The sequence below is a fragment of the Pseudomonas fluorescens genome, assembly GCF_040448305.1.
In the GTDB taxonomy this organism is placed as follows: domain Bacteria; phylum Pseudomonadota; class Gammaproteobacteria; order Pseudomonadales; family Pseudomonadaceae; genus Aquipseudomonas; species Aquipseudomonas fluorescens_BH.
This window is the reverse complement of the sequence record NZ_CP148752.1, coordinates 1,496,993-1,612,335: the sequence shown is the minus strand read 5'-3', so window position 1 is coordinate 1,612,335 and position 115,343 is coordinate 1,496,993. Positions and strand designations below refer to the sequence as shown.

Annotated in this window: 101 protein-coding genes and 1 pseudogene (1 of these 102 cut by a window edge); 55 read left to right on the top strand and 47 right to left on the bottom strand. The window is 59.7% G+C overall.

The features are described 5' to 3' along the window. The 3 genes in view from WHX55_RS07285 to WHX55_RS07275 are tightly spaced (at most 60 nt apart) and all read right to left on the bottom strand, a layout consistent with a single transcriptional unit that may run on beyond the window. A protein-coding gene (locus WHX55_RS07285; RefSeq protein WP_172435389.1) for a ScpA family protein crosses the window boundary here: on the bottom strand, positions 1 to 360 show its start. It extends 399 nt beyond the left edge of the window; 360 of the gene's 759 nt are visible here — the first part of the coding sequence; its start codon is at positions 358 to 360; its stop codon lies beyond the left edge, outside the window. A gap of 60 nt (positions 361 to 420) precedes the next feature. Next, the gene (locus WHX55_RS07280; RefSeq protein WP_032829738.1) at positions 421 to 1,050 is read right to left on the bottom strand and encodes an L-threonylcarbamoyladenylate synthase; all 630 of its coding nucleotides are present in this window, start codon (positions 1,048 to 1,050) and stop codon (positions 421 to 423) included. 13 nt (positions 1,051 to 1,063) lie between these two features. Next, on the bottom strand, positions 1,064 to 1,927 hold the full coding sequence (locus tag WHX55_RS07275) for a PHP domain-containing protein (RefSeq protein ID WP_353742313.1): 864 nt from the start codon (positions 1,925 to 1,927) through the stop codon (positions 1,064 to 1,066). An 87-nt stretch (positions 1,928 to 2,014) separates the two neighbouring features. Here WHX55_RS07275 and WHX55_RS07270 point away from each other — a divergent pair, with 87 nt between their 5' ends. The 6 genes from WHX55_RS07270 (at position 2,015) to WHX55_RS07245 (ending at position 6,244) form a co-directional block, all read left to right on the top strand. Continuing rightward, positions 2,015 to 2,611 carry a septation protein A gene (locus WHX55_RS07270; RefSeq protein WP_150724421.1) on the top strand — a complete coding sequence of 199 codons (597 nt, stop codon included), beginning with the start codon at positions 2,015 to 2,017 and terminating at the stop codon, positions 2,609 to 2,611. Between the two features lies 1 nt (position 2,612). Continuing rightward, positions 2,613 to 2,912: a YciI family protein gene (locus tag WHX55_RS07265; protein WP_057715934.1), complete on the top strand. Its 300-nt coding sequence runs from the start codon at positions 2,613 to 2,615 to the stop codon at positions 2,910 to 2,912. Between the two features lie 123 nt (positions 2,913 to 3,035). Further along, positions 3,036 to 3,449 (top strand): translation initiation factor 2, encoded by a 414-nt coding sequence (locus WHX55_RS07260; RefSeq protein ID WP_150724420.1) that lies wholly within the window; start codon positions 3,036 to 3,038, stop codon positions 3,447 to 3,449. 7 nt (positions 3,450 to 3,456) lie between these two features. Further along, on the top strand, positions 3,457 to 4,134 hold the full coding sequence (locus tag WHX55_RS07255) for a response regulator transcription factor (protein ID WP_150724419.1): 678 nt from the start codon (positions 3,457 to 3,459) through the stop codon (positions 4,132 to 4,134). A 142-nt stretch (positions 4,135 to 4,276) separates the two neighbouring features. Then, complete coding sequence (locus WHX55_RS07250; protein WP_353742312.1) at positions 4,277 to 4,726, top strand: LTXXQ domain protein; 450 nt, start codon at positions 4,277 to 4,279, stop codon at positions 4,724 to 4,726. Between the two features lie 174 nt (positions 4,727 to 4,900). Next, on the top strand, positions 4,901 to 6,244 hold the full coding sequence (locus WHX55_RS07245; protein WP_150756679.1) for a HAMP domain-containing sensor histidine kinase: 1,344 nt from the start codon (positions 4,901 to 4,903) through the stop codon (positions 6,242 to 6,244). 123 nt (positions 6,245 to 6,367) lie between these two features. Here WHX55_RS07245 and WHX55_RS07240 read toward each other — a convergent pair whose 3' ends face one another. Then, on the bottom strand, positions 6,368 to 6,934 hold the full coding sequence (locus WHX55_RS07240) for an NAD(P)H nitroreductase (protein ID WP_150757647.1): 567 nt from the start codon (positions 6,932 to 6,934) through the stop codon (positions 6,368 to 6,370). A gap of 121 nt (positions 6,935 to 7,055) precedes the next feature. On the opposite strand from WHX55_RS07240, the gene WHX55_RS07235 reads away from it, so the two are divergent. Then, positions 7,056 to 8,510, top strand: coding sequence for a TrkH family potassium uptake protein (locus WHX55_RS07235; RefSeq protein WP_150724415.1), 1,455 nt, complete (start codon positions 7,056 to 7,058; stop codon positions 8,508 to 8,510). Here WHX55_RS07235 and WHX55_RS07230 read toward each other — a convergent pair. After that, the gene (locus WHX55_RS07230) at positions 8,467 to 9,528 is read right to left on the bottom strand and encodes an AraC family transcriptional regulator (protein ID WP_353742311.1); all 1,062 of its coding nucleotides are present in this window, start codon (positions 9,526 to 9,528) and stop codon (positions 8,467 to 8,469) included. The two genes, WHX55_RS07235 and WHX55_RS07230, sit on opposite strands and share 44 nt — an antisense overlap. Positions 9,529 to 9,687: 159 nt before the next feature. Between WHX55_RS07230 and WHX55_RS07225 the strand changes: the two genes are divergently transcribed. Both WHX55_RS07225 and WHX55_RS07220 read left to right on the top strand, forming a co-directional pair. Beyond that, entirely contained in the window at positions 9,688 to 9,999 is a 312-nt protein-coding gene (locus WHX55_RS07225) for a DUF962 domain-containing protein (RefSeq protein WP_150724413.1), read from the top strand. Positions 10,000 to 10,026: 27 nt separating this feature from the next. Next, positions 10,027 to 10,617: an HD domain-containing protein gene (locus WHX55_RS07220; RefSeq protein WP_353742310.1), complete on the top strand. Its 591-nt coding sequence runs from the start codon at positions 10,027 to 10,029 to the stop codon at positions 10,615 to 10,617. 142 nt (positions 10,618 to 10,759) lie between these two features. Here the strand turns inward: WHX55_RS07220 and WHX55_RS07215 are convergent, their stop codons facing one another. Next, the gene (locus tag WHX55_RS07215) at positions 10,760 to 11,575 is read right to left on the bottom strand and encodes a UDP-2,3-diacylglucosamine diphosphatase (RefSeq protein WP_223441250.1); all 816 of its coding nucleotides are present in this window, start codon (positions 11,573 to 11,575) and stop codon (positions 10,760 to 10,762) included. Positions 11,576 to 11,709: 134 nt separating this feature from the next. Here WHX55_RS07215 and WHX55_RS07210 point away from each other — a divergent pair, with 134 nt between their 5' ends. Together WHX55_RS07210 and WHX55_RS07205 are read left to right on the top strand one after the other, a co-directional pair. Further along, positions 11,710 to 12,468 carry a helix-turn-helix domain-containing protein gene (locus WHX55_RS07210; RefSeq protein WP_150724410.1) on the top strand — a complete coding sequence of 253 codons (759 nt, stop codon included), beginning with the start codon at positions 11,710 to 11,712 and terminating at the stop codon, positions 12,466 to 12,468. Between the two features lie 77 nt (positions 12,469 to 12,545). Then, positions 12,546 to 13,439 carry a DMT family transporter gene (locus WHX55_RS07205; protein ID WP_353742309.1) on the top strand — a complete coding sequence of 298 codons (894 nt, stop codon included), beginning with the start codon at positions 12,546 to 12,548 and terminating at the stop codon, positions 13,437 to 13,439. Here the strand turns inward: WHX55_RS07205 and WHX55_RS07200 are convergent. The 4 genes from WHX55_RS07200 to recQ all read right to left on the bottom strand — a co-directional run bounded on the left by WHX55_RS07200 (position 13,433) and on the right by recQ (position 17,815). Beyond that, positions 13,433 to 13,720 (bottom strand): SelT/SelW/SelH family protein, encoded by a 288-nt coding sequence (locus WHX55_RS07200; RefSeq protein ID WP_056721456.1) that lies wholly within the window; start codon positions 13,718 to 13,720, stop codon positions 13,433 to 13,435. The two genes, WHX55_RS07205 and WHX55_RS07200, sit on opposite strands and share 7 nt — an antisense overlap. Before the next feature lie 33 nt (positions 13,721 to 13,753). Continuing rightward, positions 13,754 to 15,007 (bottom strand): hypothetical protein, encoded by a 1,254-nt coding sequence (locus WHX55_RS07195; RefSeq protein WP_353742308.1) that lies wholly within the window; start codon positions 15,005 to 15,007, stop codon positions 13,754 to 13,756. A 127-nt stretch (positions 15,008 to 15,134) separates the two neighbouring features. Continuing rightward, positions 15,135 to 15,569, bottom strand: a complete 435-nt coding sequence (locus WHX55_RS07190; protein ID WP_150724407.1) for a MarR family transcriptional regulator — start codon at positions 15,567 to 15,569, stop codon at positions 15,135 to 15,137. Positions 15,570 to 15,688: 119 nt separating this feature from the next. Then, a complete protein-coding gene (recQ, locus tag WHX55_RS07185) occupies positions 15,689 to 17,815 on the bottom strand; it encodes a DNA helicase RecQ (RefSeq protein ID WP_150757641.1) in 2,127 nt (708 codons plus the stop codon). A 427-nt stretch (positions 17,816 to 18,242) separates the two neighbouring features. Between recQ and WHX55_RS07180 the strand changes: the two genes are divergently transcribed. From WHX55_RS07180 to WHX55_RS07160, 5 genes are all read left to right on the top strand, one after another. After that, positions 18,243 to 18,830, top strand: a complete 588-nt coding sequence (locus WHX55_RS07180; protein WP_007975277.1) for a YecA family protein — start codon at positions 18,243 to 18,245, stop codon at positions 18,828 to 18,830. A gap of 10 nt (positions 18,831 to 18,840) precedes the next feature. Next, positions 18,841 to 19,236, top strand: coding sequence for a YbaN family protein (locus WHX55_RS07175; protein WP_353742307.1), 396 nt, complete (start codon positions 18,841 to 18,843; stop codon positions 19,234 to 19,236). Positions 19,237 to 19,337: 101 nt separating this feature from the next. Then, the gene (gene lapG / locus WHX55_RS07170; RefSeq protein WP_353742306.1) at positions 19,338 to 20,045 is read left to right on the top strand and encodes a cysteine protease LapG; all 708 of its coding nucleotides are present in this window, start codon (positions 19,338 to 19,340) and stop codon (positions 20,043 to 20,045) included. 22 nt (positions 20,046 to 20,067) lie between these two features. After that, the gene (gene lapD, locus WHX55_RS07165) at positions 20,068 to 22,008 is read left to right on the top strand and encodes a cyclic di-GMP receptor LapD (protein WP_353742305.1); all 1,941 of its coding nucleotides are present in this window, start codon (positions 20,068 to 20,070) and stop codon (positions 22,006 to 22,008) included. A gap of 129 nt (positions 22,009 to 22,137) precedes the next feature. Beyond that, the gene (locus WHX55_RS07160) at positions 22,138 to 24,768 is read left to right on the top strand and encodes a hypothetical protein (RefSeq protein WP_353742304.1); all 2,631 of its coding nucleotides are present in this window, start codon (positions 22,138 to 22,140) and stop codon (positions 24,766 to 24,768) included. A gap of 114 nt (positions 24,769 to 24,882) precedes the next feature. Here WHX55_RS07160 and WHX55_RS07155 read toward each other — a convergent pair whose 3' ends face one another. From WHX55_RS07155 to WHX55_RS07145, 3 genes are all read right to left on the bottom strand, one after another. Further along, positions 24,883 to 26,985 (bottom strand): autotransporter outer membrane beta-barrel domain-containing protein, encoded by a 2,103-nt coding sequence (locus WHX55_RS07155; RefSeq protein WP_353742303.1) that lies wholly within the window; start codon positions 26,983 to 26,985, stop codon positions 24,883 to 24,885. A gap of 372 nt (positions 26,986 to 27,357) precedes the next feature. Continuing rightward, a complete protein-coding gene (locus tag WHX55_RS07150) occupies positions 27,358 to 29,370 on the bottom strand; it encodes a hypothetical protein (protein ID WP_353742302.1) in 2,013 nt (670 codons plus the stop codon). Between the two features lie 320 nt (positions 29,371 to 29,690). After that, positions 29,691 to 39,125, bottom strand: coding sequence for a retention module-containing protein (locus WHX55_RS07145; RefSeq protein WP_353742301.1), 9,435 nt, complete (start codon positions 39,123 to 39,125; stop codon positions 29,691 to 29,693). 588 nt (positions 39,126 to 39,713) lie between these two features. Between WHX55_RS07145 and WHX55_RS07140 the strand changes: the two genes are divergently transcribed. Genes WHX55_RS07140 through WHX55_RS07130 form a run of 3 tightly spaced genes read left to right on the top strand, consistent with a single transcriptional unit; the run spans position 39,714 to position 44,613 of the window. Next, positions 39,714 to 41,072: a TolC family outer membrane protein gene (locus WHX55_RS07140; protein ID WP_353742300.1), complete on the top strand. Its 1,359-nt coding sequence runs from the start codon at positions 39,714 to 39,716 to the stop codon at positions 41,070 to 41,072. Between the two features lie 16 nt (positions 41,073 to 41,088). Next, on the top strand, positions 41,089 to 43,248 hold the full coding sequence (locus tag WHX55_RS07135; protein WP_353742299.1) for a type I secretion system permease/ATPase: 2,160 nt from the start codon (positions 41,089 to 41,091) through the stop codon (positions 43,246 to 43,248). A 9-nt stretch (positions 43,249 to 43,257) separates the two neighbouring features. Then, positions 43,258 to 44,613, top strand: a complete 1,356-nt coding sequence (locus WHX55_RS07130; RefSeq protein ID WP_150755716.1) for an HlyD family type I secretion periplasmic adaptor subunit — start codon at positions 43,258 to 43,260, stop codon at positions 44,611 to 44,613. A 145-nt stretch (positions 44,614 to 44,758) separates the two neighbouring features. On the opposite strand, the gene WHX55_RS07125 is transcribed toward WHX55_RS07130, so the two are convergent. Then, positions 44,759 to 45,355, bottom strand: coding sequence for a DTW domain-containing protein (locus WHX55_RS07125; protein WP_353742298.1), 597 nt, complete (start codon positions 45,353 to 45,355; stop codon positions 44,759 to 44,761). Between the two features lie 5 nt (positions 45,356 to 45,360). Continuing rightward, positions 45,361 to 46,254, bottom strand: a complete 894-nt coding sequence (locus tag WHX55_RS07120) for a LysR family transcriptional regulator (RefSeq protein ID WP_007972518.1) — start codon at positions 46,252 to 46,254, stop codon at positions 45,361 to 45,363. Between the two features lie 368 nt (positions 46,255 to 46,622). On the opposite strand from WHX55_RS07120, the gene speB reads away from it, so the two are divergent. The 6 genes from speB to WHX55_RS07090 all read left to right on the top strand — a co-directional run bounded on the left by speB (position 46,623) and on the right by WHX55_RS07090 (position 52,242). Then, positions 46,623 to 47,573 (top strand): agmatinase, encoded by a 951-nt coding sequence (gene speB / locus WHX55_RS07115; RefSeq protein WP_007984912.1) that lies wholly within the window; start codon positions 46,623 to 46,625, stop codon positions 47,571 to 47,573. Between the two features lie 9 nt (positions 47,574 to 47,582). Next, the gene (locus tag WHX55_RS07110; protein WP_353742297.1) at positions 47,583 to 48,005 is read left to right on the top strand and encodes a nuclear transport factor 2 family protein; all 423 of its coding nucleotides are present in this window, start codon (positions 47,583 to 47,585) and stop codon (positions 48,003 to 48,005) included. A 55-nt stretch (positions 48,006 to 48,060) separates the two neighbouring features. Further along, positions 48,061 to 49,572 (top strand): cytosine permease, encoded by a 1,512-nt coding sequence (locus WHX55_RS07105; protein WP_353742296.1) that lies wholly within the window; start codon positions 48,061 to 48,063, stop codon positions 49,570 to 49,572. Positions 49,573 to 49,728: 156 nt separating this feature from the next. Next, positions 49,729 to 51,108 (top strand): sodium:solute symporter, encoded by a 1,380-nt coding sequence (locus WHX55_RS07100; protein ID WP_353742295.1) that lies wholly within the window; start codon positions 49,729 to 49,731, stop codon positions 51,106 to 51,108. An 85-nt stretch (positions 51,109 to 51,193) separates the two neighbouring features. Beyond that, positions 51,194 to 51,919, top strand: a complete 726-nt coding sequence (locus tag WHX55_RS07095) for an MBL fold metallo-hydrolase (RefSeq protein ID WP_353742294.1) — start codon at positions 51,194 to 51,196, stop codon at positions 51,917 to 51,919. Between the two features lie 71 nt (positions 51,920 to 51,990). Continuing rightward, entirely contained in the window at positions 51,991 to 52,242 is a 252-nt protein-coding gene (locus tag WHX55_RS07090) for an acyl carrier protein (protein WP_150724391.1), read from the top strand. Positions 52,243 to 52,328: 86 nt separating this feature from the next. Here the strand turns inward: WHX55_RS07090 and WHX55_RS07085 are convergent, their stop codons facing one another. Next, on the bottom strand, positions 52,329 to 52,457 hold the full coding sequence (locus WHX55_RS07085; RefSeq protein ID WP_007972508.1) for a PA1414 family protein: 129 nt from the start codon (positions 52,455 to 52,457) through the stop codon (positions 52,329 to 52,331). A 135-nt stretch (positions 52,458 to 52,592) separates the two neighbouring features. Further along, positions 52,593 to 53,486 carry a LysR substrate-binding domain-containing protein gene (locus tag WHX55_RS07080; protein WP_353742293.1) on the bottom strand — a complete coding sequence of 298 codons (894 nt, stop codon included), beginning with the start codon at positions 53,484 to 53,486 and terminating at the stop codon, positions 52,593 to 52,595. Positions 53,487 to 53,590: 104 nt separating this feature from the next. On the opposite strand from WHX55_RS07080, the gene WHX55_RS07075 reads away from it, so the two are divergent. Further along, positions 53,591 to 54,772 carry an MFS transporter gene (locus WHX55_RS07075; protein ID WP_353742292.1) on the top strand — a complete coding sequence of 394 codons (1,182 nt, stop codon included), beginning with the start codon at positions 53,591 to 53,593 and terminating at the stop codon, positions 54,770 to 54,772. On the opposite strand, the gene WHX55_RS07070 is transcribed toward WHX55_RS07075, so the two are convergent. Together WHX55_RS07070 and WHX55_RS07065 are read right to left on the bottom strand one after the other, a co-directional pair. Next, positions 54,717 to 55,649: a DMT family transporter gene (locus WHX55_RS07070; RefSeq protein WP_150724388.1), complete on the bottom strand. Its 933-nt coding sequence runs from the start codon at positions 55,647 to 55,649 to the stop codon at positions 54,717 to 54,719. The genes WHX55_RS07075 and WHX55_RS07070 overlap by 56 nt on opposite strands. A 196-nt stretch (positions 55,650 to 55,845) precedes the next feature. Next, positions 55,846 to 56,682 (bottom strand): S1-like domain-containing RNA-binding protein, encoded by an 837-nt coding sequence (locus WHX55_RS07065; RefSeq protein WP_056721413.1) that lies wholly within the window; start codon positions 56,680 to 56,682, stop codon positions 55,846 to 55,848. Between the two features lie 351 nt (positions 56,683 to 57,033). Here WHX55_RS07065 and WHX55_RS07060 point away from each other — a divergent pair, with 351 nt between their 5' ends. The 3 genes from WHX55_RS07060 (at position 57,034) to WHX55_RS07050 (ending at position 59,101) form a co-directional block, all read left to right on the top strand. Continuing rightward, positions 57,034 to 57,222 (top strand): hypothetical protein, encoded by a 189-nt coding sequence (locus tag WHX55_RS07060; RefSeq protein ID WP_015096330.1) that lies wholly within the window; start codon positions 57,034 to 57,036, stop codon positions 57,220 to 57,222. A 208-nt stretch (positions 57,223 to 57,430) separates the two neighbouring features. Beyond that, complete coding sequence (locus WHX55_RS07055) at positions 57,431 to 58,153, top strand: TorF family putative porin (protein ID WP_150724387.1); 723 nt, start codon at positions 57,431 to 57,433, stop codon at positions 58,151 to 58,153. A gap of 78 nt (positions 58,154 to 58,231) precedes the next feature. After that, a complete protein-coding gene (locus WHX55_RS07050; protein WP_353742291.1) occupies positions 58,232 to 59,101 on the top strand; it encodes a DUF6279 family lipoprotein in 870 nt (289 codons plus the stop codon). A 136-nt stretch (positions 59,102 to 59,237) separates the two neighbouring features. On the opposite strand, the gene WHX55_RS07045 is transcribed toward WHX55_RS07050, so the two are convergent. After that, positions 59,238 to 59,630 (bottom strand): transcriptional regulator, encoded by a 393-nt coding sequence (locus WHX55_RS07045; RefSeq protein ID WP_353742290.1) that lies wholly within the window; start codon positions 59,628 to 59,630, stop codon positions 59,238 to 59,240. Between the two features lie 194 nt (positions 59,631 to 59,824). Here WHX55_RS07045 and WHX55_RS07040 point away from each other — a divergent pair, with 194 nt between their 5' ends. After that, positions 59,825 to 60,559, top strand: a complete 735-nt coding sequence (locus tag WHX55_RS07040; protein WP_353742289.1) for a thioredoxin family protein — start codon at positions 59,825 to 59,827, stop codon at positions 60,557 to 60,559. 176 nt (positions 60,560 to 60,735) lie between these two features. Further along, a complete protein-coding gene (locus tag WHX55_RS07035; RefSeq protein WP_353742288.1) occupies positions 60,736 to 61,014 on the top strand; it encodes a hypothetical protein in 279 nt (92 codons plus the stop codon). A 62-nt stretch (positions 61,015 to 61,076) separates the two neighbouring features. Here WHX55_RS07035 and WHX55_RS07030 read toward each other — a convergent pair whose 3' ends face one another. Then, entirely contained in the window at positions 61,077 to 62,417 is a 1,341-nt protein-coding gene (locus WHX55_RS07030) for a DEAD/DEAH box helicase (protein ID WP_046043701.1), read from the bottom strand. Between the two features lie 192 nt (positions 62,418 to 62,609). Here WHX55_RS07030 and WHX55_RS07025 point away from each other — a divergent pair, with 192 nt between their 5' ends. Next, positions 62,610 to 63,908: a mechanosensitive ion channel family protein gene (locus tag WHX55_RS07025; protein ID WP_353742287.1), complete on the top strand. Its 1,299-nt coding sequence runs from the start codon at positions 62,610 to 62,612 to the stop codon at positions 63,906 to 63,908. Between the two features lie 16 nt (positions 63,909 to 63,924). Here WHX55_RS07025 and WHX55_RS07020 read toward each other — a convergent pair. Together WHX55_RS07020 and WHX55_RS07015 are read right to left on the bottom strand one after the other, a co-directional pair. Continuing rightward, positions 63,925 to 64,044: pseudogene (locus WHX55_RS07020) on the bottom strand (metal ABC transporter ATP-binding protein); the annotation flags it as partial. Next, entirely contained in the window at positions 64,044 to 64,688 is a 645-nt protein-coding gene (locus WHX55_RS07015) for a hydrolase (protein WP_353742286.1), read from the bottom strand. The gene WHX55_RS07015 and the pseudogene WHX55_RS07020, both read right to left, overlap by 1 nt. A gap of 158 nt (positions 64,689 to 64,846) precedes the next feature. Here WHX55_RS07015 and WHX55_RS07010 point away from each other — a divergent pair, with 158 nt between their 5' ends. Next, the gene (locus tag WHX55_RS07010) at positions 64,847 to 65,734 is read left to right on the top strand and encodes a LysR substrate-binding domain-containing protein (RefSeq protein WP_353742285.1); all 888 of its coding nucleotides are present in this window, start codon (positions 64,847 to 64,849) and stop codon (positions 65,732 to 65,734) included. A 193-nt stretch (positions 65,735 to 65,927) separates the two neighbouring features. On the opposite strand, the gene WHX55_RS07005 is transcribed toward WHX55_RS07010, so the two are convergent. The 4 genes from WHX55_RS07005 to WHX55_RS06990 all read right to left on the bottom strand — a co-directional run bounded on the left by WHX55_RS07005 (position 65,928) and on the right by WHX55_RS06990 (position 69,937). Next, a complete protein-coding gene (locus WHX55_RS07005) occupies positions 65,928 to 67,406 on the bottom strand; it encodes a S41 family peptidase (RefSeq protein WP_353742284.1) in 1,479 nt (492 codons plus the stop codon). 196 nt (positions 67,407 to 67,602) lie between these two features. Beyond that, the gene (locus WHX55_RS07000) at positions 67,603 to 68,469 is read right to left on the bottom strand and encodes a carboxylate/amino acid/amine transporter (RefSeq protein WP_353742283.1); all 867 of its coding nucleotides are present in this window, start codon (positions 68,467 to 68,469) and stop codon (positions 67,603 to 67,605) included. 385 nt (positions 68,470 to 68,854) lie between these two features. Next, on the bottom strand, positions 68,855 to 69,454 hold the full coding sequence (locus tag WHX55_RS06995) for an FMN-dependent NADH-azoreductase (RefSeq protein ID WP_353742282.1): 600 nt from the start codon (positions 69,452 to 69,454) through the stop codon (positions 68,855 to 68,857). A gap of 168 nt (positions 69,455 to 69,622) precedes the next feature. Beyond that, complete coding sequence (locus tag WHX55_RS06990) at positions 69,623 to 69,937, bottom strand: 3-phosphoglycerate kinase (RefSeq protein ID WP_150724377.1); 315 nt, start codon at positions 69,935 to 69,937, stop codon at positions 69,623 to 69,625. A gap of 49 nt (positions 69,938 to 69,986) precedes the next feature. On the opposite strand from WHX55_RS06990, the gene WHX55_RS06985 reads away from it, so the two are divergent. The 5 genes from WHX55_RS06985 (at position 69,987) to aqpZ (ending at position 75,222) form a co-directional block, all read left to right on the top strand. Further along, positions 69,987 to 70,910, top strand: a complete 924-nt coding sequence (locus tag WHX55_RS06985) for a LysR family transcriptional regulator (protein ID WP_007972479.1) — start codon at positions 69,987 to 69,989, stop codon at positions 70,908 to 70,910. A gap of 14 nt (positions 70,911 to 70,924) precedes the next feature. Next, positions 70,925 to 71,728 (top strand): alpha/beta hydrolase, encoded by an 804-nt coding sequence (locus tag WHX55_RS06980; RefSeq protein ID WP_353742281.1) that lies wholly within the window; start codon positions 70,925 to 70,927, stop codon positions 71,726 to 71,728. Positions 71,729 to 71,731: 3 nt separating this feature from the next. Continuing rightward, entirely contained in the window at positions 71,732 to 72,295 is a 564-nt protein-coding gene (locus tag WHX55_RS06975; RefSeq protein ID WP_150724374.1) for a peptidylprolyl isomerase, read from the top strand. Between the two features lie 94 nt (positions 72,296 to 72,389). Beyond that, the gene (locus WHX55_RS06970; protein WP_150755703.1) at positions 72,390 to 74,222 is read left to right on the top strand and encodes an ABC transporter ATP-binding protein; all 1,833 of its coding nucleotides are present in this window, start codon (positions 72,390 to 72,392) and stop codon (positions 74,220 to 74,222) included. A gap of 301 nt (positions 74,223 to 74,523) precedes the next feature. Continuing rightward, positions 74,524 to 75,222 (top strand): aquaporin Z, encoded by a 699-nt coding sequence (gene aqpZ, locus WHX55_RS06965; protein ID WP_353742280.1) that lies wholly within the window; start codon positions 74,524 to 74,526, stop codon positions 75,220 to 75,222. Positions 75,223 to 75,233: 11 nt separating this feature from the next. Here aqpZ and WHX55_RS06960 read toward each other — a convergent pair whose 3' ends face one another. Further along, a complete protein-coding gene (locus WHX55_RS06960) occupies positions 75,234 to 76,358 on the bottom strand; it encodes a GNAT family N-acetyltransferase (RefSeq protein ID WP_150757553.1) in 1,125 nt (374 codons plus the stop codon). Positions 76,359 to 76,638: 280 nt separating this feature from the next. Between WHX55_RS06960 and WHX55_RS06955 the strand changes: the two genes are divergently transcribed. Then, the gene (locus tag WHX55_RS06955; protein ID WP_150724370.1) at positions 76,639 to 77,970 is read left to right on the top strand and encodes a putative porin; all 1,332 of its coding nucleotides are present in this window, start codon (positions 76,639 to 76,641) and stop codon (positions 77,968 to 77,970) included. 234 nt (positions 77,971 to 78,204) lie between these two features. On the opposite strand, the gene WHX55_RS06950 is transcribed toward WHX55_RS06955, so the two are convergent. The 3 genes from WHX55_RS06950 to aceK form a co-directional block, all read right to left on the bottom strand. Next, on the bottom strand, positions 78,205 to 79,326 hold the full coding sequence (locus WHX55_RS06950; protein ID WP_150724369.1) for a beta-ketoacyl-ACP synthase III: 1,122 nt from the start codon (positions 79,324 to 79,326) through the stop codon (positions 78,205 to 78,207). 344 nt (positions 79,327 to 79,670) lie between these two features. Continuing rightward, positions 79,671 to 83,582, bottom strand: a complete 3,912-nt coding sequence (gene hrpA / locus WHX55_RS06945; RefSeq protein ID WP_151213411.1) for an ATP-dependent RNA helicase HrpA — start codon at positions 83,580 to 83,582, stop codon at positions 79,671 to 79,673. Between the two features lie 188 nt (positions 83,583 to 83,770). Beyond that, positions 83,771 to 85,489, bottom strand: a complete 1,719-nt coding sequence (aceK, locus tag WHX55_RS06940; RefSeq protein ID WP_151213412.1) for a bifunctional isocitrate dehydrogenase kinase/phosphatase — start codon at positions 85,487 to 85,489, stop codon at positions 83,771 to 83,773. Between the two features lie 159 nt (positions 85,490 to 85,648). Here aceK and WHX55_RS06935 point away from each other — a divergent pair, with 159 nt between their 5' ends. After that, positions 85,649 to 86,557: a DMT family transporter gene (locus WHX55_RS06935; RefSeq protein ID WP_150724365.1), complete on the top strand. Its 909-nt coding sequence runs from the start codon at positions 85,649 to 85,651 to the stop codon at positions 86,555 to 86,557. Between the two features lie 78 nt (positions 86,558 to 86,635). Here WHX55_RS06935 and WHX55_RS06930 read toward each other — a convergent pair whose 3' ends face one another. Continuing rightward, a complete protein-coding gene (locus tag WHX55_RS06930; RefSeq protein ID WP_151213414.1) occupies positions 86,636 to 87,499 on the bottom strand; it encodes a DMT family transporter in 864 nt (287 codons plus the stop codon). On the opposite strand from WHX55_RS06930, the gene WHX55_RS06925 reads away from it, so the two are divergent. From WHX55_RS06925 to WHX55_RS06915, 3 genes are all read left to right on the top strand, one after another. Continuing rightward, positions 87,498 to 87,668, top strand: coding sequence for a hypothetical protein (locus WHX55_RS06925; protein WP_191629389.1), 171 nt, complete (start codon positions 87,498 to 87,500; stop codon positions 87,666 to 87,668). The two genes, WHX55_RS06930 and WHX55_RS06925, sit on opposite strands and share 2 nt — an antisense overlap. A 280-nt stretch (positions 87,669 to 87,948) precedes the next feature. Next, the gene (locus WHX55_RS06920) at positions 87,949 to 88,494 is read left to right on the top strand and encodes a GNAT family N-acetyltransferase (protein WP_353742279.1); all 546 of its coding nucleotides are present in this window, start codon (positions 87,949 to 87,951) and stop codon (positions 88,492 to 88,494) included. After that, positions 88,491 to 88,691: a hypothetical protein gene (locus WHX55_RS06915; RefSeq protein ID WP_150755694.1), complete on the top strand. Its 201-nt coding sequence runs from the start codon at positions 88,491 to 88,493 to the stop codon at positions 88,689 to 88,691. The genes WHX55_RS06920 and WHX55_RS06915 overlap by 4 nt, the downstream gene beginning before the upstream one ends. A gap of 59 nt (positions 88,692 to 88,750) precedes the next feature. Here WHX55_RS06915 and WHX55_RS06910 read toward each other — a convergent pair whose 3' ends face one another. Then, positions 88,751 to 89,689 (bottom strand): aspartyl/asparaginyl beta-hydroxylase domain-containing protein, encoded by a 939-nt coding sequence (locus WHX55_RS06910; RefSeq protein WP_150755693.1) that lies wholly within the window; start codon positions 89,687 to 89,689, stop codon positions 88,751 to 88,753. A 264-nt stretch (positions 89,690 to 89,953) separates the two neighbouring features. Further along, positions 89,954 to 90,928: a cysteine synthase A gene (cysK, locus tag WHX55_RS06905; protein WP_150724362.1), complete on the bottom strand. Its 975-nt coding sequence runs from the start codon at positions 90,926 to 90,928 to the stop codon at positions 89,954 to 89,956. Between the two features lie 130 nt (positions 90,929 to 91,058). Here cysK and WHX55_RS06900 point away from each other — a divergent pair, with 130 nt between their 5' ends. Continuing rightward, positions 91,059 to 92,135 carry a DUF748 domain-containing protein gene (locus WHX55_RS06900; protein ID WP_150755692.1) on the top strand — a complete coding sequence of 359 codons (1,077 nt, stop codon included), beginning with the start codon at positions 91,059 to 91,061 and terminating at the stop codon, positions 92,133 to 92,135. Here WHX55_RS06900 and WHX55_RS06895 read toward each other — a convergent pair. Beyond that, positions 92,132 to 92,632 (bottom strand): DUF2442 domain-containing protein, encoded by a 501-nt coding sequence (locus WHX55_RS06895; protein ID WP_150757545.1) that lies wholly within the window; start codon positions 92,630 to 92,632, stop codon positions 92,132 to 92,134. The genes WHX55_RS06900 and WHX55_RS06895 overlap by 4 nt on opposite strands. Continuing rightward, on the bottom strand, positions 92,620 to 92,850 hold the full coding sequence (locus WHX55_RS06890) for a DUF4160 domain-containing protein (protein ID WP_191624905.1): 231 nt from the start codon (positions 92,848 to 92,850) through the stop codon (positions 92,620 to 92,622). Before WHX55_RS06890 ends, WHX55_RS06895 begins: the two co-directional genes overlap by 13 nt. A gap of 207 nt (positions 92,851 to 93,057) precedes the next feature. Here WHX55_RS06890 and WHX55_RS06885 point away from each other — a divergent pair, with 207 nt between their 5' ends. After that, positions 93,058 to 93,903 carry a MoxR family ATPase gene (locus tag WHX55_RS06885; protein ID WP_057715989.1) on the top strand — a complete coding sequence of 282 codons (846 nt, stop codon included), beginning with the start codon at positions 93,058 to 93,060 and terminating at the stop codon, positions 93,901 to 93,903. A gap of 11 nt (positions 93,904 to 93,914) precedes the next feature. Beyond that, positions 93,915 to 95,093, top strand: a complete 1,179-nt coding sequence (locus tag WHX55_RS06880) for a VWA domain-containing protein (RefSeq protein ID WP_008049176.1) — start codon at positions 93,915 to 93,917, stop codon at positions 95,091 to 95,093. 102 nt (positions 95,094 to 95,195) lie between these two features. Here WHX55_RS06880 and WHX55_RS06875 read toward each other — a convergent pair whose 3' ends face one another. The 4 genes from WHX55_RS06875 to WHX55_RS06860 all read right to left on the bottom strand — a co-directional run bounded on the left by WHX55_RS06875 (position 95,196) and on the right by WHX55_RS06860 (position 98,932). Beyond that, positions 95,196 to 96,122 carry a biotin-dependent carboxyltransferase family protein gene (locus WHX55_RS06875; RefSeq protein WP_353742278.1) on the bottom strand — a complete coding sequence of 309 codons (927 nt, stop codon included), beginning with the start codon at positions 96,120 to 96,122 and terminating at the stop codon, positions 95,196 to 95,198. Then, entirely contained in the window at positions 96,119 to 96,823 is a 705-nt protein-coding gene (locus WHX55_RS06870) for an allophanate hydrolase subunit 1 (RefSeq protein WP_353742277.1), read from the bottom strand. The genes WHX55_RS06875 and WHX55_RS06870 overlap by 4 nt, the downstream gene beginning before the upstream one ends. Continuing rightward, positions 96,820 to 97,572 carry a 5-oxoprolinase subunit PxpA gene (locus WHX55_RS06865; protein ID WP_353742276.1) on the bottom strand — a complete coding sequence of 251 codons (753 nt, stop codon included), beginning with the start codon at positions 97,570 to 97,572 and terminating at the stop codon, positions 96,820 to 96,822. Before WHX55_RS06865 ends, WHX55_RS06870 begins: the two co-directional genes overlap by 4 nt. 73 nt (positions 97,573 to 97,645) lie before the next feature. Next, positions 97,646 to 98,932 (bottom strand): MFS transporter, encoded by a 1,287-nt coding sequence (locus tag WHX55_RS06860; RefSeq protein WP_150755687.1) that lies wholly within the window; start codon positions 98,930 to 98,932, stop codon positions 97,646 to 97,648. A 146-nt stretch (positions 98,933 to 99,078) separates the two neighbouring features. Between WHX55_RS06860 and WHX55_RS06855 the strand changes: the two genes are divergently transcribed. Continuing rightward, on the top strand, positions 99,079 to 100,008 hold the full coding sequence (locus WHX55_RS06855; RefSeq protein ID WP_150724354.1) for a LysR family transcriptional regulator: 930 nt from the start codon (positions 99,079 to 99,081) through the stop codon (positions 100,006 to 100,008). A 355-nt stretch (positions 100,009 to 100,363) separates the two neighbouring features. Then, a complete protein-coding gene (locus WHX55_RS06850; protein ID WP_150755686.1) occupies positions 100,364 to 102,475 on the top strand; it encodes a TonB-dependent receptor in 2,112 nt (703 codons plus the stop codon). Positions 102,476 to 102,519: 44 nt separating this feature from the next. Here WHX55_RS06850 and WHX55_RS06845 read toward each other — a convergent pair whose 3' ends face one another. From WHX55_RS06845 to ltrA, 4 genes are all read right to left on the bottom strand, one after another. Next, a complete protein-coding gene (locus WHX55_RS06845; protein WP_150755685.1) occupies positions 102,520 to 103,062 on the bottom strand; it encodes a DUF2937 family protein in 543 nt (180 codons plus the stop codon). Positions 103,063 to 103,075: 13 nt separating this feature from the next. Beyond that, the gene (locus tag WHX55_RS06840; RefSeq protein ID WP_150724351.1) at positions 103,076 to 103,852 is read right to left on the bottom strand and encodes a class II glutamine amidotransferase; all 777 of its coding nucleotides are present in this window, start codon (positions 103,850 to 103,852) and stop codon (positions 103,076 to 103,078) included. Positions 103,853 to 103,884: 32 nt separating this feature from the next. Further along, on the bottom strand, positions 103,885 to 104,382 hold the full coding sequence (locus tag WHX55_RS06835) for an MFS transporter (RefSeq protein ID WP_150724350.1): 498 nt from the start codon (positions 104,380 to 104,382) through the stop codon (positions 103,885 to 103,887). Positions 104,383 to 104,477: 95 nt separating this feature from the next. Further along, positions 104,478 to 106,175 carry a group II intron reverse transcriptase/maturase gene (gene ltrA / locus WHX55_RS06830; RefSeq protein ID WP_353742275.1) on the bottom strand — a complete coding sequence of 566 codons (1,698 nt, stop codon included), beginning with the start codon at positions 106,173 to 106,175 and terminating at the stop codon, positions 104,478 to 104,480. Positions 106,176 to 107,354: 1,179 nt separating this feature from the next. Here ltrA and WHX55_RS06825 point away from each other — a divergent pair. Both WHX55_RS06825 and WHX55_RS06820 read left to right on the top strand, forming a co-directional pair. Beyond that, positions 107,355 to 109,409, top strand: coding sequence for a S9 family peptidase (locus WHX55_RS06825; RefSeq protein WP_353742274.1), 2,055 nt, complete (start codon positions 107,355 to 107,357; stop codon positions 109,407 to 109,409). A 206-nt stretch (positions 109,410 to 109,615) separates the two neighbouring features. Then, the gene (locus WHX55_RS06820; protein WP_150724348.1) at positions 109,616 to 110,089 is read left to right on the top strand and encodes a cyclic nucleotide-binding domain-containing protein; all 474 of its coding nucleotides are present in this window, start codon (positions 109,616 to 109,618) and stop codon (positions 110,087 to 110,089) included. Here the strand turns inward: WHX55_RS06820 and WHX55_RS06815 are convergent. Further along, the gene (locus tag WHX55_RS06815) at positions 110,086 to 110,376 is read right to left on the bottom strand and encodes a hypothetical protein (RefSeq protein WP_353742273.1); all 291 of its coding nucleotides are present in this window, start codon (positions 110,374 to 110,376) and stop codon (positions 110,086 to 110,088) included. The two genes, WHX55_RS06820 and WHX55_RS06815, sit on opposite strands and share 4 nt — an antisense overlap. A gap of 95 nt (positions 110,377 to 110,471) precedes the next feature. Here WHX55_RS06815 and WHX55_RS06810 point away from each other — a divergent pair, with 95 nt between their 5' ends. The 4 genes from WHX55_RS06810 (at position 110,472) to WHX55_RS06795 (ending at position 112,705) form a co-directional block, all read left to right on the top strand. After that, positions 110,472 to 111,158, top strand: coding sequence for a hypothetical protein (locus tag WHX55_RS06810; protein WP_046043858.1), 687 nt, complete (start codon positions 110,472 to 110,474; stop codon positions 111,156 to 111,158). Between the two features lie 50 nt (positions 111,159 to 111,208). Beyond that, positions 111,209 to 111,580, top strand: a complete 372-nt coding sequence (locus tag WHX55_RS06805) for a YajD family HNH nuclease (protein ID WP_007898702.1) — start codon at positions 111,209 to 111,211, stop codon at positions 111,578 to 111,580. Between the two features lie 197 nt (positions 111,581 to 111,777). Then, positions 111,778 to 112,248 (top strand): RNA methyltransferase, encoded by a 471-nt coding sequence (locus WHX55_RS06800; RefSeq protein ID WP_150724345.1) that lies wholly within the window; start codon positions 111,778 to 111,780, stop codon positions 112,246 to 112,248. 79 nt (positions 112,249 to 112,327) lie between these two features. Continuing rightward, positions 112,328 to 112,705, top strand: a complete 378-nt coding sequence (locus WHX55_RS06795; RefSeq protein ID WP_056721330.1) for a DUF2892 domain-containing protein — start codon at positions 112,328 to 112,330, stop codon at positions 112,703 to 112,705. 71 nt (positions 112,706 to 112,776) lie between these two features. Here the strand turns inward: WHX55_RS06795 and WHX55_RS06790 are convergent, their stop codons facing one another. Beyond that, a complete protein-coding gene (locus WHX55_RS06790; protein ID WP_353742272.1) occupies positions 112,777 to 114,006 on the bottom strand; it encodes a hypothetical protein in 1,230 nt (409 codons plus the stop codon). Positions 114,007 to 114,041: 35 nt separating this feature from the next. Next, positions 114,042 to 114,491, bottom strand: a complete 450-nt coding sequence (locus tag WHX55_RS06785) for a YcgN family cysteine cluster protein (protein ID WP_095945369.1) — start codon at positions 114,489 to 114,491, stop codon at positions 114,042 to 114,044. A gap of 164 nt (positions 114,492 to 114,655) precedes the next feature. On the opposite strand from WHX55_RS06785, the gene WHX55_RS06780 reads away from it, so the two are divergent. Then, complete coding sequence (locus WHX55_RS06780) at positions 114,656 to 115,249, top strand: nitroreductase family protein (RefSeq protein WP_353742271.1); 594 nt, start codon at positions 114,656 to 114,658, stop codon at positions 115,247 to 115,249. Positions 115,250 to 115,343: the final 94 nt, after the last annotated feature.

The following is a 115,343-nucleotide window of genomic DNA, read 5'->3' as shown; positions in this document are numbered from 1 at the left end:
CTTGAAACGCTCGTACTCCTGCAAGCGGCGGATCAGTTCGGCGCGCGGGTCTTCCTCTTCGTCTTCGACGGTTTCGGCCCGTGGCAGCAGCATCCGCGACTTGATCTCGGCCAGCATCGCGGCCATCACCAGGTACTCGGCGGCCAGTTCCAGGCGCACCGACTGCATCAACTCGACGTAGCCCATGTACTGGCGAGTGATTTCCGCCACCGGGATGTCGAGGATGTTGATGTTCTGTTTGCGGATCAGGTACAGCAGCAGGTCGAGCGGGCCTTCGAACGCCTCGAGAAAGACCTCGAGGGCATCCGGCGGGATGTAAAGGTCCAGCGGCATTTCCATGACCGCCTGGCCATAGACCATGGCGAAGGGCAGCTCCTGCTGGGCTCCGGCCTGACTGTCGACGGGCTCTACTGCGGACATCTAGGCCTCGACCATGAACGGCGCAGGGTCGCCGCAACCAACGCGAATGACTTCCGGCTCGCCGTCGGCGAGGCTGATCACGGTGGACGCCTTGATCCCGCCGAAACCGCCGTCGATGATCAGATCGACCTGGTGTTCGAGCAACTGGCGCATTTCGTGCGGGTCGCTCAACGGATCTTCATCGCCTGGCATGATCAGGGTCACGCTCATCAAGGGTTCACCCAGTTCAGCCAGTAGCGCCAGGGCAATCGGGTGGCTCGGCACACGCAGGCCGATGGTGCGTTTCTTCGGGTGCAACAACAGCCGCGGTACTTCGCGGGTGGCGTTGAGAATGAAGGTATACGGTCCCGGCAGATGGGCCTTGAGGATACGGAACGTGCCGGTGTCGATCTTGGCGAACAGGCCCAGTTGTGACAGGTCGCTGCAGATCAGCGCGAAGTTGTGCTTCTCATCCAGTTGCCGCAGGCGCCGAACGCGCTCCACGGCCACCTTGTCGCCGATCTGGCAACCTATGGCGTAGGAAGAGTCCGTGGGATAAATCACCACCCCGCCCTTGCGGATGATTTCGACTGCCTGTTTGATCAGGCGCGCTTGCGGGTTTTCCGGATGAATCTGGAAAAATTGACTCACATTCTCTACCTGTTCAGACGGCGGCAATAACTGGGTCATGTTTGAATCGACACCATAGCGGCGGCAGATCCTCCGGGAGTGACCGGTATTCACCGATCTCCGACCAGCCTCCAGGGCCATGAAAATCACTGCCGGCGCTGACCAGCAGACCGAACTCGCGGGCCAGAATGGCCAGGCTGCCCACTTGCTCGGCAGGCTGGTAACCATTGACCACTTCGATGGCGTGGCCCCCTGCTTGAATATAGTCGGCAATCAGACGACGTCGCTTGCTGCGCGTGAATTCATAGTGCCATGGGTGTGCCAGGCTGACCCAGGCCTTGGCTGCGCGCAGGGTTTCGACGGTTTCTTCCAGGGTCGGCCAGTGTTGCTTGACGTCGCCCAGCTTGCCGGCGCCCAGCCATTTGCGGAACGCCTCCGCGCGGTCCTTGACGAAACCTTCACGCACCATCCAGTCGGCGAAATGCGGGCGGGCCGGCGCGTTACCGCTGTCGCCCAACTCCTGCTGGATCTGCCGGGCACCCTCCAGCGCCCCCGGCATGCCTTTGAGCGCCAGTTTGCGGCTGATTTCCTCGGAGCGTAGCCAGCGGCCATCATGCAATCTGGCGATGGCCTCGACCAACGGCGCGGCGTTCACGTCAAAACCGTAGCCCAGGACATGAATGGTCGCGCCGCCCCAGGTGCAGGACAATTCGACGCCGTTGACCAGTTGCATCCCCAGCGCGGTAGCCGCGTGCCGGGCCTCGTCGAGGCCCTCGAGGGTGTCGTGATCGGTCAAGGCCAGGACTCGCACGCCTTTCTCGAACGCCCGCGCCACCAGAACCGCAGGCGCCAGGGCGCCATCGGAGGCCGTGCTATGGCAGTGCAAATCAACATTCACAGGGCTTTGTAACCTCAAATCAGCTGGCGCTATCGCGCGCCCATATGTTTGTTATTATGCCGCCACATCCTGCTTCTGGCTGCCACTGTGAAACAATTCATCGATTTCATCCCGCTCCTGCTGTTTTTCATCGTCTTCAAAATCGATCCACGGGTCGTCGACATCGCCGGTCATGAGGTCACTGTAGGCGGTATCTACAGCGCCACCGCGATGCTGATCGTCAGTTCCCTGGCGGTCTACGGCACACTGTTCATCAAGCAGCGCAAGCTGGAGAAGAGCCAGTGGCTGACCCTGATCGCCTGCCTGGTCTTCGGCAGCCTGACCCTGGCGTTCCACAGCGAGACGTTCCTGAAGTGGAAAGCCCCGGTGGTCAACTGGCTGTTCGCCCTGGCGTTCATCGGTAGCCACTTCGTCGGTGACAGCCTGCTGATCAAGCGCATCATGGGCCACGCGCTGACCCTGCCGGAGCCGGTCTGGACGCGCCTGAACATCGCCTGGATCGCCTTCTTCCTGTTTTGCGGTGCCGCCAACCTGTTTGTTGCGTTCACCTTCCAGAGCTACTGGGTCGACTTCAAGGTCTTCGGCAGCCTGGGCATGACTTTGCTGTTCCTGGTCGGCCAGGGCATCTACCTGTCCCGCCATCTGCACGACGCCGATACCACATCGCCTAAAACCGAGGACTGACATGCTTTACGCAATCATTGCCACAGACGTCGCCAACTCCCTGGAAGCCCGCCTGGCCGCACGGCCTGCACACCTCGAGCGCCTGCAAGTGCTCAAGGGCGAAGGTCGCATCGTATTGGCCGGCCCACACCCGGCGATCGACAGCAATGATCCGGGCGCTGCGGGTTTCACCGGCAGCCTGATCGTCGCCGAATTCGACTCCCTGAGCGCTGCCCAGGCCTGGGCCGACGCCGATCCGTACATCGCCGCAGGCGTCTACGCCAACGTGCTGGTCAAGCCGTTCAAGCAAGTCCTTCCGTAACTTTCTTCTTTCAACTGCCCCCACGCGGTGAACCATATCGGTTCATCGCGTTCTCAATCGCTCATTATTCTCGTTTGCCGGCCGACAACTTCCCCAATACTCGTATTGGAACCAGGAGTCGCCATGCGCAAGGGTCCGTTGTGTCTGATGTTGGTCACGTTGTCGATCGGGGCGCCCGCCCACGGTGAAGAATACGCCGAGGGTGGCAATTCGACGCCTCTGTCCTTGAGCGCCGGCAGCCAGATCACCGAGCTGCAGCAACGCTTGAAAGAAAGCGAACGGCAACGGGAAGATCTGAACAAGCAATTGCAAACTGCCGAGAGCGAACGCGAAAGCCCGCTGCTGGCCCGGTTGCGCCAGGAGAACCAGCGGTTGAAGCTGCAACTCAAGGAAGCCCAGGCCAGCAGTCCGCTGCCGCGCCTGCTGACCGACCAGCAACAATGGTTCGTCATTGGCGCCGGGGTAGCGCTATTGGCTCTGCTCTGCGGTATCTTCGCCAGTGGAGCAAGTCGAAAACGTCGACAATGGCTAAATTGAGTGAGTCATGAGCGAGCTGTTACTTATTGATGATGACCAGGAACTGTGTGAGCTCCTGAGCAGTTGGCTGAGCCAGGAAGGGTTTCAGGTACGTGCCTGTCACGACGGCCAGAGCGCACGCCGCGCGCTGGCCGAAACCGCCCCGGCGGCCGTAGTGCTGGATGTGATGTTGCCCGATGGCAGCGGCCTGGAACTGCTCAAGCAGTTGCGCAGCGACCACCCGGATTTGCCGGTGCTGATGCTCTCGGCCCGGGGCGAGCCCCTGGACCGTATCCTCGGCCTGGAGCTCGGCGCCGACGATTACCTGGCCAAACCCTGCGATCCACGGGAACTGACCGCCCGCCTGCGCGCAGTCCTGCGCCGTAGCCACCCGGCAGCGGTGTCCAGCCAGATGCAACTGGGCGACCTGTGTTTCAGCCCGGTGCGCGGTGTGGTCAGCATCGACGAACAGGAATTCACCCTCACCGTCTCCGAAAGCCGCCTGCTGGAAGCCTTGCTCAAGCAACCCGGCGAACCCCTGGACAAACAGGAACTGGCGCAGATCGCCCTCGGCCGCAAGCTGACCCTGTACGACCGCAGCCTGGACATGCACGTCAGCAACCTGCGCAAGAAGATCGGCCCACACCCCGATGGCCGACCGCGCATCGTTGCCCTGCGCAGCCGCGGCTATTACTACAGCCTCTGAACCCCGTAGGAGCTGCCGCTTTGTCAGGTCAGCCGAAAATCATGTTTACCAAAGCTTTACCCTCCGCTGACCGCCGCTGACCTTGATCTGCGTAATCTGTACTCATCCGGAACGTACCGGGAACGAGACAAGGAGATACACCATGCGCAAGACTCTTATCGCTCTGATGTTCGCTGCTGCCCTGCCGACCGTTGCCATGGCCATGCCTGAAGGCGCTGGCCCCATGGATGGGTCGATGGACGGTTCGCGCCACGGCGGTCAGATGCACGGCATGCACGGCAAAGGCCCGTACAGTGAACTGGACCTGAGCCGCGAACAGCGCGAGCAGATCCGCAAGATCATGGGCGAGCAGATGCACGAGCGTAAGCAACTGGTCGATAAGTACCTGGAGAAACTCCCGCCAGCCGACCAGAAAGCCATGAAGGACGAGATGGCCGCCAACCACAAGAAGGCTGAAGCGGACGTGCGCGCCTTGCTGAAACCGGATCAACAAAAGAAATTCGACGAGATCCAGAAAAAACAGGCTGAACGCCGCGCCGAGTGGACCGAGTTCAAGGCCTGGAAAGCGCAACAACCGCAAAAGGCGCAATAATGCGCTAACCCCGGGCCCAACGGTTTTCACCGCTGGGCCTGACACCACACAACTCACTGTGGGAGCGAGCCTGCTCGCGATAGCGTCAGCACGTTCAACATCAACGTGACTGAAAGACCGCCATCGCGAGCAGGCTCGCTCCCACATGGATTTGTGATCGTTCGAGGATTTTCCGTGCGTTCATTGTTCTGGCGTATCCTGGCCAGCTTCTGGCTGGCCATCGCTCTGGTTGCAGGGCTTTCCATCCTGCTCGGGCACATGCTCAACCAGGACGCCTGGATTCTCAGCCGCCACCCGGGCCTCAACACGCTGGCCGAAGAGTGGACGCAAACCTACGAAAGCCAGGGTGAAGACGCCGCCCAGGACATTCTCCAGCAACGCAAACGCCAGTATCACATCGACGTTCAGGTGCTTAACGAAAGCGGCGATCCGGTGGTGCGCGGCACCTTTCCCAAACGTGCGGCGGCCTTTGAAGCGCGCCAGAACAACGATGACCGGCGCCTACCATGGCGGCGTCTGACCGATGAGTTCACCAGCGAAAAAACCGGTGACACCTACCTGTTCATCTACCGCATCCCGCATCCGGAACTGAACGCCTGGCACCGCGAGAGCCTGCTCTGGCCGCTGAGTGCCCTGGGAATCGCCCTGGTGGTGCTGACCCTGTTCAGCCTGCTGGTGACCTTTTCCATCACTCGCCCGCTCAGCCGTCTGCGTGGCGCGGTGCATGACCTTGGCCAAACCACCTATCAACAGAACAGCCTGGTCAAACTGGCCAACCGTCGCGATGAGTTCGGCGTCCTGGCCAACGACTTCAACCGCATGGGCGCGCGCCTGCAAAGCCTGATTGGCAGTCAGCGGCAACTGCTGCGGGATGTGTCCCACGAATTGCGTTCGCCCCTCGCCCGTCTGCGTATCGCGCTGGCGCTGGCCGAACGGGCCACTCCGCAAGAACGGGAACAACTGTGGCCGCGCCTGACCCGCGAGTGCGACCGACTGGAAGCGCTGATCAGCGAAATCCTGGTATTGGCGCGGGTCGACTCCGATAACGCCAGTGCCGAAGAGGTGGACCTGAACGCCTTGCTCAATAGCTTGCAAAAGGATGCGCAACTCGGTTCACCCGAGCAACTGGTCCACCTCGAAGCCGAATCGCAACTGAATCTGAAGGGCTGGCCGACCATGATCGAACGGGCCGTCGACAATCTGCTGCGCAACGCCCAGCGTTTCAATCCGGTGGGTGGCCTACCGATCGAAATGCAGGCGTTGCGCCAGGGTGAGCGGATCGTCGTGACCGTGCGCGATCACGGGCCGGGGGTCAGTGCCGAATATTTGAACCAGCTCGGTGAGCCGTTCTATCGGGCGCCGGGGCAGACCGCGGCCGGACACGGCCTGGGCTTGGCCATCGCCCGGCGCGCGGCGGAGCGACATGGCGGCAGCCTGGTGCTGGCCAATCACCCGGAAGGCGGGTTTATTGCCAGCCTGGAATTGCCGTTGGTACCGGGGGCTGTGGTTCAGCCCTGATCCAATGTGGGAGCGGGCTTGCTCCCGGCGGCGTTCCGACGAAAGCGGTCTGTCAGCCAACATGGATGTTGAATAGTTAGCCGCTTTCGCGAGCAAGCCCGCTCCCACACTGGATGGGGGGTGTCAGGCTTTACCGGGCCAGGTGCTGACGAATTCGGCCAGGTCGACTTTCTCGGCCACACGCGGTTCTTTCTGCGGCGTACCCAGATACAGGAAAGCAATCACCTCTTCTCCCTCCGCCAGGCCCAAGCCCCTGGCCACATGCGGCGAGTAAGCCAGGTCACCGGTACGCCACACCGCGCCAATGCCCTGCGCATAGGCCGCGAGCAAAATCCCGTGGGCCGCGCAGCCTGCCGCCAGCAACTGCTCGGACTTCGGATATTTGACGTGATCCTGCACGCGAGCGATCACCACTACCACCAACGGTGCCCGCAGCGGACCATTGCGCGCCTTGTCGATGGCCGCTTCGCCGACTTCGCTGTCTTGCAATTTCGCCGCTTCGGCCAGCAACTCGCCCATTTGCTCACGCGCCGCGCCTTCCACTGTCAGGAAACGCCAAGGCTGCAAGTGACCGTGATCCGGGGCGCGCATGGCGGCGCCAAACAGCACCTCGCGCTGCTCGGCAGTGGGTGCAGGGTCAATCAGTCGTGGAACGGAAACACGGTTGAGCAAAGCGTCGAGAGCCTGCATCGGCCACCTCCTGAAAAATTTGTGCGGCTATTCTAGCTGTAACTGTCGCAGCAGTGCCGGTTTACATGCCCTGCCCCGCAGGTAGAATGGCGCCCTTTCCACTATCAGCCGAGCGGACCTCATGGCGTTGCCGACCTTACGGATCATTGGTTTCATCATCGGCATCTTCCTGATCACGCTGGCGATCTCCATGGTCGTGCCCATGGCCACGCTGGTCATTTTCGAGCGCACCAGCGATCTGCCATCGTTCCTCTGGGCCAGCATGATCACCTTTGTCGCCGGTTTGGCGCTGGTGATTCCGGGGCGCCCCGAACACATTCACCTGCGCCCCCGGGACATGTACCTGCTGACCGTCAGCAGTTGGCTGGTGGTGTGCATCTTCGCCGCGCTGCCGTTCCTGCTGACCCAGCACATCAGCTACACCGATTCATTCTTCGAAAGCATGTCCGGCATCACCGCCACTGGCGCGACCGTGCTCACCGGCCTGGACTCCATGTCCCCCGGCATCCTGATGTGGCGCTCGTTGCTGCACTGGATCGGCGGCATCGGCTTTATCGGCATGGCGGTGGCGATCCTGCCGCTGTTGCGCATCGGTGGCATGCGGCTGTTCCAGACCGAATCGTCGGACCGCTCGGAAAAAGTCATGCCCCGCTCACACATGGTGGCGCGGCTGATCGTGGCGGCCTACGTCGGCATTACCATTGTCGGCAGCCTGGCGTTCTGGTGGGCCGGAATGAGCCCGTTCGATGCAGTCAACCACGCGATGTCGGCGATTTCCACCGGCGGTTTCTCCACCTCCGACCAGTCTTTGGCCAAGTGGCCGGAGCCTGCGGTGCATTGGGTCGCGATCGTCATCATGATTCTCGGTGCCCTGCCGTTCACCCTGTATGTCGCCACGTTGCGTGGTAACCGTCGGGCGCTGATCAAGGATGAACAGGTTCAAGGCCTGCTGGGCATGCTGCTGGTGACCTGGCTGGTGCTCGGCACCTGGTATTGGTGGACTACCCAGCTGCATTGGCTGGAGGCGTTGCGGCATGTGGCGCTGAACGTGACGTCGGTAGTGACCACCACCGGTTTTGCACTGGGGGACTACAGCCTCTGGGGCAATTTCTCGCTGATGCTGTTCTTCTACCTGGGGTTTATCGGCGGTTGCTCCGGCTCGACCGCGGGCGGTATCAAGATTTTCCGCTTCCAGGTGGCCTATATCCTGCTCAAGGCCAACCTTAACCAGCTGATTCACCCGCGCGCGGTGATCAAGCAGAAGTACAACGGTCACCGCCTCGACGAAGAAATCGTGCGGTCGATCCTGACCTTTTCGTTCTTCTTTGCAATCACCATCTGTGTCATCGCACTGCTGCTGTCGCTGCTCGGCGTGGACTGGATGACCGCCCTCACTGGCGCAGCCAGTACCGTGTCCGGTGTCGGCCCGGGGCTCGGCGAAACCATCGGCCCGGCGGGCAACTTCGCCACCCTGCCGGATGCCGCCAAGTGGATTCTCTCGTTCGGCATGTTGCTGGGCCGGCTGGAGATCATTACGGTGTTTGTGCTTTGTATTCCGGCATTTTGGCGTCATTGACCGCTTCAGCTGATTGCATCAGCCGCATCCGGTACTCGCCGGGTGTGGCATCGAACCAGCGGCGGAAAGCACGGAAAAAGTTGCTCGGATCGGCAAACCCCAGCAAGTAGGCAATTTCCAGCAAGGTCATGCTCGGTTGCGCCAGATACTGCTCGGCCAGCTCACGCCGGGTATCGTCCAGCAGCGCCTGAAAACTCGTGCCCTCTTCCTGCAAGCGCCGCTGCAAGGTGCGCTGGGACAGATGCAGCGTCTGCGCCACGGTGTCGCGCTTGGGCTCGCCTTGGGGCAGCAGACGGCACAACACCTGCCGCGCCTTGTGGGTCACGCGGCTTTCGGAAAAGCGCGCCAGGTATTCACCGGCAAAGCGGTCATGCAGCAACGCCATTGCCTCGTTGGCCGTCGGCAGCGGCGCTTCCATATCGGCGCGTTCGAAAATCAGTGCATCGTAAGGCGCGTTGAACACCAGCGGAGCATGGAAGGCTTGTCTATAGGGTTCCAGGTTGGCCGGCTCGGCACCTTGCAACAACACTTGGCGTGGTTGCAACGTACGCCCGGTCAACCAGCCGCACAGCGCCAAGGCACAGGCCATTGAAGCTTCGGCGCTTTGTCGGGTCGGCGGCAGATGGTCGCCATGCACCATCAGAATCAACGCGTAGCCTTCCTCCAGCAGCTGGAAACTCAGGTCGGCACTTTCGGCGATGATCCGCTGATAGCGCACCAGTCGCTGAAAGCCTTCGGCCAGGGTCTGGCTGGACATCAAGGCGTAACCGGTCACATGAAACTGCGCCGGTCGCACCACCTTGCCCATGTTCAGGCCGATGGCCGGGTTGCCGGACAGATCGACCGCGCGCTGCCACAGCCGTGTCATGGAATCTTGCGGGAAGCGTGCATCCGGATCATCCAGTGCCGCGTAGTCGAGCCCCAGCTGTTTGAACAGAGCCCGGCAATCCAGGCCGTCCATCTCCAACGCTTTGACAATCCCCATCGCCCAGCTTGCAGAAGTCGTTCGTTCGCTCATGGCGTTTTCTTACTTGGTGGCCGCATGCTACGGCTATTGACCGAAGGATACTAAAGTGGCGCCTATTGTCAGTGGCTGATGCCATTGATCACTCTAGACTCAATTAAGCTACCCGCAGAACAACTTGCAGCAAGAACAATAACCACAGAGATCGCTGTCGTGGAAAACGTCAAACGCTTCAACAGCTTCGCTGAGTTCTATCCTTACTACCTCAGTGAGCACAGCAACAGCACCTGTCGCCGTTTACACTTTATCGGCACGACCCTGGTTATCTTGATTCTGTCGCTGACCATTGGTCGCGGAGCATGGATGCTGTTGTGGACCCTGCCACTGGCAGGTTACAGCTTTGCCTGGGTCGGGCATTTCTTCTTCGAGAAGAACCGCCCGGCAACCTTCCAACACCCCTTCTATAGCCTGCTCGGCGATTTTGTCATGTACCGGGACATGGTCATGGGGCGCGTTCCGTTCTAGCTGACATCCGTCACAAGAGAGTTGCCTATGAATGCCAATGCCCGCTTCACCCACATGAAGGACGGAACGCAGGAAGACTGGGCGATCATCGCCGCGGACTTCAGTGCCTATGCAAGACAATTGCCTGCACGGATTGTGGCGCACCTGAAGTTGCTGGAGGGGGATTTTGGCGGCTTCCCGGTGGATCGCCTGACCCACTCCCTGCAAACCGCCACCCGCGCCTGGCGCGATGGCCGCGACGAAGAGTACGTGGTCTGCGCCCTGCTCCACGATATCGGCGACACCCTGGGTTCCTACAACCACCCGGACATCGCGGCGGCGATCCTCAAGCCGTTCGTCAGCGCCGATAACTTGTGGATGGTGGAAAAGCACGGGATTTTCCAGGGCTACTACTTCTTCCATCACCTGGGCATGGACCGGCATCTGCGTGAGCAATTCCAGGACCATCCGCAGTACCAGGCGACCGTCGAATTCTGCGCCAAATACGATGCGGCGGCGTTTGATCCGGCGTACGACACGCTGCCATTGAGCTTTTTCGAGCCGATGATGGAGCGCTTGTTTGCGCACCCCAGGAACTCGATCTACAAGACGGCGATGGAAGAACAGGCTCCGGCGTGAGTCATTTCGGGACCGCTGCGCGGTCCATCGCGAGCAGGCTCGCTCCCACAGGTTTTGCGGCGTCCACAGATTCTGTGTTCACTACAAATTTACTGTGGGAGCGAGCCTGCTCGCGATGAGGCCCGCACGGGCACAGTGATTTTCACGCCAGCTCTGCCACCCTGGCCGCCTTCAACTGCGCCTCACGCGCCTGGGCATCCGCCAGGCGATACAACTCGATCGAGCCATCCCAGTGCTCGATCAGCGCGGTGCACGATTCCACCCAGTCGCCGCAATTGAGGTAGTCCACCTCGCCGACCTTGCGAATCTCGGCATGGTGAATGTGCCCGCACACCACACCGTGCAGCTCGCGCTTGACACATTCATGGGCGATGGCTTCTTCGAAGTCGCTGATGAAGCTGACCGCGCTTTTCACCTTGTGCTTGAGGTAGGCCGACAGCGACCAGTAGCCGTAGCCATATCGCGCGCGCCAATGATTGAGCCAGCGGTTGAGGGTCAGGGTGAATTCGTAGGCCGAGTCACCGAGAAACGCCAGCCAGCGATGGTAACGGGTGATCACATCGAACTGGTCGCCATGGATCACCAGCAGGTGCCGGCCGTCGGCGGTGACGTGCACGGCTTCGTCGACCAACTGGATGTTGCCCAGGATCAGCTTGGAATAGCGGCGCAGGAATTCATCGTGGTTGCCGGTGACGTAGATCACCTCGGTGCCACGCTTGCTCATGGTCAGCAGGCGACGGATGACGTTGGTGTGCGCTTGTGGCCAGTACATGCCGCCGCGCAGTTTCCAACCGTCGATGATGTCGCCGACCAGGTAGATCTTGTCTGCGTGGTAGCTCTTGAGAAACTGCGACAGGTGTTCAGCCTGGCAATCCCGGGTGCCCAAATGCACGTCGGAAATCCATAAAGTCCGTACGCGTTGTTTACGGGTGGGTTTGGCGAGCTCGGCGCTGGTCATGGGCAACCCTCTGGCAAGTTTTGCCAAGTCTGCCCCGGCCCGGTTAATGGTCCATGACAGCGTCAAGTCAGTCCTGTGACAGCGCTTGTTGGCCCGCTCGGTGTAGACTGACGCCCTGAACCGGGAGACCTGCGATGAGACCGATCCTCACGCTTCGCCAATACAGCCACGACCTGATCGTCCACAGCCACGAACACGCGCAACTGGTGTTCGGGCTTTCGGGCGCGCTGGATTTCGAGGTCGACGGCCGTGGCAGCCAGGTGGTTCAGCAGAGTTTCGTGGTGGTGCCCTCCGGGGCGCATCACGCGTGTGGCAGCGCCAATGGCAGCCGCTGCCTGGTGCTGGATGTACCCGGCGAACAATGGGTTGCCCAGTCGTTGGGCGATCACGCCGAGTCCAGCCGACGCTTGCTCGACAACGCCGGGCGTCGGCCCCTGGACGCCGGGCAAAGCCAATTGGTCAGTTGGCTGGCGAACAGTCCGGTCGATGATCCGCTGATCGCTCAACAAGGCGCGGTGCTGTTACTGGCCAGTCTCAACAACGCCAGGCCCGACGCGGTCGGCGGTCGGCGCCTGCCCTATGCCGCGCTGAACGCGCACATCGATCAGTACGCGGCGTACCCGCTGCAGGTGGCTGACCTGGCCCGGGTGGTCGGCCTTTCCAGTGCCCGATTGCATGCGCGGTTCGTGTCCGAATGCGGGCAGACGCCGATGGACTATATCCGCAGCCGACGTCTGCACATCGCTGTGGGCTTGCTGCGCAACTCGGCGCTGCCCATCGGCGAGATTGCCAGCCGCGTCGGCTACAGCTCCCAGAGTGCCTTTGCGGCGGCGGTGCTGCGCGAGTTCGGGGCATCGCCCGGGAAACTGCGGCGCGAGGCTGGCGACAAATAACGCGAGTTTGCCGACAGACTTGATGGGCGATTACGCGCTTCAATGAGGCCTCTGTTCGTTTGTCGTTAAGGATTGCAATGACTCCCCGTACCGCCCTTGGCGCCTTGCATATCGGCGCATTGATGTTCGGCCTGACCGGTGTGTTCGGCAAACTGGCTGCCGCTTCACCGGCGATCATCGTTTTCGGCCGTGCCGCTTTCGCTGTGCTCGCGCTGGCGTTTTTTGCACGGTTCGCCAGCCAGACGCGCTGGCAGAAACTCGAGGCGGTGGACTGGCGCCGGCTGCTGCTCAGCGGCTTGTTGCTGGCCGGGCACTGGGTGAGCTTCTTCATTGCGGTGAAAGTCGCAGGCGTAGCAATTGCGACGCTCGGTTTCGCCAGTTTCCCGGCCTTTACCGTAATCCTCGAAGGGCTGATTTTCCGCGAGCGCATTCGCGCCAATGAAATCGTGCTGGTGCTGCTGGTGAGTGTCGGCCTGGTGCTGGTCACGCCTGATTTCGACCTGGCCAGCGGCGCCACCACCGGCCTGCTGTGGGCCGTGGGTTCCGGGTTGTTGTTCGCCCTGCTGTCACTGACCAACCGTGCCAGCTCCGGGCGAGTCCCGCCGGTACAGGCTGCGCTGTGCCAGAACGTGGTGGTTGCCCTGTGCCTGCTGCCGGTGGCGGCGCCTCAGTTGAGCGAAGTGCGCGCCATCGACTGGCTGTGGATCGGCCTGCTTGGAGTGTTCTGTACCGGTGTCGCCCACAGCCTGTTCGTCGCCAGCCTCGCGGTGATCAAGGCACGCACCGCCGCCGTGGTGTTCGCCCTGGAGCCGGTCTACGGCATCACCGTCGCCTGGCTGCTGTTCAACGAAAATCCGACCCTGCGTATGTTGCTGGGGGGCGCGCTGATCATTGTGGCGATTGTGGTGTCCAGCCGGTTCTCAAGTGGCACAAGCAAAAAGACTGTTGCAGCCGAGGCCGCGTCTCACTGAGTGCGGTCGTTGTGCCCCAGGTCGCGGTCCGGGTCAATCTGGTCGCGAACTCGCTGCTTGAGCACTTTGGCCTCGGGGAAACCACCGTCGGCCTTGCGCTCCCAGATCTGCACGGCGTCACAGTAGATATGAAAGACCCCGCCGGTGCCCGGCACCAGGGAGACTTTGCCCAGGTCATCACCAAAGGTGCTGAGCAGTTCCTGGGCCAGCCAGGCCGCACGCAACAGCCATTGGCATTGCGTGCAATAGGTGATGATGATTTCCGGTTTGCTGACGGTCATGATGGGGCGTGACTCCAGAGTTTGACGACGTCGCTATGATAGCCCGACCGGAGGCTGTCGAGACGGCGGAGCGAATTGCGCCTCCAACTCGAACCCAGGCTCGATCATGGCCAAAGCAGCCGGCTGTGGGTTCTCGATTGGCCTGATCACGTCCCAACTCGACGCCATGGACAGCTCCTCCAAGTTGAGCCGGTACTCATCGTCAGTGGCGGATTCGCCAGATATCGCCAGACCCGGAACTACCGCCACGGCAGCCGCGACCGGAATGGAATGGCGGCTATCGACCCGCTCAAGCTCATCGTTGGCCGGCACCCCGTCGCGATGCACAGTGGATGGTTGCATGACGGGGGGCCACATCACAGGCTCGGTAAAGAGCTCAGCCAGCGGTTCATGCTGCGACGGCAGCGCCTCTGACGCTGTGGCCTGGTGCTGCTGTCGCTGGCGGCGAACAAACCAGCCCAGCGCCAGCAATGCTATCAGCGCCGACACACTGGCAATCGGCAGCCAGCCAATCCCGGGGTTTTCAGCAATGGCGGGGGTTGGCGCCACGGCGTCGGATGCAATGGGTTGCGCCTTTACCTTCTTGAGCTCCGCCAGTTGGGTTTGCAATTCGGCCAACTGTTTTTTCTGGTCGGTGATCAGCTCATCCTGGCCTTGAAGCTTCTCGTTGAGCTCATCGACAGTGGTTTGCAACTGGTGGTTTTGCAGGGTACTGGCGGCCAGTTGTTCGACAGCGGGATCAACCACGGCGACGTCCGGTTCTGGCATCGTCTTTGTCACAGGTGATGGCGCCACGACCGGTTGAACACGGGGGAATGCGGACGCCGGGGAACGGGAAAACGCTTCATCGGCGGCGGGAACAACCCCCGACGAACCCGGCGGATCGATCAGTACCGTGTACTCACGCAGCAATCGCCCATTAGGCTGATTGAGCTGCACGAGGAAATTCAGGAAGGGTTCACTGACCGGTTTGCCGGAGGTCACCTGGATCACATTGCGATTACCGCGCAGCACCGGGGTGAACTTCAGGTCGCTGAGGAAAAATGCCCGGTCGACCCCGGCACGACTGAACTCGTCCGCCGTTGCCAGGCTCACCGACAGCTGGTTTTCCTCGAGGCCGGCGGCATCCACCAGTGCGATATCGGCACGCAGCGGTTGATTCAGCGCCGAATGCAGGGTGATTTCACCCAGGCCCAGCGCCGGCGCCCATGCCGAGTAAGTGACTGCGACCCCGGCCAGCAACCACTGAGAACCACCGCGTAAAACCAATCGCCAACACTTGAGCATGAGCATCCTTGAGATCTACAGAAACCATCCGCACGGGTTCGTACATCCGTTACGAACACGATATTGCCGAGTAGTTCTTATAGTCTGCCCAATGCGGTCTCTCAAAAGCCTGGCGTTCGGTTATGCCTCAAGACTTTTCAAGGTTGCCCAGGATGTGCCCGTGAACCCGCATGCACACCTTCAAATCCGCCTCATCGACGCCTTCGAACAGTTCGTGACGCAGTTGCGTGGCAATGGTTTCAATTTGTTCGATCAGGGGACGCGCCGGGGCGCAGAGCACGATTTTCTTCGCCCGACGGTCTTCCAGCACTGCCTGGCGTTGCACCAGGCCCTGGCTTTCCAGGCTGTCGAGCAAACGGGCCAGGGTCGGGCCTTCGACGCCGACGCTTTGTGCCAGCTCACGCTGGGTCGGTGCTTCATCGAAACGCGCCAGGTGCAGCAGCACCAGCCAGCGCGCCTGGGACAAGCCCATGCCCGCCAGTCGGCGGTCCAGTTCGGCACGCCAGCCACGGGACATCTGGGCCAATTGCATGCCAAAGCGGTGTTGATCGGTTAACGGCATAAAACACTCATGATCAGACTGAAATAAATAAAAACTAATTATTAGTCAGCTAAGCATGAGCCTCGACTTGAGGCAAGGCTTGATCTGTACTGAATCGTTACATCAGCACTACAGATGTCTCAAATCTCGAACTCCGACTGCAACGCCGCCCGAACGCAGTACAGCACCCCTTCCGGAACCCTGCCTGCAAACAGCGCGGCGATCTCGGAAACCGGAGGCAACTCACCTTCGCCGTCGAGGAAGGCGTCCTGGATTTCACCCATCAGGTCTTCAGGCAGATCCAGCGCCTGTTCCAACGACAACTGCTGCTTGCCGATCGCTTCGGCCAGCATGGTGTAGACGTTCTTTTCCGAGCACTGCAATTGACCGGCGATCTGTACCGGCGTCATCCCGGCCCGCGCCAGCGTGATCAGTTCGTGACGCACGTCGGCCACCGGTTTCGGCGCCTCGACCTGACCGCCGAGCACTTCGAGGAAGGCCTCGCCGTAACGTTCCAGCTTGCGCGCGCCGACACCGCTGACCGTGGCCATTTCCGCCAGCGAGGTCGGCTGACTGCGCAGCATTTCCAGCAAGGTCGAGTCAGGGAAGATGACGTACGGCGGCACGCCATGTTCTTCGGCGAGCTTGCGACGCAGGGCGCGCAAGGCTTCCCACTGTTCGCGCTCCTCGCCACGGACCAGTTGGCTCGCCTGGCTCTTGCTGCTTTTCGCCACGGTTTGCGCCTTGAGATCGCGGCGCAGCTCCAGGGTCACTTCGCCCTTGAGCAACGGCCGGCAACTGTCGCTCAGGCGCAGACCGCCATAGCCCTCATGGTCAACATCGGCCAAACCGCGAGCCACCAATTGGCGGAACAGGGAGCGCCACTCACCTTCGGCCCTCGCCTTGCCGACACCAAACACCGACAGATGCTGATGGCCGAAGTTGCGGACCTTTTCGTTGTCCTTGCCCAGCAACACATCCACCAGGTGCCCGACGCCGTAGCGCTGACCGGTGCGGTAGATCGCCGACAGCGCCTGACGCGCAGGCTCGGTGGCATCCCAGGTCTGCACGCCGTCGACGCAGTTGTCGCAATGACCGCAGGGTTCGGGCATGTCTTCGTCGAAGTAGGCCAGCAGCGTTTGCCGACGGCAGCGGGTTTCTTCACAGAGCGAGAGCATGGCGTCGAGCTTGTGCTGCTCCAGGCGCTTGTGGCGCTCGTCGCCTTCGGAGTTCTGCAGCATCTGCTTGAGCATCACCACGTCTTGCAGGCCGTAGGCCATCCAGGCATCCGCCGGCAGGCCGTCACGGCCGCCACGACCGGTTTCCTGGTAATAGGCCTCAAGAGATTTCGGCAAATCGAGGTGCGCGACAAAACGCACGTTGGGCTTGTCGATGCCCATGCCGAACGCCACCGTCGCAACCATGATCAGGCCTTCCTCATTGAGGAAGCGTTTCTGATGGTAGGCCCGCAGATCGTTGGGCAGACCAGCGTGGTACGGCAGCGCCGGGAAGCCTTGTTCGCTGAGGAACGCAGCGACTTCCTCGACTTTCTTGCGCGACAGGCAATACACGATGCCCGCATCGCTACGGCGCTCGGCGAGGAACGCCAGCAACTGCTTGCGCGGCTGCTCCTTGGGCACGATGCGATAAAAGATGTTCGGCCGGTCGAAGCTCGACAGGAAGCGCTCGGCGTCTTGCAGGTGCAGACGGGTGACGATTTCTTCCCGGGTGCGCTTGTCGGCCGTGGCGGTCAGGGCGATGCGCGGCACGTCGGGGAACATTTCCGCCAATTGGCCCAGTTGCAGGTATTCCGGGCGGAAATCGTGGCCCCATTGCGACACGCAGTGTGCTTCGTCGATGGCGAACAGGGCGATGTCCAGCCCCTGCAGGAAGGACAACATGCGCGGCTGGACCAGACGTTCCGGCGCCAGATAGAGCATTTTCACCTCGCCGCGGCGGATACGGGCGGCGAGGTCGCGCTGCTGCTCGGCGCTGAGGGTGGAGTTCAATGCGGCGGCGGCCACGCCCAGCTCTTCGAGGGTGGCGACCTGATCGTCCATCAGTGCGATCAGCGGCGAGACCACCACGGCCAGGCCTTCGCGCAACAGCGCCGGGACCTGGAAGCACAGGGACTTGCCGCCACCGGTAGGCATCAGGACCAGGGCATCGCCGCCACTGGCCACGCGCTCAATGATTGCACCCTGGCGGCCACGGAAACTGTCGTAGCCGAAGATGTCCTTGAGGACGCGTTGAGCCTGTTCGAGCATAGAAACTCCAAAAATCACCGAAACATCCCTGCAATGCTGGTTCAGAACCCGCGATGCTGCACCGACAAATCGTAAGCGCGCATTGCATGACGCTCCACATTTCAGCCGTAACGCCAGCAGGGCATTACAAAACGCGCGAGTATACCCGAGCGCTGTCCGGCAAAGGGCACCGCTGATAAGACACCGGCAAACCTGATGTGCAAAAAAACTGTGGGAGCGAGCTTGCTCGCGATGAGGCCATCACAGTCAACATTGATTTCGCCTGAACCACCGCCATCGCGAGCAAGCTCGCTCCCACAGGGATACCGCTTGACCGAACTGTTTGGTGTGCAACTGCCACAAACGGGCAAATATGCCGTGCGGCTGGCCCAAGTGCTCAAGAAGGCCTAGAATTCCCGCATCGAACATTCCCCAAGGTAGTCCTTTAATGTCCTTCGCTGAGCAACTAACCCGCCTGCAAGTCTTCCTCGACGCCGATGAACTGCATGACGAGGCGCTGGACTACGTGGCCGCCCACGGCTACCTCACCGCGCTGTCGATCTGTTCCGAAGTCGTTCCTGATCGTGAGTGGATCGATGCACTGTTCGCCGAAGAGCCGCACTACAGCGGCGAAGCCCAGCGCGAAGAGATCGAAGCCACGCTGATCGGCCTCAAGGCCCACATCGCCCGCCAACTGGCCTCCGACGAAGAATTCGAGCTGCCGTGCGACCTCGACCTGGGCGACGACCCGGATGATTCCGAACTGCGCGGCTGGTGCATCGGTTTCATGGAAGGCGTGTTCCTGCGCGAAGAAGCCTGGTTCGAAACCGCCGAAGACGAAGTCAGCGAAATGCTGCTGCCGATCATGGTCGGTTCGGGCCTGTTCGACGAGCAACCGGAGTTCTCCGACATTGCCGCCGACGCCAACCTGATGGACGACATGATCGTGCAGATCCCGGAAGCCCTGACCGCGCTGTACCTGCTGTGCAACGCACCAGACGAAAAACCGGCGATTCTCAAGCCTCGCCACCACTAAGGTTCTGCCTATGGACAACCCCATAGGCAACCGCCCCCTGATGTTGCGCTACGTGCTGCTGGCCATCGGCTGGCTGAGTGTGGCGCTGGGGGTGATCGGGATTTTCCTGCCGGTATTGCCCACCACCCCTTTCCTGTTACTGGCGGCAGCCTGCTTCGCCCGTAGTTCCCCGCGCTTTTATCAATGGCTGGTTGAGCATCCACGGCTTGGCCCCTGGATCCGCGACTACCTCGACGGCAACGGCATCCCGCTCAAGAGCAAGGTCTACGCCATCAGCCTGATGTGGGCGAGCATCCTGCTCTCCTGCTACCTGGTGCCGCTGCCCTGGGCACGGGGGTTCATGCTGACCAGTGCGGTGCTGGTGACGATCTACATCCTTAAGCAGAAAACCCTGCGCAAATCCTGAAGTCTCCCTTGGCCATTTGTGGCTAACCCCGTCCGACGACCTGCCCTGCCGCGCCCAAAACACCACCTAAACTTCACAAACCTACACTCGAGCAGCCAGACATGGCCCGCAGTCTGCGTAGTCCAGGATGGCCAACGCTCCGACTTCGGCTCGGCGGCTGGTTGCTGCTGGCGGGTTTGCTACTGACCGAATTCAACGAGGTCCGGGCCGACTGGGATTTTGCGCAGATTCTGCAAACCGTTGAACAACGCTACGGCCCGCTCGGAGCGGCGCGAGATCGGATCGAGGCGTGGAGTCAAATGCTGCAAAGTGCACGCGGCGCGACCGAACGCGAGCAGCTCAACGCGGTGAACCGTTTCTTCGATCAGCAGCTGAACTTCCAGGACGACACGCGTATCTGGCAACAGACCGATTACTGGGCCACGCCCGTCGAAGCCCTGATCAAGGGCGCCGCCGATTGCGAGGACTACGCGCTGGCGAAGTATTTCAGCCTGCGCCGACTCGGCATTTCCAGCGAAAAACTGCGCATCACCTACGTCAAGGCCCTGAGCCGGAACCAGGCGCACATGGTGCTGACGTTCTACAGCACCCCCACAGCCGACCCGCTGGTGCTGGACAACTTGATCGGCGATATCCGCCCCGCTTCCCAGCGTAAAGACTTGCTGCCGGTTTACGCCTTCAACGCCGAAGGCCTGTACCTGCCGGGCAAGAACGGTGGCCAGCGCAGCAGCGACTCGAAAAAGCTGTCGCGCTGGCAGGACGTGTTGAAAAAGATGCAGGCCGAAGGGTTCGACATAGGCGACGGCTAACCGCCCTGGCAAGGAGCGATGTATGACACTGCGTAAACAGTTGTTCCTGGCCATCTGCCTGTTCCTGCTGGTGGCGTTCAGCGGCAGTTTTTTTGCCAGCCTGGAAAGCTCCCGCGAGCAAACGCTCAGCCAGCTGCGCGCCCACGCCCAGGACGCGGCCACCGCGCTGGGGCTGTCGCTGACGGCGCAGGTCGATGACCCGGCAATGATGGAGCTGATGGTCAGTTCGATTTTCGACAGCGGCTATTTCAGCAGCATCCGCGTCATCAGGCTCAAGGATCAGCAAACGCTGGTGGAGCGCAGCGCACCGACAAAAATCGACGGTGTGCCTGACTGGTTCGTCAACCTGGTCGACCTGCGCCCGGAAGGCGGCGATGCCTTGATCATGCGCGGCTGGGAACAGCTGGCACGGGTCGAAGTGCTGAGCAATCCGCAATTTGCCCTGGCCAAGCTCTGGGACAGCACCCTCGGCAGCCTGATCTGGTTGCTGTTGTGCGGGCTGTTCAGCGCCGTGATTGGAGGATGGATGCTGCGCCGACAATTTCGCCCACTCGACAGCATGGTCCGACAAGCCGAGGCCATCAGCAAACGCGAGTTTCTCAGCCTGCCGAAACTGCCGCCCACACCGGAATTGAAACGGGTGGTGCTGGCGATGAACCAGATGGTCGAGAAGCTCAAGGCACTGTTCGTCGAGGAGGCTGCGCGCAGCGAAAAACTGCGGGCCGAATCCTATCTGGACAGCCTCACCGGCCTGGCCAACCGGCGCCTGCTCGATGAGCAACTGGCCGACCATTTACGTGTGTGCGAACAGAGCCGCGACGGCCATTTGCTGATGTTGCGGATCAACGACCTGAACGGCCTCAATCAGCGCCTGGGTGGCCAACGGACTGACGCGCTGATCAGTGCTGTAGGTGAATTCCTCAAGCGCCTGACTCAATTGCCGGAGCGTCGCACCTGGCTGGCGGCGCGCAATCGTGGCGGCGAATTCAGCCTGCTGACACCGGGTCTGGACGCTGAAAGTGCCGCGCGCCTGGCCGCCGATGTCAGCGTCAGCCTGGAGAACCTGCGCCTGACCGGCGCCAGCGATTGCATGCCGGTCGCCCATCTGGGCGTTGTCGCCTACCACCCCGGTGAGCCGATCAGCACCGTACTCCTGCGCCTTGATCAGGCAGTGACGGAATCCCGGCAACATCCCGAACGACCCTGGGTTTATTTGAGCCATCGTGACACGGCGCCGAATCACTCTCAGCACGACTGGCGCACCTGGATCGACGACGCCTTGACCGAAGGCAAAATGCAGCTGTACTTCCAGCCCGTCGTGCAATGCGCCGACACCCACCAGGTGCTGCATCACAAAGTACTCGCACGCCTGCTCGACCCACAGGGCGAGGCGATTGCCGCCAGGCATTTCCTGCCATGGATCGAGCGTCTCGGCTGGTCGGCACGCTTCGACCTGGCGATGCTCGAAGCCACGCTGGACCACCTGGTGGTCAACCGCAGGCCCTTGGCACTGAGCCTGTCCGGGAGCACCCTGCGCGACCCGCTGCAATGGCGAACAATCCTCGACCTGCTTGATTCCCTTCCCGAACTGGCGCCGCTGCTGACCCTGGAAATCGACGAGCGCCAGTTGCCCTCCCCCGAAGTGCTGCAGAACCTTTGCAGCACATTGCTCAAGACCGGTTATCGAATCGGCCTGCAACACTTTGGCGGGCGCTTCAGCCAGATTGGCAACCTGACCCAGTTGGGCTTGGCGTACCTGAAAATCGATGGGGCCTACATTCGCGACATCGACGAGCAGCCTGACAAGCGGATGTTCATCGACGCGATCTTTCGCGCGACCCACAGCATTGATCTGCCGCTGATTGCCGAGATGGTCGAGACGCCAGGGGAACTGGAGATCATCCGGGAGTTGGGCGTATTCGGGGCGATGGGGCGGTTGATCGGGGCGCCAGAGCCGATGTAATGGCCGGCCCGCTACGTCCTGACCATTGATCCGAAAACCTCACCAACCTGTTATTTCTGACAGTAGTCAACCCGTCGTTCCGGGCTTTAAATCACTCCGTTACCCCTGTCAACGAACGGAGTCACCATCATGACCGCTAAACCACCGAGTTCCTCAACGCTCTCCCCAGATACCCCAATCGAAACCATGGAAACGGTGACTTTCACCGAGATCCGTGACTCCAAAGGCGACCTGGTTGGCAAGAACACCACTACCTTCGATAAAAACCTGACGGCCAAGGGCATGGCTGGGCCCAACACGGAACTCTTGTTACGCGATGTTCTGAGCAGACTGATTGAAGTCACAAGCGACGCTGATGGCAACTGGATCAAACAGCTTCCTCCCCTGTCGACCTTCAAGCGTTACAGCCTTTCTGCTATCGAAATATTTCCGCCTCAACAGTCCTCCACACTGTACATTTTCGTTCTAGCAACTGAGACACCGATCATCGAAAACGTCACTGGCAAGGATGGCCCGATTGAAAGTGGCGCGACCTACGACGGTGACTGGTTGGAGTTCTCCGGCCACGCACCTCCCAATATGGAAGTTGAAGCATTCAACGGCGACACTCCCACGGGCAAGAAAGACACTGTTGATGATGTCGGCCAGTTCAATCTCACCTTCGATGGCCTCACCGCTGGCGCCTACAGCATCAAGATCAGGGCAGCCAATGGCAAAGAGTCCAACGTGTTCGAATTCCGCGTCGTATTGGATGTAAAACTGATCCTTGATAGGGTCATCGATTCTCAGGGAGTGATCGCTGAAAACAGCACCACCTACGATGACACGGTTACGGTCCGTGGCTATGCCAGGCCCCACGAAAAGGTGCAACTGCGCAATAACGAGACCCCTATCGACGGAGTAACGCCGACCGCCCGGGAGCGCGACGGACTCTGGGAAACCGAACTTGGGGTGTTCCCCGGTCCGTGCAGCCTTGACGCTCAGGCGTGTTATGGCGAGGGCGAGATTTCCAAGCCGCCCTATCCCTTTATCGTGGCGTTGGATGTCAAGCTGAGCCTGGATGATGTCGCCGATTCAGCGGGGTCGATCGATGAGGGCGGCAAGACCTACGACAATAAGGTAACGGTCAGCGGCTATGCCAGGCCCGGCAGACAGGTGCAATTGCTCAATCATGACATGCCCATTGGCGGAGCAGTCGCACCCGCCGATGAGGAAGACGGACTCTGGACATTCGAACTTCCTGTGACCCCCCGTTCGTACAGCCTTACCGTTCAGGCGCGTTATGGCGATGACGAGATTTCCGAACCGCCCCGCACCTTTACCGTGGAGTTGGACGTCGAGCTGAGCCTGGATGATGTCCTTGAGTCCGAAGACGGCCCTCCTGTCCCTGACGACGGCACCACCGACAAGAACCAGTTGATCATCAAGGGGCATGCCAGACCCGGTGAGAGCATTCAGCTACTCAATGATGGCGCCCCCATAAAAGATGCCTTTGCACCTGCCGATCCCAACAATGGCGAATGGAAATTTCTGCTCGATGTGATAAACGGTTTCTACCGCCTCGCCGCCAAGGCGAACTATGGCGAGGGGGACATCACCGACCCGCCGCGCACCTTTACCGTGTCATCCATCATCAAGCCGCACAATACCCGCGTGTACGATTCGGACGGCCCGGTCGAGGACAACGGAAGTACCCCATACAACCATGTCATTGTCAGGGGTGATGCTGCGCCGTTAGCCGGGATCAAGCTGAAGATCAACGGTGTCACCGATCCGACGCCGGAACCGACTGACGATAAGGGCAAATGGGTCAGATTCGTTCCAAATCTGAAATACGATACCCGTCATACAATCATCGCGGAGGCAAACTATGGTAACAATGCCGAGTCTAATCCATGGACGTTTACTACCGGGAAACAGGACGTCAAACCGGACATCGAAAGCGTTAAGGATTCCAAGGGCAACCTTGTCCTGTCTGGCTCCACCACCAGAGATATTCATCTGACCGTCAGCGGCAAGGCAGCACCAGGACAGAAGGTCCGGTTGCTCGACGGTATTGATCCGCTGGGAGAGCCTGAGGCCGATGATGAGGGCACGTGGGTACAAGCCATAACCGCTTTTACCAAGTTCGTCAGCCTTACCGCAAAGGCCCTGTATGGGCAGGGCGAAACATCCTTCCCACCCTACACGTTTACCGTTACACCGTTCGGCGAAGTAACGAACATCGTCGACTCCAAAAACAACCCCATTCTGGAAGGTGGATACACCACTGACACAAGCCTCACGTTTATCGGCAAGGCCAGTCCAGACCATGCAGTTGAAGTATGGAATGGCGATCAACAAATGTCGGGAGCAACCGCCGATGAAAAAGGCGAATGGAGTCGCCAGTACGGCTTATCCCTTGGACTTCATGGCATCACCATCAAGGTCAAGGATGTCGAGTCCAGCCCGCCCCGCACGTTTTACGTGGTAGAGAACTCCGAGCTGAAAATTGATAGGGCCACAACCCGATCGGGAACCCCCATTCCAAATAACGGAAGTGCGTCTGAGCGAGATTTGATTTATTTCTACGGATCCGGCGCCTACCGGGACTCGGAACTCAAACTGTACGTTGACGACATCTTCTCAAGCAGAAGACACGCTGACGAAAAAGGAGAATACCGGATAGACACCGGTGAACTATTAAAGGGAAGCCACAGATTCCAGGTGAGAGGGGTGAACGGGCAGGTTTCGCAGGATTGGTACATTACAATCACTTAGTAATTAGTAAGTCAGGGTTGTTTACCTGATTACTCCACAGGCTTTTCATCAGTAGTACCAGGCAATGAAAAAAACCGCTTAACGCGGTTTTTTTCATTCCTCCATACCAAGCCATTAAAACCCGTAACTCACCCCCAGCGTCGCCGACCATGGCTGTTCGTAATTTTCCCCTTTGCCGTAGTCGAGGTCCGCACTCACCCGTACATTGGATGCCAAGGCAACGGACACTCCGCCACCCACCTCAAACCCACTGCCCGACAAATCGCTGTTGAGCTCGTTGCCGTTGACATGCACGTTGTCATTGTTGGCAAACTCATGAACCATTGCGACCCGCCCGTATGGTTGCACGACGGTGCCGCCGCCCATCTTGAAGTCACGACCGGCAGCGACACCCAGCTTGGCACGCAACGAACGCGTCCGGTCGCCGTCGGCGTCCATGCCATTGTCGAGGTCATAGCTCGCGCCCTCGATGACAGCCGCCGACAATTGGGCGGAAGGCTTGACCAGCCAGTCATCCGCCAGCCGAATGTTGCGGCCGACTTCCACCAGTGCGCTGGCAGCCGAGTTGCTGTAGTCGCCTTTGGCGCGGGATCCGTCGCTCAAACGGATTTTTGAATCGTTGCGGAAATGGTTGAGTTTCAAGGCACCATTAAAATAGATACCGCTATCCATATCCTGCCAGCCAATGTACGGACCGGCGTAATAGCTATCGACCGTTGCCTTGCTTCCGCCTTTGAGATCAATGTCCGACTGGCTGTAACCGGCCAGCACCCCGACACGCCAGGGACCATCACCCAGACGAGTATCGGCCCCCAGGGAAATGCCCTGTTGCCGCTGTTGGTAGGCCACGCCCGCCCCCTCGCCGACGTTGTACTTGTTACCGTAGGGACGTACCCAGACGCCGTACAAATTGCCATTCGATTGCAAGTCACCCATGCGGCTTTCGAGTGATTTCAGCTCGCCATAGGAAATGGTCGACGCGGTGCGGAACAACGCCAGAGCCGTCTGGGCGCCGGGGCTGACCGTTTTGGTGGCGGGGTCGAGGAACCACTCTGTACCGCCGCTGCCATCGGTGGCGCTGGCCAGATCGTAGGACCAGGTGCCCAGATCCACCCGACCGCCGATCAGCGAAAACTGCGTATTGCCGCTGGCCGTGCGCACCAGTGCCAGTTGTTGCGTGGCCACTGCATCCGTGCCCGAAGCCTCGACTTCCAGCCCGAATTGACCATTGGCTGCGCCGGTCACATTGAGAAAATCAGCGGTTCCGGTAGCAAAATCGCCCTTCATGGCAAACGTGCCATTGCCCTCAAGGGCTCCGATGTTCAGTTGACGGAATGCACCCGCGGCATCACCGAAATCCACCCGGCCGCCGTCCATGGTCAGGCTGCCAACTGTGTCATTACCGGTCATGGTCCAGTTCGACTGACTGAGCGTGACGCCAGTGACGTTATCCAGGCGACCGGTGAACTGCGAGCCGTTTTGCAGGGTGACATTGGCGGTCGAGCCATTTTCGACCACTACGTCGCCGGTCATCTGACCTCGATCGAACGTCAGGTTGGCGCTGCTGTTGTCAGTGACTTGCACGTTGCCTTGCAAGGCGCTGCCGGCCACTCTCATGGCGGCCGTGGATGCGCCCAGCACTTCCAGCAGATTGCCGTTACTGCCTGCCAAGGTGGAGCCGTTCAACACCTCGATCGTGGCGTCGACACCACCGTCCACCTCCAACGCCGGCCCGCTGCGGCCCACTACGCTTGAGCCGTCCAGCAGCAACGATGCAGTGCCTACGGGTGAGTCCGTTTCAAACCGGACACCGGCGGCATCACCGCTGATTTGCGTATTGGCGGATGCGCGAACGACGCCCCCCGCTACGAACAGGCCGAAGCTGCCTGGGTCCGTCCCCGTGGCCTTGCTGTTGATCAGGTCTAGGGTACTGAAACCCGACACAGCGGCACCGGATATGGCGCCACTGAACTGACTGTTTGCCGCAGTCACCACCGATCCCTGCGTCGATCCGGGTTCCCGGTTGACCAACAGTGCGAAGCCGTCAGCGGTCACCGTCGCCTGATTGATGCTCCCCCGGCTACCGTTGATGGTGATTCCGTCGCCACCGGCATTGCCGTTGATGGTGCCGCCGTTGATATTGAGCGTCGAGCCACGTTGAATCTCGATGCTTTGCGTCGTGGCACCGTTCACATTGAGGACACTGTTATTACGCACCAAATAGTCGATAGGTACAGGCGCGCTTGTCGGATCGATATCCAGCGTGCTGCCGTTATCGACGATGACCGCTGCAAAAGCGGATGAGCTCAAAAAAAAGCTGGCATCAACGCCAGCGTTCCAATGGATCGTAAGGTGAAAGTCGGGTTTGCTGCTGTGCGGATCGCCATGGGTTCATATCCTTCTATCATTGCGCCCTCACTGAACAATGACACCTGGAGGACTACGAAGGCGGCAGACGATACCGATTCTTCCTACGGAAAAATGTAGGATTAATCTCTAAGCACATCAGACAAATCCGCCACTCTCAATCCAGTCCACCGCACAATAAAAACGCTTGAAAAAAAATGGAGGCGCCTGAGCGCCTCCAGATTATTTGGTCAAGGGAGGGGGGAGTTCGCAATACGAGCCATCACCATGGTTCATGGTGACGCGGAACCTTAAAGGATACGAGCGTGTGTAGTATCCGTCCTGAGCTGCCCAACAACTCAGTTCGCACCAACCGTTGAAAATTGTCTCGAAGACAGTATGTTCAAAGAACACACTAAAGCCTGCTGCTGCCTCGTCTGCATTGGGTTCTTTAGATACGCTGTCCCACGCCCCCTCTATCGTATTACCTGGCTTGTTGTTTCCAGCGTCGACTACGTTTTCATATCCCTGGATTACAAATGAAATGTCCTGATTTGCGAATTCTGCATTCGCGGGAAACGTGACCTCGACTGCAACCTTGTTCGTTTTTGGATCACGCACCAAAGAGTCGCAGTACACCGTTGCACCGTCACCGTTCCCAGGATCGCCAGTCACTTTGAAATTGGGTTGAGGCATAAGGATCTCATCGACATAAACATCGACGTGCTGGTCTACTGCAACAGCTTCCGTCTCATTGACACCCGGATGATAAACAGTGTACCCAACACGCATTTGTTTGTTGTTCCCCCCATCAGCAACGAAATTCGGAGGAATATCACCTTCCAAAATTTTATCATCTGTCTCAGTGCCATCCAGCTTCAAGACTGTTGGAACAGGCACACCCTGGTAAAAAATTTGAATCTCATCGTCTTTTTTATGCCCCTTATAAATTAACATGCGTACCTTTGCCCCCAAGACCTTATCGTGCGCATTAAGATAATTCGGCCTAGGGTTTACACCTTTCACATTGACAATATTCAACTTCGGATCTGGAGAACCCGGCAAACCAGGATTATCGGGGTCATCCGGTTGCTCACCAGGTTTATCCAAATGCACTTTCAATATTTTCGAGATTGGCGTTGCAGGGATCAGCTTGTTGCCACGTTGAATCTGGTACTTGTATACAAGATCTTTAAGATCCAGATCCCCGTCATCCAGAAGTTCTCTGTAAGTGATTGGATCAACGAATGGCGGAGCGCTTTCGATATCGATAACCTTTACAGTTTGATTAGCGATCTGTCTCCGTAACTTGTCACCAGCTCTCCAGTTCCGAAACTCATGTTTGCCATGTACAGGTACTTGCGTATCCCGGAACAAAATTACCCGATCAGTCACATCACCATTTTCCAGCACGATATCCAGTGTCATATCCTTGGGCATGGGAATCATTGAAATGGGAACTGTAACGGGTGGCGATGCCAAGCTTCGATTGCCTTTACGATCCGTTACGAATGCGAACAAATCGATTGTTCCTTCGTCTATCGTAATCAATGCCCTTGTAAGTTTTTTGGTTTCCAGTGCTTGTCTGGGCGAAACGAGTTTCACGGTTTCAATAAGCGTCGAATCAGCAGTAGGTTGCCCGTTCTGATCTATCTCTCCCATCCAGAATTCAAACAAGTCATCTGTCCTGGCGCCGGTATATGTATCCTTGTAACTCAATAATGCATGGGGCGAGACGTCCTCAAAATACTCATGGGTAAACCCGTCGTTTTTAATTTCATCCGGATAGGTGACCGCCTCACTCAGTGTGGGCGCTTCTTTATCGACATGAATGGTTATCGGATTAGAATCCTTGCCGTTCAAGCCAAACTTCACCCTGTATTTAACCTCGTGAGGTCCCGGTACGTCTGTCTTGTCTGCTGGAATCACCAGCCTTTTATCATCTGCCCAGTTGGCCGCCAAAGGAGTGCGGCCCTCGACTATGTTCCCTGTCAGGGCGCCATCCCACCTTGCTTGTACTTGCACCAGAGTGTTGTTCGGAATGTCGCCAGCGGCCAGGTTCGCAAAGGTCAGACTCACCGGGAGGCCTTGGTCATCGGTATGGACCTGATTACCCGGGTCATCATCTGTCGGCCCCAGCAACAAAGGTGATTCCACTCCGGGTGGATCGTAATCTGCCGGCCCAGGGACGCGAGGCTTTTTCCTGCTGCGCAGTGAACTGGTTTTCAGCGTGTTGGTTTTTTCAACAATGGTCATTTCGCAGTTCCTTCCAGTAATCGGACGTTCTGCCCACGTGTCGACTCACGCCCCATCCACGAAGACTTGGCGCCTGTATGACAAACCCGGTATGCGCGTGCCAAAGCAGGGCATCGAGATGCTCTGGCACACATGAGTGTTTAAGGAATGCTCACCTGTTTACTCATGGGGCGAGACTTGATTTAAAGGCAGCGAAGAAGGACTGGCTACTGTCAGAAATTACAGTTCTCTCTACCATTGGTCGGACTTTCACTTCTGTCGCAGACAAAAAACCCGCCATCCCTTCACAGGGATGGCGGGTTTTTTAGTGGGTTTTCAGGTCACACGGTATCCACCGTCAACGAATGATCGTTGAGCATGCCGTTGATGATGGTCGCCGTGTCGTGCCCGCCCGCGATCACTCCACCCGCCCCGGGTGTTACACCGTAGTGGCTGGCCAGGTCGACGCCGGCCAGGTCGATGGTCTGGTTCGGCGCGGCGCCGGCCATGGCGCTGACGTCGATGCTGGTCACCGTCGACGGCCCGCTGCCGGTGACGGTGAAGTGCAGGTAGTCATCCAGTGAAGCCGTGGTGCCGCTCTCCCCTTGCAGCAGTTGCGACAGGTCGAGCTTGTCGGTGCCGGGCGTGAAGTCGGTGATCACGTCATGGCCACTGTTGCCCTTGAGCCACTGGAAGGTATCGGCCCCGGTTCCGCCGGTCAGGGTGTTGTTGCCCAGGCCGCCGATCAGCCAGTCATCGCCGCCCCCGCCGTTGAGAATGTCGTTGCCCAGGCCGCCGTTGATCACGTTGTTGGTGTTGTTTCCGATCAGGGTGTCGTTGAAGTTCGAGCCGGTTAGGTTTTCGATGCCGGTCAGGGTGTCCGAGCCCGCGCCCAGGGTGTTCTGCGCAGCGAGCAGACTGAGGTCGACCGTCACTCCGGCGCTGGCGTGGGCGTAACTGGCCGTGTCGATGCCCGTGCCGCCATCGAGGATGTCATTGCCCTGGCCGCTGAAGAGCAAATCATTGCCGGCGCCGCCGTGCATCTCGTTGTTGCCGGAGCCGGCAGTGAGCACATCGTTGCCGTCACCGGCATTGATGATGTTGTTGCCCGTGCCCGCCACCAGCACGTCATCCCCGCTGGTGCCGGTGAGGGTGTGGCCGTCCTGATAGCTGATGGTCAGGTTGGCCGAGTCGCTGCCGCCATGGTTGTCGTTGGCGGTGTAGGTGCCGTGGTAGTCGGTGGTGACGTCCTGTGCCCCGGCGTAGTTCACGGTCATGGTCAGCTGATAGTCTTCCGCCGCATTCGAATTGCCGTTACCGGGGTTGGTGATGTTGGTCAGGTGGATCTGGTAGGTGCCATCCGCGCTTGCGGTGATGGTACCGCCATCGGCGATGCTGACGAACGCCCCACCGTTGAGCGAATACTCCATCGTGACGTGCCCGGCATCCAGGTTGTGATCGAGGTTGAGCGTCTCACCTTGTTTCAGCTTGACCGTGATGAGGTCTTCATTGTTGCCATTGGAGTTGTTCGCTGAACCGAGATAGCCACTGACCACCAGCAGCGCCGTCATGGTTGCCGTGTTGGCCGCAAAGGCATTGCGCACGTCGGCCAGACTCTGGTTGGCGGGATTGTTGTTGGTGCCGGTGAAGCTGATCGCGCCGGTGCCGGTGAAGTCCGCGCCCTTGGCTATCCAGCCGGTGTTGAAGGAAGTCGGGGTCGCCGAGAGTTGATCGCCGTTGGGGTCGGTGTCGTTGGCCAGCAACAGTTCGCCTGGCACCACAACGGTGCCCGAGAGCACGTTGGTGATGACGTTATCATCGGCCGCCACTGGCGGTGCGTTCGGTATGACTTTGACCGTCAGGGTGGCGCTGGCCAGGTCGCCGTCGTTATCGCTGGCGGTGAAGCCGATGGTTTCGGTGATCAACACCGACGTGGTTTTCTGCGAAATGTAGGCGTATTCACCGGTGTCGAGATTGATCTGCAAGGTACCGCTGTTGTTGGTGGCAATGTTCAACGTGTTGTCCACGGTGTTGAACGTGCCGTGGTTGAGCCCACCGCTGAAGCTCAGCGAGCCCTGATTGCTGTTGCCGCTCGGATCGTAGGTGTACGTGGTGCCGTCCACCGTGATGGTTTTGATGAAGCCGCCATCGGCGCCGAATGTGCAGCCCTCGCCCAGCAGCGAACCGGTGACCGGTGCGCCGATCACCGTGCCGGACAGTACCGAGTTGAGCTGGCTGAGGTCGGTCACCACCACCGCATTGGTGTCGGTGTGGCTGCTGCCGTCATAGGCCAGTGGATTGAGGTTGGCGTTGCTCACGCCACTGCCCAGGCCGATCGCGTAGTTCTTGATGTTGTTGGCATCGAGGAAGGCTTTCAACGCGGTCTCGTCGGCGGTGCCGATTTCCTGGCCGGTGGTGGGCTTGCCGTCGGAGAAGAAGTAGCCGACGTTTTGCGCACCGGTCAGTTTGCCCGAGGTGTTGAACGCGGTCTGCATGGTCGCCACGCCCGCGTCGTAGTTGGTGCCACCGTCCGCGGTGAGGCCGGCCAGCAGTGTCTTGGCGGTCGCGACATCGACCCACACCGAGGTCATGTCGGTGGCGCTGCTGCTGAAGGTGACGAGCTGCACTTTCACATCGCCGAGGTCGTCGTATTTATCCAGCAAAGCACTGATGGCCTGCTTGGCCAGATCCAGCCGCGACAGCCCCGACACGCCGGAAGGGTCGTCCATGCTGCCGGAGACGTCGAGCACGATCAGCAGGTTGGAATCGATCTCCACCGCCGCCACCGAGCGATCCGTTGCCACCGCCTTGGGCACGTCATCGACAATGTTGACCACGATAGTGCTGGTGCTGCTGTTGCCTAATGCATCGGTGGCTTTGTAGGTGAAGCTTTCACTCAGGCTGTTCGGCCCGTCGTTGGCATTCGGCGAGGTTTTCGGTGCCGAGGTGAGGGTGTAGGTGTAGCTGCCGTCGGAGTTGAGCAGGATCTGCCCGTAGGTGCCGGTGGCGCTGCCGACCAGGGTGTAGGTGAGCGCGCCGCTGCCACCCGAGACCGAACCGACCAGGGTCCCGGACGCAGTTTCGCCAGTGTTGCCCGGGTCGCTGCCGGTGACCGTAGCGGCGGCCAGGTCCTGCCCTTCCTGGCTCAGGTCGAGGGCTTTTTCGTAGACCGTCACGTCGCTGTCGGGGTTGGCCTTGATGATGCTGTTGGCGACGTCGATGGTGATGGTGGTGGTGCTTTCATCGCCATCGGAATCACGCACGGTATAGGTGAACGTATCGGTGGCCCCCGCATCGCCGAGCGAATTCTGGTTGCTGTGATACACCGCGTTGCCGTTGGCATCGAGGGTCAGGTAGCCATAGGTGCCGTTGATCGGGTTGCCCAGCCCGCCGATGGCCGACGTCGAGGTATTGCTGCCGGCGCGTACGCCGACCACCGTCGCCGGACCATCGGCGCCGCTGATGTCGTTGCCCAGCACACTGATGTTGACGGTGCCGCCCTCCACTACCGACGACGAGTCAGGTCTGGCGCTCGGCAGGTCATCGACGATGTTGACGTTGATCTGCCCGGTCTCGCTGTCGCCGTCCGTATCGGTGGCCACGACGTTGAAGTTCTCGGTGAGGCTGTTGGTGCCGTTGGCCGTTGTGTGGGCTTCGTTATCGTTCAAGGTGTAGCTGTAGCTCACGACACCGGTCGCCGAGCTGAACCCGGTGATGGTCAGGGTGCTGCCCAGTGGCGTGACGGCGGTTTGCGGGAAGCCGGCGACCACGCCACCGCTGACGACAGTGATGCCGCCCACGGTCAGGGTCTGCAGGCCGTCGAGGGCGCTCACGGTGAACGTCCCGGTCCGGGTCAGGGCCGACGTGTCGGGGCTGCTGCCGTCGCTGAGATTTTTCTCGTAGACCTTCAGCTCACCGCCATACACGTCGAGGCCGTCGAGGGTTACGCGATCGTCGTTGTTGTAGACGTTCAGCATCAGGTTCGCGGTGCTGGTGTCACCGTCCGAGTCGGTGATGGTGTAGGTGAAGGATTCGCTGCCGTCGCCGCCGCCGTGCAGGACTTTGAAGTCGGCATCGCTGGGGTTCAGGGTGTAGGTGTAAGTGCCGTTGGCATTGAGCACCAGGGTGCCATAGGTACCGGTGAAGGTGCCGGGGGTGATCGGTCCGGCGTTTTCCCCGACCGTTACCCGATCCGCGCCTTGCACGTCGTTGCTCAGCACGTTGCCGCTCAACGTCAGCTGGGTTTCCGAAGCGGTATTGGCGTTGCTGTCGTACACGCCTTTTGGCAGGTCGTCGACGATGTTGACGTCGAGCGAACCGGTGGCGGTAGTGCCGTTGTCGTCGACCACGGTCACGGCGAACTGCTCAGGCAGGGTGTTGGTGCCGTTGGCCGTTGGGTGGGCTTCGTTATCGTTGAGGGTGTAGCTGTAGCTCACGACACCGGTCGCCGAGCTGAACCCGGTGATGGTCAGGGTACTGCCCAACGGGGTGGTGAGCGATTGCGGGAAACTGGCGGCCACGCCAGCGGTGACCACGGCGATGCCGCCGACGGTCAGGGTCGTTACGCCGTCGAGAGCGGTGACGGTGAAGGTGCCGCTTTGGGTCAGCTCCGTGGAGTCCGGTGCGCTGCCGTCGCTGAGATTTTTCTCATAGACCTTCAGCTCACCGCCATACACGTCAAGGCCGTCGAGGGTTACGCGATCGTCGTTGTTGTAGACGTTCAGCACCAGGTTGGCAGTGCTGCTGTCGCCGTCCGAGTCGGTGAGGGTGTAGGTGAAGGATTCGCTGCCGTCGCCACCGCCGTGCAGGGCTTTGAAATCAGCATCGCTGGTGTTTAGCGTGTAGGTGTAAGTGCCGTTGGCATTCAGCACCAGGGTGCCGTAAGTGCCGGTGAAGGTCCCGGGAGTGATCGGTCCGGTGTTTTCACCGACCGTCACCCGGTCGGCGCCTTGCACGTCGTTGCTCAGCACGTTGCCATTGAGGGTCAGCAGGGTTTCCGAGGCCGTTGAAGCATTGCTGTCGTACACGCCTTTTGGCAGGTCGTCGACGATGTTGACATCGAGTGAACCGGTCGCGGTGGTGCCGTTGTCATCGACCACGGTCACGGCGAACTGTTCGGGCAAGATGTTGGCGTCATTCGCGGTCGGGTGCGCTTCGTTATCGTTGAGGGTGTAGCTGTAGCTCACAACACCGGTCGCGGCATTGAACCCGGTGATGGTCAGGGTGCTGCCCAACGGTGTGGTGATCGATTGCGGGAAGCTGGCGGCCACGCCAGCGGTGACCACGGCGATGCCGCCGACGGTCAGGGTCGTGACACCGTCGAGGGCGGTGACGGTGAAGGTGCCGTTCCGGGTCAGCGCCGTGGAGTCCGGTGCGCTGCCGTCGTTGAGGTTTTTCTCGTAGACCGTCAGCTCACCGCCATACACGTCGAGGCCTTCGAGGGTTACGCGATCGTCGTTGTTGTAGACGTTCAGCACCAGGTTCGCGGTGCTGCTGTCACCGTCCGAGTCGGTGAGGGTGTAGGTGAAGGTTTCGCTGCCGTCGCCACCTCCGTGCAGGGCTATGAAATCAGCATCGCTGGTGTTCAGGGTGTAGGTGTAAGTGCCGTTGGCATTCAGCACCAGGGTGCCATAGGTACCGGTGAAGGTCCCGGGAGTGATCGGGCCGGTGTTTTCACCGACCAGCACCCGGTCGGCGCCTTGCACGTCATTGCTCAGCACATTGCCGTTGAGGGTCAGCAGGGATTCCGAGGCCGTTGAAGCATTGCTGTCGTACACGCCTTTTGGCAGGTCGTCGACGATATTGACGTTGATCTGCCTGGTCGCACTGTCGCCATCCGTATCGGTGGCCACGACGTTGAAGTTCTCGGTCAGGCTGTTGGCGCCGTTGGCCGCCGGATGGGCTTCGTTATCGTTCAGGGTGTAGCTGTAGCTGATCACCCCGGTAGCGGCGTTGAATCCGGTGATGGTCAGGGTGCTGCCCAGTGGCGTGACGGCCGTTTGCGGGAAGCCGGCGACCACACCACCGCTCACGACAGTGATGCCGCCTACCGTCAGGGTTTGCAGGCCATCGAGGGCAGTGACGGTGAAGGTGCCGCTTTGGGTCAGGGCCGGCGTGTTGGGGCTGCTGCCGTCACTGAGGTTTTTCTCGTAGACCGTCAGCTCACCGCCATACACGTCGAGGCCACTGAGGGTTACCTGGTTGTCGTTGTTGTAGACGTTGAGCACCAGGTTGGCGGTGCTGCTGTCGCCGTCCGAGTCGGTGAGGGTGTAGGTGAAGGTTTCGCTGCCGTCGCCACCGCCGTGCAGGGCTTTGAAATCGGCATCGCTGGGGTTCAGGGTGTAGGTGTAGGTGCCGTTGGCATTCAGCACCAGTGTGCCGTAAGTCCCGGTGAAAGTGCCTGGGGTAATCGGGCCGGTGTTTTCACCGACCGTCACGCGGTCGGCGCCTTGCACGTCGTTGCTCAGCACATTGCCGTTGAGGGTCAGCAGGGTTTCCGAGGCGGTACTGGTGTTGCTGTCGTCCACGCCATTGGGCAGGTCGTCGACGATGTTCACGTCCAGCGAACCAGTCGCGGTGGTGCCGTTGTCATCGACCACGGTCACGGCGAACTGCTCAGGCAGGGTGTTGGTGCCGTTGGCCGTTGGGTGGGCTTCGTTATCGTTGAGGGTGTAGCTGTAGCTCACGACACCGGTCGCCGAGCTGAACCCGGTGATGGTCAGGGTGCTGCCCAACGGTGTGGTGATCGATTGCGGGAAGCCGGCGGCCACGCCACCGGTGACCACGGCGATGCCGCCGACGGTCAGGGTCGTAACACCGTCGAGGGCGGTGATGGTGAAGGTGCCGTTCCGGGTCAGCGCCGTGGCATCCGGTGCGCTGCCGTCGCTGAGGTTTTTCTCGAAAACGGTGAGCTCGCCACCCTGAGCGTTCAAACCGCCAATCGTGATCGAGTCATCGTTGTTGTGGATCTGCAGCTCCAGGTTCGCGGTGCTGCTGTCGCCGTCCGAATCGGTGATGGTGTAGGTAAAGGATTCGCTGCCATTGCCACCGCCGTGCAGGGCTATGAAATCGGCATCGCTGGTGTTCAGCGTGTAGGTGTAGGTGCCGTTGGCATTGAGCACCAGGGTGCCGTAAGTGCCGGTGAAGGTCCCGGGGGTGATCGGTCCGGCATTTTCCCCGACCGTTACCTGGTCGGCGCCTTGCACGTCATTGCTCAGCACGTTGCCGTTGAGGGTCAGCAGGGTTTCCGAGGCGGTACTGGTGTTGCTGTCGTCCACGCCATTGGGCAGGTCGTCGACGATATTCACGTCGAGGCTGCCCGTGGCGGTGGTGCCGTTGTCGTCGACCACGGTCACGGCGAACTGCTCAGGTAAAGTGTTGGCGTCGTTGGCCGTCGGGTGGGCTTCGTTATCGTTGAGGGTGTAGCTGTAGCTGATCACCCCGGTCGCCGCGTTGAACCCGGTGATGGTCAGGGTGCTGCCCAACGGGGTGGTAATCGATTGCGGGAAGCCGGCGGCCACGCCGCCGGTGACCACGGCGATACCGCCGACGGTCAGGGTCGTGACACCGTCCAGCGCGGTGACGGTGAAGGTGCCGTTCTGGGTCAACGCCGTGGCATCCGGTGCGCTGCCGTCGCTGAGGTTTTTCTCGAAAACGGTGAGCTCGCCACCCTGAGCGTTCAAACCGCCAATCGTGATCGAGTCATCGTTGTTGTGGATCTGCAGCTCCAGGTTCGCGGTGCTGCTGTCGCCGTCCGAATCGGTGATGGTGTAGGTAAAGGATTCGCTGCCATTGCCACCGCCGTGCAGGGCTATGAAATCGGCATCGCTGGTGTTCAGCGTGTAGGTGTAGGTGCCGTTGGCATTGAGCACCAGGGTGCCGTAAGTGCCGGTGAAAGTGCCGGGGGTGATCGGGCCGGCGTTTTCTCCGACCGGCAAGCGGTCGGCGCCTTGCACATCGTTGCTCAGCACATTGCCGTTGAGGGTCAACAGGGTTTCCGAAGCGGTATTGGCGTTGCTGTCGTCCACGCCATTGGGCAGCTCGTCGACGATGTTCACGTCCAGTGAACCGGTGGCAGTGGTGCCGTTGTCGTCGACCACGGTCACAGCGAACTGCTCAGGCAAAGTGTTGGCGTCGTTGGCCGTCGGATGGGCTTCGTTATCGTTGAGGGTGTAGCTGTAGCTGATCACCCCGGTCGCCGCGTTGAACCCGGTGATGGTCAGGGTGCTGCCCAACGGGGTGGTGATCGATTGCGGGAAGCCGGCGGCCACGCCACCGGTGACCACGGCGATACCGCCGACGGTCAGGGTCGTAACACCGTCGAGGGCGGTGACGGTGAAGGTGCCGTTCTGGGTCAACGCCGTGGCATCCGGTGCGCTGCCGTCGCTGAGGTTTTTCTCGAAGACGGTCAACTCGCCACCCTGAGCGTTCAAACCGTCAATCGTGTCCGGGTCATCGTTGTTGTGAATCTGCAGCACCAGGTTCGCGGTGCTGCTGTCGCCATCGGCGTCTGTCAGCGTATAGGTGAAGGTTTCAGTGCCGTCGCCACCACCGTGCAACGCCTTGAAGTCGGCATCGCTGGTGTTCAGCGTGTAGGTGTAAGTGCCGTTGGCGTTGAGCACCAGGGTGCCGTAAGTGCCGGTGAAGGTGCCCGGGGTGATCGGGCCGGTGTTTTCGCCGAGCGTCACGCGGTCGGCGCCTTGCACGTCGTTGCTCAGTACGTTGCCGTTGAGGGTCAGCAGGGTTTCCGAGGCGGTGCCATTGTTGTCATCGACTGCTTTGGGCACGTCGTCGATGATGCTGATATCCAGCGTACCGGTAGCGCTGTCGCCATTGCTGTCGATGGCCACCACGGTGACGTGTTCGGCAAGACTGTTGGCCCCCTCGCCGCTTGCGTGGGATTCGGCACGGATGAGGGTGTAGCTGTAACTGACCACGCCCGTGGCCGGGTTGTAACTGGTGACGGTCAGCGTGCTGCCCAGCGGGGAGGTGATCAACTGCGGGAAACCTGCCGCCACGCCGCCACTGATCAAGTTGATCTCGCCGATGCTGAGGCTGGTCAGCCCGTCGGGCGCATTGATGGTGAAGGTGCCGCTTCGCGTCAGCGAGCCTTCGCTCCTCGCCGAACCGTCGGCCAGGTTGGCTTCGTTGACGGTCCGCTCGCCGTTCTGCTGCGACAGGCCGTCGAAGGTGACCGGATTGTTCGGCACTTGCGGAACCACCGGCGGCACCACAGGGGCATCGGCCGCGACAACGTTGTCCGGATTAACGTTCAGGCGTTCTTCGGGAAGTTCGGGAATACCATTGAACCCTGCAGTGGGGAAGCCGATGATCGGATCGACTCGCCCGCCCACTTCTTCGAGCATGACGAAACTATGGCCACTGCCCTGGACGCCGCCCGGTACACCGGTAGTCGTGTCAGGCCCGGCAGCGGTGGCTTCAGCGGTTTGGGTCGGGTCATCGCCCGCCGCAATGGCTTTTTGCAGCTGTTCGACATCGGTCAGTTGCGCTTCGCTCGGCGTCAGCGCTTCAGGCGAGTTCACATGGGGTATCTGATTGGCGAGCAACTGCGGCGTCATCTGCATGCTGCTGCCGCGCCCGAGGGTCAGTTCCTGGCCATTTTGCAGATGCACCGCCACCGCGCCTTCAGCGCCAGTGCTCAGTTGGTCGCCGGCGAACAGCCGGTCCCCTTCGACCAAAGCACGCCGGCTGCCGTCGCTCGCAACCGCGAACACCTGACCGATGACCTTACTGACGATACCGATGAGCGTAGCCATGTGCACTTCCTCCGCTGCCAACCGCTGTCGGCAGCTTGTTTGTGCGAAGAACGTGCTCATGGCTCAAGCGGGTTGTCTGGCGGATCGTGTTGCGGATGCCGGTTTACTTGAGTAAGCCGTGGCCCCGGCAACGATCTCGCCCAGCCAGTCGCTCACGGCGCTGTTTACGATTTCGGGAAAAACCCTCTGCAATCAATGGCATTGGATCCCTGTACGCAACAACCTTGCCTGTGAGCGGTGCGTAACGATCTTGAATCACTCAAGTGACAAAAAACCGTCACCTTCAGATCGTTCGCGTCCCTCCCCTCCAGCACTTCTCCGCTCTTTGTCGATAAGTGGATTAGAACTTTCCTCAAACCCCGATGAGCGCCCTAGAGCTCATAAAACAAGGGCTTTCGAATTGAACAATGTGCTGGATTTTGCAGAGCGCATAAGTTTTTTTTTGCATACCCGTTATGAAAAAAATTTCTTAGCTACGCTCCAGAATGTTCTTAGCTCTTCTGTTAAAGATGTGAAACAACTTTACCTACAAATATCGTCAAATAATTGGCGACTGATAAGCACCACCAGGAATCAGGGAGATGTACCATGCGCCTATTAACCCCCCTCTGCAGCGCGGTTCTTTTGGCCATGGCCTGCTCGTCCCAGGCTCAGGCCATGACGCTGACCGAGGCAATCCAGAGCACCATCGCGACCCACCCGGAACTGGCATCACGGGTAGACAGCCGCCTGTCGGCGGATGAGGACGTGAAGGTCGCCAAAGGGGGCTTTTATCCATCCGTTGATTTGAACGCGGCCTACGGGCGCGGGTACAGCGATAACACCAATACCCGGGCGTTCGGCAATCACAACACCGAAACCCTCAACTACACCCAGTCGGAACTGCGCCTGCGGCAAATGCTCTTCGACGGGTTCAACACCGCCAATGAAGTCGGGCGCACCCAGGGCGTGGTCAACTCGCGAGCCTATTACGCTCAGGGTACGGCTCAGGATCTGGCCCTGCGCACCACCGAGGTTTACCTCGAAGTCCTCAAGCGCCGCGAACTGGTGACACTGGCCAAGAACAACCTGCAAGCGCACTTGCGGGTCAACGATCAGATCGGCCTGCGCACCCAGCGCGGTGTGGGCAGCAACGCCGATGCCGACCAGTCCTCGGCTCGCCGGGCACTGGCAGAAAACAACCTCGACACCGCCGAAGTCGATCTGGCCGATGCCGAGTCGAGCTTCTACGCCGTTGTGGGGCGCATGCCCGATGAACTCGAAACCCCGCCATCGATTCGCGGTGAAGTCCCCACTTCCCTGCCCGAAGCCCAGCAGAGCATGGTGGAAAACAACCCTTTTCTGAAATCCGCCCAGGCCGACGTGCAATCGGCCGAAAGCCAGTACGAAGTCGCCAAATCGCCGTTCTACCCGCGCCTCGACGCCGAGGCGGCAGTGGGCGCGAACAACAACGTGCAGGGTGACGAAGGCCACGACAACGAATGGCGGGTCGGCGTGATAATGAACTACAACCTGTTCCGCGGCGGCAGCGACAAGGCGCGCCTGGCCTCCGACTCGCACAAGATCAACCAGGCCATGGACATCCGTAACAATGCCCTGCGCCAGCTCAACGAGAACATTCACCTGGCCTGGAACGCCATGGTCAATGCCAAGAAACAAACCCCGACCGCCCGTGAATATGCCGAAACCAGCAAGCGCGTACGCATTGCCTACCAGGACCAGTTCGGCCTCGGTCAACGGACCCTGCTTGACCTGCTCGACAGTGAAAACGAACTCTACAACGCCAACCGTCGCTACACCGAAGTGCGCTACACCGAAGAGTTCTCGATGTACCGTGTCCTGGCGGACATGGGCCAGTTGTTGAGCAAACAACGAGTCGTACTGCCCGCCGACGCGATCGCCCAGACCGAAGTGAAAAACGAAGCTCGTCTGCCTGAAATGAAGTAGGGCCCGGGAGGGTTCAATGACCAGCATGGAACCCGGCAACACCGGTGTCGATCCGCGCCTGAGCTTCGATGACCCGCTTCTGGACGGTCTGTTGATCCTCTGCAAACTCCACGGCGCGGTGGTCAGCCGCGCCAGCCTGAGTGCCGGGCTGCCCATGGCACACCAACGCCTGAGCCTGGACCTGCTGCCCCGTGCAGCGGCCCGGGCCGGTTTGCAGGCGCGTTTGCTGCGCCGTGACCTCAAAGACATCTCCGCGCTCAACCTGCCCGTCCTGCTGTTGCTCAACAACGGCCGCACGGCGGTCCTGCGCCGTTATGGTGAGGACGGCAAGGTGCTGATCCTGCCCAGTGAAGCCGACGGCGGCGAACAATGGCTCAGCCCTGAGGAGCTGGCCGAACACTACAGTGGCCAGGCGTTGTTTGCCCGGCCACGCCACGAACTCGAAGACTTGCGCTCACCGCTGGTGCCTCGGGTCCAGGCCTGGTTTCGCGATACGCTGAAGCTGTCGAAATGGCTCTACAGCGATGCGATCCTGGCGAGTTTCCTGATCAACCTGCTGGGGCTGATGGTGCCGCTGTTCGTGATGCAGACCTACGACCGCGTGGTGCCGAACCAAGCCACCTCAACCTTGTGGGTGCTGGCGATCGGTCTGCTGATCGGCACCGTTTTCGAACTGGTGCTGCGGGTCGTGCGTGCGCACTTGCTGGATACCGCCGGCAAGAAAACCGATGTGATCCTGTCGGCCACCCTGTTCGAGCGCATCACCGGCATGGCGATGAAAGCACGACCGGCGACCATCGGTGGCTTTGCCCAAAGCATTCATGACTTCCAGGGCCTGCGGGAGTTTCTCACCGCCGTGACCCTCACCAGCCTGATCGACTTGCCCTTCTGCCTGCTGATGCTGCTGGTGATCGGCCTGCTCGGTGGCTGGCTGGTGGTGATCCCGGTACTGGCGTTTCCCATCACCATCATCTTCGCCATGGTGATCCAGGTGCGCCTGCGCGACACCGTGCAAAAGAGCCTCAGCCTCGGTGCCGAACGCCAGGCACTGTTGATCGAAACCCTCAGCGGCCTGGAGACCCTCAAGGCCTGCAGCGCCGAAAGCGAACGCCAGCACAAATGGGAAAGCACCCACGGCGCCCTCACCCGCCTCGACAGCCACGCTCGCAACCTCTCGGCCCTGGCCACCAACGGCACGCTGTTCATCCAGCAACTGTCCGGCATGGCAACCATCGTCGCCGGGGTCTACAGCATCATCGCCGGCAACCTCAGCGTCGGCGCGCTGGTGGCCAGCTACATGCTCTGCAGTCGGGTGCTGGCGCCACTGGGACAGATCGCCGGCCTGATCACCCGCTACCAGCAAGCGCAACTGACCATGAAAAGCACCGACGCGTTGATGGGCCTGCCCCAGGAGCGCGATGCCAGACAACGGCCGCTGGAGCGCACCCAACTGCAGGGCGCGCTGGATGTTGTCAACGTGACCTTCCACTACAACGGCCAGAGTTCTCCCGCCCTGGCCAATGCCAGCTTCAGTGTGAAACCCGGTGAGCGGATCGGCATCATCGGCCGCAGCGGCTCAGGCAAAAGCACCCTGGCGCGGCTGGTGATGGGGTTCTATGAACCGGATGAAGGCCAGCTGCTGCTCGATGGCCTGGACCTGCGGCAACTGGACGTCGCCGACCTGCGCCATCAAATCGGCTACGTCGCCCACGACCTGCCGCTGCTGGCCGGCAGCCTGCGCGACAACCTGACCCTCGGCGCGCGCTATATCAGTGACGCACGCATGCTCGAAGTGGCAGAAATGACCGGGGTCACCGAACTGGCCCGGCAACACCCGCAAGGCTTCGACCGGCCCGTGGGCGAACGTGGGCAACTGTTGTCCGGCGGCCAGCGCCAGGCCGTATTGATGGCCCGGGCGATGTTGCTCGACCCGCCGATCATGCTGCTCGACGAGCCCACCAGCGCCATGGACAACAGCAGCGAAGACGTCCTGCGGCAAAAACTTCACGGCTGGGTCCAGGGCAAAACCATCCTGTTGGTGACCCACCGCACCTCGATGCTGAGTCTGGTGGACCGGTTGGTGGTGCTGGACAACGGGCGGATCGTCGCCGACGGTCCGAAAGAGGCGGTCATCGATGCACTGCGCAAGGGCCGTGTCGGCTCTGCGGCCGTCTAGGAGTCGTCCATGTCTGCCGATCAAGGATCCCGTGGCTACTTCGACAGTTTCAACAAAAGTGCCGAAACCGAGTTCATGCCGGAAACAGCCGGCGCCTCCTTGCAGGACTCACCGCGCTGGTCGCGAATCACCGTGTGGCTGGCCGCCGCGCTGGTGGTCAGCGCACTGCTCTGGGCCAAGTTCGCCGTGTTGCAGGAAGTGACCACGGGCGAAGGCAAGGCGATTCCGTCGAGCAAGGTCCAGGTGATCCAGAACCTGGAGGGCGGCATCGTCACTGAAATTTTCGTCCGTGAAGGACAAATGGTGAACAAGGGCGACACCTTGCTGCGCCTGGATGACACCCGCTACCTGTCGAACAAGGGTGAAAGCGAAGCCGATCGCTATGCCTTGACCGCGCAGGTCGAACGGCTTTCGGCCGAAGCCGAAGGCCGGCCGTTCAAGCTGTCGGAAGAAGTGATCGCCAAGGCCCCGCAAGTGGCCGAAGACGAGCGCTCGCTGTACGAGCAACGGCAACGGCGCCTGGCCAGCGAGCAGCGCACCCTGACCGAGCAACTTCGGCAAAAAACCCAGGAGTTGGCAGAGTTCCGTTCGAAACAGGGGCAGTTCAGCTCCAGCCTGGCGTTGCTGCAACAGGAAATGAACATGTCCACGCCGCTGGTGGGCACGGGTGCGGTATCACCGGTGGAAATCCTGCGGCTCAAACGCAGCGCAGTGGAGATTCGCGGCTCATTGAACGCCACCACCCTGGCGATTCCACGGGCGGAATCGGCGATCAACGAGATCAAAAGCAAGATTGATGAATCGGAACAGACCTTCCGCTCGGAAGCCGCCAAAGAGCTGAACGAGAAACGCACCGACCTGTCGAAAATCACGGCCTCTAGCATCGCCATCGACGACCGCGTGACCCGCACCACCGTGGTATCGCCGGTGCACGGCATCATCAAGGTGTTGAAGGTCAACACCATCGGCGGCGTGGTCCAGCCCGGCAGTGACATGGTGGAAATCGTGCCGCTGGAAGACAACCTGCTGATCGAAGCCAAGGTCCGCCCGCAGGACGTTGCATTCCTGCATCCGGGCCAGAAAGCCATGGTCAAGTTCAGTGCCTACGACTACACCATCTACGGCGGCCTGAGCGCCAAACTGGAACTGATCGGCGCCGACACCATCACCGACGACAAAGGCAACAGCTTCTATCTGATACAGGTGCGTACCGACAAAAACCATTTGGGCGGGGATGTGAAGCCGCTGCTGATCATCCCGGGGATGGTGGCGACGGTGGACATTATTACCGGGGAGAAAACGGTACTGGATTACTTGCTTAAACCGGTGTTGAAAGCGCGGACCGAGGCGATGCGGGAAAGGTAGTCATTCTTCGAGGATTGCAGTGACTGAACCGGCCTCTTCGCGGGCAAGCCCGCTCCCACAGTGTCCGTTGTGTACACAAAATCTGCGAACGCCACTGAACCTGTGGGAGCGGGCTTGCCCGCGAAGAGGCCGGCACATACAACGATCACCTGTCGGCATGGTTACGCTGGTAAACCTCCTCCCCCATCGCCGCAATCTGCCCCTCGATCAACGCCTCGAACGGCTTCAGCAACGGCGCAAACGTCGCCGGCGCTTCGAGGGTTTCCAGCGCCTGCACAATCGCCTCCACCGTCGACAACGCTCCCGGCCCCGGCGCCTTGCGCAGCCGATAACGGGACACACCACCCTCGGCCAGTGTCACCCTCGGCAGCGCCGCCAGCAGCGGATTGAGGTGCAACATCTTGCGCGCCTTGCGCCAGGTGCCGTCGGGGACCACCAGCAACAAGGGTTCGTCTGTCGCGGCACAAGCCTGCATCGGCTGGGCATTTTCGCCGGGAAACAGCAACCGCGCCCGATACCCCGGCTGATTCAACAGCGCCGGCAAATCCTCGAATACCTCGCCGACGATCAAATCGGCATTCTTCAACCCAAGCGCCGCCAGACGCGCGGTGTTCAACGCATGATTCACTTCGCTCGGATGCTGCAACAACAGTACCCGGGTGCGGCTGTCGAGGCTCGGGATCAACGGGCACAGGCAGTGGCTTTGCGGGCGCAGGCAGCGCGGACATTGAATTCTGGACATCGTCTTTACGCCTGATTCAGTTGTGCTTTGAGCAGATCACGGAAAGTCTGGATCAGCGGCTCGCGGCTACGGCCCCGGCGCACGATCATCGAGAACGGCGCCTGATAACCGAAGGTCGCCGGCAGCAACACCCGCAAGTCACCCTTGTCGGCCCAGGCCTGGGCGTAGTGCTCCGGCAAATAACCGATGTAGGCGCCGGACAGCACCAGGATCAACTGGGCTTCCATACTTTCTACCGTCGCGGCACTGTGCTTGAAACCGTGGCGCGCCAGTTCAGCCTGGCTCCAGTAGCCACGACCAACCATGCGCTGCTGGGTGATGACTTGCTCGGGAATGCGCCGCTCGTTGAACAGCGGATGCCGCGTGCTGCAATACAACCAGTGTTGTTCACGGTACAGCGGCATGTATACCAGGCCGCTCATGCGCGTGGAAAACGCGCCGATGGCCAGGTCGAGACGGTTGTCCTGCACCCCGAGTTGCAATTCGTAAGGGCTCATCACCGAAAGGTGCAAGTGCACGGCCGGGTGTTCCTGGCTGTAGGCGCCGATGGCCTCCGCGAACGGCAGGGCCTTGTCGCTGACGGTGGAATCGATCACCCCCAGGTTCAACGTACCGCGCAACTCGCCCTTGAGGGCGGCGGCGTACTGCTCGAAGCCTTCGAGTTCGCCCAACAGACGCAGGGTTTCCTGATGGAACAGCTCGCCCTTGCTGGTCAGGCTGAACCCGCCACGGCCGCGATGGCACAACACCAGGCCGAGGGCTGCTTCGAGCTGGCTCATGTAGGTGCTGATGGCCGACGTCGAGAGATTGAGCTCCTGCTGGGCGTTGGCGAACCCCTGATGGCGCACCACGCTGACGAAGATGCGCAATAGTTTCAGGTCGGGTAAAGCGTTGGCCATGGGGACTCCGATCGAAAGGAAGCGCAAAGTACTGCTGTGGAAACACAATCCCTGTGGGAGCGGGCTTGCTCGCGAAAGCGGTGTGTCTATTGACATCAATGCCGATTGACCCGACGCCTTCGCGAGCAAGCCCGCTCCCACAATGATTGCAGTGCTCACCCTTTGACTGAAAGGCATCAGTGGTTCTGCGCATGGAGCGAAGTCTATCGCTGTCCCAGTCATTAGTTTAGAAAAATCTGAACTAAGTATTTGCCCGTAGCGATTCTTCCCGGCCACTACATTTCGCAGAATCGGCGCCACAAGGTTCGCCCGTACTCCCGTGAACGGCGCAATCCAATAAATAAAACAACGACGATGAGGCCCTACCCGTGGACAAGATTCTTCACCAACCACTGGGCGGCAACGAAATGCCGCGCTTCGGCGGCATCGCCACCATGATGCGACTCCCCCATTTGAATACCGCTGCCGGCCTGGACGCTGCCTTCGTAGGCGTGCCGCTGGACATCGGTACTTCCCTGCGTCCCGGCACCCGTTTCGGACCTCGCGAAATCCGCGCGGAATCGGTGATGATCCGCCCGTACAACATGGCGACCGGCGCTGCGCCGTTCGACTCGCTGTCGGTTGCCGACATCGGCGACATCGCGATCAACACCTTCAACCTGCTGGATGCCGTGCGGATCATCGAAGAGTCCTACGACAACATCCTCGAACACGATGTGATCCCCCTGACCCTGGGCGGCGACCACACCATCACCCTGCCGATCCTGCGTGCCATCCATAAAAAGCACGGCAAGGTCGGTCTGGTGCACATCGACGCCCACGCCGATGTGAACGATCACATGTTCGGCGAGAAGATCGCCCACGGCACCACCTTCCGCCGCGCCGTTGAAGAAGGCCTGCTGGACCCGGACCGTGTCGTGCAGATCGGCCTGCGTGCCCAGGGCTACACCGCTGACGACTTCAACTGGAGCCGCAACCAGGGCTTCCGTGTGGTTCAGGCCGAAGAGTGCTGGCACAAGTCACTAGAGCCTTTGATGGCTGAAGTCCGCGAGAAGGTCGGCGGCGGCCCGGTATACCTGAGCTTCGACATCGACGGTATCGACCCGGCCTGGGCACCTGGCACCGGCACCCCGGAAATCGGCGGTCTGACGACCATTCAGGCGATCGAGATCGTTCGTGGCTGCCAAGGCCTCGACCTGGTCGGTTGCGATCTGGTAGAAGTCTCGCCCGCTTACGACACCACCGGCAACACCTCGCTGCTGGCCGCCAACCTGCTGTACGAAATGCTCTGCGTACTGCCTGGCGTAGTCCACCGCTGAGGATCGGTCATGAACGAACATGATCAGGTCTTGAAAGCCGCCGCCGATCTGGTGTCGGCGTTCGCCCGTAACGATCGCGAAGCCTACTTCAGCGCGTTCAGCGCCGACGCTAGTTTCGTCTTCTACACCCTCGAACAGCCCCTGCTGTCGCGCGACGCCTATCAGGCGATGTGGGACGGCTGGCGCTGCGAGGATGGCTTCGAGGTGCTCTCGTGCACCTCAAGCAACGCTTTCGTCAGCCTGCAGGGTGACGTGGCGATTTTCATCCATGACGTAGCCACCGAGTTGCGCATGCAAGGGGAGCAACACTTCAGCCAGGAGCGCGAGACGATTGTTTTCAAGAAACAAGCGTCTGGCCAAGAACAACAAGGCCTATGGCTGGCCTGCCACGAACATTTGTCCGCGATGCCGGAAGGGCTGCCATCCCCTTAGCCAACACAGGTGACGCTCACACACGATGAGCGCGCCTTTATGATCGGAGCTGATCATGAATAACAAAAACAATGAAAAAAGCCTTAGCAGCATCGAAACAAACGGGGTCGAACAGATCCCGGACAATGAGCGTGACGCCAAGCCCAGCGATCTGTTTCGCCTGATCTTCGGCGGCGCCAACACCTTTGCCACCGCCGTGCTCGGCAGTTTCCCGGTGCTGTTCGGCCTGTCCTTTCAGGCTGGCGTCTGGGCGATTGTGCTGGGCGTGGTACTCGGCTCGCTGATCCTGGCGCCGATGGGCCTGTTCGGACCTATCAACGGCACCAACAACGCCGTTTCTTCCGGTGCGCACTTCGGCGTGCACGGGCGAATCGTCGGTTCGTTCCTGTCGCTGTTGACCGCTATCGCGTTCTTCTCGCTCTCCGTCTGGAGTTCGGGCGATGCGTTGGTGGGCGGTGCCAAACGCCTGATCGATCTGCCGGAAACCGATCTGACCCTGGGCCTGGCCTACGGTCTGTTCGCGCTGCTGGTATTGACCGTGTGCATCTATGGCTTCCGCTTCATGCTGTGGGTCAACCGCATTGCGGTGTGGGCGGCCAGTCTGCTGTTCCTGCTGGGGGTTTTCGCTTTCGCCCCTGCATTCGACAGCCAGTACGCCGGCACCGTCGCCATGGGCCAGGCCGGTTTCTGGGCTGCGTTCATCGGGGCAGCATTGGTCGCCATGAGCAACCCGATCTCCTTCGGTGCGTTCCTCGGTGACTGGTCGCGCTACATCCCGCGTGATACGCCCAAAGGCCGGATCATGGCGTCGGTGATCGCCGCGCAACTCGCCACGCTGATTCCGTTCCTGTTCGGCCTCGTCACCGCCACCATCGTTGCGGTCAAGGCACCGGACTACATCGCAGCCAACAACTATGTCGGCGGCCTGCTGGCGGTATCGCCGAGCTGGTTCTTCCTGCCGGTGTGCCTGATCGCGGTCATCGGCGGCATGTCCACCGGCACCACCTCGCTCTACGGCACCGGCCTGGACATGTCCAGCGTGTTCCCTCGGGTGCTGTCGCGGGTCAAGGCCACGCTGCTGATCGGTGTGATGTCGATTGCCTTCATCTTCATCGGGCGCTTCGCGGCCAACCTGGTGCAGAGCGTGTCGACCTTCGCGGTGCTGATCATCACCTGCACCACCCCGTGGATGGTGATCATGATCATCGGCCTGCTGGTGCGTCGCGGCTTCTACTGCCCGGATGACCTGCAAGTATTCACCCGCGGCGAGAAAGGTGGCCGCTACTGGTTCACCCACGGCTGGAACTGGCGTGGCCTGGGTGCCTGGATCCCGAGCGCGGCCGTCGGCCTGTGCTTCGTGAACCTGCCGGGTCAGTTTGTCGGGCCGCTGGGCGAAATGGCCGGTGGTATCGACATCAGCCTGCCGGTGACCCTGGGCCTGGCCTCGCTGGTGTACCTGGCACTGCTGGGCCTGTTCCCGGAATCGAGTGCAGTGTTCGGTCCGAACGACCCTCGCAGCAAGAGCACGGATTCGCTCGCTAAACCGGCGATGCGTCAAGCCGCCTGATTCAACGCGTTCCCCCTGTGGGAGCGGGCTTGCTCGCGAAGAAGGCGGCACATTCAACATTAATGTGACTGACCGATCGCTTTCGCGAGCAAGCCCGCTCCCACAAGGGATTGATTTTCAGCCTCACATAAAAAAGACAATCGGAGACACGTCATAATGGCTTTGGATTTATTCGTCGTACTCATCTACGCCGCCGCGATGCTGATACTCGGCTACTACGGCATGCGCAAGGCCAAGACCCACGAGGACTACCTGGTCGCCGGTCGTAACCTCGGCCCGAGCCTGTACATGGGCACTATGGCCGCCACCGTCCTCGGCGGTGCGTCCACCGTGGGCACCGTGCGTCTGGGCTACGTGCACGGCATCTCCGGTTTCTGGCTCTGCGCCGCACTGGGTTGCGGGATCATCGCGCTGAACCTGTTCCTCGCCAAACCTTTGCTGAAACTGAAAGTGTTCACCGTCACCCAGGTGCTGGAAAAACGCTATAACCCAATGGCCCGCACCGCCAGCGCGACTATCATGCTGGCCTACGCCCTGATGATCGGCGTGGTTTCAATCCTGGCCATTGGCACCGTACTGCAAGTACTGTTCGACCTGCCATTCTGGGTCTCTGTACTGGTGGGTGGCGGTATCGTCGTAATCTACTCGACCATCGGCGGCATGTGGTCGTTGACCCTGACCGATATTGTGCAGTTCGGTATCCAGACCGTCGGCCTGATGTTCCTGCTTCTGCCGATCTGCCTGTTCCGTGTTGGTGGCTGGGATCAACTGGTTGCCCAACTGCCGGCTGCAAGCTTCAGCTTCACCAGCATTGGCTGGGACACCATCATCACCTACTTCATGATCTACTTCTTCGGCATCCTGATCGGTCAGGACATCTGGCAACGGGTGTTCACCGCCAAGAGCGAAAAAGTGGCGAAGTACGCCGGTACTTCGGCAGGCATCTACTGCATCATCTACGGCCTGGTTTGCGCACTGATCGGTATGGCTGCACACGTGCTGATCCCGGACCTGGACAACGTCAACAACGCCTTCGCCGCTATCGTCAAAGTCTCGCTGCCGGACGGCATCCGTGGCCTGGTGATCGCTGCGGCCCTGGCGGCCATGATGTCCACCGCCAGCGCCGGCTTGCTGGCTGCGTCCACCACCTTGACCGAAGACCTGCTGCCAAAGCTGCGCGGTGGTAAAGAGTCGAACATTGCTACCAACCGCTTGTTCACCCTGCTGACCGGCATTGTCGTGCTGGGCATCGCATTGGTGGTGAATGACGTCATCAGCGCGCTGACCCTGGCCTACAACCTGCTGGTAGGAGGCATGCTGATCCCGCTGATGGGTGCGATCTTCTGGAAACGCGCCACCACGGCCGGTGCAATCGCCGCCATGGCATTGGGCTTTATTACCGCCCTGATATTCATGTTCAAGGACGGAATGGATGCCAACTCGCCGATCTACTTCAGCCTCGGTGTAAGCCTGGTGAGCTTCGTGCTGGTCAGCCTGCTGTCCCGTCGCCCGGTGACTGTGGCCAGCGCGGCCTAAGCTGAACATAACGACTTGATGCTTTCTTCGACGAGTGTGGCGTCGGTTGCCACACTCGTTTTTTTTCGTCTGGAGAAAACATTTCATGAAGATTGTTTCTCGCAACCAGTGGTTCGAGGTGAAACCACTCAGTGACGGCATCCGCCTGATTCACGAGCCGTACATCCGCCCCTTCTACCGCTGCAACCTCTGGCACATCCAGGGCCGCGACAAAGACCTGCTGCTGGACAGCGGCTCGGGCCTGGTCAGCCTGCGCGAACAGCTGCCGTGGATCACCGAACGGCCGCTGGTGGCCGTGGCCAGCCACTGCCATTTCGATCACATCGCCGGCCATCACGAATTTGCTGAACGGCTGGTGCACCCGGCCGAGGCGGACATTCTCGCCGCACCCGATGGCAACAATGACCTGAGCAAAGCCTTCGTCGGCGACGACATGTTCGAGGCGCACCCCGATTGCCCGCTGTGCTACGCCGAATACCGGGTCAAGGCCGCACCGGCCACGGGGTTTGTCGAAGACGGAGATGTGCTGGACCTGGGCAATCGGGTGTTGCAGGTCGTGCACACACCGGGACACTCACCGGGCGGCATCTGCCTGTACGAAGCCGCCACCGAGACCTTGTTCAGCGGCGACATCATCTACGACGGCCCGCTGATCGAAAACGCCTACCACTCCAACCTCGATGACTACGCCCGCAGCCTGCAACGCTTGCGTGAGCTGTCGATCCGCACGGTGCATGGCGGGCATTTCGGCAGTTTTTCCGGGGAGCACTTGCGCAACATGATTGACGAGTGGCAGCGCTCACACGGCTAAAGCCTGCTGTACTCAACGGCAGGATCTGCACCGGCAGAGAGAACTACCCCCCACCTCCTCGAAGAACGATCATGAAAGAAGCCGCCCTTCGTGCTGTCGTACATCGCTACATCAGCCGCCTGCTGGAAGGTCGGGATGACTTCGACGACAACGCCAGCCTGGCGCAGTTGGGATTGGATAAAAAAGATATCGAAGAGCTGATCTTCCATCTGGAAGATGAACTGGATGTCACGGCGTTTACCGCGGAGGAAGACCGGATGCTCAAGACCGCCAGGACGGCGAATGATTTGAGCCGGTTCTTGCTGGAGATCGGGCGGTACTAAGGCTGTTGATCAAACGTACACGAAGCGGCAAGGGAGCTTGCTCCCTCGCCACGGGAAACCTTTCACCTGTCAGATGATATCTGCCATTACCGGCGTCGCTGCTGGCGCCGACGCTGTTCGTCGTCAGTACGAACAGGCACAGGTTGCAGAGGCGGTTCGATCAAACCGAGAGCCACGCCCAGGTCATGCAGCCAGTTTTGGATTTTCTCTTTCATGGTGCCCCCTTCAGGGTAGTGCCGAGCGGCCAAAGTTCTGTAGCCCCTTCGTACAGATAATAGTCCGAAGTCCTACGCAATGCTCGCGCAAAGTCACAATGATCTGTTACTGAATCCATCACAATCAGCCTGTGTTCAGGCAATTTCCCGTGCCCGCACCCGTGCCGGTGGAAAAACCACCTGTTGCTGCTCGATCCAGGCATTCAGGTTGGCCCCGACCATGCCCTTGCGCCACATCAGCCAGGTGGTAGCACTGGCGAACGGCTCGGCCAACGGATGCACGGCCACACTCTCACGACCCGGCAGACTGGCGAGCATCGACTCCGACATCAGCGCCACACCTGAACCGGCAATCACACATGCCAGCATCCCCGGATAGGACTCGATCTCCATCGCCCGGCCCATGGCCGCGTGGTTATGGGCGAACCAGGCTTCCAGTCGCATGCGGTAGGAGCAGCCCTGGCGAAAGGTGAACACCGAGCGACCTTGCACATCCAGCGCGCTGCGCACGGGTGGATGGTCGGCCTCGCTAATCAGCACCAGGCGCTCGTCGCACAAGGGCACCCCGTCGAGCCCGGCCAGTTCCAGGGGGCCATCCACCAGCGCCGCATCGAGCCGACCGGTGAGCAGGCCTTCGAGCAATTCACCGCTGGGGCCGGATTGCACTTGCAGGTTCACCGTCGGATACAAACGGTGGTAGTGCGCCAACAGCCCCGGAAGGTGAATCGCCGCCGTGCTGTACATGGTGCCGAGCACAAAGTCGCCCGCCGGTTGCCCGCCCTGCACTGCCGCGCTGGCTTCATCGTGCAAAGCAAACAGTTTGGCGGTGTAGTCCAGCAGGACTTTTCCCGCAGGCGACAACTGCAAGCGCTGACGTTCGCGCAGGAACAGTTCGACGCCCAGTTGCTCTTCCAGCTGTTTGAGCCGGGTCGACAGGTTCGAGGGCACTCGATGCAGACGTTCGGCGGCACGGGTTATGGACCCCTCCTCCGCCACCGCCTGGAAGATGCGCAATTGGCTGAACTCCACGATATTCTCCGAAAAAGAACAAGTTACTCACTATTATTCATTTTTAAAGAAAGTCAATCAGTCCTAGCCTGACGGTCATTGATCCTCCAGACGGAATCCAGACCATGTCTCCCCTGATCCGCTTATCTGCCAGTTTCGTTGCCCTGATGATGGCCATGGGCATCGGCCGTTTTGCCCTGACACCGCAACTGCCGCACCTGCTCAGCGAAGGCCAGATCGACCTGACCGCCGCCGGGCTGATTGCCGCCGCCAACTACCTCGGGTATTTCATCGGCGCGGTGGACGCGATGTTTTCCCGGCGTCCCGCGCAAGTGCGCCGGCGCTTGCTCGGTGGATTGTGGCTCTGCGTGCTGCTGACCCTGGCGTCGTTCTGGGCCAATGGTTTCTGGTCGCACCTGCTGCTGCGATTCGGCACCGGCGTGGCCAGCGCCTGGGTGCTGGTGATGATTACCGCCCTGAGCCAGCCACTCGCGGCAGCAGCCGGTCGTCCTCGGCTCGGTGCCCTGGTCTTCGCCGGACCGGGTTTGGGGATTTTTCTGACAGGTCTGTTGGCCCTGGGCTCGAATATGCTGGGCCAGACTTCCGCCACCTTGTGGCTGGTGTACGCCGCCGCAGGGCTGGCGATGCTGCTGGGGACCCTGCCGTTCCTGCCACAACCGGGTGTCACCGCGACGGCTGCACCCAGCGCCAGCGCCTCGGGCAATCAAGGCATCGGTCGACTGGGCTGGATCTATGCCTTGTACGGATTGGGCTACATCATTCCGGCGACCTTTTTGTCGCAAATGGCCAACGCGCAATTCCATGGCCAATGGCAGGCCGACCTGTTCTGGCCGTGCTTTGGCCTGGCGGCGGCAACCGGCGTGGTGCTGGTGAGTCTGCGGCGGCAAAAACCCGGTGCCACGGGTCACTGGTTGATGGCGACGTTATGGCTGCAAGCCGCTGGTGTGTTCGCCTGCCTGCTGGGCAACGGTCCAGGTCTGGCATTGGGCGTGATCCTGTGCGGCACGCCGTTCCTGGCCTGCATGCAACTGGTGATGCAACGCTCCCGGGAACTGGCGCCCCACACTACCCAGCGCAATGCCGGCCTGCTGACAGCCTGCTTTGCCGTGGGCCAGCTCAGCGGGCCATTGCTGGCGGCGCTGAGCAGTCATTTCAGTGGCGGTTTGCAGCCGGCACTGGTGGTCGCCGGCTGCGGCTTGTTGATCGCTGGCGGCCTGTTGCTCGCGCCGGTCAGTGCTGCCCGAGGGCTTTGCGCAAACGACGGCGCAACCACTGCTCGGCGCTGACAAAGGTGATGCCCGCCAATACCAGCACGGCACCGATGACGAAGTTCAGGCTCAGTTCCTCGCCGAGCAGCACCACACCGAAGGTGACGCCAAACAATGGCGTCATGAACGAAAACACCGCGAGGTTGGCCGCCAGGTAACGGCGCAGCAGCCAGAACCAGATCAGGTAACTGAAGAACGACACGACCACGCCCTGAAACAGCACACTGGCCACCGCCACGCTGGTCAGGCTGACATGGCTGATCTGGCCGCTGAGCAGCGCAATCAACAACAGGCCGAAGAAGCCGACAATCAACTGATAGAACAGCGTCAGGGTCACCGGCGCTTCCGACAGGCGCGAGGCGCGCACCACCACCGTGGTCGCGCCCCAAGCGGCACCCGCCAGCACACCCAGGGCATCGCCCATCAACATGCGGTAATCAAGGTTGTCCCAGGACACCCCGCCGGCAAATGCAATGGCAATCCCGATAAAGGCCAGGACAATCCCCAGCCATTGCAACGGCCGCAATCGCTCACTGGGCAGCAACCAGTGCACCCCCAATGCGGTGAAGATCGGCGCCGTATAGAGGAACACCGACATGTGCGCCGCCGTGGTCAGTTGCAGGCCTTCGGAAATGAAGAAGAATTCCAGGCCGAACAGGGCACCGGCCAGCAGACCGCCGCGCCAGGTCGCACCCACCTGGTTCCAGCCGCCCTTCCAGCAGATCAGCAGCCCGACCAGCAACGCCGACATACCGGAACGTCCGGCCGCCTGCATCACCGGCGCAATATCGGCCGCCGCCCACTTGATCATCACCTGCTGCACGCCCCAGACCAGGCACAACCCGACCATCACTTGCAGGGCAAACCCGTCGGCGCTGCGCCGGGTGGCGCTCACCGGAACACCTCGAAGACACAATCCATGACAAAGACTCGGCAGAAAAAAAGCAAAACCCCGGCCTTCTCGTTGAAAAGAAATCACCGGGGTGAAAAATCATGTTGTCGATTATTAACCAGAAAGCCAGAAAATGCCGCCCGCCAGAGACCTCTACTTCTCTGCTTGCGCCATCCTGGCTCCCTGTATTGTCAGCGCATCAACTGAGTTCGATGCGATCGGCATGAATGACAATCTGGCCATTCTTGTACAACGCACCGATGGCCTTCTTGAAGTTGCCCTTGCTGACACCGAACAGGCTGCTGATCAACGCCGGATCGCTCTTGTCGCTCACCGCCAGGCTGCCGTTGTTTTCGCGCAACTTGGCGAGGATCTTCGAGTTCAGGCTGGTGGCCGCTTCCTGGCCGACCGGTTGCAGGCTCAGGCTGATCTTGCCGTCGGCGCGAACTTCCTTGATAAAGCCCTTTTCTTCTTTACCGGCGCGCATGAACTTGAAGATTTCGTTCTTGTGGATCAGGCCCCAATGCTTGTTGTTGATGATGGCCTTGAAGCCCATGTCCGTGGCTTCGGCCACCAGCAGATCCACTTCCTGGCCTGCGGTGTAGTTGGCCGGGGTCTTGTCCAGGTAGCGGTCCAGGCGCGCGGTCGCGGTGATGCGACGGGTGTGCTTGTCCAGGTAGACGTGCACCACCACATACTCGCCCGCCGTCATCTGGCGCTTCTCTTCGGAGAACGGCAGCAACAGGTCTTTCGGCAACCCCCAGTCCAGGAATACGCCGATGCTGTTGACTTCAACAACTTTCAAACTGGCGAATTCACCGACTTGAACTTTCGGTTTTTCAGTAGTTGCGATGAGTTTGTCATCGCTGTCCAGATAAATAAAAACGTTGAGCCAGTCTTCATCTTCGGTAGGAATATCTTTTGGAATATAACGATTAGGCAGAAGGATTTCGCCATCCGCGCCACCGTCCAGATATAAACCGAAGTTAGTGTGTTTAACCACTTGCAAACTGTTGTAACGCCCGACTAAAGCCATTTCCAATACCCTCATTGCGTGGGCGGCATTCTACCCGGTTTTAAGCGCCGCGTTCGGCAGCCGGCCCGATGGCGCGAGAAAATCCTCTGAAACCCTTAATTTTCCCGGGTTTTCATCCCGCGCCCGGCCGCTCGTCAGGCCGCTCCGGGCATTTACGCCATGCCCAGGCAAGCATGACGCGGTATTTTTCCAGGCAATGTTCTTAGTTAAAACAGCGGCTTAGGTGCATATTTCGAATATTCGCCGGTGACTAATTACCCCGCCATCACGAATATGCCGAGGGGATATTTGCCAAGCAATTATCAGGTAATTCCTGTACGATGCCTGGCCAAGTTAATTTTCTACAGGTTAATGGCCGCCATGCGCGTAAAAGCATCCACCAGCAAAGCAAAGCCAGCTCCAGCCGTCGAAACCAGCGAATCGATCAACAGCCAGATCGCTGCGTTCCTCAAGTCCGGCGGTGAAATCCAGCAAATTGCCAAAGGCGTCAGCGGCCAGACGTTCGGCCCGTCCAAGCAGATCACTCTGGGCAAAAAGTAATCCCCTCGCGTCACCTGGTCCCAAAGCGCTTTGAGCTTCGAAGCGCTTGGACTGGAACCCTCGATACTCCCCTGCGCCACGCCATCAAATCCTCTGAAAATCGACGAACGGCCTTCATTGCCGATCATTCGCCGGTATCCTTGCACACGTCTGGATCAAGCGTTTCAGCGGGCCCGCCAGCCTGTCCTCGCTGTTCATGGAGTGACGCATGTTCAAACCTTTCCATCTATCGGCATTGCTCGCCAGCCTGCTGGCCTGCTCCGTAGCCCACGCACAAATCTTTCAGCGTGAGCTGGGTGCCTTCGACCTCAAGCTCGGCACCACCCCCACCCGCAGCATGGCCCAGGGCCTGGTCAAACCCTCGGCCGTCGGCTCGTTCCACGGTGGCCTGGACCTGAGCCACGACAGCGGTTTCTACGTGGGCCAATGGTCGCCCAGCATGGGCATCAGCCCGGGGAAAGACCTCGAGATCGACTCCTACATGGGTTTTAAACAACCCTTCGACCAGACCCTCGGCTACGAAGTGGGCCTGATCCGCTATAGCTACCCCGAAGTCACCACCCCTGACAGCCAGGAACTGTTCGGCGGCCTGACCTTGCTCGGCAGCCGTTTCGGCATCGCCTTCAGCAATGACCCGGACAAACAGAACAACACCCTGTTCGCTGACTTGAGCGGCAATCAACCGTTCGGTGTCGGTGTCAGCCTGAAATACACCACTCACCAATTCAATACGCCAGTGGCGGTGGATGGCGGGTATGTAGGCAGTTTTACCGATTGGTCGCTGAAATTGTCCCGCCCGTTCATGGGCATCGACCTCGACCTGATCTACAGTGACTCCAGCCTGAGCGGCAGCGGTTGCTCGGCCTATGCCGGGCACAACAACCAATGCGACGGGCTGGTGACGCTCAAGGCCGAACACGCGTTCTATTGATCGGCTTGAACTGCCGGGCTCCTCCCGGGTTCACATGAGAATCAGACCCCGAAGACTGGCTTTCGCAAGGATTCGCCCATGTCCCGCTGGTTCAAACATATCGTCGTTGTGCTGAGCGTTTCCCTCGCACTCGGCGCGTGCAGCCGCGTGGGCCTGGCCTACCGCAATCTCGATGTGATCATCCCGTGGACACTCAGCGACTACCTGGACATGAACGGCGAGCAAAAAAGCTGGCTGAACGAACGCCTGAAGGAACACCTGAGCTGGCACTGCACCACCCAACTGCCCGGCTACCTCGACTGGCTGGACCGCCTGCAAACCATGATCGCCACCAACCAGGTCACCGACGCCGCCTTGCAGGCCCGCGCCCACGAAGCCGAACAAGCGATCGCCGAGACCGCGCGGGAAATCACCCCGTCGGCCATCGAGTTGCTGCAAAGGCTGGATGACAAGCAAGTCGCCGAAATGAACGACGCTTTTGCCAAGGACCAGCGCAAACGCCAGGAGCAATACCTCAAACCTTCCCTCGACCAGCAGATCAAAGAACGCGGTGCGCGCATGGAGAAGCGTCTGAACGACTGGCTCGGGCCACTGAGCACCACCCAGCGACAGCGGGTAGCCACATGGTCTAGCGCCTTGGGCGAGCAGAACACCCAGTGGCTTGCCAACCGGGTCCATTGGCAAAAGCAGTTCAGCGCGGCTGTTGCGCAACGCCAGAGTCCGCAGTTCCCACAACGCATCGAGACACTTCTGGTCAATCGCGAGAGCTTGTGGACGCCCGCCTATCGTCAGGCCTTTGCCAACACCGAGGCCCAGGCACGTGCGCTGTTCGTGGATCTGATGGCTGACAGCACGCCGAACCAACGAGCACGATTACTGAAGAAAATTGAAGGTGTGAGGAAGGACTTCAGCGACTTGAAGTGCCTGAAAGCGGCGAAACAAGGCTGAGGACAACGCAAGACCAATGTGGGAGCGAGCCTGCTCGCGATTGCGGTGTGTCAGTCAATATCAATACTGAATGTGACATCGCAATCGCGAGCAAGCTCGCTCCCACAGAGTGTTTCCACAGGATTGCATGAGAACCTCAGGCAATCTGCGCCTTCGACGCCACCTCATCAAACGTCATCTCATCCAGCGCATCCTCCTGCTCGTCCAGCACCTGCCGCGGGTGATCATTGCCGGGAATACTGCTGTCGATCAGGCTCAACAAACGCGAACCCCGCGCCGTCAAAATATAATTGGCGCCCGTGCCACCCTCGTCCTCCGGTCGCGGCTCGATATAGCCACGCACCAGCAGTAGCTTTTCGTACTCTCCAGCCACCGTTTTCAAGTGATCAAGATTTTCAATCGGCTCGCCTTCCGCGGCCTTCTGCGCGGCATGCTGTTCGGCGTACGGCCGCGGCGTGAAGCTGTGGCCCGCACTGTTTTGCACTTCATGCAGCAAGCGCTCAATCAAGTCCCAGTTGTAAGTCGTCATCCTGATTCAACCTCCGGTACCCGTTCGATTGATGCCCGTGCAATTGAACGGGCCTTACAGGTTGTGACCGGTACACCCGGCCGCCGTTCAGCCGGGCGTTTGCAGACGACCGACCGGCGGCATGTCGAAATCAATGCAAGCCAAACGACTAGGCTGTGTAAGTCACCTCCCCGCCCCACGCAGGAGAAAACAACATGAATATTCAGAATCATCCCGTCGTATCGCGGGAAGAATGGCTCGCCGCCCGCAAACAGCACCTGGCCCACGAAAAAGCCTTCACCAGGGAAAGGGACAGGCTCAGTGCCGAACGCCGCGCCTTGCCCTGGGTGAAAATCGACAAGGACTACCACTTCCAGGGGCCCAACGGCGAACTGAAACTGGCGGATCTGTTCGGGGGGCGCAGCCAGTTGGTCATCTACCACTTCATGTTCGCCGAGGGCTGGGACGAGGGCTGCCCCGGTTGCTCGTACCTGAGCGATCACATCGACGGCGCCAACCAACACCTTGCCCACCATGACGTGGCCGTGGTGGCGGTTTCCCACGCACCGATCGCCGAATTCCAGGCGTTCAAGCGGCGCATGGGCTGGAAATTCGACTGGGTGTCGTCAGAAGGATGCGATTTCAACTACGACTTTGGCGTCACCGCCCGAGCTGAAGACGTCGCCGCCGGAAAGGCTACGTACAACTACGAAAAAACCGACGGTTCCGAGGAAGAACTCCCCGGTCTCAGCGTGTTTTATCGCAATGACGCCGGCGAAATTTTCCATACCTACTCCACCTATGCCCGGGGCCTGGACATGCTGGTCGGCGCCTACAACTACCTCGACCTGACGCCCAAGGGGCGCAACGAAGAAGAAATCATGGAGTGGGTGCGACATCATGACAAATATGAGAAACAGGAGAAGTCGAGCTGCTGTCATGGTGGTTAGCCCCAGACAGCGAGGCGCGGCCTTCGCGGGCAAGCCACGCTCCCACAGTTTCTGTGTTGTTCACAAAACCTGTGGGCTTGCCCGCGACGGAGCCCTGACAATTACAGACTGAACTTTCCTCTGGGGCCAGCGCTCAACCGGTTAACCCGCCTTGACCGAAGCTGAGGCCCGCCCCCATGAAACCACTGCTGAAGAAGCTCACTCTCGCCGCTGCCCTCACCTGCGCCCTGCCCGCCTGGGCCTGCACCCTCGATGAAGCCACCGCCAAGCGCGAACAACTGGCCCGGGAAGTGGCCAGGCTCACCGAGCAAAACCCGACCAAGGCCAAGGAGATGAATGATGAGTTGCAGAAAATGGATCTGGGCACTGCCTCCAAAGACCTTCCGGACAAGTGTCAGTTGATTGACCAGCGTTTGAAGGAATTGGAGTCCGCCGAGAAGAAAGCCGAAGGCTGATAAACGCCAGGCAAAAAAAACCCGGACACTGTCCGGGTTTTTCACAGGCCGTCTACAACGACTTACTCAGCCGCTGGCGCTTCCGGCTTGCGGCGCTTGAGCGGGGCCATGCCGTCCTTGCTGACCAGGGAGTCGCTCTTCGGCCGGTTGGCGCTCTTGCGCTTGGTCGGGGTCTTGGCGGCGGTTTTCTTCTTGTCGCCCTTGGCGTCGGTCTTTTTCTTCTTCACGCCGACGGCCTTGCCCGAGGCCTTGACCTTTTTCGGTCCGCCGTAGGTGCCTTTGACTTCCTTGATGGTACGGCGCTCGAAGCTCTGCTTGAGGTAGCGCTCGATGCTCGACATCAGGTTCCAGTCGCCGTGGCAGATCAGCGAGATGGCCAGGCCGTCGTTACCGGCGCGGCCGGTACGACCGATGCGGTGCACGTATTCGTCGCCGCTGCGCGGCATGTCGAAGTTGATCACCAGGTCCAGGCCGTCCACGTCCAGACCGCGAGCGGCGACGTCGGTGGCCACGAGGATTTTCACGCCGCCCTGCTTCAGGCGGTCGATCGCCAGTTTGCGATCCTTCTGGTCTTTCTCGCCGTGCAGCACGAACGCCTTGTATTCCTGCGCCACCAGGCGGCCGTAGATACGGTCGGCCATGGCCCGGGTGTTGGTGAAGACGATGGCCTTCTGGTAGGTCTCGTTGGCCAGCAGCCAGTTGACGATCTGTTCTTTGTGCTGGTTGTGGTCAGCGGTGATGATTTGCTGACGGGTGGTTTCGTTCAGCTGGCTGACCGCGTTGAGCTGCAAGTGCTCAGGGTTGTTCAGGACTTTGGCGATCATCTCGCGCAGGCCCGAACCACCGGTGGTGGCGGAGAACAGCATGGTCTGCTGACGGTTGGTGCACTCGTCCACCAGACGCTGAACGTCATCGGCGAAGCCCATGTCGAGCATGCGGTCGGCTTCGTCGAGCACCAGTACTTCAACTTCTTTCAAGTCGAGGTTGCCGGCGTTCAACTGCTCAATCATCCGGCCCGGCGTACCGATCAGGATGTCCGGCACCTTGCGCAGCATCGCGGCCTGGACCTTGAAGTCTTCACCGCCGGTGATCAGGCCGGACTTGATGAAGGTGAACTGCGAGAAGCGTTCAACTTCTTTCAAGGTCTGCTGGGCCAGTTCGCGGGTCGGCAGCAGGATCAGGGTCTTGATGCTGACACGGATTTTCGCCGGGCCGATCAGACGGTTGAGGATGGGCAAAACGAATGCAGCGGTTTTGCCGCTACCGGTTTGCGCCGTCACCCGCAGGTCACGCCCCTGGAGCGCCAGCGGGATGGCCGCGGCTTGCACAGGCGTTGGCTCGACAAATTTCAGCTCGGCCACGGCTTTGAGCAGGCGTTCGTGCAGGGCGAATTGGGAAAACACGGGTGCTACCTCGAAGAAATGCAAAAAAACAGCTGCATAGGGTAACGGTTTCGAGCGCTCAGGCCGAGTTTCTTTATACAAATGGCGGTAAACAGTTGGTTTGTTGTTGCCTGATTTTTCCCGAAACGTAATACAAAGCGTCTTAAATGCTCTAATCCCCTCTCGCGCCTTACAGAAGAATCGTTTTCGACCATGGATATCAAACAGCTCTGGACCAATGTCCTGGACCTTTGGGGTGCCCTCGACCAGCACCCGCTCGTGCACTCCAGCCTGTCGCTGTTGCTGCTGTTGGCAATTGCGCTGTTCCTCGGACGGGTGGCGCGTTACCTCATTCTGCACGCGGCAAAAATGCTCGGCCGCCAGCCGGCCTTGCACTGGGTCAATGATTTTCTGCAGAACAAGGTGTTCCATCGCCTGGCGCAGATCACGCCTTCGCTGGTGCTCCAGTTCTGTCTCAATCTGGTGCCGGACCTGAGCAAAACCAGCCTGAATTTCCTCGGCAACGTCGCCCTGTCCTTCACCTTCCTGTTTCTGCTGCTGGCGGTCAGTGCCCTGCTCAACGCGCTGCTGGACATCTACGCCCGCACCGAGCACGCCCGCACCCGCTCGATCAAGGGCTATGTGCAACTGGCGAAAATGGTGTTGTACATATTTGGCGCGATCATCATCGTCGCCACGCTGATCGACCGCTCGCCGCTGTTGCTGCTGTCGGGCCTGGGTGCCATGTCGGCGGTGATTCTGTTGGTCTACAAGGACACGCTGCTGTCGTTCGTCGCCAGCGTGCAGTTGACCAGCAACGACATGCTGCGGGTCGGCGACTGGATCGAGATGCCACAGGTTGGAGCCGACGGCGATGTGGTGGACATCACCTTGCACACGGTCAAGGTGCAGAATTTTGACAAGACCATCGTCTCGATCCCGACCTGGCGCCTGATGTCCGAGTCGTTCAAGAACTGGCGCGGCATGCAGGCTTCCGGTGGCCGCCGGATCAAACGCAGCCTGTTCATCGACGCCAGCGGCGTACGCTTCCTGCGTGACGACGAAGAGCAGAAGCTGTCCCAAGTGCACTTGCTCACCGACTACATGACCCGCAAACAGGCTGAACTCAAGGCCTGGAACGAAGCCCAGGGCAACGTCGCGGCCATGTCGGCCAACCGTCGGCGGATGACCAACATCGGCACTTTCCGCGCCTATGCGCTGGCCTACCTGAAGTGTCACCCGGGGATCCAGCCGAACATGACCTGCATGGTGCGCCAGATGCAGACCACGGCCCAGGGTATTCCGCTGGAAATCTACTGCTTCACCGGCACCACGGCGTGGGCCGATTACGAGCGGATCCAGGGGGATATTTTCGACTACCTGCTGGCGGTGCTGCCGGAGTTTGGGTTGAGTCTTTATCAGCAGCCGAGCGGATCGGATTTACGCGCCGGCCTGCTGCCGGCGGTACTGGGCGCGAGCCATATTCCCGAAGCCGAAAAACGCAGGGTGTAACACCAAAAAACAAATGTGGGAGCGGGCTTGCTCGCGAATGCGGTGGGTCATTCAACATTGATGTCGACTGACACTCCGTTTTCGCGAGCAAGCCCGCTCCCACATGAACCGCATCGTTACTGATGTATTTATGGATTACTTCACCTGCCGCTGCGGTGCCTTGTGCACCATGGTGTAGGCGTAATCCACGCCCATGCCGTACGCGCCGCCGTGTTCCAGCACCAGTTCCATCACCGCCTCGTAAGTATCCTTTTGCGCCCAGTCACGCTGGTATTCGAGCAACACTTGTTGCCAGGTCACCGGCACCGCGCCGGCCTGAATCATCCGTTGCACCGACATGTCGTGGGCTTCCTTGCTGGTGCCGCCGGAGGCGTCGGTGACGATGTACACCTCGTAGCCTTCGGCCAGGGCTTCCAGTGCCGGGAAAGTCAGGCAGACCTCGGTCCACAGCGCAGCAATGATCAGCTTCTTGCGACCGGTGGCTTTCACCGCGTCGACCAATGCCTTGTCTTCCCAGGAGTTCATCGAAGTGCGCTCGATCGGCTGTTGATCCGGGTGCACCGCCAGCAATTCGGGCCAGATGTAACCGCTGAAGCTTTCGGTTTCGACCGAGGTGTAGATAGTCGGTACGTTGAAGATCTTCGCCGCCTTGGCCAGGCCCACGGTGTTGTTCTTCAGGGTCTGGCGGTCGATGGACTGCACGCCGAAAGCCATTTGCGGCTGGTGGTCGATCAGGATCAGGGCGGAGTTGGTTGGGTTGAGCAGTTCACGAATAGACATGGCACGTTCCTTTTGATGTCGATACTTCGAATGGGTAAGGGGTTAGTCGACCTTGCCTTCAGCGGCGTTGTTGTCGGCTTGGATGTCACTTTAGGGGCTGGTTATAAAAGGGACAATTACCTAAAATCGAGAATCATTGATTCAAAAATAGGGACAATATGGATCGCATCGAATGCATGCGCGCCTTCGTCGTCACGGTCGGCGAGAACGGCTTCGCTGCAGCCGCCCGGGCCATGGACGTGCCGCGCTCGAAAGTCAGCAAACAGATTCAGGCACTGGAAGAAGCCATCGGCGTGCAATTGCTGCAACGCACCACCCGCAGCCTGCACCTGACCGAGGCCGGGGCCGAGTATTTCGATGCAGCACGGGAGGTGCTGGCGGCACTGGACGAGGCCGAGCAACGCGCCCGTGACGGCATCGGCGAGTTACGCGGTGTATTGCGGGTCAATGCGCCGATGTCGTTCGGTCTTCGGCGGCTGGGGCCATTGATTCCGCTGTTTCATGAACAGCACCCGAACATCGAGCTGCAACTGGTGCTCAGCGACCAGCAGGTCGACCCGGTACGGGGTGGATTTGATGTAACCATCCGCATCGCCAGCATGCCCAACTCGACGATGATCGCCCGGCAACTGGCACCCGCGCCGCGCATCATGGTGGCGTCCCCGGCTTATCTCGAACGCGCGGGCGTTCCGCAGACTCCGCAGGATCTGCGCGCCCATCAATGCCTGAACTACGGGTATCTGCAGAGCGGAGTCAGCCTGCAACTGTGCAATGGCAAGGAAACCCAGCGGGTGAATGTCACCGGCCCACTGCACGCCAACAACGGCGACTTGCTGGCCCAGGCCGCCGAAGCCGGCATGGGCATCGCCCTGCTGCCCGACTTCATAGTCGAGGATGCGCTGGCGGCCGGGCGACTGGTGCCGGTGCTGTGTGACTGGCAGGCCCCGGCGATCACCATCAACGCGGTGTATTCGTCAGCGCGACGGGTGCCGCAGAAGACCCGCGCGTTTATCGAGTTTCTGGTGGGGCAACTGGCGCCGAAGTGATTTTCGAGATCACACAATTCCTTGTAGGAGCGAGCCTGCTCGCGATAGCGGTGGATCAGGCAACATCATAGTCGACTGACACTCCGTCATCGCGAGCAGGCTCGCGCCCACAAGGTTTGCGTCTATTGCGGCGCTGCAAATTACTTGAGTTGCCGCTGCGGTACCTTGTGCACTGGGAATGGCGTTGATCCGATCACAAGTGATCAAGAACCCACTTTTGAACTGCCGCTGTATCATTTATATCGCCATTAAAAACAAATTGCGGATCATAACTTTTATTATTTCCTCGCGTTCGGTCTCTCCAAACCTTTAACGGTAGCCAGAACTGGGCACCACTCGGCAATGTTTGAGAGCCCACGTCAATATAAAGTGTATCGCCGCTCGTTGATAATCCCAAATGGACAACCCCCGGAATTGCAAGAACGACGTCCGCAAAGTCTAGACAGGCACTCACGCAAAATGAGTCAGTAACCAGTGCAAGCTTACCTTTAAAACCTTGCGTATTTAATCCTCTCGAACCCTCTTGATCGATCGAGGAAGTGTTCGGCTGTCGTAACCAGCCCTGTTTCTCGTGAAGCGCGAGCTCCATCGAATTAGTCAAACCAAAAACAAATTTATAAGCCTCACTATCTTTTCCATAGTCGCTTCCCATGGCGGTTAGAGCTTTATTGAGCGTTGAGAGTGCAAAAGGAGAAACTCGCCACATCGCATACGCACGAGATGGCCCGTCCAAGCTTTTTGCCCATGGCGAACCTAACAGTGCAGAAAGTATTCTAGCACCAACTAAACTGTTACCGCCGCGATTGCCTCGTGTATCAAGCACAACCAGCTTGGCATCATTGATACTCTTGATGGCCTCGAGCATTTTATCGAGGGAAGCATTATCGGCTGCTGACGGCATGAAATTTGATACATGTATCCAATATCGCCCGCCTCCCAAATTCCGGAGCGTTTGAGGTGGTTGAGGTTGGCGCATGAAAGCCTCCAATTGCCCGGAGTCTTCTTGCCATAACAATGTAAAGTTTTGTCTTACTCCATTTGGAAGCGCAACCAAACAGCTTTTTGATAAGTCTCTCGCCAGTACGGGATAGTTGGCATCATCGACAGTTAACTGCTGAGCCAAATGTAACCAAGTGGATTGTAAATTAAGTCTACGATCAACATATGGAGATATTTCACTCTCTAGTTTTTCTCGGACCGATTTGTTACCACACGATATGACCTCGGAATCTATCGGTGGTAGCGGTATAGGCCAATTTTTAGCGACCTGCTTTACAACGAAACTCTGACCTCGCATATCCAAAATGAAACCTGCCCAGGAAGATTTTCCTTTATTAGGTTGATTCAGCCCTACGTGTCCATCCTTGAAGCCCGCGATGTAAAAATTAAGCACGGCTTGAGAGTCTTTCCTTGAATCGACACGTTTGGACAGCTGATTTGCTTCCAAATAGCCCCGTTCAACCCAGTCTGCAAAAGACTCATTATCACTATCTATAGCGCCTGGATGAGAAGTAATTATCAGTTGCCGAATGACAGAAAGATCATTGACAGTTAGATCTCTCCAATGTTTTGCATGCGTTTCATCAGCCAACACGAAAGACGGTAAAACAACAAGCAAAAAAAGCATTAAGCATAAACGCCTCAAGAGAAACACATCAGCATTACAAGTCATTTAAAACACCAAAAAAACCAGACAAATGATGGCCACATAGATGTCATCTGAATATTGCGCACCAATACGCCAACGCTCGCTGCTAGCCAATACCAGTCAAGCCGCCCCACAGGCAGAGCCTCTGCCTGCTGGCCCATCCGCCGCAGCTGTGATCTTTTGATCTTTAAAATCAAAAGATCGCAGGCTGCGCCAGCTCCTACGCAGGTCTCGTGACGGGCCTGATGCCCAACCGACTAATCCACACCGCCAGCAAAATCACCGAACCGCCGAGCAACAACCGCCCCAGTTCTTCATGCTGGTTCCAGATCAGCAGGTTGATCAGCAACCCCACCGGCACATGCAGGTTGTTCATCACTGCCAGCGTCCCGCCGTTGACCAGGCACGCACCCTTGTTCCACCAGTAAAGCCCCAAAGCGGTCGAGACCAGGCCGAGGAACAGCAGAACGCCCCATTGCAGCGGCGCTTCGGGCAGGAAGTTCTGTTTGCCGAACAGCAGAAACGCCGGCAACACCACCGCCAGTGCGCCGAGGTAGAAGTAGCCGAAGCGCCGGTAATGCGGCAGATCACTCGGGTGGCGTGCGACCAGGTGTTTGTAGAGCACCTGGCCAGCGGCATAGGTGAAGTTGGCCAGTTGCAGCAACAGGAAGCCCATCAAGAAGTCCGGGTTGATCCGGTCAAAGCGAATCACCGCCGCACCCGCCACCGCCACCAGCGCCGCGACCAGGGCCCAGGGATTGAAGCGACGATTGAGCGCATCTTCGATCAGGGTCACGTGCAGCGGCGTGAGGATAGTGAACAGCAACACTTCCGGCACCGTCAGTACGCGAAAGCTCAGGTACAGGCAGACGTAGGTCACGCCAAACTGCAACGCGCCGATCAGCAGCATGCCGCGCATGAATGCCGGCTCAACCGAGCGCCAGCGGGTCAGCGGGATGAACACCAGCCCTGCCAGCAGTACGCGTACCAACACGGCGAAGTAACTGTCGACATGACCGGCCAGGTATTCGCCGATCAAACTGAAGGAAAACGCCTGGATCAGCGTGACAAAAAGTAGATAGCCCATGCTCGCCTCATTTCGAATGGCGGCGACGATAGCGGTTTTTGCTGCTGATCGCGAACGCTAAACCAACACAAAACCTGTGGGAGCGAGCCTGCTCGCGAACGCTAAACCAACACAAAACCTGTGGGAGCGAGCCTGCTCGCGAAGACGGTGCGCCAGACACATAGATGCTGGATGTGCCGACGCTTTCGCGAGCAGGCTCGTTCCCACAGGGTTGCGTGGGTGTCTATAAAATCACAGGCAAAAAAAAGCCCGATCTCGCTAAAGCGTTCAATCGGGCCAGGGCACTCAGGAGCAACCAGTGCGAAGGGAGGTTCGATGCGCGTACAGGCTTGAAGGGTTGCGCCAGGTCACTAGACCATCCAGCGATTATCTGGCGATTAACCGGTCAGGCCACTTGCGAGAGCTTGGCGTTTGCCTGGTTCAGGCCTTTCTCCTGGAAGTCACCGCCCAGGTTCATGCCTTCGGCGTGGATGAACGTCACGTCGTGGATGCCGATGAAGCCCATGACCTGGCGCAGGTACGGTTCCTGGTGATCGGCGGTGCTGCCGGCATAGATGCCGCCGCGAGCCGTCAACACATAGGCACGCTTGCCGCTGAGCAGGCCTTGCGGGCCGGTCTCGGTGTACTTGAAGGTCACGCCGGCACGCAGCACATGGTCGAGCCAGGCTTTCAGGGTGCTGGGGATCGCAAAGTTGTACATGGGCGCGGCCATGACCAGTACATCGGCGGCGAGCAATTCGTCGGTCAACTGGTTGGAGCGTTCCAGGGACGCCTGTTCGATGTCGCTGCGCTGCTCGGCGGGTTTCATCCAGCCACCCAGCAGGTTGATGTCCAGGTGCGGCACCGGCTTGGAGGCCAGGTCCCGGACGGTGATCTGGTCATTCGGGTGAGCGGCTTTCCACTGGCTGATGAAGGTCTGGGTCAGCTGACGGGAAACCGAGTCTTGCTGACGGGCACTGCTTTCGATGATCAGAACGCGGGACATGGGATGTAGCCTCCATCTGAGAATGCGGTAGGTCGATGGAGTGAAGGTTAAACAGAGTCATATCGATGAAAAAGCGCAAATAACTGCTATAACCCATCAATAAATTCGTTTATAAGCAAACCATGCCCCTGTGGGAGCGGGCTTGCTCGCTCCCACAGGGGATTGCTGTCATTTCGGGGTGCAGGTCAGCTCGATGCGCAATTTGATGATGTTGCGGCTGAATTTGGCCGTGGCGTTTTTGTGTTTGCCGGCTGGTACATCGAGCTTGCGAGTGCGGGGGGCTTCCGGGCCATTGATGAAAACGGCCTTGCAGCTCGCATCGACGTCGCCGTAGTTGGCCACCTGAATGGAGCCGATGTCGCTATCCGTGTCGTAGGTCTGGTAATCGATCTTCATGCCGTTGAGGTCTTTTTTCACATCGATCGGGTAAGCCATCGCCGTCAGCGGCAGAAGCGCCAGCAGCACACAACAGAATTTTTTCATTCAGCAGCCTCCAATAAGGGCTGCCAGCTTAGGACAAGAGGAGCTCAACATGAAAGCGCCCCGCGTGACCCTTGATCAATGGCGAACGCTGCAGGCCGTGGTCGATCACGGTGGTTTCGCCCAGGCCGCCGAGGCGCTGCACCGCTCGCAATCGTCAGTCAGCTACACCGTGGCCCGCATGCAGGATCAGCTCGGCGTGCCGTTGCTGCGCATCGACGGACGCAAAGCCGTGCTGACCGAAGCCGGCGGGGTGTTGTTGCGCCGTTCCCGGCAACTGGTGAAACAGGCCAGTCAACTCGAAGACCTGGCCCATCACATGGAGCAGGGCTGGGAAGCCGAAGTGCGCCTGGTGGTCGATGCCGCTTACCCAAGCGCCCGCCTCGTCCGCGCCTTGACCGCGTTCATGCCGCAAAGCCGCGGCTGCCGGGTGCGCCTGCGTGAGGAAGTGCTGTCGGGCGTGGAGGAAGTCCTGCTCGAAGGCGTGGCCGACCTGGCCATCACGGGTTTCAGTATTCCCGGTTACCTGGGTGCGGAATTGAGCGACGTCGAGTTCGTCGCGGTCGCCCACCCGGAGCATCCCCTGCACCGCCTCAACCGCGAGCTGAGCTTCCAGGACCTGGAAAGCCAGATGCAAGTGGTGATCCGCGACTCGGGCCGCCAGCAACCACGGGATGTCGGCTGGCTCGGTGCCGAACAGCGCTGGACCGTCGGCAGCCTGGCCACCGCCGCGACCTTCGTCAGCAGCGGCCTTGGTTTTGCCTGGCTGCCCAGGCACTTGATAGAACGGGAACTCAAGGAAGGCACGCTCAAGCTGCTACCGTTGGATCAGGGCGGCAGCCGTAACCCGAGCTTCTACCTGTATTCGAACAAGGACAAACCGCTGGGGCCGGCCACGCAGATTCTCATCGAACTGCTGCGTACGTTTGACACCGCACCACTGGACGCACCGTTCGCCGCCCCCGAACAAGCCTGACACGGAGTGTATGCATGGCCTATTTCGAACACGAAGGTTGCAACCTGCACTATGAGGAATATGGCCACGGCATACCGCTGCTGCTGGTCCACGGTCTCGGTTCCAGCACGCTGGACTGGGAAAAACAGATCCCGACACTTGCCACCCGCTACCGGGTGATCGTCCCGGATGTGCGCGGTCACGGCCGTTCGGACAAACCCCGGGAGCGCTACAGCATTGCCGGATTCAGCGCTGACCTGATTGCACTGATCGAGCACCTCAATCTCGGTCCGGCACACTATGTCGGCCTGTCCATGGGCGGCATGATCGGCTTCCAGCTGGGCGTGGATCAGCCGCAACTGCTCAAGAGCCTGTGCATCGTCAACAGCGCGCCCGAGGTCAAACTGCGCAGCCGCGATGACTACTGGCAGTGGTTCAAGCGCTGGAGCCTGATGCGCGCCCTTAGCCTGGGCACCATCGGCAAGGCGCTGGGCGACAAGTTGTTCCCGAAGCCCGAGCAGGCCGACTTGCGACAAAAAATGGCCGAACGCTGGGCAAAAAACGACAAACATGCTTATCTCGCCAGCTTCAATGCCATTGTCGGCTGGGGGGTTCAAGAACGACTTTCGAAGGTCACCTGTCCAACCCTCATCGTCAGCGCCGACCGGGACTACACACCGGTGGCGCTGAAGGAAAACTACGTAAAACTGCTGCCCGACGCGCGGCTGGTGGTGATCGCCGATTCGCGCCACGCCACGCCACTGGACCAGCCGGAACACTTCAACCAAACACTGCTGGAGTTTCTGGCCGCAGTCGACACCACCACTCAGGATCATTGACCCATGCTGAAAAAAATCGCCCTCGCCGCAGGCTCCGTCCTGTTTGCCGCCAACCTGATGGCCGCGACGCCGGAAAAGGCACCGCATGTGCTGCTGGACACCACCAACGGCCAGATCGAAATCGAACTGGACCCGGTCAAGGCTCCGATCAGTACCAAGAACTTCCTTGCTTACGTCGACAGTGGCTTCTACAACAACACGATTTTCCACCGGGTGATCCCGGGTTTCATGGTCCAGGGCGGTGGTTTCAGTTCCTCGATGCAGCAGAAGCCAACCAAGGACCCGATCAAGAACGAAGCAAGCAACGGCCTGCATAACGTACGCGGCACGCTGTCGATGGCACGCACCTCCGATCCTGACTCGGCCACCAGCCAGTTCTTCATCAACGTCAAGGACAACGACTTCCTTGATCCGGGCCGCGATGCCGGTTACGCCGTGTTCGCCAAAGTGGTCAAGGGCATGGATGTGGTCGATATCATCGTCAATGCACCGACCACCAGCAAAAACGGTATGCGCGACGTGCCGGCCGATCCGGTGTTCATCAAGTCGGCCAAGCGCATCGACTGAGACTAAGCTGGACAAGGATGTCCGAGCCGTTGCCGGTGCTTGCCGGCAACGCTCAAAACGTTAAAAGGAGAGCCCGCTCGCGGGCGAACAACCAATGCTTTATCGCCGCTTTGAAAAACTGATCGATGTTTTCCGTGAAGCACCGACGGCGTCTCCGCCGGACCGGGTTTTCCCTTTCTACACTTATTACCTCAAGCAGGTCTGGCCGAGTTTCGCCGCCCTGCTGATCGTCGGCCTTATTGGTGCTTTGATCGAGGTGGCGTTGTTCAGCTACCTGAGCCGCATCATCGACCTGGCCCAGGGCACGCCGAACGTCAGTCTGTTCCAGGATCACGCCCTCGAACTGACCTGGATGGTGGTGGTTGCACTGGTGCTGCGCCCCATATTCGTGGGCCTGCATGATCTGCTGGTGCACCAGACCCTGAGTCCCAGCATGACCAGCATGATCCGCTGGCAGAACCACAGCTACGTGCTCAAGCAGAGCCTGAATTTCTTCCAGAACGACTTCGCCGGGCGCATCGCCCAACGCATCATGCAAACCGGCAACTCACTACGCGACTCCGCCGTGCAGGCCGTGGATGCGTTGTGGCATGTGCTGATCTACGCCATCAGTTCGCTGGTGCTGTTCGCCGAAGCCGATTGGCGCCTGATAATCCCGCTGCTGACGTGGATCTTCGCCTTCATCGGCGCCCTCTGTTACTTCGTGCCTCGGGTCAAGGATCGCTCGGTGGTGGCGTCCGATGCGCGCTCCAAACTCATGGGGCGGATTGTCGACGGCTACACCAACATCACCACCCTGAAATTGTTCGCGCACACCAACTTCGAACAGCAATACGCCCGCGAAGCCATCAAGGAACAGACCGAAAAGGCGCAACTGGCCGGCCGCGTGGTCACCAGCATGGACGTGGTCATCACCAGCATGAACGGCTTGCTGATCGTCTGCACCACCGGCCTGGCCCTGTGGTTGTGGACGCAGTCGTTGATCAGCGTGGGAGCGATTGCCCTGGCCACCGGCCTGGTGATCCGCATCGTCAACATGTCCGGCTGGATCATGTGGGTGGTCACCGGCATTTTCGAAAACATCGGCATGGTCCAGGACGGTCTGCAGACCATTTCGCAACCGGTCAGCGTCACCGACCGCGACCAGGCCAAACCCCTGGCAGTGGCCCGTGGCGAAGTGCGCTTCGAACAGGTGGATTTCCACTACGGCAAGCAGAGCGGGATCATCGGCGGCCTCAACCTGACCATCAAGGCTGGCGAGAAAATCGGCCTGATCGGCCCGTCCGGTGCCGGCAAGTCGACCCTGGTGAACCTGCTGCTGCGCCTGTACGACGTCGAAGGCGGACGCATCCTGATCGACGGCCAGAACATCGCCGACGTCAGCCAGGAAAGCCTGCGCGAACGCATCGGCATGATCACCCAGGACACCTCGCTGCTGCACCGTTCGATCCGCGACAACCTGCTGTATGGCAAACCCGACGCCACCGACGCGCAACTCTGGGAAGCGGTGCACAAGGCTCGGGCAGACGGATTCATTCCTTCGCTGTCGGACGCTGAAGGCCGCACCGGTTTCGATGCCCACGTCGGTGAGCGCGGGGTGAAACTCTCCGGCGGCCAGCGCCAGCGCATCGCCATTGCCCGGGTACTGCTCAAGGACGCGCCGATACTGATCATGGACGAGGCCACTTCAGCACTGGATTCGGAAGTCGAAGCGGCGATCCAGGAAAGTCTCGAAACCCTGATGCAGGGCAAAACCGTGATCGCCATTGCCCACCGGCTCTCGACCATCGCCCGGATGGACCGGCTGGTGGTGCTGGAAGACGGCAAGATCGCCGAAACCGGAACCCATGCCGAGCTGCTCGCCCATGGCGGTTTGTATGCGCGGTTGTGGCAACACCAGACCGGTGGGTTTGTCGGGATCGATTGATCCCCTGAACAACACACTTCCCCTGTAGGAGCGAGCCTGCTCGCGATAGCGGTGAGTCAGACAACATCATTGTTGAATGATATTCCGTCATCGCGAGCAGGCTCGCTCCCACAAGGACATCCAGTGATCCCGATAGTCCATAAAAGCCGCCAGGTCCCGCCAACAACGGGGCCTGGCGGCTTTTTATGCCTGCTGGAATTCTTAAAAAACCGTGCTGTACTCACTTCAACGTTCTGGAGGTGGTTCTGCAGTCCATCGGCTGGATGCTAAAGGCAGCATAATCTCGAAAGGGCTCACTCTCATGTCTCTGTTAAAACGTTCGGCTACAGAGTTGGTAGGTACGTTCTGGCTGGTGTTGGGTGGTTGCGGCAGTGCGGTGTTGGCCGCGGCTTTTCCGGAGGTGGGGATCGGCCTGCTCGGGGTGTCCTTCGCGTTTGGCCTGACAGTGCTGACCATGGCTTTCGCCATCGGCCATATTTCCGGCTGTCATCTCAACCCCGCGGTATCCCTCGGCCTGGTTGTGGGTGGGCGGTTTCCGGCCAATGAACTGCCGACCTACATCGTTGCCCAGGTCATTGGCGGCGTGATTGCGGCCGCCCTGCTGTATTTCATTGCCAGCGGCAAACCCGGTTTCGAACTGGCAGGGGGCCTGGCGTCCAACGGCTACGGCGAACACTCGCCTGGCGGCTATTCGATGGCGGCGGGGTTTGTCTGTGAATTGGTGATGACCGCGATGTTCATCCTGATCATCCTTGGCGCCACCGACAAACGAGCACCGGCAGGCCTGGCACCGATTGCCATCGGCCTGGGGCTGACGCTGATCCACCTGATCTCGATCCCGGTCACCAACACCTCGGTCAACCCGGCGCGCAGCACCGGCCCGGCGCTGATCGTCGGCGGCTGGGCGATTCAACAACTGTGGATGTTCTGGGTCGCACCGCTACTCGGTGCAGTGGTCGGCGGCGTGCTGTATCGCTGGCTGGGTAAAGAAGAAAGCTGAAACGCTGAAGCTCAGCCTTGTCGATAAGGCAAGGCTGACTTTGCATCCTCTGCATAAGCCAGCACTCCCAGTCGCTCCTGCTCAAGGAAGTCTTTCACCGCAGCTTTCAATCCCGGATGCCGCAAGTAGTGCCAGGAATGCGTAATGACTGGCTCGAATCCACGAATCAGTTTGTGCTCACCCTGTGCCCCGGCATCAAAACGCTGGAAACCGTTGGCAATGGCATAGTCCATCCCCTGGTAGAAACAGGTCTCGAAATGCAGGCGATCGAACTCCGCCAGGCATCCCCAGTAACGGCCATAAAAGCTGTCGCCCCCCACCAGACTGAACGCCATCGCCACCGGCCGTGAACCTTGCCTGGCCAGCACCACGCGAATCGACTCCGGCATGCGCTCGGCCAGCAGGCTGAAAAACTCCCGCGTCAGATACGGCGCTTGCCGGCGCACTGCGTAGGTATTGGCGTAGCAGGCATAGACGAAATCCCATTGCGCCTCGCTCAGTTCCCGCCCCTCCAGCCATTCGAAATCGAAGCCCTGCCCCGCTACCTGCTCGCGCTCCTTGCGCATCTGTTTGCGCTTGCGCGAACTGAGCACGTCGAGGAAGTCCTGGAAATCCCGGTAGCCGCGATTCTGCCAGTGGTATTGACAGCCAACGCGCTGCAGCCAGCCGGGCTGCTCACTCAATGCCGCGTCAGTGAACGGATCGGTGAAGTTGATGTGGGCGCTGGAGAGCCCTTCAAGCTCAAGGTAGCCCGGCAGGCTTTTCAATAACTCGAAACCGTCTTCGACCGTGGCCGCCAGCAGCCGTGGTCCGGTGACCGGACTGAACGGCACCGCGCTCAACAGCTTGGGGTAGTAGTCGATGCCGGCACGCTCACAGGCATCGGCCCAGGCATGATCGAACACATACTCGCCGTAGGAATGCCACTTGCGATAACCGGGCAGCGCGGCGATCAAGCACTCACCTTCAACATGCAACAAATGCTCGGGCTGCCAGCCGGTATGGGGTCCGACGCTGCCGCTGTCTTCCAGTGCGCTCAAAAAGGCGTGACGCAGAAAAGGCTGAGTCTCGGGCACTAGTGCGTCCCACGTCTGCGGGGCGATTTCTGACAGTTTTTGCAGGCGTTGCAACGGCATCACCATCCTCACTCTTCATGGCGTGAAAGCCCCGCGAGTATCGCCTATCGCTCTGCAATGCACACGGGCAAAACGACGACAGTGCTCTAACTCAATAGTTCACGGCGACTTTGTATCGTCATCGACATGACATCACATTGCCACTGCTCTGTAATAAACCATCGCGATACTGGCGCCTGTTTTTAGAGCGCCGGGTTATACCCGGTCACTGTTTTCCGCCCCTTATGGTCGGTTGTGTCCCGGATGGCTCTGTCATCCCCTCTCATCTTCGGAGATTGATATGCGTCTTGCTTCCACGAAAACTGCGGCGGCCTTGTGCGGTGGCCTGTTGCTGGCCATGAGTGTTCCGGCCAGTGCCGCAGTCGACGCCAAACTGCTCGACATGCTCAAGGCTAACGGCTCGATCACCAACGCGCAGTACAGCGAACTGCAAGCCGAGCTGGCCAGGGATCAGAAAGACCAGCAGATCGCCCGTCAGGCTCAGCAAGAGACCAACGAGCAAATCGCGGCCACCGCGAAGAAAACCGACACACTGAGCGCTTTCGACCAGAAGCTTGCATGGGCGGCAAAGACCCAGTTCAAGGGCGACGTGCGCTTCCGTCAGGAAAACGTCCACAACGATGGCGTATCCAACAACAAAGACCAGGACCGTCAGCGCATTCGTGCCCGCCTGGGTGCCTACACCCAAATCAACCCGCAAGTCGACACCGGTATCCGTATCGCCACCGGCAACAACGACGACGCTCGCTCGACCAACCAGAGCCTGGACAACTACTTCGACAAGAAGCAGATCTGGCTGGACCAGGGTTACATCGACTACCACCCGGACGCGATCAAGAACCTGCACCTGGTTGGCGGCAAGATGCCGCAACAATGGGTGAGCATGGGCGACATCATCTGGGATAGCGACATCAGCCCGGAAGGTCTGGCCGTTACCTACAAGTACCCGCTGAGCGGCAGCACCGAGCTGTTCGGTAGCGCCGGTCACTACACCCTCAAGGACAACGTCGACGGCGAAGGCGTGCAGTTCAAGCACGACCTGCGTCTGTACGCTGGCCAGTTGGGTGCGCGCTTCGCCATCACCGACAGCATGAAAATGACCTTGGGCGGCAGTCTCTACGCCTACGACAACGACGACAGCAGCGCTTGCCCTACCTCGGGTACCGTTACTACGCCATGCGCACTGGCCGTCAACGGCAACAGCCCGGGCGAGCAGTTCAAACTGTACGAAGGCTTTGGTCAGCTGGACTTCAGCAACCTGCCGGTTCCGCTGTCGATCTACGGTCAGTACGTCAACAACACCGATGCCAGCAACGACCAGGACACTGGCTGGTTGGCCGGTGTGAAGTCCAAGCTCTACGGCTTCAACGTGGACTACAACTACCGCGACGTGCAGCGTAACGCTGTGGTTGGCGCCTTCACCGACTCCGACTTCGCCAACGGCTTCACCGGTTCGCGCGGCAGCAAGTTGAAAGTGAGCTACGACCTGGACAAGAACTTTGCCCTGGGCGCGACCTACTACATGGCGACCTCGGACCAGACCAACGCCAACATCAACAAGAAGGATTCGGACATCAACACCCTGCAACTGGATGCCGAAGCGAAGTTCTGATTCACCCCGCTACACGACTCGGGCAAGGAAGCCCGGGCTCCTTTTACAGCCTGGCGTTGGTGTGTCGGTCCCCATCATCCTCCGATGCATCAACGCCGGGCTGTTTGTTTTTGCCAACCCTCTCTTGTAGGAGCGAGCTTGCTCGCGATAAACCTGAATACGCCGCAGGGAGTCAGGTTTATCGCGTTATCGTTGACGACCATCGTCGGAACGCCGCCCGGAGCAAGCTCGCTCCTACAGTTTGCGCAGCAACACGCTACCAATCGAATAACCGGCACCGAACGAACTGAGCACGGCCAGCGAACCGGCGGCCAGATCGTCCTGGTTCTTGTGGAACGCAATCACGGAACCGGCCGAACTGGTGTTGGCGTAGGTGTCGAGAATCACCGGCGCTTCCTGTTCGGTGGCGTCGCGACCGAGCAGTTTCTTGACGATCAAGTGGTTCATGCTGAGGTTGGCCTGGTGCAGCCAGAAACGCTTCACGTCGCTGACGTTGAGCTGGTTCTCTTGCAGATGCTCACTGATCAGTTCGGCAACCAACGGGCAGACTTCCTTGAACACCTTGCGGCCTTCCTGCACGAACAGTTTGTCCCTGGCGCCGATGCCCTCTTCCGCCGCGCGGTTGAGGAAGCCGAAGTTGTTGCGGATGTTGTTGGAGAACTTGGTCAGCAGCTTGGTGCTGACGATGTCGAACTGGTACTTGGACGTTGCCAGGTCGGCACGCTCGATGATCACCGCAGTGGCAGCGTCACCGAAGATGAAGTGGCTGTCGCGGTCACGGAAGTTCAGGTGGCCGGTGCAGACTTCCGGGTTGACCATCAGGACCGCCCGGGCCTGGCCCAGTTGCACACTGTTGGCGGCGGTCTGGATGCCGAAGGTAGCGGACGAGCACGCCACGTTCATGTCGAAACCGAACCCCTGGATGCCCAGCGCTTCCTGAACTTCGATGGCAATGGCCGGGTAGGCACGTTGCAGGTTGGAGCAGGCGACGATCACGCCGTCGATGTCCGCGGCGGTCTTGCCAGCGCGCTGCAGAGCTTGTTCGGCGGCGCCGATCGCCATCTGGCAGAGTACCGACCATTCGTCGTTGGTACGCTCCGGCAGGCGTGGTGCCATGCGTTGCGGGTCGAGGATGCCGTCCTTGTCCATGACAAAGCGGCTCTTGATGCCTGAGGCTTTTTCAATGAACGCTGCGCTGGACTCGGTCAATGCCTCGACTTCACCGCGTGCGATGGCCTCGGCGTTATCGGCGTTGAATTGCGCCACATACGTATTGAAAGACTGCACCAGCTCTTCGTTGGAGATGCTGTTGGCCGGGGTGTAAAGGCCGGTGCCGCTGATGACGACATTATGCATGGTCGTGTCTCTAATCTGTTCAGGCAGAAAGCATTGGTACCGTCGTACCAATACACAAAGGGTCTATTCCCATCCGGGGGACGCAAACCTGGCATCGCTTTATTCCGACCTGCCCGAGACCGTGAAGGCTCAAAACCGCGGGGCCGGCGTTTATAGGCGCGAAGTTTGCCATAAACCTAGGGTTTTGGCCCCTTTTTGCTGGATGACTCCCACTTGCAGGCCATACAAAAACCTGTGGGAGCGAGCTTGCTCGCGATGGCGGCCTGACATGCAACATAGATGTTGAATGTAATGGCCCTATCGCGAGCAAGCTCGCTCCCACAGGTATTGCGCCAACCTCGGGTTCAGGGTTCGACCTGGCTCCACTGCTTGTTCAATCGCTTGTCGGAGATCGGCACCTTGGTCCCCAACTGTTGCGCAAACAGCGAAACCCGGTATTCCTCCAGCCACCAGCGATACAACTCCAGCTGCGGATCGCGCTTGCCTTCCTGGGCGTGTTTGTTGGCGCGGGTCTGGTATTGCGTCCACAACCCGCTCAACTCGCCACTCCAGACCCGGTCGCGCTGCACCTGGGCAGCGATTTTTTCGAAGCGCTGTTCAATCGCCTTGAGGTAACGCGGCAATTCCTTGAGCCACTGCATCGGCGTTTCCCGGACAAACCCCGGGTAGACCAGGTGACTGAGCTGCTGCTTGATGTCGTTCAGGGCCACGGCTTGCGCCAGGTCGATCTTGCCCTTGAAGCGTTTTTGCAGGCCATGCCAAAGCTTGAGGACTTCCAGGGCCAGCTTCGCCACACGCTCGGCGTGCTCGGTCCAGGCGCCACGCTTGCGCTCGGCCAGGGACGCCAGACCAGCGCCGTCACGGGGCAACGGGTCTTCGCCCTCGAGAATGCAGATGTCGAGGCTGGCCAGCAGAATATCTTCCACCAGCGCATCGACGCGCCCCATGTCGCGGTACAGCAGGCCCAATTCAGTCAGACCCGGCAACTTGCCACGGAGGAACTTGGCAGGTTCGGCCAGTTGCTGCATCAACAGGCGTTGCAACGCGCGGCGATGCTGGAACTCGGCCTCGGCCGGGGTCGAGAACCTCCCTTCCTTGACTGTGCCGCCCTCTTCCACCAATGCCGGATAGACCGTCATCGACAGCCCGGCGATCTTCTGCTGAGTTTTCTCGGCCACGGCGGCGAACACTTTCGGCTCCACCGGCTGCTGGCTCTTCGCGGTTTGCGGCACCGCCAACGCAGCTTGGCTGGCCTCGGCGAAACGTGCAGTCAGTTCGGCCAGATCGCGACCTTCACCGAGGAACTTGCCCTGGGCGTCGACGATTTCCAGATTCATCCGCAGATGGCTTTCGACTTGCTGCGCCGCTTCTGCCCAGGCTTCATCGCTGACCCGAGCACCGGTCATGCGCAGCAGCTCGCGACCCAAGGCCTGGGGCAGCGAGCCCTCGGCAAAGGTCATGCGCTGCAAGGCCGCCTTGACGAAGTCCGGCACTGGCACGAAATTCTTGCGCAAGGCCTTGGGCAGGTTGCGCACCAGGGCAATGCACTTGGCTTCAATGACGCCCGGTACCAGCCACTCCAGGCGTTCCGGTGGCAACATCGGCAGCAGCGGCGCCGGCACGCGCAGGGTCACGCCGTCGCGCGGGTGATTCGGTTCGAAGTGGTAGCTGAGGGCCAATTCCAGATCGCCGATATGCAGCGTATCCGGGTAATGCTGGGCGGTGACTTCACTGGCTTCACGGGCCAGCACGTCTTCTTCGCGCATGATCAGCAGCTGCGGGTCTTTCTGGCTGTTGATCCGGTACCAGCTGTCGAAAGTCGCGGTCTGGTGGATCTCCGCCGGCAGTCGCGCGTCGTAGAAGGCGTACAGGGTTTCTTCATCGGCGAGGATGTCGCGACGGCGGGCCTTGGCTTCCAGTTCGTCGAGCTGTTCCAGCAATTGCTTGTTGGCCGTCAGGCACTTGGCCTTGGACTGAATCTCGCCGCGCACCAACGCTTCGCGGATGAACAATTCGCGGGACACCACGGGGTCGACCGGGCCGTAATGCACCGGCCGGCGCCCGACCACAATCAACCCGAACAGGGTGATCTGCTCGAACGCCACGACCTGGCCGCGCTTCTTCTCCCAGTGGGGTTCGAAGTGGTTTTTCTTGATCAGGTGCCCGGCCAGCGGCTCGATCCAGTCGGCATCGATCTTCGCCACCATACGCGCATATAGCTTGGTGGTTTCCACCAGTTCGGCGGTCATCAGCCACTGCGGGCGCTTCTTGCCGATGCCCGACGATGGGTGAATCCAGAAGCGCCGCTGACGGGCGCCAAGATAATCGCCGTCTTCGGTTTTCTGCCCGATCTGGCTGAGCAACCCCACCAGCACCGCTTTGTGCAGTTTCGGATAATCCGCCGGCTCTTTATTGAGGCTCAGCTGCATGTCGCGGCAGATCAGGCTCAATTGGCGATGGGAGTCGCGCCACTCGCGCAAGCGCAGGTAATTGAGGAAATTCTTGCGGCACCAGTTACGCAGCGGACTGGCGGTCAGCGCCTGGCGCTGTTCTTCGAAACCGCGCCACAGATTGACCAGCCCGGCGAAGTCCGAGTCGGCGTCTTTCCACTGGGCGTGGGCCTGATCCGCCGCTTGCTGACGCTCCGGCGGACGCTCGCGCGGGTCCTGGATCGACATGGCGCTGGCGACGATCAGCACTTCCTGCAAGCTGCCGAGCTTGGCCGCTTCGAGCAACATGCGGCCCATGCGCGGGTCCACCGGCAGCCGCGCCAATTGGCGACCGAGCGGAGTCAGCTCACTGTTGCGGTCCACCGCCGAGAGTTCCTGCAGCAGGTTGTACCCGTCGCTGATGGCCTTGCCATCCGGCGGCTCGATGAACGGGAACGCGCTGACCTCGCCGAGGCGCAGGTGCAGCATCTGCAAGATGACCGCCGCGAGGTTAGTGCGCAGGATTTCCGGATCGGTAAATTCCGGGCGACCGAGGAAGTCCTCTTCGCTGTACAGGCGTACACAGATGCCCGGCTCGACCCGTCCGCAGCGGCCCTTACGCTGGTTGGCGCTGGCCTGGGAAATGGCTTCGATGGGCAGGCGCTGGACCTTGGCCCGGTAGCTGTAGCGGCTGATGCGCGCGGTACCGCTGTCGATCACATAACGAATGCCCGGCACGGTCAGCGAGGTTTCCGCGACGTTGGTCGCCAGTACCACACGACGGCCCGGGTGCGACTGGAAAATCCGCTGTTGCTCGGCCGGCGACAGCCGCGCGTACAACGGCAGGATCTCGGTGTGCTTGAGCTGGGCCTTGCGCAGCATGTCGGCGGCGTCGCGAATCTCGCGTTCACCGGGCAGGAACACCAGCACGTCACCGGGACTGCGGCGTTCACTGCGCTCATAGGCGGCAATTTCGTCGAGGGTGGCGAGGATCGCCTGATCCACCGTCAGGTCGTCCTCGACGCGGTTGCCCTCTTCGTCCTGCTCAAGCGTCAGCGGGCGATACCAGGTGTCCACCGGGTAGGTGCGGCCGGAGACTTCGACAATCGGCGCGTCATCGAAGTGCTTGGAAAAACGCTCCAGGTCGATGGTCGCCGAGGTGATGATGACCTTCAGGTCGGGACGGCGCGGCAGCAGGGTTTTCAGGTAGCCGAGCAGGAAGTCGATGTTGAGGCTGCGTTCGTGGGCTTCGTCGACGATGATCGTGTCGTAGCGTTCCAGATAGCGGTCGTTCTGGGTTTCCGCCAGCAGGATACCGTCGGTCATCAGCTTGATCAGGGTGCTGGAATCGCTCTGATCCTCGAACCGCACCTGATAACCGACCAACGAACCCAGCGGCGTGCCCAATTCTTCAGCAACCCGGCTGGCGACGCTACGCGCAGCGATCCGGCGCGGCTGGGTGTGGCCGATCAGGCCATGCTGGCCGCGACCGATTTCCAGGCAGATCTTCGGCAACTGGGTGGTTTTGCCCGAGCCGGTCTCACCGGCGATGATCAGCACCTGGTGCTTTTCCAGCGCTTTCTTTATTTCGTCGCGCTTGGCGGCGATCGGCAGGCTGTCGTCGTAACGAATCACCGGCAGGCTGGCCTTGCGCGCCAGCACCTGCTCACAGGACGCCTGCATCCGCGTCACCCACTGGCCCAGCCTGGCCTCATCGGGTTTCTTGCGCAGCTCAAGCAACTGCCGCCGCAGCCGGTGGCGGTCGGCGAGCATGGCGTGATCGAGGTTTTTCAGCAGTTTGTCGATGGAGGGCGATTCGTCGGTCATCGGGTACGCAATTCAGTCGTCTAGTGGCGCAGGGTGCGGATTGTCGCAGATTTTACGACCGCTGCGCGGCCGATCGCGAGCAGGCTCGCTCCCACACTGGATCTATAGCGACCACAAAATCGGGGCACACTGCAGTCAAATGTGGGAGCGAGCCTGCTCGCGATCAATTGCGCAGCAATTGCAGAGGACTACTCGGTGTCCAGCCCTTTACGCCGATACGGAAACACATCAATCACCTTCCCCGCCCGAATCGCTTCCTGCAGGCTCTTCCAGTAATCGGCGTTGTACAACTCGCCATGCAGCTGATCGAACAACTTGCGTTGCCCGAAATCGGCAAACAGGAACGGCGGAAATTCCTCGGGGAACACGTCCAACGGCCCGATCGAGTACCACGGTTCGGACGCCATTTCATCTTCGGGTGTACGCGGTAGCGGGATATGGCGAAAGTTGGCCTCGGTGAGGAAGCAGATCTCGTCGTAGTCGTAGAACACCACCCGGCCGTGACGGGTAACGCCGAAGTTCTTCAGCAACATATCGCCGGGAAAGATGTTGGCCGCCGCCAGTTGCTTGATCGCCAGTCCGTAGTCTTCCAGGGCTTCGCGTACCTGCGCCTCGTTGGCGTTTTCCAGGTACAGGTTCAGCGGGGTCATGCGGCGCTCGGTCCAGCAGTGGCGGATCAGCACCGTGTCGTCTTCCACCGATACCGTGGACGGTGCGACTTCCAGCAGTTCCTCCAGGCACGCCGGATCGAACTTGCTCAGGGGAAAACGGAAATCGGCAAACTCCTGGGTATCGGCCATGCGCCCGACGCGGTCGACGCTTTTCACCAGGCGGTACTTTTCGATCACCGTGGCGCGGTCGACGTTTTTCGACGGCGAGAAACGGTCCTTGATGATTTTGAACACGGTGTTGAAACCCGGCAGGGTGAACACGCTCATGACCATACCGCGCACACCGGGGGCCATGATGAACTGGTCGTCGGTGTTGGCCAGGTGATTGATCAGCGCCCGGTAGAACTCCGACTTGCCGTGCTTGTAGAAGCCAATCGAGGTGTACAGCTCGGCAATATGCTTGCCCGGCAGGATGCGTCGCAGGAAGCCAATGAACTCTGCCGGCACCGGCACATCCACCATGAAATACGAGCGGGTGAACGAGAAGATGATCGACACGTCCGCCTCATCGGTGATCAGCGCATCGATCTGGATGCCGCGACCCTCGAGGTGCAGCAATGGAATCGCCAGCGGCCATTGCTCGTCAGCGGTGTAGATGCGCCCCACCAGGTACGCGCCTTTATTGCGGTACAGCACCGAGGAAAACAGTTCGACGCTCAACTCCGGGTCTTTGCACACCCAATCCGGCAGGTTCTCGCGCAACTGCGCTTCGAGGCGCTTCAGGTCACCGGCCAGGTCGGCGTAATCCTCACTGAAGCGGTAATCGGCGAAGATGCTGGCGAGCATGGCCGACAATTGACCTTGCGGCTTGTACGTGCGGGTTTGCGCGGCCCGGGCACGGCGCAGGCTCGGCCGGGTGGTGTGGATGAACATGCAGCCATCGCTGATCAGGTCATGGCTGAACAGCCCGCAGAAGATCGAGTTGTACCAGGTCTCGGATAGTTCATCGTCGAAGCGCAGGTCGATCAGGCTGATGTAGGCGCTTTTGACCAGCGGCCAGCAGCTGACGTCCAGGGTGCCTGGGTCAAACGCGGTGCGCAGTCGCTCCACCGTTTCACCGACCTTGTCTTCGTACAGATTGATCCGCGCCGCCGACGCCGACTGCGTCTCTTGCCACCGGGCCTGTTCGAAGCGGGCCCGGGCGCCGTCGGTGATCTGGCGAAAATGCTCGCGGTAATCGTCAAAGCCATCGAGGATCAAGCGGGCGATGTCGGCGGCTGGCCACTGCTGCGGCATGGTGAGACCTCTGCGGGAATTCGGGAGGCTTGAGCTTAGCCAGTGAACCGGGTGCAGGAGAAGCGTAATTTTCCGGGTGAATTAAATGCCCGGTTTTCGGTTGCCATCGATCACACACTCAGCAACACTTTCGCCCCTCCCCCAAGGAAGGACCTCGCTGTGAACCCCGTCGATATTTTCCGTTTACTGTCCCTGGCGGCCATTTGGGGTGCGAGTTTTCTGTTCATGCGCATCATCGCCCCGGTGATCGGCAGCATTCCTACCGCTTTTTTCCGTGTATCGATAGCCGCTGCCGGACTGCTGGTGATTCTCGGCCTGATGCGTATCAGTTGGGATTTCAAGGGCAAACTCAAGACCGTGATGCTGCTCGGGGTGATCAACTCCGGGATTCCGGCGACGCTCTATTCGGTGGCCGCGCAGGTGCTGCCGGCCGGTTACTCGTCGATTTTCAATGCCACGACCCCCTTGATGGGCGTACTGATTGGCGGCCTGTTTTTCCATGAAAGGCTCACTGGCGCCAAACTCGGCGGCGTGTTCCTGGGGCTGTTCGGCGTGGGCGTGCTGACCCGAGCCGGTCCGGTGGCGTTCGATCTACAACTGCTGATGGGTGCCGTCGCCTGCCTGCTTGCGACCACCTGCTACGGATTTGCGGGGTTTCTGGCCCGCCGCTGGCTCGATCAGGCCGGTGGTCTCGACAGCCGTTTGTCGGCAGTGGGCAGCATGCTCGGCGCGACGTTGTTCCTGCTGCCGCTGTTCGGCTACAGCGTGATCAGCCAACCACCCGCGACCTGGGGCGGCTGGAGTGTCTGGCTCTCGTTGCTGGGGTTGGGCCTGGGATGCACGGCGTTTGCGTACATTATTTACTTCCGGCTCCTGAGCTCGATTGGTCCGGTGAAATCGATGACTACGACCTTTTTGATCCCGCTGTTCGGCGTGTTGTGGGGGGCGCTGTTTCTCGATGAGCCACTGTCGATGGCGCATATCTATGGCGGGTTGTTGATTGCGCTGGCGTTGTGGTTGGTGTTGAAGCCGGCTGCTGTGAAACCGCAATTGGTGGCGGACCGGTAGAGTTGTTGTGTTTCAGATGACGCCAAAAATCACGAAGGCCCGGAGCATCGCTCCAGGCCTCATCGGGTTTCCTCGCAATTACGCTGTTTTACGGAACACAAACACCAGACCGACGATGATCAACAGCATGCCGAACAGGCTCAACATCGCCAGGCGATTGCCGAAGATCAGATAGTCCATCACCGCCGTGACCGCCGGCACCAGGTAAAACAGGCTGGTGACATTCACCAGATTGCCCCGGGCAATCAAGCGGTACAGCAACAGTGTCGCCAGCACCGACACCACTAGCCCCATCCATAGCACCGGCAAGATGAAACCGCTGCTGTGTTCGAAGTGAAACGGCTGGAAGGGTACGAAAATCCCGCACAACAGCAGTCCGGCCAGATACTGCACCGGCAATGTGCCAAGGGGATTGTCGGTGATGCGTTTCTGCATGATCGAACCGAACGTCATGCTCGCCAGCGCCAGCAACCCGTACAGCATCCCGGCCAACGACATCCCGGCCAGTCCGATGCCCTGATAGACCACCATGACCAACCCGGTCAGCCCCAGGGCCAGACCGAACATTCGGCTCCAGGAACGCTGGCGCTCCATCAGCACCACGGTGAGGATCGGCTGCACGCCCATGATGGTCGCCATCACCCCGGGGGTGACTTTAAGGTCGAGGGCCAGCAGATAGAAAATCTGATAAGCCCCCAACAACACCACACCGGTAGTCATCGCATACAGCATCGGTTTGCCGCCCTTGGGCAATTTCAGCTTGAGCAACGGCACCAGCAACACCAGACCGCATAGCGCAATGACGAAACGAAACATCAGGAAGGCGAAGGGTGACGCGTGGGCCAACCCCCACTTGGAGAAAATCGCCCCGCTGCTCCACAGCAGAACGAACAGGCTCGTGGACGCCGCCGCGAGCGCGGATTTTTTCGAAAGGACAAGCATGGATACCACCTGTAGTCAGGCAAAAAGCCAACTCAGCAAAAAGCTGAAATCCAGTAGTTTTTCAGGCAGGCATGGGGAACAGCAGAAGGCAGCTGATCAGCCCGAAATGCCAACGCCTGGCGGTGATACGACTGCGCACACCGGCGTGCTGCTGACAGGTGGGGGGTAATGACTGATCTGCCCGGGCTGCTGATTCCCACACGGCACGACGCCAGCGTTGACCGCTGAATCGACTATCGCGTTGATGAGGGATGCAGGCATTGGGCTGATCTTTGATCGAGGGATGAAAAAGTGAGTCCTGAAACTCACCGTGCGCCGACTATAACCAGCGTGCGACATGGATTGCAACGACTTGGTCAAAAGGCCAGTAACGACAAGGGAGAGGGTGCTACCTAGGCTTGAGAGCAACTGCAACGCCCAACGATGGGGAATGGAATGCAAGAGATCACATGCCAAGGGAAAGGACTCATCTTCGGTATCAGTTGTACAAGTCTCAGGCCAGAAAGATTGCTGGTGCCAGCACTGCACAGTTGCAGTATGAGCTGGAACGGATCGGCCCTACTGCGTTCGATTTATCGAAGGTGCGCTTTGAACCGATTGACACACGGGCATTGAATGCTTTTGTGCTTTGGGAGGATCCGCACTTTTCCTGGAATGAAGTCGTTGGGTGGAAAGCACGAGAGCCATTGGCTCTGGATATTGCCATCTGGTTCGACGACGAACTGTGCGGCATGTGCTTTGCGAATCCAAACAACAGTCGTCTGCGGATGCGCATTGTACGGTTAGAGGGACGTCCAAAGGAGGCGCATCCTTTGAGAAACCGTATTGCGACACTGGCGCTGATTGCCATTGAACAATACGCGCAGCTCATCGGTTGCCGGTTCCTCGAAGTTCAAGAGCCGCAGGTTGGCGCGGTTTCAATTTATCAACAGCTTGGATTTGACTTCGATATAGAAGGCCGTCTTGTCAAAACCCTGGAGAACCTTGTATCGTGAAAATTGTTCAATTAATGACCAGCAGCGGAGGGAAAATGCGCAAAGTAATCAAAAAATCCCCCACAAGGAAAAGCTCGCGTCATACGGAAAAAAAGACCGCCGCTGTAGAGCTGACTGCCAGTCAGCAGCGTCTTCTAAAAATACTTGTAACAGGCATCGACGGCGAAGAACCTAGCCTTCTCGCCGGACGCCCTTAAAACTCGCAAGCAAAAAAAAACCGCTCACAACGAGCGGTTCTTTTATTCTGAAACCGGCTTCAGCCAAACAACCAATACCCCAACAACGTCAGCACCACCACCGCCAGTACTGGACGCAGTACACGGTAGGCCTTGGGGTTGCGCCGCTTCCATTGCTTGATCACACCACTGAATTGATCGCTGGAGCTCTTGCTCCAGGCGTAGACCTGGTTGATCCCGCCCACACGCTCGTCGTCCAGGTTCTGAGGGGCGGTGGCGCGACCCAGACAGGCGCTGATACTGCGATTGATGCAGGTCATGAAGCGATTGCTCAGCGGACGCTCGATATCGCAGAACAGGATGACGCGGGTCTTTTGCGTTTCATTCTTGACCCAGTGCACGTAGGTCTCGTCGAACATCACGTCTTCACCATCGCGCCAGGCATAAACCTGCCCGTCGACAAAGATGCGGCAATCATCGGAATTGGGGGTGGACAGGCCCAAGTGATAACGCAGGGAGCCGCCAAACGGATCACGATGCGGATTGAGGTGGCTGCCGCCCGGCAGCAGCGCGAACATGGCGCCTTTGACACTGGGAATGCTACTGACCAGTTCCACGGTTCTCGGGCACAAGGCTTCGGCGGAAGGCAGCGGTTTGTCATACCACTTGAGATAGAAACGCTTCCAGCCCTTCTTGAAGAACGAGCCAAAACCGGCGTCGTTGTTCTTTGCCGCCGCGCGGATATACCCCTCGTCGAATAAGTGCATCGCTTCGTCGCGAATCACCTCCCAGTTGTCCTTGAGCACATCCAGTTCCGGGAACTTGCTGCGATCCAGATACGGTTTCGAAGGTACACTGGAAAACAGGTACATCAAGGAGTTATAGGGTGCGAACAGTGCCGAATGGTTAACGAACTGGCGCAAAACCGGCAGACGCGCATTGCCGCGTAAATGCACATAGAGGGTGCTGCCGAGAAACAGCAGCAACAACGAGGCCTTCGCGGCAAACGATAAGGTCATCAACAACTCCTTTGAAGATAAACGATATGCCACCACGTCCATTGCCCGACATGGCTGCCAGCATGATAAACACTACCGACCCGGTGAAAACCTGCACTTTTCAACATTCAATGTTAATGAATGTGCAACAAAGCATTTACTAACATAAGGTGCCTGAACGCGGGCTGATGCCAATCCATCATCAACCAGACCAGTTCAATGGATCGCAACCAGCGACAACGCCTCAACCATCACCGCCAGCCACAACCCGCCAATGTTCAGCGCTTACTGCTGATTCTCCTGCTCGGTAAACAGATCACTGAACAGCATGCTCGACAGGTAACGCTCACCGGAATCCGGCAGGATCACGACGATGGTCTTGCCCTGCATTTCCGGGGTCTCGGCCAGCCGAACGGCCACTGCCATGGCAGCGCCGCAGGAAATCCCGCACAAAATCCCTTCTTCCTGCATCAAGCGCAAGGCCATGGCCTTGGACTCTTCGTCGCTGACCAGTTCCACCCGATCGACGATCGACAAATCGAGGTTCTTCGGCACAAAACCGGCACCAATGCCCTGGATCTTGTGCGGGCTCGGCTTGATTTCTTCACCGGCCAGGGCCTGGGTGATCACCGGCGACACCGCCGGTTCCACCGCCACTGAGAGTATCGGTTTGCCCTGAGTATTCTTGATATAGCGTGAAACCCCGGTGATGGTTCCACCGGTTCCGACGCCTGCCACCAGCACGTCGACCGCGCCGTCGGTATCGTTCCAGATTTCCGGGCCGGTGGTTTTTTCGTGGATGGCCGGGTTGGCCGGGTTGTCGAATTGCGCCGGCATGAAGTACTTCGACGGGTCGCCGGCAACGATTTCACCGGCTTTCTCGATGGCGCCCTTCATGCCTTTGGCCGGCTCGGTCAATACCAGTTCGGCACCCAGTGCCTTGAGCACCTTGCGGCGTTCGATACTCATGGACGCCGGCATGGTCAGCATCAGTTTGTAGCCACGGGCGGCGGCCACGAAGGCCAGGCCGATGCCGGTATTGCCGGAGGTGGGTTCGACGATGGTCATCCCCGGCTTGAGTTTGCCACTACCCTCGGCATCCCAGATCATGTTCGCACCGATCCGGCACTTGACCGAGTAACCCGGGTTGCGCCCTTCGATCTTGGCCAGGATGGTCACACCGCGCGGCGCAATGCGATTGATCTGCACCAGCGGCGTGTTGCCGATGGAGTGGGCGTTGTCAGCGAAAATGCGGCTCATGGCTGGGTCCTTAACGACAGCATTGAAATAGGGCATCAAGGTAAGCCCTCTTGCCCGCAGGCGTCCAGTCAGGTCGAACGTCCGCTTATCAGTGCAGTCAATGGCTTTAGATCGTCAGAGATTTGCCACCATGAAACGTCGATACAGTTGGCCCCTGCGGACCCTCATCGGCCTCGTTCTGTTGCTGATAGCGCTCCACATCGCCTTGCCCTATCTGGTGCGCGACTACCTCAATGAGCGACTGGCGAACATGGGTGACTACCGCGGCCAAATCACCGACGTGGACCTGGCCCTGTGGCGTGGAGCCTACAAAATCAACGGACTGAAAATCGTCAAGATCGATGGCAAGGTTCCGGTGCCTTTCGTCAACGCGCCGTTGATCGACCTCTCGGTCAGTTGGCATTCGCTGTGGTACGACCGGGCGGTAGTAGCCGAGGTACAGTTCATCAATCCCGAGGTCAACTTCGTCGATGGCGGGGCCAACAAGCAAAATTCCCAGACCGGCGAGGGTACCGACTGGCGAGCACAATTAGGCAAGCTGCTGCCCATTACCCTGAACGAAGTGCGGATCAACGACGGCAAGATCAGTTTTCGCAACTTCAACTCAAAACCACCTGTGAACATGAATGCCACAAACGTGGATGCCAACCTCTACAACCTGACCAACGTGGTCGACACCAAAGGCAAGCGTGATGCGCGCTTCGAAGGCAAAGCCCTGCTGCTGGGGCACGCGCCACTGGAAACCACGGCCACTTTCGATCCCTTGAGCGACTTCGAAGACTTCGAGTTTCGCTTGCGCACCACGGATATCGAGCTCAAGCGCTTGAACGACTTCGCCGCGGCCTACGGCAAGTTCGACTTCAATGCCGGCCATGGCGACGTGGTGATCGAAGCCTCAGCCAACAAGGGACGACTGACCGGCTATATCAAGCCACTGCTGCGCGATGTTGATGTGTTCAATTGGCAGCAGGATGTGCAAAGCGAGGACAAAGGGCTGTTCCGCTCGATTTGGGAAGCCCTCGTCGGCGGCACCGAGACCGTCTTGAAAAACCAGGGCAAAAACCAGTTTGCGACACGGGTCGAACTCAAGGGCAACGTGCATCAGCAAGATGTCAGCGCATTCCAGGCTTTTTTACAGATTTTACGCAATGGTTTCATCCAGGCGTTCAATGCGCGGTATGAACGACCCAAGCCGGATGCAGGCTAACTTTTGCGCGTGACGATGTACCGGCCTGTTTCCTCGGCCGCCCGCGGCGCGTTCGCTTGCAACTGCAAGAAATCCCACCCAAGACAGGCCAGTGCCAGGGACCGCGGCACCGCTTCCTTGCCACGGCTGTAACGACTGATGCTGCGGGTACTGACCCCCAGCGCCTCGGCGGCCTGTGTGAGTGACAGCCCGGTGCGAGCGCGCCAGTCGATGAAGATCCGGGTATTTTCGTCGCAGGCATTTTGTGCGATCGCATCCAGGTACAACGTGTCTGCACCAATCTGGATGTCCTGCTCAGGCCACTCGACGCACCAGCCATCATCAGCCAGAGCCGCGCCATCGAACGCGCGTCCCTGCAGTGGTTGCAAGCCTGGTAAGGCCAGCAAATCCCGGCTCAGGTCGAGAGTCAGTTGCTGGCCGTCAATAAAGGTCAACGCCAGGCGATACTCCGGCAGTGCCTGTACGGTCAGCAGTCGTGGTCGTTTCATGGGTAACATCGTTTCCAGTCCTCGAGCAGTTGCGCCTGATGGGCCCTGACCCAATCCAGTGCTTCCCTGATGATCAGGGGTGGAGCCCTGCCTACCATCACTTCGACAGTTTCCAGGCTCAACATGACGTCCAGTCCGCCACCAGTTAGATGAACGTGAGGCGGTGGATGATCCTTTTCGCGCAACTGAATGCGGTATGTGTCACGAAATCGGTATTTAGTAGACATGCCCGGCAAGCTATCGCCAAAATGGCGATAGCTCAATACTGGCCAGCAGCCGAGACTGAGTCAAGATGTGACGCCCCATTCAGAGACTGAATAAGCCGTCTGCGTTCACAGTCGACCGGGCAGCGCGTTATAGTCGGGACTGACTCTTTTATTGCGCCCCCCCGCCCTGCCTCGTTCAGGTCGGCGTTACCGTTCGAGGATTAGCAGATGAAGTTCGAAGGCACCCAGGCCTACGTCGCCACCGATGACCTGAAGCTGGCGGTCAATGCCGCCATCACCCTGGAGCGGCCATTGCTGGTCAAGGGCGAACCGGGCACCGGCAAGACCATGCTCGCCGAGCAACTGGCCGAATCCTTTGGCGCCAAGCTGATTACCTGGCACATCAAATCCACCACCAAGGCTCACCAGGGCCTGTACGAGTACGACGCGGTCAGCCGCCTGCGCGATTCGCAGCTGGGTACGGAGAAGGTCCACGACGTTCGCAACTACCTGAAAAAAGGCAAGCTCTGGGAAGCTTTCGAGTCCGAGGAGCGGGTGATCCTGCTGATCGACGAAATCGACAAGGCCGACATCGAGTTCCCGAACGACCTGCTGCAAGAACTCGACAAGATGGAGTTCTACGTTTACGAGATCGACGAGACCATCAAGGCCAAGAAACGCCCGATCATCATCATTACTTCCAACAACGAGAAAGAGCTGCCGGACGCCTTCCTGCGCCGCTGCTTCTTCCACTACATCGCCTTCCCGGATCGCGTCACGATGCAGCGGATCGTCGACGTGCATTACCCGGACATCAAGAAAGATCTGGTCAGCGAAGCGCTGGACGTGTTCTTCGACGTGCGCAAGGTGCCGGGCCTGAAGAAAAAGCCATCGACCTCCGAACTGGTGGACTGGCTGAAGCTGCTGATGGCCGACAACATCGGCGAAGCGGTGCTGCGCGAGCGCGATCCGACCAAGGCCATCCCGCCGCTGGCCGGCGCTTTGGTGAAGAACGAACAGGACGTGCAACTGCTGGAGCGTCTGGCGTTCATGAGCCGTCGCGGCAGCCGATAAGGGTCAACGCCATGTTGCTCAACCTGTTCAATGAAATGCGCGCAGCCAAGGTGCCGGTCTCGGTGCGAGAGCTGCTGGACCTGATCAACGCGCTGAAACAGCGCGTGACCTTCGCCGACATGGACGAGTTTTACTACCTGTCCCGGGCGATTCTGGTGAAGGACGAAAAGCATTTCGACAAGTTCGACCGAGCCTTCGGTGCCTACTTCAACGGTCTGGAAAAGCTCGACGATCACCTGCAGGCGCTGATCCCCGAAGACTGGCTGCGCAAGGAATTCGAGCGTTCGCTGACCGACGAAGAGCGGGCGGCGATCCAGTCGCTCGGCGGCCTCGACAAGCTGATCGAAGAGTTCAAGAAACGCCTCGAAGAACAAAAGGAACGCCACGCCGGTGGCAACAAGTGGATCGGCACCGGTGGCACCAGCCCGTTCGGCTCCGGCGGTTTCAACCCGGAAGGCATTCGAGTCGGCGATGCCGGCAAACGCCAGGGCAAGGCGGCCAAGGTCTGGGACCAGCGCGAATACAAGAACCTCGACGATTCCGTCGAACTGGGCACGCGCAACATCAAGGTCGCCCTGCGGCGCTTGCGCAAGTTTGCCCGTCAGGGTGCGGCAGAAGAACTGGACATCGATGGCACCATCGACCACACCGCCAAGGATGCCGGCCTGCTGAACATCCAGATGCGGCCGGAGCGGCGCAACACCGTCAAGCTGTTGCTGCTGTTCGACATCGGTGGCTCGATGGACGCCCATGTGAAGATTTGCGAGGAGCTGTTCTCGGCCTGCAAGACCGAGTTCAAGCATCTGGAGTACTTCTACTTCCACAACTTCATTTATGAATCGGTGTGGAAGAACAACATGCGCCGCACCTCCGAGCGCACCTCGACCATGGACCTGCTGCACAAGTACGGCGCCGACTACAAAGTGATCTTCATCGGTGACGCCGCCATGGCGCCCTACGAAATCACCCAGGCGGGCGGTAGCGTCGAGCACTGGAACGAAGAAGCCGGTTACGTGTGGATGCAGCGGTTCAAGGAGAAGTACAAGAAGCTCATCTGGATCAACCCGTATCCGAAGGACACCTGGGGCTATACCTCGTCGACCAACATCGTGCGGGATTTGATCGAGGACCAGATGTATCCGCTGACTCTTCGGGGGTTGGAGGAAGGGATGCGGTTTCTTTCCAAATAACTTTTATTGTCTGGTCTGACGCCATCGCGAGCAGGCTCGCTCCCACATTGGATCTTTGTCGTGCATAAGATCCCTGTGGGAGCGAGCCTGCTCGCGATGCTTTTAGCTGTTGTTGAAGCGGCGCAAATACTCGATTTGTTCGCGATGGGCAACATCCTGCACCACCGGTCGCAACCGCACCTGCGCCCCCGGCAGGCATTGCGCCAATCGTGCCAGTGCCAACGGCGTCAACGCCCCCAATCGCGGATAACCACCGATGGTCTGCCGATCATTGAGCAGCACAATCGGCTGCCCGTCGGGCGGTACCTGAACAGCCCCCAGCGGGATACCTTCGGAAATCATCGGTTTGCTCTGGTACTGCAGTGCCGTGCCCAACAGGCGAATCCCCATCCGGTCGGCTCGGCTGTCTAGGCTCCACACGCTGTTGAACGCATCGAACAGGCTCTGCCCGCTGAACTCGCCGATCTGCGCACCGAGCACCAGATCCAGCACTGGGTCGCCGGTGAAATCTGGTACGCATTGGCTCGGCAACTCGCGCAGCAATACCAGCGAGCTCCCCGAGTAGCTCAAGGACGCGCCTTTACCCAGCGCATGACCCATTCCGTCCAGGCCGCCGAGCTCCTCACGGACCACCGTCGCGCTGCTGCCCAGCACTTTCGGTGCATCAAACCCACCCGGCGCCGCCAGATAAGCCCTGGCCCCGAGCAACGGCCGGGTGAATTGCAAACGCTGACCTTTGTGCAGCCTGAAACTGCGCCACGGGGCCAACGCCTCGCCATCCACCTGCGCACCCAAATCCGCTCCGGCCAGCGCCAACACGCAATCATCCTCGGCCACGACAGTGAATCCGCCGAGGGTGATTTCGATCACCGGCGCATCCAGTCCGTTGCCCAGCAGCCAGTTGGCCCAGGACATCGAACGCCAATCAGCCGCGCCACCCTGGGTCACGCCCAGATGCCGCACGCCGAATCGGCCGGCATCCTGCAACAGGCACAGCGCCGTACTCGCTTCAATTGTCAGACGGCTCATGCCTGGGCCTCCAGTGGCGTATCGTCACCGCCCAGGTTAATGAATTCGGCATGGCCAACCGCTTCGAACCGTACGGTGTCACCGGGTTGCATCAGGCTGTAGCCGTCACGGTGGCGATCGAACAATTTGGCCGGCGTGCGGCCGATTAAATTCCAGCCCCCCGGCGACACCACCGGGTAAGCCGCCGTCTGCCGTTCGGCGATGCCGACACTGCCGGCGGCGACTTTCTTGCGTGGTGTGTCCAGTCGCGGCGCGGCGAGCACCTCTTCCACCAGCCCCATGAAGGCGAAGCCCGGCGCAAAGCCAAGTGCAAACACCTGATATTCATGTTCGCAGTGACGACGGATCACCTCCTCCACCGCCAACCCGCTGCGTTGCGACAACAGGCTCAGTTCCGGACCGACGCTCAAGTCGTACCACACCGGCAACACATGGCAGGTACCACGCGTACGCGCATTGGGCGACAGGTCGATCAGTGCCTGGGCAATCAATTCCCGGGCCTGGGCGGGACTCAGCGCGCTCAAGTCGTAATGCACCATCAAGGTGGTGTAGGACGGCACCAGATCGATCAGATGCCCGGCGAACACCGCGCGCAGACTTTCACTGGCCGCCAGCATCCACGGCATGTTGGTTTCGGCAATTTCATCGAACAGGCGCACCATCAGGCAATCCAGCGCCACCACTTCCACCCGCAGCTTCATGACGCACACTGCCGGTTCAAGGCTTCACGGATGCGTTGCACGGCAGCGACCGAACTGGCGTTGTCGCCGTGCACGCACAGGGTGTTGGCCTGCAAATGCAGGGCGCTGCCGTCGCTGGCGGTGAGCGGATCACCACGGGCGATGGTCAGCGCCTGTTCGATGATTTTTTCCGGGGCGTGATGCACCGCTCCCGGCAGTTGTCGCGACACCAGCCTGCCAGCGCTGTCGTAAGCGCGGTCGGCGAAGGCCTCGAACCACAGGGTCACGCCATATTCATCGCCCAACTGCTGCGCGACGCTGTTGTCGCGGGTTGCCATCAACATCAGCGGCAGGTTGCGGTCATAGGACGCCACGGCTTGCAAAACGGCGCGCAATTGCGCTGGGTTGGCCATCATGTCGTTGTACATCGCGCCATGGGGTTTGACGTAACTGACCCGTCCGCCCTGGGCCCGGCAGATGCCGTCGAGGGCGCCGATCTGGTAATGCAGAATGTCTTGAAGTTCCTGGGTGGCATAGGCCATGGAACGACGGCCGAACCCCACCAGGTCCTGATAGGCCGGATGCGCGCCAACTTGCACACCGTGGCTGAGGGCCAGGCTGACAGTCTTGCGCATGATGCTCGGGTCGCCGGCGTGAAAACCGCAGGCGATGTTGGCGCAATCGATGAAGGGCATGATTTCCGCGTCCAGACCCATGGTCCAGCTGCCGAAACTCTCGCCGATGTCGCAGTTCAATAGCAGGCGGCTCACACTGAACACTCCTGTAGGCTTTATTCTTTTCAGCTGCGGGACATATCTATAAGACAGCCCCGCAGGTTATCAGTTACTGGGCGTCGAGTTGCTTGCCACGGGTTTCCGGCAAACTCAGGGCCGCGAGGATCACCACGCCGTAGGAAACCGCCGCAAAGGCACCGATGCCTACACTCAGCGGCACGGTCTGGCTGAGCAGGCCGATCAGCAGCGGGAACAACGCCGCCAGCGCCCGGCCGATGTTGTAGCAAAAACCCTGGCCCGAACCGCGAATGCGTGTAGGGAACAATTCGGTCAGGAATGCGCCCATACCACTGAAGATCCCCGAGGCGAAGAAGCCCAGCGGAAAGCCCAGCCACAGCATCACGCCGTTGCTGACCGGCAGTTGCGTGTACAGCAACACAATGGTGAACGAGCCCACGGCGAACAGGATGAAGTTCTTTTTACGTCCGAGGATGTCGGTCAAATAGGCGCTGATGACATAACCGACGTAGGACCCGATGATCACCATCGCCAGATAACCGCCAGTGCCGAGTACGCTCAAACCGCGCTCGTTTTTCAGAAACGTCGGTAGCCAGGACGTGATCGCGTAGTAACCGCCCAGCGCGCCGGTGGTCAGCAACGAAGCGCGAATCGTGGTGAAGAGCATGCCGGGGGCGAAGATCTCATAGAACTTCGACGGGTTGCTCGGCTCCTGTTTAGCCTTGGCTTCACGATAGATTTCCGGGTCCTTGACCAGACGGCGGACGAATATCACGAAAACTGCCGGCACGATGCCGAGGATGAACAGCGCGCGCCAGGCGTCTTCCGGTGGCAACACCGAGAACAGCAGCGCATACAGAATCGCTGTCAGCCCCCAACCCAGCGCCCAGCCGGATTGCACCATGCCAACGGCCTTGCCACGGTCCTGGGCACGAATCACTTCGCCAATCAGCACCGCACCGGCCGTCCACTCGCCGCCGAAACCGAAGCCCATCAGGGTCCGGGCAATCAGCAGTTGCTCGTAGCTCTGGGCAAAGCCGCAGAGGAAGGTGAAGAAGGCAAACCACAGCACCGTCAGTTGCAAGGTGCGCACACGACCAATGCGGTCGGAGAGAATCCCCGCCACCCAGCCACCGATGGCCGAAGCGATCAGCGTGCTGGTGTGAATCAGCCCGGCCTGGCCGGTGGTGATGCCCCACATGGCAATCAGGGTCGGCACCACGAAGCTGAGCATCTGGGTGTCCATGCCGTCCAGGCCATAGCCGATCTTGCAGCTCCAGAAGGTGCGGCGTTCCTGCTGATTGATGTTGCGATACCAGTCGAAAGGTCCCGGGCGGGCCGAGGCTTTCGGAATGGCGGTGGTGTCGGGCGCACTCATGGCAAATCTCCGCGCTGATTTTATTGGTATTGTTCTGAGCCCCGACGACGCCTATCGTGGGAACCGGATGCGCCGATTTTTGGACGCGCGCCCCTGCTGCGTCCAACTAATAAAAACCCGCCTTAGACATAAGAAATCTTTATCCCATGAACCTGAAGTTTCTCGAGACCTTCGTCTGGGTTGCCCGACTCAAGAGTTTTCGCCTGACCGCCGACAAGCTCTTCACCACCCAGGCTTCGATTTCCAGCCGCATCGCAGTGCTTGAAGGCGAGCTCGGGGTGAAGCTGTTTCTGCGGGATTCGCGCGGCGTGAGCCTGACACCCGAAGGCCTCAAAGTGCTCGATTACGCCGAGCAGATGATGGACACCATGCAGGCACTCAAGCAGTCGATCGAGACCCGTTCGAGCAAGGCCGGACGGGTGCGCATCGGCGTGATGGACACGGTGATCCACACCTGGCTCAGCCCGCTGGTGGCGCAGATGACCGATCACTACCCGCTGGTGGAAATCGAGCTGGTGGCCGATACCTCGCTGAACCTCTGCGATCAGCTGCAAAAAGGCTTTCTTGACGTGATCCTGCAAACCGACCTGCTGCGCCAGGAAAGCGTGCGCAGCCTGGAACTGGCCAGCCACCCCATGGGCTGGATCGTCGCCAGCAACTCGATCTACAACCGCCATTACACGAACGTCGCCGAACTGGCGCGTGAGCGAATCATCACTTATTCGAAAAACTCCCATCCGCATCAGGAAGTGCTGGCACTGATGCAGGCCAACGGTGTCATGACACCGCGACTCAATTGCGTGAATTCGGTGTCGGCCATAACCCGTTTGTTGCGCGACGGTTTCGGCATCGGCGCATTGCCACCGGTGCTGGTGGCCGAGGAACTGGAGCGGGGGGAATTGACCTTGCTGGCCATCGACCAACGCCCGCCCAACCTGCAAGTGGTGGTGTCATGGCGGGTCGGCGCAGAGATGGTCGAAGAGATCGTGACGCTGTGTCAGCACGTGGTGGAGCACTATGCGCAGAAGGTAGGCGAGCATTACATGGTTTTGAGCAAACCCCTGGCCGGCCTCTGAAAAGGCGCGCCCCTCCACGCAAGAAGCAATTACTATCATTTGCATTAATATTTTGAAAATGTATTCTCTGCGCGCATTCAGCTAAACCACCGTCCAGAAGGAATCGGACTTGATGCGCGCTTACACGTCTAGACAGCGGCAACTGCTCTCACACCGGAGCGAAGCCCTCGTCACTCAGGCTTTGCAATCCCACCGCATCACCCTCGACCATTTGAGCAATGCCCTGGAGCGCGCCGCGCTGCGCTGCTCCCCCTCGCCTATGCACTGATCGCCAACACCGTGTCTCCAAGCCAGCAGGGTTTTGCCCTGGGCCTGGGTAACAGTTTCTGGCTCACGACTAAAAAAAGACTAATTCATGACCCGAACCAAACTTTCCCTGTTGATTCCGTTGCTCGGATCCGTCAGCGCCCAGGCCTGGGCCGAAGACACCGAGCAGCAACCCGGCACATTGAACATGCAAGCCACCGTCGTTTCCGCGACGCGCAGCGAAGCGACCATTGCCTCGATTCCAGGCTCGGTCCAGGTGATCGACGAACAACAGATCCGCCAACAGAGTGGCGCCGGGCGTCGGGTCTCCGACATTCTGGGGCAACTGGTTCCCGGCCTGGCGCCGTCCAGCGGCGGGATGAGCAACTTCGGCCAGACCCTGCGCGGGCGCAACATGCTGGTGTTGATCGACGGCGTGTCGCAGAACGCCACGCGTGACAACTTCCGCCAGCTCAACAGCATCGCACCGGCCAGTATCGAACGCATCGAGGTGGTTTCCGGCGCCAGCAGCATTTATGGCGCCGGTGCTTCGGGCGGCATCATCAACATCATCACCAAGCGCAATCAGGGTCAGGACCTTGCCTACAGCAGCAAACTGGGCTTGACCACCGGCAATAACCTCAACAGCAAGGGTTTCGCCTACGAGGCATTTCAGAGTGCGACCGGGCGCAAGGATGCCCTGGACTGGTACGTGTCCGCCGACCTGACCCAGCGCAACGACCAGTACGACGGCAATGGCAATCGCATCCCTCAGGACACGTCCCAGGGCAGCAACATGGACACCGACACCTATGACCTGCAAGGTCGTTTCGGTTACGAACTGGATGCCGATAAAAAACTCAGCCTGTCGCTGCAGGACTACAAGGACCAGCAGGACACTGACTACACAAAAAACCCGAAAAACCTGCAAGAGGCCGAGGCGGTCAAAGGACTGAAACTCGACGACCAGCCCTACACCCATAACCAGGCGGCCAACCTCAACTACACCGACAACGACTTCTACGGTCAGGGCCTGCAACTGGAAAGCTACTGGCGCCGGGCCGACGCGCTGTTCTTCCCGGACCTGTCGCGGGGCAAGGCCGGGATCGCCGACAACAACAGCGTGCAGGATGTGTATGGCCTGCGTGCGGCCATCGACACGCCGTTGCCGGCCATCGGCAGCGCCACGGGCAACCTGATCTGGGGCGCCGACTATGATCACGAACGCTCCCGCCAGCGCGGTGACCAATACACCCTCAAAGGGCTGACCTACACCAAGACTGGCACCACTTACGAGATGGGCCCGGATATCGAAACCACCACCAAGGCGCTGTTCGGGCAGATGTCCTGGGACATCGGTGACTGGACCTTGCGTGGCGGTGTGCGCCGCGAATGGATCGAAAGCGAGGTTTCCGACAGCATCGCCTACGGTCAGATCGTCCAGACCGGCGTACGTGCCATCCTGCCCGGCGACACCCTCAAATACGATGCCACGCTCTATAACCTGGGCGCGGTCTATCACCTGAGCGAACATCAGGACGTCTTCGCCAATTACAGCCAGGGGTTTTCGCTGCCGGACATCCAGCGCTTCTTGCGTGACGTGAACAGCACCTTCGACATCCAGAGCCTCAACGCTCAGGCCATCAAGGTCGACAGCTACGAGCTGGGCTGGCGCGGTGACTGGGACCGGTGGCAGGCCGACGTCACCGTCTATGAAAACACCTCGGACGTGACTCAGTTCTACGATGCCAATGACCGTGTCTTGCGTCTGATCAACCAAAAGGAGCGGGTTCGCGGCATCGAAAACAGCCTGACCTACCTCGCGACCGATCACTGGTCGGTGGGTGGCACCTATGCCTGGGCCAAAGGCGAGACCCAGCAGAACGGGAAATGGATCGATCTGCCGGCGACACGCATTTCACCGGCCAAAACCACGCTGTTCGTCGGCTACGCCGAAGACGACTACACCCTGCGCCTGCAAGGCATGCACCTGTCCAGTTACGACGCTGCCGCCAAGGACAACAACGGGCGCGACATCGAAGGCTATACGCTGGTGGACCTGCTCGGCTCCGTGTACTTGCCGGTCGGTCGCCTGGAAGGCGGGGTGTACAACCTGACCGACCGCACGTACGTCAACCTGTTCGCCCAGGCCAACGCCAGAGCGCCATTCCCCAACGCCGAAGGCCGTACCTTGAGCATGACCTATTCGATCGATTGGTAATCAAGCAAGGAGCCGGCTTGCCGGCTCCTTGACGTTCGCCGGTGTTACAAGCCGCGTAAATCCCGCTCTTCGATCGGCCGGCTCTGGCGCAGACGCTTGCCGCCCAGCACCACCCAGTCGATCAGACGGAACAGGCACTCGATCCCGAACGACAGCAGCAACGCGCCGCTCATGCCCCAGACCATCGACTCGGGCGTCAACAGGATCTGGTAGCTGTAGCCATTCCAGGTTTCCTTGCGGATATCCGGATCGGCGGCCAACACCACTTGCAGGAAGCGGATGTACCACGGACCCTGCATCGCCTGGAATTGCTTGTCCAACGCCACCTGACGGGTCAGCAGGTTGCCCAGGCTGTCGGCATCGCTGCGAAAGATCGGGTCTTCGCTGGCGCGGTAGTGGGCCACCAGGGCCTGCATGTCACCCTTGAAGAACTGATTGGCGGTGTTCTGAAAGCCACTCAACCCGGCTTGCGCCTCGATCAGATGCGCCTCTACCCGCTTGGCGTAATCGCTGATGAAGCCCGGCACCTGGACACCGATCAACAGGCCCGCCGCAAACAACACCAGCCGTAGATAACTGAGCAACATGGGGGTTGAATCCTTATGAGGTCTGGCCCTGGCTGACGCATTCGCCGCGTCGCCACAGGCTCCATTGACCCGGTTCGTAACGGGTCCAGGTTTCGTTTTCGGTCAGGGGTTCGGTGGCGATGACGGTGACCACATCGTTCGGCGTGGTTTCGGCCTGAAAATCGACGATCACGTCGACATCTTTCAAGCGCGCCGGGCCAAACGGTGCGCGCCGGGTGATTTGCGCCAGTTTGGTCGAGCAATAGCAGAACAGCCAGTCGCCGTCGCTGAGCAGGCAGTTGAATACGCCTTTGCTGCGGTATTCGGCGCAAGCGGCCACCAGATCCGGCAGCAATGCTTCGACCTCGACCGGCTCGGGGAACGCCGCACGCACACGGTTGAGCAAATCGCAGAACGCCGCTTCGCTGTCGGTATCGCCAACCGGGCGATAGAAACTGGCCACTGGCTGGAAGTCCGCCAATTGGCCGTTATGGGCGAAACACCAGTTGCGCCCCCACAGCTCACGGACGAACGGATGCGTGTTGGACAGGGAGACCTTGCCGACGTTGGCCTGGCGGATGTGCCCGATCACCACTTCGCTCTTGATCGGATAGCGCTGCACCAGGTTCGCGACTTCCGACTCGCAGCTCGCCGCCGGATCCTGGAACAACCGCAGCCCACGGCCTTCATAGAAGGCAATGCCCCAGCCATCGCGGTGCGGGCCGGTGCGTCCGCCGCGCTGCATCAGCCCGGTGAAGCTGAACACGATATCGGTCGGGACATTGGCGCTCATGCCCAATAACTCACACATGCTCGGACTCTCGCTCAATCGCAGGGGCAAGGTTACAGACGGGGTTCGACTCGCATCCGCTGAGGGCTGCTCGGCACAGGTGGACGACCGTAACGATCATCGCCGGCACCGCCGAACGGTTGATCATCCTCGGGCTCGTCAGCGCGGACGGCGGCTTGGGTGACAGCCTCACGCTCCTTGCGGGCGTTCGAGGCGCGCTCGATGGGGAAACGGATCGCCACCAGCACCAGATAGAGGCCGAACGCGATCATGCCGTACATCAACAGATCGGAAATCGCCCGCCAGGCGTTATTGCCGACCTTGAACAGCAGGTCGAGCGCGGTAATGGCGATGGCCGGTGCGACTTTATCCTTGACCGGGTCGATGATGGTCGGGCTGAACAGCAGCACGACCATCGCCAGCCGCAATGGCTCACGCAGCCAACGCCACATCCAGCGGGTCAAGCGCATCCACACCAACAGGCAGCCCAAAGCGGCGAAGGCGTAGAGGCCCCAAGCGATCAGATAGTCGTTCTCGGTCATGGTGTCCATGGCAAGGCAGGCAAGTCGGGTAGAGACAGGCCATTACTGGCCTGCCTCCCCCTAAGAACCGTACGTGCGCCTTTCAACGCATACGGCTCAAGTCTTTAGAAAGCCCCTTGCGGAGCCGGTTTGTTCACTGTCAATCCACGGCTGTGAAGCTGTTGGTGACAAATAGGATGCAATAGTACCCGGTTATCCAGGGTGTCTCTACCGCCATGAGTGCGGTGGATAATGTGATGGTCATGCCATCCCGTTTCCTTCGTAATCGGTTGTTTGCACATCAGACACAGTCCTTTCTGGCTTTGATAGAGACTGAGAATCTGTTTGCGATACTTCAGCTTTTTCAGCATCTGTGCCGTCCGCAGCTTCTCGCCCATTTCTTCCATGGAAGGGTCGAAGGGGTTGTACTCCCCACTAACCTTCCTGTGTCGTTCGATCGGTGTACTCGCAAGCGAATACAGAGCGACCTCCTTTTTTGTCCCGTTTTCCTCCAACATCGTGGTGGCAAACACCCAACTTCTGCTTCCTTGAGTTCGGAAATACTTCTTCCCGATCCATTGCAGTGACTTGTTCGGGTGCCGCCGCTTTGCCCAACGCCATAGAGCATAAAACAACAAATTATCCATGCGGCTGTAGGCCTGCTTGGCTACTACAGGCTGGTGATACAGCGCCCAGCCTTTCAAGATGGGATTGAGCAATCGAATCAAATACTCCTGCTTCGCCATCTTGTTGGCGTCGATGACCTCCTTCACCTTGTGATAGAACGCCTTGACGTTCTTCTTACTCGGTTTGATCAGAAGCTTCCCGTCGTACTTACGGAAATTCCAACCCAGAAAGTCGAAGCCTTGATCGGTATGGACGATATGTGTTTTCTCAGGGGATAACTGCAACCCGCGTACTGCCAGGAATTGCTCCACCCAAGGTCTGATTTCGCTTTCCAGTACCTCTTTCGAGTTTCCAGTAATCACAAAATCATCCGCATACCGCACCACGTTGATCTTCAGCTTTCTGGCCCTTGTCACGCCCAGATACTGCTTGAGCTGTGTTTCCAGACCATCGAGCGCCATATTTGCCAAGGTAGGCGAGATAATCCCGCCTTGTGGCGTACCAGCATCCGTTGCCTGTAGCTGGCCTTTATGAATCACGCCAGCCTTCAACCATTTCCGAAGAATCGCTTTGTCCGTAGGGACGTTGGCGAGCATCCAGTCATGATTAATGTGATCAAAGCAGCCTTGTATGTCCGCCTCCAGTATCCATTGGGCCGAAACCTTCTTGGACAGGCAAACAAACAACTGTCCCATCGCATCCGCCGTAGAGCGTTCGATCCTGAAGCCGTAGCTGTTCGGATCGCCCTTGGTTTCTGCAATGGGTGCCAGAGCTAGCAAATACAGCGCCTGCATAGCCCTGTCAGTCATGGTTGGGATACCCAAAGGGCGTTCCTTCCCATTCGACTTCGGAATGAACACACGCCGTAAAGGTCGTGGTTTATATCCGTGACGCTTCAACCCATTTGCCGCTTTCCATTTTGCGTCGGGTGTATCCCAGAGCACGCGGTCGACTCCCGCCGTGCGCTTACCCTGGTTTTCAGTGACTCGCCGTACGGCCAAGTATCTGGCCGATCGAGAGCGGGTCAGCATCCGTTGCAGGGCTTTCACCCTGCGCCATTTGCCTTCCCGACAAGCCTTCGCAATCCGCACCTGCATTGCCCGAACATTCCGCTGAACACGACACCAATCGATGTCATGCCATTGTTGCGGAGTGCCGGAAAGCGCAGACACGGCCATTTGGCTGTGCTCTATCATGCTGCCTTCCTCTCAAGTTTCCCCGAGCAGAAGACGTACGCATCCCCTGACGGGAATGGACGCTCCCGTCAGGGTTGGATTAGTAGGAGGCCCAATACTGCGGGTCTCTAAGATCATTGAGACAGGTTCAGTCAGAGTTCATGCGACGAAAGACCACGCAGAAGTCTGCCCGGTTTCCCGTGAGGTAATGTCCCAACCCCTATCCGAGCCATTACAGCCCGGCTTTCGCTTTCTCTGCGATCCCATACCCGCACAGCCAACAGATCCCCTTGCGGTTCACCTGCCCGAAGGCGGCCATACGGGCTTACCACGTTCCCTGCCTATCACACGATTGGTTTAGGGCCTGCCTTTTCACCGATGGTCCTATGACGACGTACCTCAAGCCTCTACAGAGGTATCCGACCACGTGCCTTTTGGCTCAAGCCTGACAGCAGTTTTGGCTTGTTCATAATTACGGCGTTTATCAGCAGTTCACTTACGTTACCCATACCAACCAGCCTAGCGTCTCAACCCGGCACTGCTCCGAGTATCTATGCTTTACCTCGCGGCAAAAGCACACCCTGACGGGGACTACATTGTGAGAAGAGCTTCACACCTCACCGTTACCAGTGACGCATGTCTTCCTAGGCTATCGTTGGTCGCACAACGAGTCCGCTGCCACCTTGCGAGCAAGGTAGATGGACAATGACAGACAGAGCTTTCGCTCATGTCTCCGGTTTGATGTGAGCAGGGACTGCCGAGGCAGCATGCCCAAAGAAATTGTTACCTCCTGTTTCAAAAGCAGGAGGGAACCCCAGCGGGGATTCTCTCCCGCATGGGTTTAGCCCTGAACAGGGCTGATGTGTAGTAGGCACTCCAGTACCGGAAAATCTGGTACTGCGGTCGAGCTACCGAGCGCTAATCGACCTTGAGTTTGCCACCGCCGCTGCGGCAAGTCCTTGAAGGCATTGGACTTCTGGGAGGGTTTTGTTTCTTGGGGTTGGGTACCCAAGCTCTTGGCTTCCTTTCGGAAGCCCTTCAAGATGACTCTACACCTCGAAGTCTTGGAGACACGCTACGCGTGTCGCACAGAGGCGCTTATGATAACGGCTTTTCGCCCGTCAGGCTGCATCAATGCCTGACTGTTGGGCGCTATCCAGGTTGCCAGCCCCTATTCCGTACACTGTTCGAGAGCCCTTCATGCCCCTATCCGCCAACATTCACGACGCTCCGATTGCCCACATGGCTGATGGCTCCGACCCGTATGCCTGGCTGCAAGAGCGCGACACCAAGGCAGTGCTCGACTACCTGAAGGCCGAAAACAGCTATCAGGAAGCGCAAACCGCCGACCAGGCCGAGCTGCGTGAAACCCTGTTCGAAGAGATCAAGGGCCGGATTCTCGAGACCGATCTGTCCCTGCCCTCGCCGTGGGGACCGTATCTGTATTACACCCGCACCACGGCGGGCGATGAGTACGCCCGGCACTACCGCTGTCCGCGTCCGGCCGATGACAGCCTGACCCTCGACGAAAGCCGTGAACAACTGCTGCTGGACCCTAACGAACTGGCCAAGGGCGGCTTCTTTTCCCTGGGTGCGTTCAGCATCAGCCCGGACCACCAGCGTCTGGCCTACAGCATCGACTCCAGTGGCGACGAGATTTACACGCTGTTCGTGAAGGAATTGTCCGACGGCCGCGTCAGCGAGCTGGAATTCCAGGACTGCGACGGCAGCATGACCTGGGCCAACGACAGCCTGACGCTGTTCTTTGGCGAACTGGATGATACCCATCGCCCGCACAAGCTGTATCGCTATCGACTGGACGGCACGGCGGCCGAAGAAGTGTTCCATGAGCCGGACGGTCGCTTCTTCATGCATTGCTACCGTTCAAGCTCCGAGCAGCAATTGCTGCTGTCCGTGGGCAGCAAGACTACCAGCGAAGCCTGGGTCCTCGACGCCAACCAGCCGCAGCAAGCCTTTACCTGCATCGCACCACGAGTCGAGGATCATGAGTACGACGTCGACCACGGTGTACTCGACGGTCAAAGGACCTGGTTCATTCGCAGCAACCGTGACGGCATCAATTTCGCCTTGTACACCGCTGTCGATACCGGCGCCGCGCCGACCGAAGCCGACTGGCAGAACCTGATCCCCCACAGCGACACGGTGATGATCGACGGCATCAGCCTGAACACCCGGGCCATGACCCTCAGCCTGCGGGTCGGCGGCTTGCCGGTCATTGAAGTTCACCCGCAAGGCCTGGCGCCTTATCGCGTGCAACTGCCAGACGCAGCCTATAGCCTGCACGTACAAAACAGCCTGGAGTTCGAAAGCGACCGGATTCGCCTGCGCTACGAAGCGTTGAACCGTCCGGCGCAAATCCGCCAGCTTGAACTGGCGACCAGTGAGCAGAAAGTGCTCAAGCAAACCCCGGTGCTCGGCCCGTTCGATGCCGACGCCTACGTCAGCCAGCGCCTGTGGGCCACTGCGCCGGACGGCACGCAAGTGCCCATCAGCCTGGTGATCAAACGCACAGACCTGGGCAAACCCGTGCCGCTGTACCTCTACGGCTATGGTGCCTATGGCGAAAGCCTCGACCCGTGGTTTTCCCATGCGCGCCTGAGCCTGCTGGATCGCGGCATGGCGTTTGCCATTGCCCACGTGCGTGGCGGCGGCGAACTGGGGGAAGCCTGGTATCGCGCCGGCAAGCAGGAGCACAAGCACAACACCTTCAGCGACTTTATCGCCTGCGCCGAACACCTGATCGCCCAAGGCTTCACCACTGCAGCGCAGTTGGCGATCAGTGGCGGTAGCGCCGGTGGCTTGCTGATCGGCGCGGTGCTCAATCAACGGCCCCAACTGTTTGGCGCCGCCATCGCCGAAGTACCGTTCGTCGACGTACTCAACACCATGCTCGACCCTGACCTGCCATTGACCGTGACGGAATACGACGAGTGGGGCAACCCTGAAGAACCGGACGTCCATGATCGGATCAAGGCCTACGCCCCGTACGAAAACGTCACCGCACAAGCTTATCCGGCGACCCTGGTGATCGCCGGTTACAACGACAGCCGCGTGCAGTATTGGGAAGCGGCCAAGTGGGTGGCGAAATTGCGCGCGACCAAGACCGACAGCAATCCCCTGCTGCTCAAGACTGAGCTGGGTGCCGGGCATGGCGGGATGAGCGGTCGATATCAGGGATTGCGTGACGTAGCACTCGAATATGCATTTTTGTTCAAGGTACTGGGTATTGCCTGAGGAACCTGGCGCGGTGTGCCGGTCTTAATTCCGGACACTGGTTGCCGATACAACCCGTATCCCTTGTGGGAGCGAGCCTGCTCGCGATAGCGGTGGCGCATTCAACATCAATATCGAATGTGCCGGCCTCATCGCGAGCAGGCTCGCTCCTACAAAGGTCAATCAATACCCGGAACAACAGACACTACAAAAAAGACCGTGACGACATGTCTGAACCAACCTTTCTGAACAACGAAATTCGCGACTGGCTGATGGATTGCGGCCTGTTCAATCAACTGCTGCCGGCGGACTTCGCCGCGGCTTCGGGCTACTTCAGTATCAGCACCATTGCCCAGGGCGAAGAGATCTTCCAGGAGGGCGATGCGGGCAGTTTCATGTGCATCATCCACACCGGTCAGGTGGCGGTGCAGAAAACCACCGCTGACGGGCAACGAGTCACCATTGCCACGTTGCGCAGCGGCCGCTCGTTCGGCGAAATGGCCGTGCTTGATGGCGAGCGGCGCTCGGCCAGTTGCGTGGCTGCGAGCAACTGCCAGTTGCTCAACCTGGGCAAGGACTCGCTGGAAAAGATGCTCAACGACGCACCGAAAATCGCCGCCAAGATCATCCGCGCCCTCGCCGTGTCCCTCTCCAAACGCCTGCGCATGGCCGACGGCCAACTGCTTTCGCAGCAGGTCTAGCCGCCCGGCGACTTGGCTTTCGGCGGATTGGGTTCCAGGCCCGGCACGGGCTGGTCCTTGGTCGGCGGGCTCGGCATTTCAATCGGCACCAACGGCGGACCGCTACTGCCGGGACCGACTTTAGGCAATGGTGCCGGGCTGATCTGCGGGTACGGCGTGGGCGTCGCAGTGCCGGGTGAACCGGGTATCGGCGCGGGGCTGACGGGAATCGATTGCAGCTGTTGAGCCTGCACTGCAGTTATCGAGAGCGCGGCCAGGGCAATGACCGTTAGAATGGTGCGCTTCATCAATGGCTCCGTTGACCTTGTCGTCATAAACAGGCTACTCCCAACTGCGTCTGTTTGCCCTCCCGAGTTCTGCCAATTTTCTTCAAGTGAGCCCCATGAAACGTTTCGTTCTGCTGGACACCACCCCCATCCCTGAAAACGGCGGCGCGCTGTGCCTGTTCGAATACGGCGAGGATTTTGTCATCAAGATCCAGGGCGGCGATGGCGGACAATTGATGAACACGCGCATGCACGGTTCCGAAGATGCCCTGGCCGAAATTCCGTGTCGCAAGGTTGCCGGCCGACCGAATTCTCGGGTACTCATCGGCGGCCTGGGCATGGGTTTCACCCTCGCCTCGGCGCTCAAGCATTTGGGCAAGACCGCCGAAGTGGTGGTCGCTGAATTAGTGCCAGGCGTTGTGGAATGGAATCGCGGGCCACTCGGCGAGAAAGCCGGAAACCCGCTTCAAGACCCACGGACCGTGATTCGCATGGAAGACGTGGCCAAAGTCCTGCAAGCCGAACCCCAGGGTTTCGATGCGATCATGCTCGACGTCGACAACGGTCCCGAGGGCCTGACCCAGAAAGCCAACAGCTGGCTCTACTCCGCCGGTGGCCTCAGTGCCTGCGCCAAGGCCTTGAGACCAAAAGGCGTGCTGGCCGTCTGGTCGGCCAGCGCTGACCGGCAATTTTCCGACAAACTGAAGAAAGCCGGCTTCAAGGCCGAGGAAGTGCAGGTCTTCGCCCACGGCAACAAGGGCACCCGCCACACCATCTGGATTGCCGAGAAGCTCAAGGGCTAGGCTAAACTTCACCCTATAACTGTCATTAGTCTTTCTACAAAGGTGAACCCATGAGTTCGTCCACCCCGACCAACACTTCGAAGCTGGACCGCATCCTTGCCGACAACCAGCGCGACAAGGAAATGGGCTACCGCGACAAGGCCCTGAAGATGTACCCGCACGTCTGTGGCCGCTGCGCCCGTGAGTTCTCCGGCAAGCGCCTGAGCGAACTGACCGTGCACCACCGCGACCACAACCACGACAACAACCCGCAGGACGGCTCGAACTGGGAGCTGTTGTGCCTGTACTGCCACGATAATGAACACTCGCGTTACACCGACCAGCAGTATTTCGACGAAGGCTCGCTGAGCACGCCGAAAATCGCCAAGGCCACGCACAACCCGTTTGCGGCGTTGGCGGGTCTCATGAAAAAAGAAGACTGAAGTTCTTCTGTACCTGAACCGGCCCCTTCGCGAGCAGGCTCGCTCCCACATTGTTCTGCGTCCGTCAGGACACCTCGGTCAACTGTGGGAGCGAGCCTGCTCGCGATAGCAATCGCTCAGACACCACCAATCTCAAACCGAACACCCCCGCCCCAATCCCCGTATAATCGCGCTTTTTTCCGAAAGGCACCCCGCTCGTGGCAGACAAACGGTACAGCTGCATTGGTTTGTATAACCCCAAATCACCGGAGAACGTCGGTTCGGTGATGCGCGCCGCTGGCTGTTATGGCGTGGCGTCGGTGTTCTACACCGGCAAGCGCTATGAGCGCGCCGCCGACTTCGTCACCGATACCAAGCGCGTGCATTACGACATCCCGCTGATCGGCATCGACGACCTGAAGAAAATCCTGCCCCTCAACTGTGTGCCCGTCGCCGTGGAACTCGTCGACGGCGCCCGCCCGTTGCCGGAATACACCCACCCGGATCGCGCGCTCTACATCTTTGGCCCGGAAGACGGATCGCTGGATAAAGAAATTCGCGACTGGTGCGAAGACGTGGTCTACATTCCGACCACCGGCTGCATGAACCTGGCCGCCACGGTCAACGTCGTGCTCTACGACCGCATGTCCAAGGGGCTCAATACCCGCTCCGGGCCAAAATTCCGCTAATCGCCGCACATCCGATTGAACGAGCTGCCCGCCACGGCTGTCAGCTTGACTATCGATCCCTGAAGCCTGGAGACAGACCATGAGCGAACTCAAACGCGTCGAGCGTATCGAATCCACCCCGTTCCAGAGCCCTTCCGAGCAGAACGTGCAGGGCTGGGAGCGCATTGGCTCCCTGGCTGGCGGCGTGGTGATGGTGGGCAAGGGCCTGCGGCGTGGTGGGATCTTTGGCCTGATCCAGGTGGCCATCGGCGGCGTGGCGCTGGCGCGCGGTATTACCGGCCACAGCTCGGCTAAAAGCCTGCTGGAGAAAGGCCGTCAGGACATGAATAACGTGCGGGCGAAAATCCAGCGGGCGGGTGAAGAACTGAGCCAGTTGAAGGCCAATGCCGAGGCGGCGACCAAAACCGCGACAGTGACCGGCAATGACTCCTTGAAGTCGCCGAAAGCCGGGGTTTGATCAGGCTTGTCCGGCGGGGCTGATGGCCCTATCGTCGGAACGCCGCCCGGAGCAAGCTCGCGATGACGGACTCACTGAATCAACTCGGTACTCAATACCTTTGAAGAACCACCGATCACGCTCTCGCTGAGCTGAACAAACGCCTGGGTATCGATATCCCCCAGCCGCATCGCCCCGCGCAACACGTCGTCCAGCGACCGCTTGTTATGGGTTTTCAGGCGAATCTCGCGGTCCAGTTCCTGCAGCAACGCCACCGCCCTGGCCACCTGTGCCGGGTTGATCTGCTCACCGCGCAGCGTGGTGACCTTCTGGCTGCTCCTGACCAGTTTGCCGTGCAGGTTCTCGTAGCGTTCATCGCTCATGCCGCCGGCCCGGCGCACCAGTTCGATGGCGTAATACTCGGCAAAGCCTTCGCGGATCCAGTCACTGCGCCGGGTGCCATTGATACGCCCGAACATCTGGGCCAACTCGCGGACCAGGGCACTGGTGCCGCTTTCGCTGACCAACGGCAGGTGACTGTTGAGGTAGATCGACTCGTGCGCCGACTGGCTGCCGCGCCACATGGGATCATTGGCCCCGACGATCAGCAGTTTGCCCGGGTGTCGCGGATACAGCGCCTGCACTTGCGGCCAGACGAAGGTCAGCAGCGTCAGCACATCCATACGGCGCATGCCCTGCCCCAGCGGCGAGGCGACAGTGACTTCGGTCTCGCCCAGACGAGTACGACGGCTGCCGAGCTGGCCAGCGAGCATCCAGCCCGTGGGCCGGTCGAACAGTCGGGAAGGGTTATCGATACGGAATTTATTCGGGCCGATTCGTGGCCACGCGGTTTCAACGCTTTTCCAGCCACCGGGCAGTTCGAATTCAAGGCGTGAAACCAGTTCGATGCCGTCCTGTTGATCGAGCCTGGCAACCGGCACCAGATCGTCGCCGCGCATCAACGCCCAGTTTGGCGTCATGCGCGTCTCGAAACTGCCATTCTTGCGGCTATGGCTGATGTTCACGCGGTAGGTCAGGCTGGCCTTGTCGGCGGCCGGACGCCAGACACCACGCGCCGTTTTACCGGGGGTCAGCTGCCATTGGCCGTCAGCCTTGAAGTCGCTGTAGCGGCTGCCGTCGCCGAGGTTGAAATCCAGGCTGCGTACCGCCGCCCCCTGGGCGAGCGTCAGGCGCACTTCGGCCTGATCGCTCTGCGGCAACAGGCGCACGTGGTAATCCAGATTGACCTTGTTCGCAGCCCATGCGGGCGAATTCACGACCAGTAATCCAAGGATCAACGCCTGCCGCCATCCCACAGCCATACACACTCCTTCGTGAAACCATGAACCTCAGGCAATCAGCCTGCGCGGAAAATCAGGTGATCTTCCCAGTCATCTTCCGGCACGCTGCCTTCGGCGAGCATGCGCCCGGACTGGGAGATCCGCTCGTGATGAACGGCATCGCGATCACCACACACCAGGTGATGCCACAACGGCAGGTCCTTGCCTTCGCTGACCAGGCGATAGCCGCAGGTCGGCGGCAGCCATTTGAATTCGTCGGCCTTGCCCGGCGTGAGCTGGATACAGTCCGGCACGGAGTCACGACGGTTGGGATAGTCCTTGCACTGGCAGGTTTTCAGGTCCAGCAACTTGCAGGCGATGCGCGTGTAATAGACGCTGTTGTCGTCTTCGTCTTCAAGCTTTTGCAGGCAGCACAATCCACAGCCGTCGCACAGCGACTCCCATTCCTCCTGATCGAGTTGATCGAGGGTCTTGCGTATCCAGAACGGTTCTACTTTGGCGGCCATGGTTCGAGTATCGACATCAGGTGGTGAAAAGGCCGCCAGTCTAGTGCCCATGGCCCCGTGGGCCAAGCATTGGCGACTGTCGGTAGAACGGGCTTGTCAGTTTTTGCGCTGCCCAGTAGGGTTTTGTGTTGCTCCCACTTTCAAACGTAGCCAGGAATCTCTTGATGAGCGCCAACCCACGCGTTGCCGATTACGCCATTCACCCTCAGTTCACCGATCGCTGGTCGCCCCGCGCATTCACTGGCGAAACGATTGCAGAGGAAACCCTGCTGAGCTTCTTCGAAGCCGCCCGCTGGGCACCCTCGGCCTACAACTCGCAACCCTGGCGCTTCCTCTACGCACGTCGCGACACGCCGAGCTGGGAGCGTTACCTGGGCCTGCTGAACGAATTCAACCGCAGCTGGGCGCAACATGCGTCGGCCCTGGTGATCGTAATTTCGAAAACCACCTTCACCGCGCCTGGCGCCACCGAAGAAACCCCGGCCCTATGGCACACCTTCGACACCGGTTCCGCCTGGGGCCACCTGGCCTTGCAAGCGAGCCTGAGCGGCTGGCACACCCACGGCATGGCAGGCTTCGACCAGGAGCTGACCCGCAAGGAGCTGAACATTCCTGAAGGCTACGCCCTGCACGCGGCCGTCGCGGTGGGCAAGCTGGGGGACAAGGCGAGCCTGGCGGATTACCTGCAAGCCCGAGAAGAACCGAGCCCGCGTCGCCCATTGAACGAGTTGGCGGCTGAAGGTGATTTCACCCTCTGAGCCCCACCGTAAAACCCTGTGGGAGCGAGCCTGCTCGCGATGAGGCCGTGTCAGTCAACGTTAATGCGAATGACACACCGCTATCGCGAGCAGG

Coding starts and splice junctions, on each gene's coding strand:
- ltrA (WP_353742275.1), bottom strand. CDS start 106,175: ATGATAGAGCACAGCCAAATGGCCGTGTCTGCGCTTTCCGGCACTCCG.
- WHX55_RS06795 (WP_056721330.1), top strand. CDS start 112,328: ATGAGCGAACTCAAACGCGTCGAGCGTATCGAATCCACCCCGTTCCAG.
- WHX55_RS07145 (WP_353742301.1), bottom strand. CDS start 39,125: ATGGCTACGCTCATCGGTATCGTCAGTAAGGTCATCGGTCAGGTGTTC.
- recQ (WP_150757641.1), bottom strand. CDS start 17,815: ATGCTCGAACAGGCTCAACGCGTCCTCAAGGACATCTTCGGCTACGAC.
- WHX55_RS06900 (WP_150755692.1), top strand. CDS start 91,059: ATGAAACGTCGATACAGTTGGCCCCTGCGGACCCTCATCGGCCTCGTT.
- WHX55_RS07090 (WP_150724391.1), top strand. CDS start 51,991: ATGAAAGAAGCCGCCCTTCGTGCTGTCGTACATCGCTACATCAGCCGC.
- aqpZ (WP_353742280.1), top strand. CDS start 74,524: ATGTCTCTGTTAAAACGTTCGGCTACAGAGTTGGTAGGTACGTTCTGG.
- WHX55_RS07060 (WP_015096330.1), top strand. CDS start 57,034: ATGGCCGCCATGCGCGTAAAAGCATCCACCAGCAAAGCAAAGCCAGCT.
- WHX55_RS06920 (WP_353742279.1), top strand. CDS start 87,949: ATGCCAAGGGAAAGGACTCATCTTCGGTATCAGTTGTACAAGTCTCAG.
- WHX55_RS06845 (WP_150755685.1), bottom strand. CDS start 103,062: ATGTTGCTCAGTTATCTACGGCTGGTGTTGTTTGCGGCGGGCCTGTTG.
- cysK (WP_150724362.1), bottom strand. CDS start 90,928: ATGAGCCGCATTTTCGCTGACAACGCCCACTCCATCGGCAACACGCCG.
- WHX55_RS07175 (WP_353742307.1), top strand. CDS start 18,841: ATGGACAACCCCATAGGCAACCGCCCCCTGATGTTGCGCTACGTGCTG.
- WHX55_RS06975 (WP_150724374.1), top strand. CDS start 71,732: ATGCTGAAAAAAATCGCCCTCGCCGCAGGCTCCGTCCTGTTTGCCGCC.
- aceK (WP_151213412.1), bottom strand. CDS start 85,489: ATGCCGCAGCAGTGGCCAGCCGCCGACATCGCCCGCTTGATCCTCGAT.
- WHX55_RS07050 (WP_353742291.1), top strand. CDS start 58,232: ATGTCCCGCTGGTTCAAACATATCGTCGTTGTGCTGAGCGTTTCCCTC.
- WHX55_RS07035 (WP_353742288.1), top strand. CDS start 60,736: ATGAAACCACTGCTGAAGAAGCTCACTCTCGCCGCTGCCCTCACCTGC.
- WHX55_RS07040 (WP_353742289.1), top strand. CDS start 59,825: ATGAATATTCAGAATCATCCCGTCGTATCGCGGGAAGAATGGCTCGCC.
- WHX55_RS06815 (WP_353742273.1), bottom strand. CDS start 110,376: ATGAAGCGCACCATTCTAACGGTCATTGCCCTGGCCGCGCTCTCGATA.
- WHX55_RS06985 (WP_007972479.1), top strand. CDS start 69,987: ATGAAAGCGCCCCGCGTGACCCTTGATCAATGGCGAACGCTGCAGGCC.
- hrpA (WP_151213411.1), bottom strand. CDS start 83,582: ATGACCGACGAATCGCCCTCCATCGACAAACTGCTGAAAAACCTCGAT.
- WHX55_RS07135 (WP_353742299.1), top strand. CDS start 41,089: ATGACCAGCATGGAACCCGGCAACACCGGTGTCGATCCGCGCCTGAGC.
- WHX55_RS06850 (WP_150755686.1), top strand. CDS start 100,364: ATGACCCGAACCAAACTTTCCCTGTTGATTCCGTTGCTCGGATCCGTC.
- WHX55_RS06990 (WP_150724377.1), bottom strand. CDS start 69,937: ATGAAAAAATTCTGTTGTGTGCTGCTGGCGCTTCTGCCGCTGACGGCG.
- WHX55_RS07065 (WP_056721413.1), bottom strand. CDS start 56,682: ATGGCTTTAGTCGGGCGTTACAACAGTTTGCAAGTGGTTAAACACACT.
- WHX55_RS06785 (WP_095945369.1), bottom strand. CDS start 114,491: ATGGCCGCCAAAGTAGAACCGTTCTGGATACGCAAGACCCTCGATCAA.
- WHX55_RS07085 (WP_007972508.1), bottom strand. CDS start 52,457: ATGAAAGAGAAAATCCAAAACTGGCTGCATGACCTGGGCGTGGCTCTC.
- WHX55_RS07230 (WP_353742311.1), bottom strand. CDS start 9,528: ATGAGCGAACGAACGACTTCTGCAAGCTGGGCGATGGGGATTGTCAAA.
- WHX55_RS07255 (WP_150724419.1), top strand. CDS start 3,457: ATGAGCGAGCTGTTACTTATTGATGATGACCAGGAACTGTGTGAGCTC.
- WHX55_RS07100 (WP_353742295.1), top strand. CDS start 49,729: ATGGCTTTGGATTTATTCGTCGTACTCATCTACGCCGCCGCGATGCTG.
- WHX55_RS07010 (WP_353742285.1), top strand. CDS start 64,847: ATGGATCGCATCGAATGCATGCGCGCCTTCGTCGTCACGGTCGGCGAG.
- WHX55_RS07000 (WP_353742283.1), bottom strand. CDS start 68,469: ATGGGCTATCTACTTTTTGTCACGCTGATCCAGGCGTTTTCCTTCAGT.
- WHX55_RS07265 (WP_057715934.1), top strand. CDS start 2,613: ATGCTTTACGCAATCATTGCCACAGACGTCGCCAACTCCCTGGAAGCC.
- WHX55_RS07150 (WP_353742302.1), bottom strand. CDS start 29,370: ATGACCATTGTTGAAAAAACCAACACGCTGAAAACCAGTTCACTGCGC.
- WHX55_RS07110 (WP_353742297.1), top strand. CDS start 47,583: ATGAACGAACATGATCAGGTCTTGAAAGCCGCCGCCGATCTGGTGTCG.
- WHX55_RS07140 (WP_353742300.1), top strand. CDS start 39,714: ATGCGCCTATTAACCCCCCTCTGCAGCGCGGTTCTTTTGGCCATGGCC.
- WHX55_RS06930 (WP_151213414.1), bottom strand. CDS start 87,499: ATGCTTGTCCTTTCGAAAAAATCCGCGCTCGCGGCGGCGTCCACGAGC.
- lapD (WP_353742305.1), top strand. CDS start 20,068: ATGACACTGCGTAAACAGTTGTTCCTGGCCATCTGCCTGTTCCTGCTG.
- WHX55_RS06825 (WP_353742274.1), top strand. CDS start 107,355: ATGCCCCTATCCGCCAACATTCACGACGCTCCGATTGCCCACATGGCT.
- WHX55_RS07235 (WP_150724415.1), top strand. CDS start 7,056: ATGGCGTTGCCGACCTTACGGATCATTGGTTTCATCATCGGCATCTTC.
- WHX55_RS07250 (WP_353742312.1), top strand. CDS start 4,277: ATGCGCAAGACTCTTATCGCTCTGATGTTCGCTGCTGCCCTGCCGACC.
- WHX55_RS06805 (WP_007898702.1), top strand. CDS start 111,209: ATGAGTTCGTCCACCCCGACCAACACTTCGAAGCTGGACCGCATCCTT.
- WHX55_RS07195 (WP_353742308.1), bottom strand. CDS start 15,007: ATGCTCAAGTGTTGGCGATTGGTTTTACGCGGTGGTTCTCAGTGGTTG.
- WHX55_RS06910 (WP_150755693.1), bottom strand. CDS start 89,689: ATGACCTTATCGTTTGCCGCGAAGGCCTCGTTGTTGCTGCTGTTTCTC.
- WHX55_RS06840 (WP_150724351.1), bottom strand. CDS start 103,852: ATGTGTGAGTTATTGGGCATGAGCGCCAATGTCCCGACCGATATCGTG.
- WHX55_RS06960 (WP_150757553.1), bottom strand. CDS start 76,358: ATGCCGTTGCAACGCCTGCAAAAACTGTCAGAAATCGCCCCGCAGACG.
- WHX55_RS07025 (WP_353742287.1), top strand. CDS start 62,610: ATGGATATCAAACAGCTCTGGACCAATGTCCTGGACCTTTGGGGTGCC.
- WHX55_RS07045 (WP_353742290.1), bottom strand. CDS start 59,630: ATGACGACTTACAACTGGGACTTGATTGAGCGCTTGCTGCATGAAGTG.
- WHX55_RS07055 (WP_150724387.1), top strand. CDS start 57,431: ATGTTCAAACCTTTCCATCTATCGGCATTGCTCGCCAGCCTGCTGGCC.
- WHX55_RS07180 (WP_007975277.1), top strand. CDS start 18,243: ATGTCCTTCGCTGAGCAACTAACCCGCCTGCAAGTCTTCCTCGACGCC.
- WHX55_RS07260 (WP_150724420.1), top strand. CDS start 3,036: ATGCGCAAGGGTCCGTTGTGTCTGATGTTGGTCACGTTGTCGATCGGG.
- WHX55_RS06955 (WP_150724370.1), top strand. CDS start 76,639: ATGCGTCTTGCTTCCACGAAAACTGCGGCGGCCTTGTGCGGTGGCCTG.
- WHX55_RS06810 (WP_046043858.1), top strand. CDS start 110,472: ATGAAACGTTTCGTTCTGCTGGACACCACCCCCATCCCTGAAAACGGC.
- WHX55_RS06980 (WP_353742281.1), top strand. CDS start 70,925: ATGGCCTATTTCGAACACGAAGGTTGCAACCTGCACTATGAGGAATAT.
- lapG (WP_353742306.1), top strand. CDS start 19,338: ATGGCCCGCAGTCTGCGTAGTCCAGGATGGCCAACGCTCCGACTTCGG.
- WHX55_RS06890 (WP_191624905.1), bottom strand. CDS start 92,850: ATGTCTACTAAATACCGATTTCGTGACACATACCGCATTCAGTTGCGC.
- WHX55_RS07075 (WP_353742292.1), top strand. CDS start 53,591: ATGTCTCCCCTGATCCGCTTATCTGCCAGTTTCGTTGCCCTGATGATG.
- WHX55_RS06895 (WP_150757545.1), bottom strand. CDS start 92,632: ATGTTACCCATGAAACGACCACGACTGCTGACCGTACAGGCACTGCCG.
- WHX55_RS06790 (WP_353742272.1), bottom strand. CDS start 114,006: ATGGCTGTGGGATGGCGGCAGGCGTTGATCCTTGGATTACTGGTCGTG.
- WHX55_RS07200 (WP_056721456.1), bottom strand. CDS start 13,720: ATGACCGTCAGCAAACCGGAAATCATCATCACCTATTGCACGCAATGC.
- WHX55_RS06925 (WP_191629389.1), top strand. CDS start 87,498: ATGGATACCACCTGTAGTCAGGCAAAAAGCCAACTCAGCAAAAAGCTG.
- WHX55_RS07190 (WP_150724407.1), bottom strand. CDS start 15,569: ATGCCGTTAACCGATCAACACCGCTTTGGCATGCAATTGGCCCAGATG.
- WHX55_RS07120 (WP_007972518.1), bottom strand. CDS start 46,254: ATGGCCAACGCTTTACCCGACCTGAAACTATTGCGCATCTTCGTCAGC.
- WHX55_RS07240 (WP_150757647.1), bottom strand. CDS start 6,934: ATGCAGGCTCTCGACGCTTTGCTCAACCGTGTTTCCGTTCCACGACTG.
- WHX55_RS06995 (WP_353742282.1), bottom strand. CDS start 69,454: ATGTCCCGCGTTCTGATCATCGAAAGCAGTGCCCGTCAGCAAGACTCG.
- WHX55_RS07015 (WP_353742286.1), bottom strand. CDS start 64,688: ATGTCTATTCGTGAACTGCTCAACCCAACCAACTCCGCCCTGATCCTG.
- WHX55_RS06835 (WP_150724350.1), bottom strand. CDS start 104,382: ATGGACACCATGACCGAGAACGACTATCTGATCGCTTGGGGCCTCTAC.
- WHX55_RS06780 (WP_353742271.1), top strand. CDS start 114,656: ATGAGCGCCAACCCACGCGTTGCCGATTACGCCATTCACCCTCAGTTC.
- WHX55_RS06885 (WP_057715989.1), top strand. CDS start 93,058: ATGAAGTTCGAAGGCACCCAGGCCTACGTCGCCACCGATGACCTGAAG.
- WHX55_RS06870 (WP_353742277.1), bottom strand. CDS start 96,823: ATGAAGCTGCGGGTGGAAGTGGTGGCGCTGGATTGCCTGATGGTGCGC.
- WHX55_RS07210 (WP_150724410.1), top strand. CDS start 11,710: ATGAGACCGATCCTCACGCTTCGCCAATACAGCCACGACCTGATCGTC.
- WHX55_RS06950 (WP_150724369.1), bottom strand. CDS start 79,326: ATGCATAATGTCGTCATCAGCGGCACCGGCCTTTACACCCCGGCCAAC.
- WHX55_RS06860 (WP_150755687.1), bottom strand. CDS start 98,932: ATGAGTGCGCCCGACACCACCGCCATTCCGAAAGCCTCGGCCCGCCCG.
- WHX55_RS07005 (WP_353742284.1), bottom strand. CDS start 67,406: ATGACTTGTAATGCTGATGTGTTTCTCTTGAGGCGTTTATGCTTAATG.
- WHX55_RS06820 (WP_150724348.1), top strand. CDS start 109,616: ATGTCTGAACCAACCTTTCTGAACAACGAAATTCGCGACTGGCTGATG.
- WHX55_RS07095 (WP_353742294.1), top strand. CDS start 51,194: ATGAAGATTGTTTCTCGCAACCAGTGGTTCGAGGTGAAACCACTCAGT.
- WHX55_RS06880 (WP_008049176.1), top strand. CDS start 93,915: ATGTTGCTCAACCTGTTCAATGAAATGCGCGCAGCCAAGGTGCCGGTC.
- WHX55_RS07215 (WP_223441250.1), bottom strand. CDS start 11,575: ATGACCAGCGCCGAGCTCGCCAAACCCACCCGTAAACAACGCGTACGG.
- WHX55_RS06970 (WP_150755703.1), top strand. CDS start 72,390: ATGCTTTATCGCCGCTTTGAAAAACTGATCGATGTTTTCCGTGAAGCA.
- WHX55_RS07105 (WP_353742296.1), top strand. CDS start 48,061: ATGAATAACAAAAACAATGAAAAAAGCCTTAGCAGCATCGAAACAAAC.
- WHX55_RS07205 (WP_353742309.1), top strand. CDS start 12,546: ATGACTCCCCGTACCGCCCTTGGCGCCTTGCATATCGGCGCATTGATG.
- WHX55_RS06855 (WP_150724354.1), top strand. CDS start 99,079: ATGAACCTGAAGTTTCTCGAGACCTTCGTCTGGGTTGCCCGACTCAAG.
- WHX55_RS07130 (WP_150755716.1), top strand. CDS start 43,258: ATGTCTGCCGATCAAGGATCCCGTGGCTACTTCGACAGTTTCAACAAA.
- WHX55_RS06875 (WP_353742278.1), bottom strand. CDS start 96,122: ATGAGCCGTCTGACAATTGAAGCGAGTACGGCGCTGTGCCTGTTGCAG.
- WHX55_RS07220 (WP_353742310.1), top strand. CDS start 10,027: ATGAATGCCAATGCCCGCTTCACCCACATGAAGGACGGAACGCAGGAA.
- WHX55_RS07160 (WP_353742304.1), top strand. CDS start 22,138: ATGACCGCTAAACCACCGAGTTCCTCAACGCTCTCCCCAGATACCCCA.
- WHX55_RS07125 (WP_353742298.1), bottom strand. CDS start 45,355: ATGTCCAGAATTCAATGTCCGCGCTGCCTGCGCCCGCAAAGCCACTGC.